The following is a 115,343-nucleotide window of genomic DNA, read 5'->3' as shown; positions in this document are numbered from 1 at the left end:
CCCCAGCAAAAGATGCGGAGGCGCTTGGCGTGCAGCTGGCAAACACTACCCTGCGCAGCGGCGGCGAAGAAATACTGACAAGTATAAAACGCGAACGCAGCGAGATATAGGAAGGTAGAAAAGTAAAGAGGTAATAAGGTATAAAAGTATAAAAACAGCCAGGCCCGAAGTCACACAGCTTCGGGCCTGGCTGTTTTTTATTAATATGCCGCAAGTTTAGCGTAGCGTAAATGTGGCTTAACATGATGCCAGTTTGTAACTGGCTTTCTGCGGAAGCAGAAAAGTATACTTTAGCAGATTTATACTTTATGGCAAGTAGCCAAAGGATAACGTATTATCCAGGGCCTTTGCATCCTTGCTTTTTCAAAGCAAAGCAGTTGAAAACTGCTGCCATACATAGCCACATTTACGCTGCCGCTAAACTTGCGGCATAAACCGATTTCAAAATGACAGTCAAGAAAGAATTCATAATTCCTAATTCATCATTCATAATTAAAACTAAACCTGCACTGCCTCCACAGCCTCTTCAGAGAGCGGTTGCTTTTTGGTAGAACGGGCATAGACCAGAAAAGCCTGCATTTCGCTTTTTACCACAGGAGCCAATAAGTATAAACCTACCATGTTCGGGATACTCATGGCAAACAGCATGGCATCAGAAAAGGCAACCACACTGTTTAACTGTATTGGCGCGCCCAGCACTACAAAGGCACAGAACAGCACTTTAAAAGAAATGTCGGCAGCTTTGGTGTGCCCAAACAGATATGTCCACGATTTCAGGCCGTAATATGACCAGGTGATCATGGTGGAGAAAGCGAAAAGTATAACCGCTGCTGCCAGCACGATCGGGAACCAGTCGATAACAGTGGAGAAAGCGGTAGATGTAAGTGCAATGCCATCGCCGGTTTCCTGGTTGTAAGCACCAGTCACCACAATTACCAGCGCCGTCATGGTGCACACGATAACCGTATCAATGAATGGCTCCAGGGACGCTACGAAACCCTCGGTTACTGGCACATTGGTTTTAACCGCGGAGTGTGCGATAGACGCCGAGCCAATGCCGGCCTCGTTGGAGAACACACCGCGTCTCAGGCCCTGAATCATCACGCCCACTAAGCCGCCTGCCAGGGCAGTGGCCGAGAAAGCGCCCTCAAAAATAGCCACAAACGCAGCCGGAATCTGTGTGAAGTTCACCGCCAAAACGATAAGTGCCGCCACAATGTAAACACCGCACATAAATGGCACCACCTTCTCGGTTACTTTGGCAATGCTCTTCATGCCGCCAAGTATAACCAGGCCCACCAGCACAGCCATTATAAGGCCAAATATCCAGGCATTGCCGCCACCAAAGAAAGAGCCTTCGGCACCGCCGGTTACGGCAATAAACTGCTGTGTAGCCTGGTTTATCTGGAACATGTTACCTGCGCCAATAGCCCCGCCAATACACATCACGGCAAAGAAAGCAGCCAGAAACTTACCCAATCCCTTCATGCCTCGTTCGCTCAGGCCTTTGTTCAGGTAGTGCATCGGGCCGCCGGATACGGTACCATCCTCATGCACATCCCTGTACTTTACACCAAGCGTGCACGACACAAACTTAGACGACATGCCCAGCAAGCCTGCCATGATCATCCAAAAGGTAGCGCCAGGGCCGCCTAGCGATATGGCAATGGCTACACCGGCAATATTACCCAGGCCAACCGTGCCCGAAACAGCCGCAGTAAGCGCCTGGAAGTGCGAAACCTCGCCGGGAGCATCGGGTTGGTTATACTTTCCGCGCACAATGTCCAGGGCATGCTTGAACCCGCGGATGTTTACAAAGCCAAGGTATACGGTAAAGAAAACGGCACCAGCCAAAAGCCACACAAGTATAAGTGGAATGCCAATCGAGTCTGTAAGGGCTACTTCGTAGAAGATGATGTCGGAGATGAACTGAGCGGCAGGGCCAACAGCGGCGTCTATTTGTTCGTCGATAGAAGCCTTTGGCGCACGTGCCAGTAGACTGCTAAACGACGCTAAACAGAGCCCTGCCGTAAGTAGGATTCTTTTCATTTAGATATGTTTAGTTGATTAGTCAGTTTGCTTGAATATAGCATTTTTACGGGCAAGTATGAAATTTAAGGCTTAATTGCACCTGAGGGTACAGCAATAAATTACAATAATGCAATGCTTTATAGCACATCAGGAATAAAAGTATAAAGTATAAAATTGAGGCTTGAGGTAGCAGATTTTGGAATCAAAGTATAAATCCGAGTTAAAAACGATTAAATTTGAGAGCCTGCACTTACAGGCATCCATATTTTATACTTAAACCTGAAATTTAGATGTATGAAACTGCTTAAGAATATAATGCTGGCCCTGGCAATTACGCTGCTGGTACCCATGGCAGCAATGGCACAGAAGCTGAAAGGCAAAGACCAGTTAGTGACCATCGAAACGCCACAGGGCGAGATAAAACTTGTGCTGTTTGAAGATACCCCGAAGCACCGCGAAAATTTCCTGAAACTGGCTAAAGAGGGCTATTACGACGGTACTACCTTCCACAGGGTGATCGACGGCTTTATGATACAGGGCGGCGACCCGAACACCAAAGACGATGACCCGAGCAACGACGGCTCCGGAAATCCGGGCTATACCATACCCGCAGAAATTAACCCACAGCATAAGCATGTGCGCGGTGCAGTAGCCGCCGCCAGAACAGGCGATCATGTGAACCCGCAGCGTGCATCAAGTGGCTCCCAGTTTTATATTGTGGAGAACCATGACGGTACCCCGATGCTGGACCAGGCTTATACCGTTTTCGGGCAGGTAGTGGATGGACTGGAGGTGGTGGATAAAATAGCCGAAGTGCCTAAAGGAGGACGCGACAGGCCACTGTCAGACGTGAAGATGAAGGTGAAGGTAGAAGACGTGAAGAAGAAAAAGATAGCTAAAAAGTATAACTACGACTACGCTACACAGTCGCTGCAGAAGAAATAACCTAACATGAAGAAAATACTGATTACTGGCTCTAATGGCTTGCTGGGGCAGAAACTGGCCGAGTTACTTTTACCCAGAACCGATGTAGAACTACTGGCAACCAGTCGTGGCGACAACAAACTGGCAACGATTTTCCCAACGCTGCCATTCAGAAGTATGGATGTGACAGACCCGGCGCAGGTAGAGCAGGTAGTAAGTGAGTTCAGGCCAACACACATCATCCATACTGCCGCCATGACCAACGTGGACCAGTGCGAAAGCGACCGCGAAGGGGCTGTAAAACTGAACCGCGATGCCGTACAGTACCTGGTTGATGCCTGCGAGAAGTATAATGTCCATCTGGTACACGTTTCCACCGACTTCATTTTTGACGGCGAGAACGGACCTTATGACGAAGAGGCAGAAGCCAATCCGGTAAACTTCTACGGCGAGACCAAACTAATGGCAGAGGAAGTGGTAAAGCAGGCTAAATGCAAGTGGGCTATACTTCGTACGGTGCTGGTATTTGGCGTGGCACACGATTACGGCCGCACCAACATTGTGCTGTGGGTGCGCGATAGCCTGCAGTCAGGTAAAGTAATCAAAGTGGTGGATGACCAGTTCAGGACGCCTACGTTGGCTGAGGACCTGGCCATGGGCTGCTGGCTGGCCGTTAAACACGATGCCGAGGGAGTTTACAATATTTCCGGCAGCGAGATGCTCACACCTTACGATATGGCCCTGCAGGTAGCGGATTTCTTTGCCCTGGACAAATCGCTGATCGATAAAGCAGACGCTTCTACCTTTACACAGCCTGCCAAAAGGCCGCCGCGCACCGGCTTTGATATAAGCAAGGCCCAGCGAGAGCTTGGCTACCAGCCACATACTTTTATGCAGGGCATACAAATGGTGGCAGAGCAGGCAGAGGCCATACTTTAGTCTTTGTCAGAACACAGTTTCAGGAAGCCTAACATAAGCGAATATTAAAAATATGTGATTTTTAATGCGCTTGTGTTAGGCTTTGTTTAAATTGTTTCCTTAAATTTCAGCTTGATTCGAACTAACCTTAAAACCAACTAAACTAAACTAATCACTTCTACCTTATTTTATGAGTGCTAACAAAGAATCGTGGGGCTCACGTGTGGGTCTCATTCTGGCCATGGCCGGTAATGCTGTTGGTCTCGGTAACTTCCTAAGGTTTCCGGTACAGGCAGTACAGAACGGTGGTGGCGCTTTCATTATTCCTTACCTGGTCTGCTTCCTGGTAATGGGTATTCCGCTGCTTTGGATCGAGTGGTCTATGGGCCGCTTCGGTGGTAAATTCGGGCACCACTCCACACCGTTTATCGTGGACACCATGGGCCGCAACCGCCTTTGGAAATACATTGGCGTATTCGGTATCTGGACTAACATTGCCGTTGCCGCATACTATTGCTACCTCGAGTCCTGGACGCTTTCGTACGTTTTCCACTCGCTGGGGGGCACCTTTAGCGGTATGGACCAGGATGGCGTGGCAGCTTTCTTCATAGAGTATGTTAGCCTTGGCGAGTCTACTTTTGGCATCCCTTACGAGCCGATCGTTTTCTTCCTGATCTGCTTGTTCCTGAATACCTGGATCCTGTCTCAGGGCCTTGCGAAAGGTGTTGAGCGCGTAGCTAAAATAGGTATGCCAATGCTTATCCTGTTCGGCATATTCCTGGCTTACAAAGGCTTTACGATTACAGCCGGTGAGAACGGAGCCATCAACGACAGCACAGTAGGTCTTAACTTCCTCTGGACGCCGCAGTACGATAAGCTGTGGTCGCCAAGCGTTTGGTTAGCTGCTGCCGGTCAGATCTTCTTTACCCTTTCGGTGGGTATGGGTACGGTGCATTGCTACGCATCTTATGTGCGCTCTAAAGATGATATCGCCCTGAACGCGATGTCTGCGGGCTGGATGAACGAATTCGTAGAGGTTGTACTTGGTGGTGCTATCCTTATCCCGATCTCTATCGGTTACCTGGGCATTGACCGTGTAACAGAGCTTGTGCAGAGCGGTGGCCTTGGACTTGGCTTCCGTACGTTACCATACTTGTTCTACCAGTGGGGCGATGTGCTAGGCGCGTTATCAGGTGTGATGTGGTTCGGCTTGTTGTTCTTTGCCGGTATCACTTCGTCGCTGGCTATGGGTACGCCATGGATCGGTTTCCTGCAGGACGAATTTAACTGGAGACGCAAACCAGCTGCCTGGTCTTTTGGTTTGATCGTGCTTATACTTGGTATGCCTACAGTATTGTTCTTCAACTACGGCGTGTTCGATGAGTATGACTACTGGGCGGGTACCGTATCGCTGGTAGTGTTTGCTTTGCTGGAGTCTATCCTTTTTGCGTGGGTATTTGGCATCAATAAAGGCTGGAGAGAGATCATTTCTGGCTCAGACATCAAAGTACCGGGTATTTACAAGTTCATCATTAAGTTTGTAACACCATTGTTACTGCTTTGGGTATTCCTGGGCTCTTTGTTTACGCCTAAAGGCGGCGACTGGGGTAAAGCGTTTGGTGGAGAATGGGTGCTGGATGATGGCTCCATTATCAAGAAGATCGCAAACAGTGATCTGAAAGCCAGAATTGCCGCCGCCACAGATCCTGCCGTGATAGAGCAGTTGCAGGATACGCTGTTCTTCGTGAACGCTTCGCGTATTTTGCTGGTAGCTGTTTGGGTAAGCATTGCGCTGCTGGTATACACGGCGTATAAAAAGAGAGTTAGAGAAGGAAGAATTTAAGAATTATGAATACATCTGCAATTGTTGTCATGCTGCTAACGTTGGGCACCGTAACTGGTCTGATGTTATACTTCTTCTGGAGAGTGCTAAACACTCCACCCAAACCTGAGCCAGACTCGTACTTGGATAACGATGACGAGCCAGGCCGTCAGGAACAGATACCTTAACACATGAAAAAAATCAGGCACTTGATCCGGCGATACTTTGGCTTTTCGCAGCGCGAGGTAAACGGGTTTTTGATGCTGATAACCATAATGGTGCTGCTTACGGCAGCACCATTTCTTTTTGATAGGCTTTACACGCCTGAAACAAGTATAAACACCGCCGCAGACAGGCAATTGCTCGACAGCCTGGTGGCGCAGCTGGAGGCAAAGCAACCCGAAGGCCCTCAGCGAAAACGACTATATAATATACCAAGTCAGCTTCAGCCTTTTAACCCAAACCAGCTTACCCTGGAAGGTTGGCAGCAAATGGGTTTGCCACCTTACATGGCGCAACGCATCCTTAACTATCGCAAAAAGATCGGGGACTTTACTTACAAAGCTGAGTTGGGAAAGATCTACGGCCTGCCTGATTCCGTTTTTCAGCAACTTTACCCATACATACAACTACCCGTAGAGCAGCCAGAAAAATATAAGCGAAGGCGATATGCCGCTGGCAGCTACAGGCCAACCCCATATCCAGGAGAGGGTAATAAAAGGCCACCACGCGAGAAATTTATACTTGCCCCCTTCAACATCAACACCGCCGATACCACGCAACTAAAGCAGATCAGGGGTATTGGAAGTAAACTTTCAGCCAGGATTATTAAATACAGAAACAGCCTGGGCGGCTTCCATAGTATGGAGCAGGTACGTGAAGTATATGGCTTGCCGCCCAATGTAGTGGATAGCCTGGAGAAGTATACGTTTGTGGCAAAAGCCAACTTGCCACAGAAATTAAATCTTAATAAGGCCACTGTCGAGGAGTTACGTGCTCATCCATACATTTCGCTAAACATAGCCAGGCTAATTGTGGCTTACCGTGAGCAGCACGGAGCTTTTCAGCAGGTAGAGGAGATCCGGAATATCAAAGTTATTACAGCAGAGCAGTTTGAGAGGCTGAGGCCATATCTGGAAGTGTAGTTTTTTTCTGCAGCACCGGGTCCAACCACCCCTGCCCCTTAGAGCTACGCTCGCAATCTTCGAACTCTCGCTTTCGATTGTCCAAGGAAGAGATTTTTTGGCAGACGATTAACACACCCCTGCGCCCCTCTCAAGAGGGGAATCTCCGCCTTTACCGAAGGGAAGTATAAGTTTTATAGCTAATAGCATTCCTCAGACAGGTCGCGACCTGTCCCTACAAAATCAGAATTTATACTTGCTAGCCAGTTGCAACAGCCGTCAACAAAAGAAGTGTCCATCCCAGCCTTTGGGTGGGGGAAGGGGCCCTCGATAAAGAGCGCCTTCTATTGTTGCGGTGCTGAGCTTGCTCAGCAGCCCGCAGCGGAGCGAGGAGCAGCTTCAATAGACAGCGCGATGCCCGAAGGCGAGGCCTCGCGGCCTTGAGCGCACCAAAGTCTGATGTGGAGCAATAGGTAATAAAACTGAGGATAAGTGGCTGCTAGATAGAAAGACAGAAGGTAACCTACCCCTCTTTCTCATGAAGTATAAGCCTTGGCCTGCATAAAAGTATAGAAAAACACAGCGTTAGGGCTTTTGGCTACGATCCGCATTTCCTCTCTTACTTTATCAGCCAGCTCTGCATCTACGTAACCCGCTTCCAGCAGCTGTGGCAAGCCACTCAGGAGCAGCTCTGTCCAGAAACCGATCATTTCGGCGCGTTTGGCTGGGTTGCGGTTATCGAGGTGGTAGGTTTTTGGCTCTGTGGTAATGCGCTGGTACCCCACCGACTGCAGCAGGTTACCAAGCTTGGCACCTACAAACGGGTCGCCGCTCATATCGTATTGCAGGTCGTTGAAGCGCATCCAGTATTGCAGTACGCTGGGCGAGTATGGCTCTACAAAAAAGCTGGAGTTAAGTACTTCAGTTATGACGATGGGGCTACCCGGCTTAAGCACACGCCGCACCTCCGACAATACCCTGGCCGGCTCAGGTATATGCTCCAGCACCCAGCACAGAAAGGCACCGTCGAACTGCGTTTGTGAGTCGAAGTTCATGTCCATGGCGTTGCCTTGCAGCAAAGTATAACGGTTGGTGGCGTATGGTATCGTGGCGAGGTAATTTTCGGCCTGCTATATCTGCTTTTCGGAGTAATCGAGGCCAGTAAGGTGGATGTGCGGGAAACGGCGCAACAATATCTCGCTTTGTGCTCCAACACCGCAGCCAACCTCTAACAGGTCAGTTACAATAGAGAAATCAATGTCGGAGTAGATCTTGTTCTCCATGAAACGCGCCTGCTTGTACAGGCGCTGCTGCTCTTCCGGGGAGTATCCGTGAAGGTATTTTTCTTCAGATGGCTCGGTTGGTTTCATAGTATAGGAAGATAGATGTCCGGAAGTATGTATACGGCAAAACCATACGCATAATTACACTTAGCCTGTAAGCTTTAAGGCCAAAACCAGTATTCACTTAAAGAAAAACAGGCTTATTTATTCGCTGTCGCTGCACCGGATGCGGGTATCTGCTTTTTGCGCTGCTCGTTCAGCCACAACAGGCCAGGGCTATATGCCATGTCGTGCACTCCCTCAAAAAGAACCAACCGCACATCCCCGGACTGCCGTGTAAAGACCACATTTGGGTCTGAGCCGCTAAAGTATTTTACACCATCCGAAATGGGTTTAAGTTCTTCCGGTAACTTCTGCTGTTTGTCTATAAACTGCATCTGCTCCCTTGAGATAGTGTCGGAAGGCTGGGCAAGTGCGTTAAAGGCTCTCAACGTATGGCTTACGGGCACTAAAACATCTTCTATGCCGGCTGCCAGAAAAACAGGTATTCCTTTTACGTTGTTGATGTACGTTACCGGGCTACGGCGCAGGCATTCCTGAGCGGCTGGCGTGCCTGGCAAAGGTTCTCCACCACAAGCTGTTACTACATGGCGGTTATAATCGCGGTGCGGGTAATATTGGCTAAAGGCATACCAGTCTACCAGGTCGTAAACGGGTACCCAGGCCACCACGCCGGCCCAGATCTCGGGGTGCCTGCCTGCAGCCACAAGCGCCGTCATGGCGCCACCCGAAGAGCCAAGTATGTAAATCCGTGACTCGTCAATCTCAGCATGCTCTTTCGCATAGTTCACGGCATCAACAATGTCCTGTATGGCCAGGTCCGATGCCATGGCCTCCGGCTTGTTGAATTTGCCGCGATAGTTCGGGTGGATAAAGGCCCAGTCATACTTTACTGACCACTCAGCAAACGGTATGCTTACTTCCTGCAGGTACTCGCTGCTCCAGCTGTGCAGCATTACCAGCAGAGGCCTTTTACCCGAGGTTTCGGAAGTATAAAATAGAGCAGGCTGCATATCGCCGTCCGCAGTAGACTTGATCCGGACCTCCTGGATACCGGGTACTGCCTTTTGCCACTTCGCAAGGCTTTCGTCGGCAAACCTGGAAGGATACTTTTTAGAGGTAGAATAATGGTTCATGCGCTCTACAGCCTTCTCCTGCCTTTTCTGGCGGCAGGATGAAAAAAGTGTAAGCGTACTCAGCACCAGCCACAAAACACAAAGCCTACTATACTTTATCAAAGAAATCAAGCTCATTTTAGAAAAACAGGTAGACCCGGACATAGCCTTTCATTCCAGGATTATTAAAAAACCTGCAAAGGAATAAAAAGTTGCGACATAGTAGTGTACTTAAACGAAAATAAATGAATTTACTTCTCCGCTAAAAGTATAGTCAAAGAGAGGTAAGATGTCGTTTTAAAGATTCAGGTTGTGTACTTGCAGCATAAAGCGGGTGCGGTTTAAGGGGCTTACAGTATATTGGTAAATCAATATAGAAATACCAATCCGAGATCTGCTCACAGTCAATCATATTTTATACTTGCCCAGACTTCTATGTACTGTGCTTTTTATTGGGAAGCAGAAACGCAAAAAGCACAAAACTGGCTAAGGCAAACTCCTGCAGTTCCCATTTTTCACCTTCTCTGATCAGCAGAATACTAAAAAAGGACGCGAAGTACATCAGGCTTTGGATGGTAGTCGGGATTGGTAATCCTACTTTATTAACCAGGCTCCGGAACCACGCTTTATAGTGGTAAAGTATGGGTAAGCCCAGAAAGTAAATAAACACGCAAGTATAAAGCACTTTGCCGAATATAAGCTTGTTCAAGTTTATACCATCTACATGGATATTGTGAAAGTTAAATTCTTTCTGAGCGTTGATCTGCTCCAGATCTTCTGGTGTTGAGAAACCAATTATGCGCTGGCCCCAGCTTATCTCTTCGCCAAAGCCCAGGAAGAATATGGCAGCTGCCGAGAAAAAGAACAGCCTGTGTAACTTATGACCCACAAACGATGCCCTGCAAAAGCAAAGCACAGAGGTAGCAAGTAAAATGAATGCCGTTATGTATTCAATATATCCGTCTTCTTGGGTATAGATGTAATAAAACTCCGGGTTCAGAAATGACAACACGATGCCAATAAAAATATGAGAGATCGAAATGGTATATAAAGAGGTGCCCAAAAGCGTTAACCTGTCGATAGCCGCATTCCCAGAATCGAGTTTAGATAAGGAAAAGTATATCTGCAATGAGGTCAATCTTCTTATTATATCCATCAGTTTTGGTGTTGGCCTGCTGTGGCTGCTGAAGCTTTTGCAAGTGTGGCTGGTGTATTAATTTATTTGTACTCTTTTTACGGAAGTATGCCTGTTAATGATAACAATTAAAGTCTTTTCTGAGGTTGTGTGCTGTGTATGTGTTTGATTGTTATGTAGTTGTTGCCATGGCTGCGTGATGCGGTTTTATGGTTTAGTATTACACTTGCAACAAAGCGATAGGAGAAGCGATGCGCTGGCAAAAGCGTGAGCATAAAATCAGGTCTGGTCTGTACACAGTTCAAAATCCGCTTCCAAGTCAGGTCATTTCCTGCTAACTTGCTTAAGGCAAAGACTACCGTTGGCGTTTCTGCGTTAACGGGGCAGGCACCATGAAGAATATACTTAAAAATTACCGACGCAGACTCTTAAACCTTGGCACTGGAAACAGGTCGCTGCTGCTGTTGCGGCTGTACCATGAAATGCACATGGATGTAGAGGCGCTGGACTTTGTGAACGGTGAGCCTGCCTTTGAGGTCCTTAACAAACTGCTGAGCGGCAAAAAGAAGATCAGCCTTAGCCCTTATGCCGATAGCCGCCATGCTCCGGTAGCACCTGTTAGCCGCAGACTACGCTATATAAAGCGCAAAGCCGAGATGATTTTTGAGGAACGTGGCAGCCGCGAATTGTACCTGGGCTGGCCCTTTGTGCATGGCAAATTCTCGGATGGGACGCCGGTGCGCTGCCCTTTGCTTTTCTTTCCCGTGGCTTTACAAGTTAATGCGGCGCAGGAGTGGGAAATGGTGCCCGACACCACGCAGCAGCCGCAATTTAACCAGAGCTTTTTGCTGGCCTATGCACACTACATGGGTACCCCGCTAGCCGATGAGCTTACCGAACTGGACCTGGGCACGCTGCCACAACATCCGCTGGAGTTCCGAACCAAAGTATACGAATTGCTTAAGGATAGCCAGTTGGCCATAAACGCAGGCCGTGAGTTCTTTACCGATAAACTTAAACCCTTCCGGGATCACAAAAAGGCTGATTATGAAGCCGACCTGAAAGCTGGGCAGCTGCATCTGGAGCCGGAAGCCGTGATCGGTATTTTTCCACAGGCTGGCTCCTACTTGCTGAATGACTACGATGCCCTGCTGGAGCGTGAGGACCTGCAAAGTATGGAGGACCTCTTTGCCACATCCCTTGAAAGTATAAATGCACAGGCACCCGCGCAGCAAACCTTTACGGCTTTTGCCATGGATGCCTCTCAGGAGGCGGCGCTACAGGCGGTGAAGCAGGGCAGGTCGCTGGTGGTGCAGGGGCCGCCGGGTACGGGCAAATCACAGCTTATCTGTAACTTGGTGTCGGATTTTACGGCCCGTGGCAAAAAAGTGCTGGTGGTAAGCCAGAAACGAGCCGCCCTGGATGTGGTGCACCAGCGTTTTTCGCAGCAGGGCCTGAAGGCTTTTGCCGGTTTGGTTCACGACATCAACTCCGACCGTAAAGCGCTTTTTAATCAACTATTGTTTCAGATAGAGCAACTCGACGAGTATAAAAAGCAGAACCTGGCACTTAACAGCATCTACACAGACCGCGCTTTTCTGGAGGCCAGTAGGGGTATCAATAAAAGTATAGAGCAGCTCGAACAGTTCAAGAATGCTCTCTTCGATACAAGTGCCTGTGGCTGGTCGGCTAAAGAATTATACTTACTAAGCAGTTTGAAGCAGCCCCATGTTAAACTGGATGGGTACTACAGGAAATTCACTGCAGAAACTGTTGCTGCTTTTCTGCCGCTGCTAAGGCAATACCTGGACCAGGCGATTAAGTTTGAGGCACCGGATTTTGTGTGGCACGACCGAAGAAGCATGAAAGGCTACGGCTGGCCGCAGCGTCAGCAACTCGAGCAAACTATAAACTCCATTCAGGAAGAATACGCTGCGCTGCAGCAAAGTATAAAAACACAGAGCGGCTTCGACCCGGACCTGAAGGATGTTTCTCAGAAATACACTGAAAGTATAGACCAGGTGCATGCGCTGCTTTTGCAGGCTGATGTGCTGGAGGTGGTAAATGCGCTGCTGCGAAAGCGGGTAAGTATAAAAGAGCTGGCGAAGCAGGTGCAGGAGCTTAAAAGCTTATACTTAGTTTGTCCGGCTCCGGATGCCGCTGTTCCTGCCTCTGAAGTTTTAGGTGTAAATGCAGCCATTGCAAAGTATGAGGCGCAGCAGGGCAACCTTATTAAAAGTATAGGCTGGCACTTTTCTAAAGAGAAGAATATACTAAAACAGGCACTGGCAAAGTATAAACTGGAGCTCAATGCCGCTGGAGTAGCCGAATTGCAGCGCAGGCTGGCACTAAGACAGCAAGCCGAAACCCTGATGCAGGCCATCAACGGAAGTATAAAGTATAACTTAAGTATAGATGATAACCCAACACCTGTGCTGCAGAAGCTTGCAGTGGTGGAGCAGGCACTGGAGGCACATCAACAACTAAAAAAACTACACCAGAATAAAGTACTGCACGAAAAACTGCTGACAGAGGTAAACTTGCCTGAGCACCTGCAGCACCTGAAGCAAAGTATACTTAAGTTGAGTGAAGCACAGCAAAACTGGTTGCGTTGGTTGACGAAAGAACAGGTAGATCAGTTGCTAAAAGATGAAAGGTATGCGGAAAACCTGCTGCAAACTTTGCCTTTATACTTTGAAGAACTGGTTGCTTTTGATGCCCTTAAAGAGGAACTGACCCAGCCGCAGCGCGATGTGGCCGCTTTGCTGCTTGCCAAAAGTATAAAATCAGGGGAGGAAGGGGAAAGGCTGTTTCTGAATAGTTTATACCTGGCTTGGCTGCACCATCTCGAAGCCCAACACCCGGAACTGCGCCTGCCCAGCAATGGCGGCCTTAACAAGTTGGAGGTAGACCTGCAGCGGCTGTTACTGGAAAAGCAGCAGCTGAGCCAGGAAATTGTAGTGTCGCGTTTGCGTGATCAGACCTATAAGAGCATAGAGCACAACCGATTAGGCAACCCCGTTACGTACCGCAGGCTACACGCACAGGTAAGCAAAAAGCGTAGCCTGTACCCTTTGCGCAAGCTGTTTACCCTCTTCTCCTCCGAGATACTGGACCTGGTGCCCTGCTGGCTCGCTTCGCAGGAAACGGTGTCGGCGGTGTTTCCGCTGGAGGCGTGTTTTGACCTGGTTATCTTTGATGAGGCCTCGCAATGCTTTGCCGAAACCGGTATACCGGCCATGCTGCGCGGAAAACAGGTTGTCGTAGCCGGCGACCAGCAACAGCTTAAGCCATCCGATCTGTACCGTGCCCGCTGGAGTGCATCCGAAGACGAGGAAGTAGAAGAATTGTCTGCTGAGTCGTTGCTGGAGCTTTGCGGTTTATACTTGCCCCAGACCATGCTCACGCAGCATTACCGGAGCCGCTACCCTGAATTGATAGAGTTCTCAAACAGATACTTTTACCGCAACAAACTGGAACTGATACCCGAACTGCACGACCTGAATGACAGGCAGCCGGCTATTCAGTTTGTAAAAGTGCACGGGCTGTGGCAAAATAACCAGAACGTGCCTGAGGCTGAGAAGGTGGTAGAACTGGTGCTGGAACTGTTAAGGGCTGGTCAGGAGGAAATAGGCGTGATCACCTTCAACTATAACCAGCAAATGCTGGTGCAGGACCTGCTGGAGGAAAAGGCGCTGCAGCAAAGTATACTTATACCTGCTTCCGTGTTAGTGAAGAACATTGAAAACATTCAGGGTGATGAGAAAGAAGTGATCATACTTTCGGTGGGATACGCACCGGATGCCAAAGGCAAGCTGAACATGCAGTTTGGCAGCCTGAACCAGGCCGGAGGCGAAAACCGCCTGAATGTGGCCATTACCCGTGCAAAACAGCAGGTGTTTGTGGTAAGCAGCATCCGGGCAGAGCAGTTACAGGTAGAGAATACGCAGCATCCTGGGCCGAAGCTCCTGAAAGACTACCTGCACTATGCACAACAGGTAAGCCGACGATACTTTAAGTATGAGCCGAAGCAATCTTACATGCCAGCACAGGTTCCCTTGCTAAAAGACCGCTTGGCGGCACAGCTGCCCCATCTGCAACCCGAAGTCCCTTTTGCCGACTTAACGCTAACCGAAAATGGAAGCTACGCAGGCGTAGTGCTTACCGACGATGACTTATACTTTAGCCAGCAAACCGTTCGGCACCTGCACACCGATGTACCGCAGTTGCTTACCCAGCGCCATTGGCCTTACGTAAAAGTATACAGCCGGCAGTACTGGGAAAACCCCGAGGCAACCTTATTGGAGTTAGAGAGTTTGGGAGTTGGGGAGTTTAGGAGTTAGAGAGTTAGAGAGGTAAAGAGGTATAAATGATTTCGCTGCGTTCCCGAAATACTCCAGGATAGGCCTCCGGCCCTGCGAGCACCTTAATAGTTATAGAGTTCCCGCCATTGTTGGTGTTTTTCACCAACAATCCAAGGATACTTATACAAGCTAGTGTAAAATGTGATGCACAGGCAATACAAATTCTTATATGCAAGCAATAAGCTCGAGTTTATGTAACTCAAGTTGCGATAAATGATAAACCAAGCAGGTGTAAACACACCCCTGCGCCCCTCTCAAGAGGGGAATTACATGCACGAGCAAAATTAACCTCCTCTGGACTAGCCAAAACGAGCGTTTTTTTTTTGCTAGCGAGCGCAGCTCTTAGGAGTGGGTTAATCGCAACTTGAGTTTTATAATTTGCATATGATAAAAAGACATAAGTTTAGACATAATGTGGCAAAACAAAGTAAAGCTTAATATCAATCTCTAACACTCTAACTCCCAAACTCTCTAACTTTTTAACTTCATCGGTTTTGCTAATCAAATTATTCACACTCTACATTTACCTGCAGTCAACCTTCTGCGGCTGCGCGCCCGACAGGCGAAACAGTGGGTTTGAAAAGCCTGAGATAAAGTATAAACTGGAGCGGGTTGGCAGGATGGACAGGCGTGTTCTCGAAAGTTCTGGTCTGGCAAATGCATCAGATAACACAATCTGGACACACCCCGACGGTAACAATCCTGCTATGTTGTATAACATCAACAAAAGCGGCGAATTATTGGATACCATACCATTGCCGCACCTTAAAAACTCTGATTGGGAAGACCTGGCCGAAGATACCACCCACTTGTACATCGGCGATTTTGGGAATAATGCCAACAACCGGAAAGACCTGCGCATTTACAAGATAAACAGGCAGGATTATACTTTGGAGGGAGAAATTGAATTTAACCTGGAAGACCAGAATGCCTTTCCGCCCACTGAAGATAACCTGCACTTTGACCTGGAAGCGTTCTTTTACCACCAGGACTCGCTCTACCTGTTCACCAAAAGCCGTGGCAAACATAAAAAACTGAAACTCTACACCTTGCCGGCCACCCCGGGTAAGTATACAGCCAACCTGCAGGAGCAACTAAATGTAAATGCCATGGTTTCGGCTGCCGATATATCGCCGGATGGGAAGCAGTTTGCTGTGCTGGGCTACGGCAGGCTATACTTGTTTGAGGTACAGAACGGGGCTATAAACCTTTCCGGAAAGCACTATTGCATACCACTTGGCAGAACAGGCCAGGCAGAGGCGCTGCTTTATACTTCCCCATCAGAATTACTTTTAACAAACGAAGGCGGAAAGCTGTTTAAAGTTATGCGGAAAACGCGTTGAAAATGTGTGGCTTAGCAGCCATAGTGTTGAATTTACCATCACGAACAGTTAAAAAACCGTAGTATAAAGTAGACCCAACAACAGAATAAAACTATGCATACAACGATATTAGTAACCGGTGCAACGGGTACCGTGGGGCGGGAGGTAGTAAAGCAACTGTCTATGCACGACGGTGACATACGGGTGCGTGCCGGGGTACACTCTATCATAAAAGGGGAGAACCTGAAGAGATTGCCAGAAGTGGAAATTGTAGAAATGGATTTTGAAGACCGGGAGTCGCTGCATGCCGCCTTTACCCACGTAGATAAAGTTTTTATGATCACGCCATTTGTAAAAGACCAGGTGCACATGGCCAAAACACTGGTAGATGAAGCCAGGAAAGCAGGCGTGAAGCACATCGTAAAGCTATCGGCTATGGGCGCAGACTCAGAGCCAAGTATACAACTCGGCCGCTGGCACCGCGAGATCGAGAAATACATCGAGGACAGTGGGATCGCCTATACTTTCCTGAGGCCATCTTCTTTTATGCAGAACTTTGTGAACTTCAACGCAGAAAGTATAAAGCGCGACGGCAAGATATACATGCCAACCGGCAATGGTAAGATCGGTTATATTGATGTGCGTGATATTGCCGCGGTAGGGGTAGAGGCGCTTACCGGCGAGGGCCACGAAGGAAAGGCATACGAACTTACGGGTCCGGATGCTATCTCTAACAAAGAAGTGGCAAAGATTTTAAGCGAAGAGACTGGTAAGAAAGTAGAGTTTGTAGATGTGCCAGCCGATGCTGCCCGCAAAAGCATGATAGCGCAAGGCACGCCGGAATGGATGGCCGACGCGATGATGGAGTTGTACAGCGTGTACAAGTCTGGTAACTCCGGTGAGGTCTTTGATTCGGTACAGGCAGTTACGGATAAGAAGCCACATTCTTTCAGGCAGTTTGCGCATGATTACAAGGAGTGTTTTGTCTGATAGTTTTGCAGCATAAATTAAAAGGCCACCCCAATTGCTGGAGTGGCCTTTTGTATTAGCTATAGATTTTATAACTAGTCTCTGTCCAGGTTACGGTAACGATCGCTCCGACGGCTTTCGTGACGGTCTCTGTCGTGGTCAGAGCCTGATGATGAGCCGTAGTCACCGCTACCATAGCCTCTGTAGTTCTCACGTGAACTGGACCCGCGATTGTCGCTGTAATACGATGTGCCGCTATCCATAGACCCGTAACGGCTTTGGTCGCTGCCACGGCCTCCCTGCTCATAACCACCTGAGCTGTATCCAGAGCTATATCCACCTCTGTCTCTGTCTCTATCGCTGCCTGAGCCATAGCCATAGCCACCGCTCATGCCACGGCTGTAGTTGCTGTCGCCGTAGCCGCCTCTTTCACGGTCGCGGCCCCAGCCACTTTGTCCGTAGTCACTGCCCTGCGAGCCATGTCTGCCGGAGCGGTACTCATCGTTGTAAGATCCGCCTCTTGAGCCGTAACCGCCCTGGCTGCCATAGCCACCCTGCATTGAGCTCTGAGAATCCCAACCTCTTTGTGAGCCGCGGTCATCTCTGTCGTATTCACTCATGCCTCTAGAGGAACCATAGCCCATTGAGCCGTAACGGTCTCTGTCGCCGTAGCCGCCCTGGCTGCCTGATCTGGAAGAACCTGAGAAGCCAGACTCCTGCTGTCCACTGCCATAGCCGCCACTATAACCGCCGCCATAGTTGCTTTGGCCATAACCGCTGCTGCGCTGCTGGCCGTAGCCACTGCCACGCTGGCCATAGTCGCCCTGGCCGTAGTTTTGCTGATAGCCGCCCTGTGATCTTTGGCTGCCATACTCACTACCTCTTGAAGAACCATAGCCTCCCTGGCCGCCAAAACTCTGCGACGAAGAACCATAGTTAGATTGAGAGCCGTAACCGCCCTGTGATCGCTGGCTGCCGTAATTGCCTTGCTGGTTGTAACGGCCCATGCCGCCCTGGTCATTCATAACACCGTAGCCACCTTGCATGTCGCCTTCACGGTCCTGGTAGCTACCCTGCATACCGCCGCGGCTGCCATACATATCGTTAGACCATTGGTCCTGTGCACGCATTCGGTTGCCTTCCATACCTCCCTGGTTGCCATAGTTGTAGCCACCTGAAGAGCCGTAAGAGCCACCCTGTCCGTAGCTGCTGCCAGACATGCCTTGGCCTGACTGTGAGCCATAGCCACCCTGCATGCCCTGCGAAGAACCATAACCACTCTGACCGCCATAGCCGCCCTGGCTACCACGTTCTTGCGAAGAAGAGCCATAGTCGCCCTGATACCCATAGCCGCTCTGGCCTCCATAGTTACCATGCTGCGAGCCATAGCCATAGCCTCCCTGGCTGCCATAGCCGCTTTGGTCGCCGTATTTGCCCTGGCTCTGGAACTCCTGCTGAGAGCCGCTGCTCATAGAGCCATAACCGCCAGTGTCTGAACTCTGGTTCATGCCGCTCTGCTGAGTAGACGACGAAGAACCTGTTGACTTTGTGGATGACTTGCCTGATGCAGTTTCGGAAGATTTGCCACTAGTTGAGCCGGAAGATTTGGCGCTTGATGCTTTAGAAGTACTTGCTTTGGTGGTAGATGACTTGGAGGAAGTACCGCTTGATGATTTACCGCTCTTTGATGAGCCGCTGGAAGCACTAGGGGTGCTGCTTCCTAAGGATGTATTAGTGGATGTAGATGATGTCGGGGTGCTGGATGATCCGCCCGAAAGGTTTGATGATTGGTTCGAGCTCTGATTTTTCTCAGTGTCTTTCATAGTTCTGATCTCCTTGATTATTGTTAAAAATTAAGTTTGCTGCTTGGTTCGTACAACCACGTCAAAGAACGGCTGCTGCAGGTTTTGATACTGAAGCATTCATCTTGAATTTTAGTTAAAGTGCCGCTATTTAATGTGACTGAACGTTTTAGCTATACGAACCATACGGTAGTTGGTTATTGCTATATTGATGCTTAACTATTGTGAGATCAGGCGCTACAGTACTTATTCAGGAAGAAGTATAAATAGTGACAAGCGAATGCCTTTACCTCGGATAAATACAGTTGCTGAAACCGGAATATTACAGCAGCTGGAAGAAAGTATGGCTTGTAACTGATTGATGTTGTTATGATTATTATTTTTTAGAGGTATTAGTAAAATTGAAAGTATTATGTACCTTTGCTTTATTAATAAATTTATTTCATAATGAAGACAGGTAAAGTAAAGTTCTTTAACGTATCTAAAGGTTTCGGTTTCATCATCGCTGATGACACTAATCAGGACATCTTTGTGCATCAGACTGGTCTGGTACACGAGATCCGTGAGAATGACCGTGTATCTTTCGAGGTTAAGGATGGCAAAAAAGGATTGAATGCAATCAACGTAGAGAAAATCTAAGTTGTAGAAATATACTGCCGAAAGGCATCATTCATCTATTTTAACCCGCTCAGTTGCTGAGCGGGTTTTTTTCTGTGTGTTTCTGTTCCCCGTTCTCCTTGTTTTCATTACTGCGTTCTTCGCCTTTCTCCAGGCCTTCTTCTATCAGTTCTTCAGCCTCGTGTTTTTCTTCAGCATCTGCTTTCGGAGATTCCTGCTCATGGCCGTTGGAAGGTTCGTAATTCAGGCTGATGGCAATCGGGAAGTGGTCTGAACCAAACTTACTCAGCCTTCTCAAGCTAAGCAACCTGAAATCCGGATCATAGAACACGTGGTCGAGGGGGTAACGGAATACAGGTATAAGCGCGTTGTAAGTATTGTAGAAGCCGCGTCCCACACGTGGGTCGATCATACCACTAATCTTCTTAAATAGTTTTGTGGTCCTCGACCAAGCCACATCGTTCAGGTCTCCGGCCACAACCGATGCATACTTTGTCTTTTTTGCCTGCTTTGCAACAATCAGCAGTTCAGCTTCGCGGGGCTCTGTGTTCAGCATAAAACGCGGAGGCTGCGGGTGCACTGTAAATAAATCGAACTTCTTACCGCTGGGTAACTCAATAACAGTATAAAAAGAAGGTATGTCGTCTTCCACCAAAAACCTGATCTCGCTGTCGTGGAGTTTAAACTTACTCCAGAACAGCATGCCATAGGTATTCTCGAGCGGTTTTTTGATAGAATGCGGGAAGAGCCTGTCAAATTCTTTCCGGACGCTTTCGTGCCAGGCCTCATCCGGTTCGTTCATGATAAGCATGTCCGGGTTCTCCTTCAGTACAAGTTCTTTAAACTTTTGGTGGTGTTTGTTTGCCTGCCGCACATTGGCGATCATCAGCGTAAAGGCATTGTCCGGGTGTTTTTCCTTACTTCTAAGTGCCTCTACTTTAGCGATTGGGGTAAACCAGAAAACATACCGGATCTCATTCAGGATTGCCAGGAGCCAGACAGACAGCATTACGATCTCTTTAGTATCCTGAGCCCCAAACATTATCAGGTATGCAGCAAGTATGCCCGATAAAATAATGGAAACGTGAAAGCGTGGAAAGTCTAGTACCCTTATCCACCACAGCGGTGATTTAATAAGGGGGAGAAACGAAAAAAGGGTAAAAATAAATCCGAATATGATCAGAGCTGATCTCATGTTATTATAGGTGCTTTCTTAAACTGCGTGCTAGACAATACTTATACTATGTATGTTTTGTTACCACTGCAACAGTACTGTGCCTGGCAGGTAACGAACCATACATATAGCTACGCAAACCAGGTATAAAAGCAGAAGCCCGGTACATAAAATATGTGCCGGGCTTCTGCTTTTATTTGTAATGTATTTATTCTGAGGCGTTTTCAGAAACGCGCACTCCAATGGCCTGTATATGCGGCAGCGGGTCGCGGCGCATGTATTGGGTTAATTTTAACTTATACTTGCCCGGCGTACTAAACCTGATATCATCCAGTGCGAGTGCCTGCAGGTCAAAAGTGTCGCTGGAACCCTGTCCAAGTGGCTTACCAGTCTTTGCGTCCATCAGCAATAACTCGTGCAGTTTTGAAGACAGCTCTTTACCATCAGGTCCTATAAGCTGGTGCCGCAGGTATAGGTTGTAAAAATCATACTCAAGGTCATAGCGCACATTAAAGTATACATCATACGCTTTCGTAGTATCCTGAATCTCAAATTCGAACACAGGGGCATTGTCTATATACCAGCTTCCCTCAGGCAGGTCTACATTCTGCTCGTACACACGGCCAGGGTCGCAGCTGCACAGTAACAGCACACAGCACACAGCCCAAAATGTCAGTACTTTATGCATCGTTGCGCGGTGGTTTACTTGTGTCTTTGTCTGATTTTTTACCTCTGAACGGCTTTCTGCGCTTCTTTGGTCTTTGGTCAGGGCCTCCACCTTCCTGCTTCTCAGCAACAGGCGATCCGGTCTGTCCTTCAGGTCTAGGCTGACGAGGTGGCCTGCCTTCGCGTTTTTCTCTCGGAGGTCTGCCTTCGCGCTGTTCACCTCTAGGCTCACGTTGCTCACGAGGCTCTTTTGGTTCTCTCGGCTCTCTTGGTGCACGTTGCTCCTGGTCCTGAGGGCCACGGTCTTCCCTGTTCTTATTTTTGTTTTTGAAAGGCTTCTTCTTACGAGGCTTTTGGCCCTGCTCAGTCTGCTCAGCTCTATCAGGCTGAGATGACTGTGCATCTGGTCTGGCCTTCGGCTGTCTGGCAGATTCGGCAGTTGCCTGCTCAGGTTGTGCCGTTTCAGAGGATGGTTTTTTCTTCTTTTTCTTCTTTTTCTTTTTCTTGCTCTTGAACTTGTCGTCCAGTCGCTCCAGGTTACCCTCTACCTGCGCTACAAACTCGTTTTGTTTTGGCTCCTCAATCGGCTCCAGCAGCAGTGCTTCTACTATTATGCCCTTAGCATTCTGTTCCTGTATCTCCTGCACACGCTCTACCGGCACCGCATACCAGTTATTGTCGCCTTTGTAGCCGAACCACATCATGCGCTTAAAGATATCCGTTTTCTGAAGCACAGCATCGCCTAGTTTGGTCTGCAATGGCCTGTTCACTGTCGGGATATCCTTCAGGGCATCCATGTACGTCTCAAGCTCATAGTTAAGGCAGCACTTTAAACGCCCGCACTGGCCGGATAGCTTACTTGGGTTAAGAGACAGGTTTTGGTAACGCGCTGCTGTAGTAGACACGCTTTTGAAATCGGTGAGCCAGGTGGAGCAGCAAAGCTCACGGCCACACGAACCTATGCCGCCTAAGCGGCCGGCCTCGTGGCGCAGGCTTATCTGGCGCATCTCGATACGCACCTTGAACTCCTCTGCCAACTTTCGGATCAGGTCACGGAAGTCTACACGGTCATCTGCAGAGTAATAAAAAGTCGCTTTGCTTTTATCGGCCTGATACTCCACATCAGAGAGCTTCATTTTAAGGCCCAGCTGCTGAATGATCTCACGGCTGCGGTACATGGTAGTTCCTTCGAGGTCTCTTACCTCGTTAAACTTCTCCATGTCCTTTTCGTTGGCAATGCGGTAGATACTCCGAATCTCTTCGTTGTTATCTACTTTTTTCTTCATCATCTGCAGGCGCACCAACTCCCCCTTAAGCGATACAAAGCCAATATGGTGGCCGTTTGGCACATCCACCACCACGGCGTCGCCGGTTGTCAGGTCAAGCCTTTCTGTATTTCTGTAAAAGTCTTTGCGACCTCCTTTAAATCTTATCTCAACAATGTCAAACTCCTCAAACGACATCGGTAACTCCATGTCACTGAGCCAGTCGAACACGTTTAAACGGTTGCAGCCACCTGTGCTACAGCCGCCGTTGCTTTTGCAGCCACCTGGTTTGGTGCCGCATCCGCCACTAGAACATGAACTACATCCCACTTTTATATCTCCTTATAAATAGCCAGGCTATTCTTGTTTTCTATTTCAGTTAATTAACAAATATACTAAAATTTTAAGCTTTTGCTTTTCCTCCTCCTAAAAGTACAACAAGCCGGTTTAGGCTGATGTCTCATTACCAGGGGTTGAGACAAATAAGAATCAGAAAGTAAATTACGAAAAATATGCAGGTGTAGGGAAAGGCTTGGAATTAAAGTATAATTTTAAGCGATGTTTCGGAAACTACTGTCACATGCGGCTGTTTATGGACTCGCGGCACAGGTGCCCCGCGTGGCAGGAATTCTGGCTTTACCCATTATTACCCCCTACCTAAGCTCTCTGGACTATGGCGTGGCCGGGGTAATAACAGCCTATGTAGTTGCCCTTAATACGGTGCACTCCCTGGGGCTGTCTACGGTAATGGTAAACAGTTATGCCAGAAACCCGAAACGCTACAAATGGGTGTGGCGGCAGCTGCACGGTTTTTTATCGGGGTGGGGGGTGCTGTATGGTTTTATAATTGGCGCTGTGCTGTGGTGGGGCATGCCAGCCGAGGCCAGGGAAAACCGCTGGGAACTGCTCGCGTTGAATGTGTTGCCTCCCGTACTGTTTGGGGTAACTGAGTTTCAGGCAATGATGCTGTTCCAGATATCGCAGCGTCCTTTGCCTGTGGCGGTACGGTCTTTTGTGGTAGGCCTGATTTCGGTGGGCTTAAACATTTATACTATTGCCTACCTGAAGATGGGCTATATGGGCTGGTTTTATGCCAATGCGGCCGGAGCGCTTGTAGGGTTTATACTTTACGGCTATCCTTTATACTTCCGTGAAAAGATGTGGCCAATCTTCAACTTTAAGTGGAAGCGGATTAAAAACTCTCTGCAAATCTCCCTGCCTGTTATCCCTCATCATTTCTCTTTCTTCCTGTTGGATACCTCGGACAGGCTGGTGCTGGATATTTTGAAAGTGCCAGTGCCCCGCATAGGTTTGTATAATATTGCCTCCAGCTTTGGTTTATACTTTATGGCGGCCTCAAACGCTGTGGTGCAGGCCGCCTCACCGTTTTACCTGCAGTTTTACTCGACTTCGAAGGAAAACCCACAGGCAGCAAGGCAGGCGCGTAGTATGACTTTTCTGCTGCAAGCGCTGTTTTTAGCCACAACCTTTGTATTGTGCCTCTGGATGAAAGAATTATTTATACTTCTGATCCGGAACAGAGAACTTCAGAAAGCGTATCCGCTGGCAATAATTATGCTGATGGGGTATAACTACCGCCCTATGTACCTGGCGGTTATCAATCTTTTGGCATACCATGAAAAAACCAGGGCTTTCTGGAAGATATCTTCTGTGGCAGGTGTGGGCAACGTGGTCCTCAACATAATTCTGGTACCGTTTTTTGGCATTGAGGCGGCGGCAGTTACCACGTTTTTAGCACTTATGTACATGGGATACTCTGGCTATACTTTAAAGGAATATAAAGAGGCGGCAGAAATTAACTATTACCCATGGCTTTGGTTATTGGCTACCATAGCAGCCTTAATCATCGTTTTCGCACTAGCCAATACCGATCAGGTTTATAAAGTTATACTTACTGTGCTTTTGATGATGGTGGGGCTATATGGTGGTTTAGTGTATAAAAATCGGGTCAACAAAACAGCGGAGGTTTGAAGCATCTGTTCTATATACATAGCGCTATTACATACCTGGTAGCTATCAAGCTTATAGAGTATAATAAGCTAAGCAAGAGAGACTGCGTTTTTTTGCTGGGAAGAGGTTTTAAGCCCATACTTTCCAGAGAGATCAACTCTGTCGAATTGCCCTTTACCCATCATCCGGTAAATTCTTTTGCTGTAAAGCGGAAATTCTGGAAAAGCTGGGGAAAGCTAGGCGCTTTTGACGCGTTTGTACACAAACTTACTCCAGGAGAGCAATTTCACCTTTACACTAACCAGACAGGTATAGCCTTTATTCAGCTCTTTATGTCGCACAGGGGTTGTGCCGGTTACAGCTTTCTGGAAGAGGGTTTATACTCTTACTATACTCAGAGCAAAATTAATACTGAAATCTGCCCCAGCGGAAAAGCTACAGCATTCTACAAAGCCCTGAAGTACCTTAACTTCTTTGGCAGGCTATCTGATTACCCGCAGTTTTTTTCAGAAGACTATACAGCTGTTTATGGCATAAGCAGCGAGTCATTTCCTGAGTTTAGGAACAGAGTTATACTTGATGATGTGTTGGTGCAGGGGAGTTTTGCGAGCAATGTGGAAGAGCATATACTTGCGTTAGATGCTTTGTACGAATATGGCTCTGTTTCTAAGGAGGAGTTTGCACAGGCTTTAAAGGATATGTTCTCGTATTTCCAGAGAAAAGGTATTAGTAGCATATGTATTAAATATCACCCTGAACAGTTTGCAAACCCGGTATACCTGGCTGCAATCAGAAATCTGGTTGAAAAGTATAGGGGAGATGTTAAAGTGACAGAGTTAGACCCGGACTGTATACTAGAGCTAGTTGCGGCAAATAAGGCAAATGACGTTACTTTCTATGTTTTTCTGAGTTCTGTAGGTTTGTATGCTGGTTTCTGTGGTAAAAAAGTATATTCTTTTGCCCGCTTTATTGGTGAAAGGAGCAGCAACTATAAGGCAAGGATAAAAAGCCTGCCTCCTGTATATAAAAGATATGTGGAGTTTCTGTAGGCAAACATGAACCATGTTTGCCTACAGTATAATCTGGTCCTACGGCTTCAACACCACCTTCACACAGTTATCCTCCTTCTTTTTGAATATCTCATAGCCATGTGCGGCCTGGTCTAAAGGCAATGTATGCGTGATGATGTCGTCGAGTCTTACCTTGCCCTCCTGTACCAGTTTCATTAAGTGATCAATGTATACTTGCACAGGTGCCTGGGTGCCCATAAGCGTTACGCCCTTATCAAACCAGCGGTAGATCGGGAAGTTATCAAACGCAGAACCATACACCCCCACCACACTTACAATGCCCGCACGGCGCACAGCTCTTAAGCACGTCTCCAGCACCTTGGGGGTTCCTTTCTCAACATTTATCACAGCTTTGGCCTTATCCAGGAAACTGCGTTCGGCTTCCATTCCCACTGCATCGATACACACATCTGCACCACGGCCTTCGGTCATGCTGCGTATCATCTCTACTACCTGGTCCTGGTCTTGCCAAAGTATGGATTCGGAGTTGGCGGCTTTGCGGGCCATGTCCAGGCGGTATTGCTGCACATCTATGTTCACAACCCTGCCAGCCCCCATCAGCCACGCCGATTTTGCAGCCATAATGCCAACAGGCCCGGCGCCAAAAATGGCTACGGTCTCGCCACCTTTAATTCTGCCCCAATCAGCAGCTGCCCATCCGGTCGGGAAAATGTCCGTCAGGAAAAGTACTTGCTCGTCAGTCAGTTCGTCTGGCACCAGGCGTGGACCGTAATCCGCGAAAGGCACCCGTACATACTCCGCCTGGCCGCCATTATAACCGCCATACAAATCGGTGTAGCCAAAAAGCGCAGCCCCTTTCTCAGACAAAAATCCGCCATCAGGGCCATACATCGGATTGGAGTTTTCGCATTGGGTAGGCCATTGGTGGGTACAGAAGTAGCAGGTGCCGCAGGCGATAGGAAAAGGTACTACCACACGGTCACCTTTCTTCAGGTTCGTTACTCCCGGACCCACCTCTTCTACAATGCCCATAAACTCGTGGCCCAGAACCATGTCTTTCAGTTGTGGCACAAATCCATCAAGTATGTGCAGGTCTGAGCCGCAGATGGCTGTGGAGGTTACCCGGATAATGGCGTCGCGGCTCTCTTCTATGCGTGGGTCGTCAACGGTTTCAACGCTGACATCGTTGATTTTGTGAAATACAAGTGCTTTCATAGTATAAGTATAATATTGTTGCACAGCCAGTTATGGCCGGTAAATAGAATTAGTAACGGTGTAAGCGATAACGGGTTATGTGGTTGATGTTCGCAATCATGAAAAATCAGTTATAATTGGCATATTGTGTATATTCATCCGTAAACAGGCTTTGTTAGAAAATAAACTATGCCCGACTTCAGATTTTCCTTTTTAAGCGCGCAGGAGATGCCGCTACTGCACCAGACTTTCTTAAATGCCTTCGCAGATTACATAGTACCGCTACAACTGGACACTGAGCAGTTCAGGGCTAAACTACAGCGAGAAGGTATTTTGCCTGAGTTTTGTGTAGCTGCTTTTGACGGGGACAAGATGGCTGGGTTTATACTTACCGGCTTAGGGGAGTGGCAGGGGTTGCCAACAGCCTATAATGCCGGCACCGGTGTGCTGCCTGCTTATAGAGGCAACGGCCTTACGCAGCAACTTTATACTTTTCTGTTGCCCAAGCTGCGTGAGAGCGGGGTGGAGTCTTGCCTGCTGGAGGTGATAAAAGAAAACACCCCTGCCCTTAAAAGTTACCAGCAGGTTGGCATGCAAACCACCCGCTCACTGGACTGCTTCCGGGTAAAAAAAGAAGAACTGCTTTTAGAGGCAGACACTCCAGAGAACATTACAATTGGCAAAGCCACCAAACCAGACTGGAAAGTATACCAGCATTTTTGGGACATTACTCCAACCTGGCAAAACTCCATACTTGCTATAAAAAGAAGCCGCAACGACAATGTAGTGCTGGAGGCCCGAGATCAGAATAATGCGATTTGTGGTTACATGGTGGTATTCCCGGGAAGCGGCGCTGTGGCACAGTTGGCAGTTGCGCACAGTTACAGAAATCAAGGCATTGGGTCGGCGCTTTTACGTGAGGCCGTAAAACTGGTACAGGCCCCGGTATTGCTGTGCATTAACGTAGATACAGCGGGAGCAGGCGTAATATCTTTCCTGAAACAGCGCTATTTTAAACCCATACTGCAGCAGTACGAAATGCAGATGCCGGTAATCTAGGCCACCTCAGGGGTTGGAGAAAGTTGATGGACATGGCTGCGTTTCTGCAGGACCAGGGCACAGAGCAAAACGCAGAACAGCACCAAGTATGAGGCTGCCAGAACCCAGGTGCTTGCATGAGGTGCTCCTGTTGCAGCTGTGGGGTAGATGTCTACTGTGATGTAATATACAATATTGGCAGCCCAGTGTATTCCTAAAGTCAGCCACAGCGATCTGGTTAGCTGCATGGCGGTTGCCAGTACAAGGCCAAGTATAAACAGGTAGGTAAGCACAGAAACATGGTCTGTGAGGCGCCAGATGTGATTTAAAACATACACTACTGCCGATAAAAGTATCCATGCAAAGGAAGGCACCCGATGAGCAAAGTGTTTGAACAGATAACCCCTCGTTAGTATATCTTCCGCCAGCGAAGGCCAGAAAGTCATGAAAATGATCCACCAGATCTTTTGGAGGAAAACAGCTGGTCCCGGCACTTCTGTAACACGCTCAAACTCTAAATAGATAGAAATTACCGTTGACAGGCCTACAAAGCACACACCTAAGGCAAGACCAAGTATAAGTTTCGTCCACCATTGGTGCTGCAGGCCCAGGCCCCAACTCTGCAAACCTTCCAGTTTTTGTGCCCTGGCAACAGCATAGCTTAGCGGTACAAATGCCAGCATGGCAACAGCCGACACTGTCATGGACTGGTAAAACTCGTGAGAGTGATACACTGCAAAAAGAACTAAAAAACCGGCTGCGATGCTGAGCATGCTTTTATTTGTGCCTGATGTGGTTGCGTGCATAGTTTATTTTGGTGGCGTAGGGCAAAGTTATACTTTCCTGCAAGATTCTGTGCATGCGTTTTGGCATATGTGCCTACCTTTGTTGTGTAATCTCTATTAGATATGAATACAGCGTGGGTATACCTGATACTGGCAGGCATTTGTGAAATAGGCTGGGCCTTTGGGTTGAAGTACAGCGATGGCTTTACAAAAATTGGCGTGAGCATCATCACCGTGGCCGTTATGATCCTGAGCTTTGTGTTGCTGGCCCAAGCCATGAAACACCTGCCACTCGGCACAGCCTACGCTATCTGGACAGGCATTGGTGCTGCCGGCACGGCTATACTTGGCATTGTATTTTTAAACGAACCACGCGATGCGGTCCGCATATTCTGCATACTCCTGATCATTGTTGGTGTAGTAGGACTAAAGGTATTCTCCGGGGCAAAGTAACGGCTTAACGCAGCGTGTAAACATCCAGGGCCCTGGTGCTGAAAAGGTACAGCTGCCCATCGCTTGCCAAAGCCGTTACATAGGGTTTAGGCAGGGGCAAAGTACGCTTCTGGGAGGTATAAAGGTCTACAAAATGTAGTGCGCCGTTCTGCACAAAGTATAACTCGTTGTTAAGAAACCCCATATAATTCACGCCTGTTATCGGCAGCTTGCGCTTGTAATTCCCCAGGTTGTCAAACACAAAGATCCCGTTGTCATCCAGCAGGTAGACCATATTCTGGTACTCTCGCAACTGCTTCACATTAAAGCGCTCTTTTTCCAGTATCAGGTTTAGCGGAGTTTCGATGGTTACTTTACGCAGTTGTATGTTCAGTTTGCTCAGGGTAAGGTTGGTCTCGTCAAAAAGCCAGAAACCATCATCAGAGGCAAGGGCGGCGGCTTTGGCAGTGCCACGGTAATTAATGTCTTGCAGCGTGGCGTTGCCGATGGGGCGCAGAAACCGGTCCAACAGAAACAACTCCTGCCTGTCTTCATAAAACAGCAATATCTTCATGGGGTTCCAGGCGTCGATGCTGGCAATGCGGCCACGCGTTGGCGGAGAGAAAGTGCCTAACGGGTTGCCCAGAGAATCGACGCGGAGCAGGCTGCGGTTAGGTGCCAGAAAATACACATTGCCGTTGCGATCTTTGGAGATAGTAGTGGGGGAGGAAGCAGCTATACTATGGCTATACTTTAAAGCGACAGGTTTGAGTGTGTCCTGCGCTAATGCCGTTCCGGCTGCCATAAGCAGCGCCAGCAAAAGTATAGCTATGTGGTTTTTAGCCTTCAAAGGTCTTCAGTTCAAACTTATCTCCGTCGTATACGCCATACGTGCAAAAATTGACCCATTCTCCCAGGTTCAGGTAGCGGCTTTGCTCGGTTATGGGTATATCCAAGGGCAGATGCCTGTGGCCGAATACGTAAAAGTCGTGGTGCTTTGTGGCTTCTACATCTTTGCAGTATTGTACCAGCCATTCATCCTCTCCTAAAAATTGTTCATCCTTTTTTACATTGCTGATACGGCTTTTCCTGGACCACATATTGGCTACGCCTATGCCCAGGTTTGGGTGAAGGCGTGCAAAAAGCCACTGGCAGGCCTTGTTGTTAAACACGCGCTTCAGCACTTTATAAGTATGGTCGCCGGGGCCCAGGCCATCGCCGTGCCCAATGTAAAAAGTATGGCCGTTTATACTTGTCGAGATCGGGTCGCGGAGTATGGGTATGTTAAGTTCTTTCGGAAAGTAGTCGAACATCCACATATCATGGTTCCCCGTGAAAAAGTACACCGGAATGCCTGCGTCTGTGATCTCGGCCAGTTTGCCCTGTAACCTGATAAAGCCTTTGGGGATGGCATGCCTGTACTCGAACCAGAAATCGAAAATATCGCCCAGTAAAAGTATGGCAGCAGCATCCTGCCGAGCCATCTCCAGCCACTTCACGATCTTTTTCTCGCGGGCAAGGCTGGCTTCGGCCGAGGGTACGCCTAAATGGAAATCGGAGGCAAAGTATACTTTTTTACCTGCTTCTAACTTGTTAATGCGGAAGGTCATCAATCAGGAAAAGTACTAGCTGTTTTGGGCCATGTGCACCCATTACCAAAGTTTTCTCGATGTCGGCGGTGCGGCTTGGGCCACTCACCAACGATACCATAGAAGGGAAGTTCTCTTTATACTTGTCGCGCACACGCTGTAGGCCGTCTTTGATATCGGGTACCAGTTGACTGGCTTTTGCCACCACTATGTGCGTGGGCGGGTATATGCTCAGGCGGCGGCCCCCGGCATTGGCGGAGCTAACCATTATACTTCCCGTGCGGGTGATCAACGACTCGCAGGTGGTAAGGCTGGCCTCTGCGTCGCGCACAAAATTTTCCTGGTCTGCAGAGAACTCAATGCCGGCATGATGCAGCGCATTTTGCAGGTTAGGCTCCCATACATACAGGTGCTGGATTTTCTGCTCCTTTTTGTAAATGTACAGCTGGTCAAAAAAAGCCTCTTCGTTATCGCAGTAAATAAACACCCCTGCGTTTTTAATAAAGTTCTCAGCAAATACCACCGACAGATCTTCCAGTGCTATGGGTGTGTGCAGCGGAGAAGTGAAATCCGGGGTAGGAGGCAGAAAAGGCGCCGACTTAGCCAGCGCCTCTCTTACTCTTCTTAAAACTATTTCTTTTGATTTTGCTTCGTACATGCTTGTGTCTAAGCTGTTCTGGAATTTACATTGTCCTGTTCAACCTCAGAGTTGCCATTGCCCTTCAGCGGTGTGTCAGGCATCGGGTTCTCCTCCTGCTCAGGCTCCTGAGTCGATCCGCGTTCCTGTGGGTGCTTTTGCTCCACCTCACTCTTGGTTTCGCTACGGTCAGTGCCAGTAGTATGTGCCTGGTACGTGGTCAGGGCCTCAAACGGACGCTTGCCAACCAAACGCTCCAGGTCGTTCTGGAACAGGATCTCTTTCTCAAGCAACTCTTTGGCAACAATCTCAAGCTCCTGACCTTTCTCCATTAACAGCGCTTTTGTACGCTCATAGGCTGCACTGATCAGGGTACGCACCTCTTCGTCAATGGTCTGGGCAGTGGCCTCAGAGTATGGCTTGCTAAATGTCATCTCAGACTGTTTCGAATCGTAGAACGACACATTACCGATCTTAGGATTCATGCCATACATGGTCACAATGCTGTACGCCATTTTCGTGATGCGCTCCAGGTCGCTCAGAGCACCCGTAGAGATCTTGCCGAATACAATATCTTCGGCGGCACGTCCGCCAAGGGCCATGCACATTTCGTCTATCAGCTGCTCAGTAGTATACAGAAACTGCTCTTTTGGCAGGTACTGCGCGTAACCTAAAGCGGCCACACCACGCGGTACTATACTTACTTTTACCAACGGATCGGCGTGCTCCAGGAACCAACCCGCAATAGCATGGCCAGCCTCGTGGTAAGCCACAATTTTCTTCTCTTCCGGAGAAATGATCTTGTTCTTTTTCTCCAAGCCACCGATCACACGGTCAACTGCATCGTTGAAGTCCTGCTGGTCTACTGCCTTTTTATTGCGACGCGCCGCGATAAGGGCAGCTTCGTTACAAACGTTGGCTATCTCGGCACCGGCAAAGCCAGGTGTCTGAGCTGCCAGTTTCTTGGCATCCACATCCTCTGCCAATGTAAGCGGCTTCAGGTGTACTTTAAAGATCTCGGTACGGCCTACAATATCAGGCTTGTCAATGCTGATCTGGCGGTCAAAACGGCCAGGGCGCAGCAGGGCAGAGTCCAGTGTGTCAGGGCGGTTGGTGGCTGCAAGTATAATTACACCTGAGTCAGTGGCGAAACCGTCCATTTCCACAAGCAGGGAGTTCAGGGTATTCTCACGCTCATCGTTACCGCCTGGCGTTGTGCCACGGCTACGATGACGGCCAATCGCATCGATCTCATCTATAAAGATGATACACGGCGCCTTTGCCTTGGCTTGCTTAAACAGGTCGCGTACACGCGCTGCACCCACACCCACAAACATCTCCACAAAGTCGGAGCCTGAAAGCGAGAAGAAAGGTACATCGGCCTCGCCGGCTACAGCCTTGGCAAGCAATGTTTTACCAGTGCCCGGAGGGCCTACAAGCAAAGCGCCTTTCGGTATTTTACCGCCAAGTATGGTAAACTTAGATGGGTTTTTCAGGAATTCCACGATCTCCTGCACCTCTTCTTTTGCCTCCTCCAGGCCAGCCACATCCTTAAACGTGATCTTAACCTTGTTCTCAGCGTCGAAAAGGGCTGCTTTAGACTTGCCAATGTTGAAGATCTGGCCACCGGCACCGCCCGAAGTAACACGGCGCATCAGGAACCAGAAACCAAATACAAGCAGTATCAGGAAGCCCCATTGCAGGAAGAAATCCGCAAACCCGGTACGGTCTACCAGGCTATAAGGCACATGTTGCTCTTTCGGGATATTGGCCTGCAGCTTGTCCAGGTCTTCTTTAAAAGACTCAGCCGAGATGATCTGGAAGTGGTAGTGCGGTCCCTGGTCCATGGTGAAAGTACCGCGGTCTGTCAGGTCCTGCTTATACTTGTCGTTTTCTACAGCCTCCTCTTTCAGGAATACCTCCACGGTCTTGCCGTTTACGATATTCAGTTTTTTAACGTCGCCGCTAAGCAACATTTCCTCAAACTCGGGCTGTGTCGTCTCTACAGAAGAGTTGCTTTTGTTGAGGTAGGTAAGTCCGAAGATCAGCAGAATCAGTACGGCCAGCATCCACAACTGCATGGTTGGGCGCGGCGGGGTGTTCGGGATGATCGGCTTTTTCTTTTTGTTATTGCCTTTTTTGTTATTTTCTGCCATTGATGTTTAGTTTCAGTTGTATGTAAACATTGGCCACTTTCAAATGTTCAGGCCAAATGTACTAGACAGACTCTACGTGTTTTATGCTGGCGTCGCCCCAAAGTTCTTCCAGTGCATAAAATTCACGCTTGTCCTTCAAGAAAACATGGGCCACTACGTCTACATAGTCCAGTAGCACCCACTCTTTGTTTATGCGGCCTTCACTTTGCCACGGGTTTTGCCTTATTGCCTTAAAAACCTCTTCCTCTATTGAGTTGGCAATAGCCTCCAGTTGTGTGTCGGAGTTGGCTGATGCTATCACGAAGTAATCAGATACGGCATTCTTTAGAGATTTGAGGTCGATTACGACAATATCGGAAGCTTTTTTCTCCTGCATTCCCTTCACGACTAGTTCTGCCAATATGTCTGAATTAGCCTCAACCTTGGTTTCTTTCATTTGCTATACTTAAATTTGAATGTACAAAAGTATTAAATTCTGGGTTAAAGTATGTTGCCTAATACGCTGTTTATGGGTCAGCAGCTATATTTTCTGCCGGCTTGCTCTTCCACTAATACCGAAGCCCAGCAGCTTCTTATCAAAAATGAAGCCACAGAGGGCTGTACGGTTATTACGGCACACCAGACCGCCGGACGCGGACAACGTGGCAACACCTGGGAGGCCGAGGCCGGTAAAAATATAACGCTTTCCGTTATACTTAAGCCAAAGTTTCTGGCCGTCAAGCATCAGTTTTACCTCAATATGTCTGTGTCGCTGGCTGTGCTAGACCTGTTGCATGAGTTTGGGCTGCACAACGCCCAGGTAAAGTGGCCAAACGATTTATACTTTGAAGATAAAAAACTTGGCGGGATTCTAATAGAAAATTCCATTAATAGCCTCACTTTACAACACAGTATAGTAGGGATTGGTTTAAATGTGAACCAGTTAGCCTTTGAGTTTGCAACGGCCACCTCGCTTGCTAAGGAAACCGGTTATACTTTGGAGCTTGAGCAGGTTACGGCCCGTTTGCTGGAGTTGCTGGAAAAGCGATACCTGGAACTACGAAACGGCAAAACCGCAAAGCTAAAGTATGAGTACCTGCAGTCGCTTTACCGTTACCAGGAAACCTATACTTACCGGGTGGACAACGAACTGGTTGATGGCATGATCATGGGCGTAAATGAAGAAGGGCAGCTAGCCGTTCAGATTGAGGGCCAGCTGCATTACTTTGGTTTTAAAGAGATCGCTTTTGTGATTTAGCGTTTCTTTTTCTGGTATAGGGTCACCATCCTGGTCGGGGTATGTTCAGGCGTTAACTGCAGCTCCAGGTTTACGTTTACCTCGTCTGCCATAAATCCGCTGATCAGTTTAGGTGATTCTATGTTGTGGTCTTTTGTGTTTACAACGAACAGCGACTGAAGTATAAATGTGTCTCCTTGCCTGATCAATTTACCTTTTATACTTCTCCGTCTGGGCACCCCGTGTATGGTGAGGGTGCCATTTGCTGTTACTTCTTTGCTGTCTTGGCTAATGCCGGTCACTTGTCCGCTGAAGGTGGCCTTTGGGTGGCGGTCGGTTTGCATATATTTGTCGTTAAAGCGCTCTTGCATTAATGAGTTAGCAAACTGAAACGACTTTACAGGTATCTCAAAATATACTTTACCAGTTTCCGGGTTCATGCTTCCTTTTATCTCATGGGAAGTGCCTTTAATCAAATCAAGCGGGACTCCGGCGGAAAATGTGACCTGGCCATTGCCAGTGTACATGTTTTGCTGTCCAAAGCTAACCTGCCAGCAAAGCAAATAGGTTAGCGCCAGCGTAAAAATCAGTTTCATAAAAGTGGCGTAGTCTATACTAATATGAACTGCTCCTGCTGGTAATAGTTACAGGATTTGTACTAAAAAAAGCGGGAAGCCTAACTAAAGACTCCCCGCTTTCAAACCCTAGCCTTTTTTCCTTATGGTACTATCAATTTTTTAGTGGCAGTCTGGGTGCTGCTAACCACTTTTACAAGATAAATTCCGGAAGGAAGTTTCATCTCATCCAGTGCCAGATCAAGCCTGTTTGTGCCTGTTGTTATGGCTCTGTTAAACACTTCCTTTCCGTTGGTGTTCACTATCCTTATTTCCTTTGTTTCAGTGTTGTAGCCATCTATAGCGATGGTAACATTTTTGCCCGAAGCCGGATTGGGGTAAACTGATACTGACTCGGGTGTTGATACAGCTCTTTGGCTAACCGCAATCAGTTTGCTGTATTCAAATGTGCCGTTCAGGTCTACCTGCTTCAGGCGATAGTAATTTATTTCCGGCAAAGCCCTGCGGTCCAGGTAGCCATACTTTTGCTTGGTGTTGGAGTTGCCATGGCTTGCAATTTTGCCAATGGCGGCAAATGTTTTACCGTCTTTGCTGTGCTCTACCTCAAACGTGGCGCTGTTGCGTTCCGATGCCGTTGTCCACTCCAGGGCGATGCCGCTTTGTGTTGCCTTTCCCTCAAATGACTCCAGTTCAACTGGCAGAGGGGTGGCAGAACTCTCCTCACAGGTTTTGGTATTAAAGCTTTTTGTGGTGGAGTTAGTGCCGGCGTTTAGCGTTATACTGAAAGAAGGAGTCAGGTTGTAGACGTCTGTTGGAACTATAATGGCAAAGATGTCCTTTTCGCCATTTGCATATCCTTTGGTGTTTTGTGCCTGAAAAGTGATTACGTCGGTTGCCTGGTCTGCTGTGGCAGTATAAGTATACTTCGCTTTGTAAGAATTTCCGTTGTTGTCAGAGAAAATACCTATAGTTTTAGGTGTATTGGGAGTTTCTATCAGAACGCTGCTAACCTCTGCGGCCGTGTTGTTTGTCAGCAGAAAGCGAACAATGGTTGTGCCATCATTTAAGTGGATCGCGTCTATGAATCCAAAAACCGCTTTCCCTGCATTGATACTGCAAGAAGTTGGCGGTGCCTGATTTGGGTTTGACACCGGAGCGCAGGTATTCAGGTTAAAGGTTGCTGTGCCTATTGTTCCATTTTTGGTCTTTGCCTCTACAATCATTCTGCTTATGACGAGTTTGTCATAGTCCTCATTTGTAAGGTAAAACTCAAAAATGTCTTCTTTGCCATTATTTATGCCGGCGGTGTTCTTGGCATTAAACTGTATGGCATTGAAAATGGTGCTTATCTGGTCCTGGCCAGTGTTGTTTGTCCTTCCATTCTTAACAATGTAATCATTGTTCTGCTGCATTGTGTTTGATGGGGCTGCCGCCTGTGAGCCATCTGGTAACTGGAATGCAATGTAGTCGAGTTTGCTTTGGCAGGTCATGCTGGCAGCGAAAGTTATTTTAACCTGCTTGTTATCAAAACGGGTGGCGCCCAATAGTTTAAATGTAAAACATTTATCAACCATTGTGCATGATGGATCTGCATTGGCCTGTAAACAAGTCAGGCTCATTATAATCAGGGTGACTAGTAAAAAGGGCTTCATGTATATTTATTTCAAATGCTGTAACATGGTTTTGTTTAATTGCTGTTTACGGCGTTGTATTCTATATGTTGTATTTTTTATATATAAATATAATTTAATTATTCAATGTTTAAACTGCACTTGGGTTTGATGATGATATAAAAAGGCTTTGTTTTGGCTTTGTTGTTGGTTTGTAAATGGTGTGAGAGAGATGGGGTTTGTTAAGCTGATTTATAAATATATGTATTTATAAATATTTGATTAATGGGTGTATGTGTTGTTAAAATTCAATTGTGCTTCCGGAGGGGTGTTTTGTTGGGAAGAAAATCTGTCAGGGGCTTGCAACCATTTGGCCTAAACAGGCATCATTTTTGAAAAGATGCTGAAGGCGATGCGGGCTTAAAGGGCTTTGCCTTCGCCAAATATTTTAAAAATAATATTTAGAGTTCTGGCATTTTCAACTATCTTTGAGTTGAATGTCAGAGTAGATACTAAAATCTTAACCGAGACGGCTATATGAAAAAATTTACAAAACTGTTTTTGATAGCTACCCTGATCAGCTCTCATATGCTGGGTTTTGCAGCTAGTGCAAACCATAGCAGAGCAGAGAATGACGGTGTAGAACCAACATATAAAGGCGGTGCCACCAACTGGAAGCTTATCCAGGAGAAAGGCTCGCAACTGAGCGTGTCTGCCCAGAACGCAAGACCCGCATTTGTGCGCACCGAAGAAGAGCATACCTGCTCTAAACTATATGCCTCTGCAGTAAGCCAGGAGTTTCATGTGGTGGAGAACAGGGCCGCGAAAAGTATGTTTGTGAATGCAAGTATGACCTCTTTCGCTTCTGTAGCTCCTGTACGTGCAATCAAGCAAATGCCATCTATCAACGCATATCCTAACCCCTCAAGAGGGATCACCAAGCTTTCGCTGAACTTGCCAGGTGCCCAGGAGAACTATAAGATCCGGATCTCCAATACAATAGGCAAAGTGCTGAGCGTGCATGAACTGGTGCCAGCCGAAAAACTGGAGGTGGAGCTTAACATGACCAGCCTGCCCTCAGGAATTTATTTTTACAGCTTGCTGGTAAACGATAAAACCGTTGAAACTAAGCGCCTTGTGCTTCAAAAGTAAGTGCATTCTGGCTAATACAAAAGATACGAAGCCGGCCCTAAGGCCGGCTTTTTTCATTACGAACCCTTAATTTTATTAGCCCCTGAGTTTTATTTATTATTTTCGGGGCTCAATTTAAATGCTATGATGGATTATCGTAAGATAAACAACCTCGTGGGCTGGGTCGTGTTCCTTATCGCGACTGCAGTGTATGTGTTAACGTTAGAGCCAACGGCAAGCTTCTGGGATGCAGGGGAGTTTATTGCCTGCTCGTATAAGTTGTTAGTGCCGCATCCGCCAGGTGCACCTTTTTACCTGCTGGTGGGGCGCATCTTCTCTATGTTTGCCGGCAGCCCGGAGCAAGTGGCGTGGTGGGTTAACTTACTGTCAGGTATATGCAGTTCTTTAACTGTGCTGTTCCTGTTCTGGACCATTACCATCTTCGCCCGCAAGATAATTGTGAAAGAAGGTGCCGAGCCAACCAAAGGCAATATACTCCTGATCATGGGAAGTGGTGCTGTGGGTGCGCTGGCTTATACTTTCTCCGATTCGGCCTGGTTCTCGGCTGTGGAGGCCGAAGTATACGCCATGTCCTCGTTCTTTACGGCCATTGTATTCTGGGCCATGCTGCGCTGGGAGGCAAAAGTAGGAGAGGCGCACTCTGATAAGTGGCTAGTACTGATCGCTTACCTGGTAGGCCTTTCTATCGGTGCTCACCTGCTGAACCTGGTAACTATACCTGCCCTGGCGTTTATATACTATTTCAGGCTGTACAGGCCAACGCTTATCGGCGGGCTTATTGCCTTTGCGATAAGCGCTGTGATCGTGGTGGCCATACTTTGGGGTGTGATTCCTGGCTTGCCGTCTCTGGCCGGTAACTTCGAAGTTTTCTTTGTAAACAGCCTGGGCATGCCGTTCAGTTCTGGCCTGATCGTTTTCATGGTATTGCTTATCGCAGCCATCGTTTTTGGCCTGCGTTATTCCATTAAGCACAATAACCGTGTATTGAATACAGCCATACTTTGCTTTGTATTCGTGCTGATCGGTTACTCTTCTTACATGATCATCCCTATCCGCTCTTCTTATGAGCCTACCATCGATGAGAATGACCCGGACGATATCATGACATTCGTGTCTTACCTGAAGCGTGAGCAGTACGGCGACCGCCCTTTGCTTTACGGACCGCAGTATAATGCGCAGCCCGTAGACCAGGAAGAGAAGGCGCCTCGCTATGTTAAGGGTAAAGACAAATATATTGCCGTTAAAGGAGGCGTTGAGCCAATTTACGACAGCAAAGACAAAACGCTCCTGCCGCGAATCTACAGCGATAACCCGCAGCACGTGGACGAGTACCGTAAATGGGTTGACCTGCGCGAAGGCCAGGCGCCAACCTTCGGTCAGAACCTCAGCTTCCTGTTAAACTACCAGCTGGGGCACATGTACTGGCGTTACTTCCTGTGGAACTTTGTTGGCCGCGAGAGCGATGTGCAGCATGCCGGCGTGCTTTGGTTTGGCAAAGATGACCCGAATGCACCGGAACGTGTACTGGAAAGCGAAGCACGCAACTGCTTTTATCTGTTGCCACTGCTTATCGGTGTGCTTGGTTTGATTTACCAGGTTCGAAAAGACGACCGCAATGCCTTCGTAGTTGGCCTGCTGTTCTTCTTTACAGGTATAGCCATTGCCCTGTACCTCAACCAACCGCCACTGGAGCCGCGAGAGCGTGATTATACTTTTGCCGGTTCTTTCTATGCATTCAGTATCTGGATCGGGTTAGGTGTGATGGGCCTAGCCGAACTACTGCGAAAAGCCATTAAGAGCAACCAGGCTGCCGCCGGAGTTGCCACCGTAATAGGCCTTTTGGTACCGGGAATTATGGCAGCAGAGGGATGGGACGACCACGACCGCTCTGACCGTTATTTCTCTGTGGACTCAGCTAAAAACCTGCTGGACTCTTGTGCGCCAAATGCCATACTTCTTACAAACGGCGACAACGATACTTTCCCGCTTTGGTATGTACAGGAAGTAGAAGGTTACCGTACCGATGTGCGCGTGGCTGTACTTAGCTACCTGAACACCGACTGGTACATCGATCAGATGAAGGACCAGTCGTACAAGTCGGACCCATGGCCGCTTACGCTGGAGAATGAAAACTACCGCCAGGGCACAAACGATTACCTGCCATTTGTAGAGAAACCGCAGGTGGCCGCAGGTATAGACCTGAAGCAGTACATCAGCCTGGTAAAACAGAACCACCCGGCGCTGCAGGTTAATTACGGAACCACCACGCTGCTTACGTTCCCTACTAAAAAGTTCTCGTTGTCGGTTGATAAAGCTAAAGTGGCTGCCATGAACATTGTGCCGGAGAGCAAAGAGGGCGAGATTGTTGACCAGATGCAGTGGACCATCAACAAGTCGATGCTTGAGAAAAAGCACCTGATCCTGCTGGACCTGCTGGCCACAAACGACTGGGTTCGTCCGGTATACTTCTCAACTACAGTAAACAGCGCCGACTTCATCGGTTTGTCGGAGTTCTTCCAGCTGGAAGGTCTGGCCTATAGAATCGTTCCGGTAAAAACATCAGGCGAAGACAGCCAGGGTTCTATACACAAAGACCTGATGTACCAGAACATGATGAAGGAATTCAGCTTCCGCAACTTTGACAAGGAGGATATTTTCTATGACGAGAATTATTATCGCTTCTCTGCCAACGCGCGCGACAAGTTTGCCAGACTGGCGTCAGCCTACCTGGAGGAGGGAAACAAAGCCCGCGCTAAGGAAGTTATTGACTACTGCTTTAAGGTGATGCCAAAGGAGTCTGTGCCTTACGATTATTACACGCCTCAGTTTATACTTCTGTTCGATGCTGTTGGCGATAAGCAGAAGGCTAAAGAGATCATGGACTCTATGACGCAGTCATCCATCAAGTCGCTGGATTATTACTTTGCGAAAGGCGCTTTGTTTGACATGGAGATCCAGACAAACATGATCGTGCTGCAGCAGCTGATAGGAATTGCAGAGGAGATGGGAATGACCGAAAAAGCGCAGCAATTGCAGCAGCAGTTCATGCAGTATCTGCAGCGCATGCGACGTTAAACAAAAAAGTATATAAATCAGTAAAGAAAGCCGGGGTACTGCTAAATAGTACTCCGGCTTTTTTATTTGGGCTTTAAAGAAGAACTCTCTGGATGATACGTATTCTGTTGTCATTACCCTTGCTGTTTATACTTATAGGAATGTATAGCTGTGGTACGCCGCAGGCAACACGGTTACAGCCGGTGGTAGTAAGGCCGGTAGCCCCTGAAATCGAAATGAAGCATGCTTTCTACGCGGCCAACGACAGCTTATACTTGTTTCTGAAATTTGAGGATGAGCAGGACGTGATGGATGTGCTGCAGTCGGCAACGGCAATGGAATATTTTGTAAAAACAGGCCTGTCGGACAGGGATAAGGTACTGGTTGCCGACTCACTCATCAAACCTGCACGTAAGATCACGGATGTGGAAGGACAGCTGCACATGTCTTTTGCGGTGCCGGCCAATGTGGTAAAAGAACCAAACATACTTCACGTACGGCTTTGGCAGGCCTTGGTGGGGCAGGAGCGGATGGCGGTGCGCTTCAGGGTGCCGCTAAAAGAGCAGATGCTGAACAAAAACTACCTCCTGGTAAAAGCCAGCGACGATAAGCCTATCTTCAGTGAATACATTAATACATCCGATAAAGTGTTAGTACGCCAATATGGCAAAAACGGGAAGCCGGTTAAGGTGCATTATTACAAAACGGATTTTTTGCCGGCCTTACCGCCCATGTCCTCGCGGCAGGAGCAGCCTTTAGCCTTAAGTATAACCGATACGCTGCTTTACCAACCCGGCGATACCATAAGTTTTGGTAAAGAGGGTTTATACATCTTTGAGCCGTCTTCGGCGTTTGCCAAGAGCTTGCTGGTGCAAAACTGGTCGTACCCGCAAATTACCATGGCACAGGAACTGCTCCGGCCCCTGATCTACATCACCACTTCTGCAGAGCGGGAAGTGTTGCTGCGAAGCAACGATCCCAAAGCCGCCGTGGATGAATTCTGGCTTAAGGTTGCCGGCGACAAAGCCACTGCCAGAGAACTGATCCGGTCATACTACGGGAGAGTGGAGAAAGCCAACATGCTGTTTACCTCCCATAAACCCGGCTGGACCACAGACAGGGGCATGATCTATATCATTTTCGGCAAGCCCAGCACCATGAGCCAGACAGGCAATACCGAAACCTGGATATACCGCAAGGCAGAGACCAGCCCCTACATTAAGTTCGTTTTTAATAAAAAAGGGGATAACTTTACCGAAAATAATTATGAGCTGATACGGCACCGCGACTACGAGGAGAGTTGGTACAGCACTGTAGCAAAATGGAGAGCAGGAATAACAGACAATATGTAGGCAACCGTTATGGTGGCCCAAAAGCACCCAAAGAGGAGAAACTGGAGATGATCTTCGGGTCGCGCCCAATACTGGAGGCAATGCTGGCCGGTAAAACGCTGGAGAAGATTTTCCTGCTTAGGGGTGCCAAAAACCCTACCACAGAGGAGATAATGGCCGAGGCAAAGAAGCGTGAAGTGCCTGTAGCCTCGGTGCCACTCGAAAAACTCAACAAGCTGACCCGCAAAAACCATCAGGGGGCTGTTGCATTCATTTCGCCTATCACCTATCAGCCCTTAAGCGAAATTGTTACTTCGCTGTTTGAGCAGGGCAAAACACCGTTGCTGCTTATACTTGACAGGGTTACCGATGTGCGCAACTTTGGTTCTATTGCCCGAAATGCAGAGTGTATGGGCGTAGACGCGATTATAATACCAAGCAGAGGAGGCGCGCAGGTAAATGCTGACGCCATGAAAACATCGGCTGGTGCGCTTAACCTGGTGCCTGTATGCCGTGAGCCAAACCTGAAAGACACTATCGATTATCTGAAGGATTATGGTATCCAGATAGTTGCATGTACCGAGAAAACGGAACATATGATCACGGACTTTGCCGTTGATTTCTCTGGGCCTACTGCTGTGATTATGGGCAGCGAGGAAGACGGAATTTCGCCGGAGTATTTAAAGCGTGCAGATGTGCGCCTCCGTATTCCGCTTATGGGCCAGATCAGCTCCTTAAACGTTTCGGTGGCCACAGGTATCATACTTTACGAAGCCATGAGCCAGCGCCTGCGCGAAAGCGGCTATTCCAGCCTGGGTAGCCTGGAGCCGAGATAAGTTTATACTTTTATGTGTGTAAAGGGGCAGCCGTTATACTTTAGCGGCAGCCCCTTTTTTGTTAGTCGTTATTCTTTAACCGTTGTTGGATGCAGCCCTGTAGAGACGCAATATTTTGCGTCTTGTATGCTAAAGTAATAAATCTGATCTGGCATTTATCATGACCATACCTAGCGCAAGTCTTTAGCGCAGCGCTGACTTGTGACTTTTTATGATGGGGAGTCTTCAGACTTCCGTGTGTCATTATTTATAGTTTGAAAGACCTAAAAGCATGAGTTTATACTTCTATAAGCCATATTTTATACTTTAGAAGGCATTGCTTTGTAGCAAATAAGACGCAAAATATTGCGTCTCTACATTTCCTAATAACGAATAACCAACAACGAATAACGAAGCAAACTACAGAAGTATAAAAGCAAAAGCCCGACTCGTTCGGGCTTTTGCTTTTATACTTTCTGGGCGGTTTAGATAAAGTCTACACCTTTTTTAGACTTGGCGTCTGCCATAAATTCTTTTACTTTCTGTTCTTCAGACATTTTGCAGATCATCAGCACGTTGTCATACTCAGCTACAATGTAGTCCTGTAAACCCTGAAGCACTACAAGGCGCTCCTTCGGTGTTTTGATGATGCAGTCTTTGGTGTCGTATAACAGTACCTCGCCGTCCACAACATTTCCGTTATCATCTTTTTCGTTAATGGTGTAAAGTGAGTTCCAGGTGCCCAGGTCTGACCAGCCAATGTCAGCTAACAGCACATACACATTGTCAACCTTCTCCATAATGCCATAGTCGATAGACACATTGCGGCACTGCGAGTAAGCCCTTGTGATGAAGTTTTGCTCCTGCTCGGTGTTTAGCGTGCTGGCACCTTCTTCAAAGATCTCCGTAATTTCTGGAAGCTGTGCTTTAAAAGCGTTAAGTATACTTTTAACGTTCCAGATAAAGATGCCAGAGTTCCACACAAAGTCACCGCTTTCCAAGAACATGTTGGCCAGTTCCAGGTTAGGTTTTTCGGTGAAGGTCTTCACCTTTTTTATACTTTGGTTGTCATCGCCAATGTACTGGATGTAGCCATAGCCAGTGTCTGGCCTGCTCGGCGTGATGCCAAGCGTAATCAGCACATCTTCTTTATCGGCGGCGGCTATTGCTTCTTTAATAACATTGGTAAACACTTCTTGCTTCAGCACCACATGGTCTGCTGGGGTTACCACCAGGTTGGCGTCCGGGTTTATCTGCGCTATTTTATAAGAGGCGTAGGCAATACACGGCGCCGTGTTCCGGCCAATGGGCTCCAGCAGAATTTGGTTGCTATCCAGAAAAGGAAGCTGCTGTTTTACCAGGTCCTCATAGTCTTTGTTGGTTACCACATACACATTTTCAGGCGGGCAAATATCCTGAAAGCGTTTAGCCGTCATTTGCAGCATACTTTCGCCAACTCCCAGTACATCATGAAACTGCTTTGGGTAATTGGTACGGCTGAATGGCCAGAAGCGGCTTCCGATGCCGCCGGCCATTATCACCACATAAGTGTTTTTATCCATTGTTGTTATACAAGTCCTTCTTTCAACAGGTCGTGTAGGTGCACAAACCCTTCAAATTTACCAGATTTGGTTACTATTAACTGAGTTATACTTTTAGCCTGCATAATGGCCAGCGCCTCGGCGGCATACTGATCCGGCTCTATCGTAAGAGGCGATGGGGTCATGATGTCGCGGGCAACAATGCCTTCCGTAGATTCATACTTGTTTAGCATGCGGCGCAGATCACCGTCTGTAATTATACCAACCAGCTCTTTGGAGTCGTCTTTTACCACGGCAGTTGCCCCAAGTCGTTTCGAAGAAATTTCAATAATAATCTCCTTTAACGAAGCATTCTCATTAACGTTGGGAGCCGCGTTGTGGCCATAAATATCCTCTACCATCAGGTACAGGCGTTTGCCAAGGGAGCCGCCCGGGTGCAGGTGCGCAAAATCGGAACTGCTAAAGCCACGGGCCTCCAGCAGGCTTACTGCAAGGGCGTCGCCCAGGGCAAGTGCTGCGGTTGTGCTGGTGGTAGGGGCCAGGTTATGCGGGCAAGCCTCGCGTTCTACGTTGGCGTTCAAAACAAAGTCGGCGCATTTTGCCAGGTATGAGTCTGTGCTTGAGACCATTGCAGCAAGCTTAGAACCTTTGCGTTTTAACAACGGAACCAGTACCTTTATCTCAGGGGTGTTGCCGCTCTTGGAGATGCAGATCACAAAATCATCCGGCTGTATCATGCCCAGGTCGCCGTGAATGGCATCTGCTGCATGCATGAAAAGCGCCGGAGTTCCTGTAGAGTTGAGAGTGGCAACGATTTTGGTGGCAATATTGGCGCTTTTACCAATGCCGGTCACCACCACGCGGCCTTTAGACTGAAGTATAGCTTCGACGCAATTTTCAAACCCTTCGTCGATTAAATCGGCTAGTCTGGCGATTGCATGCGCTTCGGCACGTAATACATTTTTTGCCGTAAGCGCTATATTATTAACAAGATTCAAATTAAATTTGTATTAAGGTACCCGTAAAGGTACATGCAATTGAATTAATTTTTGCAAAGATTACATGTCAGTACAACAAGAGGTAAATCTCAAGAACAAATTAAAGGAAGTTTTTGGGTATAATCAATTTAGAGGAAATCAAGAATTGATAATTAACAACATTATCAATGGCAAGAACACCTTTGTGATTATGCCTACAGGCGCCGGCAAGTCGTTGTGTTACCAACTTCCTGCCCTTTCCTTACCGGGTACAGCTATCGTTATTTCTCCGCTGATCGCCCTTATGAAGAACCAGGTGGACCAGCTTAACGCTTTTGGCGTTAACGCGCATTTCCTGAATTCTACTTTGTCGAAGGCGGAGATAAACAGAGTTAAAAAGGAAACCCTGGCTGGTGAGGTGAAGCTACTGTACGTGGCACCGGAATCACTTACTAAAGAAGAGACGATAGAGTTTCTGCGCAGTTCCAATATCTCGTTTGTTGCCATTGACGAAGCACACTGTATCTCGGAGTGGGGACACGATTTCCGTCCGGAGTACCGCCGCATCCGCGGCATTATAGACCAGATAGGCAACCTGCCAATTATTGCCCTTACAGCTACGGCCACGCCAAAGGTGCAGCTGGATATTCAGCGAAACCTTCAGATGGACGAGGCCTCTGTTTTTAAGTCTTCTTTTAACCGTACTAACCTATACTACGAAGTCCGGCCAAAGCACAATACCAAGAAGCAGCTTATCCAGTATGTTAAAAAGAACAAGGGGAAAAGCGGCATTGTGTACTGCCTGAGCCGCAAGAAAGTAGAAGAGATCGCGGAATTACTGCGTGTAAACGATGTGAGGGCGCTTCCTTACCACGCCGGCCTCGACTCAAGTATACGCATGGCCAACCAGGATGCTTTCCTGAACGAAGAGGCGGAAGTGATTGTGGCTACTATTGCCTTTGGTATGGGCATCGACAAACCGGATGTCCGGTTCGTGATACACTACGATACACCTAAATCGATTGAGGGATACTACCAGGAAACCGGACGTGCCGGACGCGACGGCCTGGAGGGTAACTGTATCATGTACTACAGCTACGATGACATCGTGAAGCTGGAGAAGTTCAATAAAGATAAGCCGGTAACAGAGCGCGACAATTCCAAGCTGTTGCTGCAGGAAATGGCTGCTTATGCCGACTCTGCCGTGTGCCGCCGCAAGCAGTTGCTGCACTATTTTGGAGAAGCATATGAGAAAGACTGCGGTTTCTGCGATAACTGTCTGCATCCGAAAGAGCGTTTTGAGGCACAGAATGAAGTGCAGCTGGCGTTAAAGGCTGTTCAGCAGACAGGCCAGCGCTTCGGCATTGACCATATCACTGCAGTACTGACCGGATTGCGTAACCAGTATGTGGCCAGCTACGACCACGATAAGCTGGAGGTGTTTGCGGCAGGCAAGGAGCACGATGTGCAGTTCTGGAGCTCCGTGTTACGCCAGATCCTGTTGTCGGAATACCTGGAGAAGGATATTGAGAACTTCGGCGTGGTGAAGTTAACGCAGAAAGGACTTGATTTTATTGCAAACCCACAGCCGATACAGTTAACCAAAGACCACAACTACGAGCAGGAAGTGAAAGAGGACGAGGAGAAAGAAGAGAGCCAGGCCGCCGCAGGCCACGATGAGGTGCTGTTCGATTTGCTTAAGAACCTGCGTAAAAAGCTGGCAAAAGAAAAAGGACTGCCGCCATACGTATTGTTCCAGGACCCATCCCTGAAAGAGATGGCCACTGTTTACCCTACCACAAAAGAAGACCTGGCGCATATTGCCGGCGTGGGCATGGGTAAGGTGCAGAAATTTGGCAAGCCGTTCCTGGATCTGATCACGAAGTATGTAGAGGAAAACGACATTGTAACGGCTGCCGACGTGGTAGTAAAGACAACGGTTAACAAGTCTAAGATCAAGATCTACATCATACAGCAGATAGATAAGAAGGTTGACCTGGAGGAAATAGCCTCTTCAAAAGACCTTACCATGCCAGAGCTGATCGAGGAAATTGAGCATATTTGTTACTCAGGCACCAAGCTTAACCTGAACTACTATATCAACAGCATACTTGACCAGGAGCGTCAGGAGGATATTTACGATTACTTTATGAATGCCAGCACCGATAACATCGGGGAGGCGCTTAAGGAACTCGGTACCGACGATTTCTCGGAAGAAGACCTGCGCCTGATGCGCATCAAGTTCTTGTCGGAGTATGCTAATTGATACATTGTTAAATTGCTAAATTGTTTAATTGTTGGAGGATAAGTGCTGAAATATTGCCGGACTCTTCCAACAATTTTTTTTATAGATTTGGCAGATATTAAAGTGTTTAACCATTCAACAGTTTAACAGTTGAACCATTTATAAGAACTATGAACGTACTAATCATCGGGTCTGGAGCCAGGGAGCATGCCCTAGCCTGGAAGCTTAGCCAGAGCGAATACTGCGATAAGATATTTGTGGCTCCGGGCAACGCCGGTACTTCCGAATTCCATACGAACGCCAGTATCAACATTCATGATTTTGAGGAGGTAGCCAAGTTTGCCACCGACTTTAATATCATGATGATGGTGGTAGGGCCGGAGAACTCGCTTGTTGAGGGTATACACGATTACTTTCAGGAGAAGGAATATTTACGCCATATCCTGATCGTTGGCCCTAAAAAGGCCGGAGCAATGCTGGAGGGCAGTAAAGATTTCTGTAAGGCTTTCTTCCAGAAGTATGACATACCTACAGCCCGCTACCAGACATTTACTGAGGAAACGTTCTCTAAGGCCTGTGATTATTTAAAGAACCACAGCTACCCAGTTGTACTGAAGGCCGATGGTCTGGCTGCCGGAAAAGGCGTTATTATTGCCCAGGATTATGATGAGGCCTTTGATGCGCTGGATGCCATGTTGCGTAACAAGCGCTTTGGCAATGCTAGCAGCAAAGTAGTGATAGAAGAATACCTGCAGGGTATTGAGGTATCTGTGTTTATACTTACCGATGGCAAAGAGTATGTGCTGTTGCCAGAGGCAAAAGACTATAAGCGTATAGGAGAAGGTGACACTGGCTTGAATACCGGAGGAATGGGAGCCATATCGCCGGTGCCTTTTGTGGATGACGTCTTTATGGACAAAGTAAAGCAGCGCGTTATCGAGCCAACGCTTAAAGGCATGCAGGCTGAGAACATGGACTATACCGGCTTCCTGTTTATTGGCTTGATGAACGTAAACGGTGACCCATACGTGATAGAGTATAACGTGCGCCTCGGTGACCCTGAGACAGAGGCCATACTTCCACGCATAAAATCAGACCTGTTTGAGTTGTTTAAGGCGCTGCATGACCATACTTTGGGTAGCTATCAACTTGAGATAGACCCTAGAACAGCCACTACAGTGTTCCTGGTTTCAGGGGGCTATCCGGAGGGCTTTGAGAAAGGTAAGGAAATTACCGGCCTGGAAAATGTACCACAGGACGTGCTGGTTTTCCATGCGGGTACAAAAATGGTAGGCGACAAGCTTGTGAATAGTGGCGGGCGTGTTATTGCAGTTACCGCGCTTGGCGATACAATGGACGAAGCGCTGGCCAAAGCCAATGCAGCAGCCGAGGCCATCAGCTGGCAGGATAGAAACTACCGCCGCGATATTGGTTTTGACCTGAGGGGGATGCACGTATAATTTACCGAAGTATAAATAAAAAAGCAGCGGCCGGTTAAAGTATAACCGGCCGCTGCTTTTTTATTTCAGGTGGTAATTAGCAATAAGCCTCAAACGCGCCTTTCAGGTTGTCAACGATGCGGTGCAGGTCGTTGCCCTCAATGTGGTAGCGCTCGATCATGTGTACCAGTTCTCCATCCTTAAACAATGCAATTGAAGGTGAAGACGGCGGATATGGCAGCATGTGCTCACGAGCCTTGGCAACAGCGTCCTGCTCCATGCCTGCGAAAACTGTCACAAGCTTAGTAGGTGTTTTATCGCTGGCGGCTACGGCCATTTTAAGTGCAGGGCGGGCTTTAGAAGCTGCGCAACCACAAACAGAGTTGATGGCTAACAGCACAGTGCCTTCTGCTTTCAATGCCTGCTCTACTTCTTCAGGCGTCATTAATTGCTCAAAGCCAGACGAAGTTAGGTCTTCGCGGATAGGGGCAACCATATATTCAGGATACATTCCCATAAAATTCAGTGTTTTAAGTAATAAACAATCCGGTGCAAAATTAACAAATAATAACCAGAAAATTGAATAGCCTTTGCCTATGTATAAACCAGTGGTTTAAGCTGCTGTGATAAACAATACATAACAAGTATAAATTAGTATTGTTTTAGGAATCTGATGCTTGGCCATAACCTGGTGATTTAAAGGGAGTATAGGGGAATAAGTAAGATATTTTACGCCATTAAAGTAGATTCTTATGCTTCACCCTAATTTAAGCCAGTCCTTCGTCAGGTATTACTACCTGGCTGCACGCAATGGTAGCAGTGCAGAAGTTATAAAGGTATTAAACAGCCAACGCCATACCATCGATGTGCCGCTATGGGAAGAGGATGTGATCCTTGAACCCATTTTTACACGCCCCATGACCAACAAAGAGAAAAGCCATTGTAAAGGGGGAGAGGTCTGGAAGCTGTTCTATAACTGGGACAAACTCTGCAAAGACCTGTCGAAAAATGGAGTGAAGGGAAATGCTCTGAAAGAACTGGAGTCTTACAAAAATGGCCTGCAGCCAACCGAAGACACCGCACTGGTCTGAGAACTTTTTATACTTCATATAAAGCCAGGTGCCAAACTATTTTGTTGTAGGGCGGTACCTGGTTTTTTTAATTAAAAAAAGCCTCTCACATTGCTGTAAGAGGCTTTTCGGTGGTCACGAAGGGAGTCGAACCCCTAACCTTCTGATTCGTAGTCAGATGCTCTATCCAGTTGAGCTACGAGACCATTCCGTTATTGTGAGTGCAAAGTAACGGCGTTTTTTGATACCATGCAAGCCCTTTTCTAAAATTTTACTCATTTTTTGCGGTTGCGTTGCGCAGTGCTTTTTTCAGGGCACGGTCAAATACAAAGTATAATCCACCTATCGAAATGACTATCAATGAGATCATGAGAATCTGGCCGCCGGAGCCGCTATCGGGGTCCTGCAATAATTTTATGATGTCGCTGGCCTGGGTGCCTATCCAAAAGAAAAAAAGTGTGCGTGGCAGCATACCTACTATACTTGCCACAAGAAACTTTTGCTTGTTTACCTGCAGCAGCGAGAGCACAAAATTCATCAAAGCAAAGGGCAGAACCGGCGAGATGCGGGTTAAAAAGATCAGGCTCCAGCTTTGGTTCCGGAGCTCTTGCATAAGTATGCGGGCCTTTTCGAAACGGTTCAGGAAACTCATCATTTTGCCATGGTCAATCAACTGGGCCAGGCTATAGCCGATCAGTGCAGCAATACCATACGATACCACAATCCCAGCAAACCCATTCCAGCCAAGGTAAAAGCCGCTTACCAGGGCTACAAAAGTGGTGGGTGTAAGCGCAAAGGCCATTGTCACGGATATCACGGTAAAGTATAGCAGCATCTGCATCCAACTCAGTTCCCTCAGAAAATTCTGGTATTGGTAAAGTATAAAGGCCAGGGTAGAGCTAACCACCACAGGCACTACCACCAACAGCAGCATCGACACAAACGTAGAGGCATTTTCACGTATAAGGTTGCGCAGCAGCGGGACAAATTTCATGCAATTGGTTATAATTTATACTTAGCAATAGACGAATTACAAAGGACAAAAGATTTTGGCGGCTTTAAAAACACTTTCTGTCGGTATACAGGTGAAGTATAGGATAAGTGTCTTTCTTCTATGTTAAATTTTATAACTTGCAGCACACCGATCATTCTAAAAACATACTTTGAATATGAAATTCGGAACAAAAGCAATACACGCTGGCGTAGAGCCAGACCCAACAACAGGCGCCATCATGACGCCGATCTACCAGACATCGACTTACGTGCAGCGCTCGCCCGGCGATCATAAGGGCTATGAGTACTCGCGTACGCACAACCCAACGCGCACACAACTGCAGAACGCACTGGCAGCGCTGGAGAACGGAAAACATGGCTTGTGCTTTGCCTCTGGCATGGCCGCAGTAGATGCGATCATCAAGATGTTGGCACCCGGCGATGAGGTGATCTCTACAAACGACCTTTACGGCGGCAGTTACCGCATCTTTACAAAGATATTCCAGAACTACGGCATCAAGTTTCACTTTACCAACATGGCCGACCTGAGCAAGGTAGAGGCGCTGGTAAACGAGAACACCAAAATGATCTGGGTAGAAACACCTACAAACCCACTTCTGAACATCATTGACATTAAAGGCTGTGCCGACATTGCCAAAAAGCACAACCTGCTGCTGGTTGCCGACAATACCTTTGCCACGCCATACCTGCAAACCCCACTAGACCTGGGCGCCGACATAGTGATGCACTCCCTTACAAAGTATATGGGTGGCCACTCGGATGTGGTAATGGGAGCCATTATTGTGAATGACGATGACCTACATGAGCGTTTGGCCTTTATCCAGAACTCTTGCGGCGGTACTCCTGGCCCACAGGACTGCTTCCTGGTGCTGCGTGGCATTAAAACATTGCACCTGCGCATGGAGCGCCACTGCCAGAATGGCCGTAAAGTGGCAGAATACCTGAGAAATCATGCTAAGGTTGAGAAGGTATACTGGCCAGGTTTCGAGGACCACGCCAACCACAACGTTGCCAAAGCGCAGATGCGCGATTTCGGCGGCATGGTGTCGTTTGTTTTGAAAGGTGATAAGGTTGAGGATGCCACTAAGGTGTTGGAGAACCTGAAGCTTTTTGCCCTGGCCGAGTCATTGGGAGGAGTAGAGTCGCTTTGCGGACACCCAGCCACTATGACCCATGCCAGCATACCAAAAGAAGACCGTATGAAAGCCGGCCTAAGCGATTCGCTTATCAGGCTGAGTGTGGGTGTTGAGGATGCCGAAGACCTGATCGCCGACCTTGAACAAGCGATAGGATAGTTTTAAGATACAAGACGTCAGACACAAGATTTAAGATTTTTAGAGGTCTGAGAGAGTCGTTTGCTTTAGTGCAGACGGCTCTTTCTTTTTGCATCGGATTTTTTGTATTTATACTTTGGAAGGCTTTTTACAGCAAATTTAGGAAATTGGAAGTATATAAAAGTCTTACGTCTAATATCTAATACCTTGTGTCTGATAAAATCATACTTTTCAGGGAAAAACAGCGCTTTAAGCAATTTTGGCTGTGGGCAATCATACTTGGTGCGGCATCGGTTTTCTGGGCTGGGTTTATTTACCAGGTTATACTTGGAGGGCAGTTTGGCAACAGGCCGGTTTCTGACGTGCAGTTGACCGTGCTTTTTGTCCTGATGGGTATTGGTATGCCCTGGTTCTTTTACCATATGAAGCTTACCACAGTGGTAGGGCCTGGCGAAGTGAATGTGCGGTTATGGCCGTTTCATGTGAAGCCTGTAACCATACCGCTGCATCTGGTTCGTGATTTTGAGAAGGTAGTGTATAGCCCCATTGGCGATTACGGTGGCTGGGGCATCAGATGGGGCTTTAAAGGTAAAGCATATAATATGTCTGGCAACGAGGGGGTGAAGCTATACTTTTACAACCGAAAGCCCTTGCTCATAGGCTCGCAGGATGCGGTTGCACTTTATGAGGCAATCAAACTGGCTAAGGAGCTTAAGTAATTGCTGATTGTTAATTGTTGATTGTTAGAGAGTGTAGAGGCGCAATATATTGTGTATTTTTCTGCAGCGCCGGGTCCAACCACCCCTACCCCCTCAGAGCTACGCTCGTTAGTTTCGAACTCGCGTTCTCACTAATCTAAGGCGGGGAACTCTAGCATTACTCTAGCAAAAGTATAAGCCCTGTAGATTCTGCTTAACCTCCTTTCTACCAAGGTCCTTCAGGACGACAGATAGAAAAGCAAGAGTAAGGACAGATGCTATAGTGATGGCCTGTGAATTAGTAGCGTCAAAGTTCCCCGCCTTAGACAAGTCGAAGATCCCGGACTTGCTTCGGGAGAGGGGTAGGGGGTGGTTGGACCCGGCGCTGCAGAAAATTCTGTTTAAAATCAAAAAGCCGATGCCCTTTTCAGAGCACCGGCTTTTATACTTTAATCCGCTTAAGAACTACGCCTGGATACCCAGAATCTTGTAGATCTCAGTGAAGTCTGGAGTCAGGATGATCTCAGTACGACGGTTTTTAGCTTTCGCCTCTGCAGAACGACCTGTGTCTACTGGCATGTAGTAAGAACGGCCAGCTGGTGTGATTCTGTCAGGAGAAAGACCTTTCTCAGTCATCATACGCGTGATCTCAGTAGCACGCAGTACGCTCAGGTCCCAGTTGTCAGTTAGGTATTTCATGCCGTTAGCAACTGTTACGTCGTCTGTGTGGCCTTCTACCATGATACCAACCTGCTGGTTTTTCTGAAGTACGTTTACTAACTGGTTGATCGCCTTCTGGCCACCTGGATTTACCTTAGTGCTACCAGTTGCGAAAAGAAGCTTGTCAGACATAGAAACATAAACTTTTCCGTCTTTAACTTTTACGCTAAGGTCGCCTTGGTTGAAGCCTTGTAATGCAGCATTAACCTCATTTTTAAGGTTGTCAAGCACTTTCTGCTGCTCGTTCATGGCACGCTCCATGTCAGCAAGCTTTTGCTCACGCTCTCTAAGCGAAGCAGCCAGTTGATCAGCTTTAGCTTTAGAGTCAGCAAGCTCGCGCTCCTGAGCTTCTTTGCTAGCTTTTAATTCTTCGTATTTCTTAGAAGAAACACAAGATGCCATTAGGGTAGAGCACAGCAACATTGCAAATGCCGCTTTGAAGAAGTTGAATTTCATGTGCGTTTGTGAATTTGTTGTTTAAAGTTTAATTACCTAGTTGTAATACTTGATTGCAAATATGGTAAAAGATTGGTCTTCAAACTAAAAAAAAGTTTAAAAACGCTCTGTTCGTGCTAACTTTTTTTCGCTAAACACTTATATCTCTGATATATTGTATTGCTTCTATATAAAATATAAAATGCTATTGTAAATTGTATTATACCAAAAATAGTGTTAAAACAATATAAGATAAAGACCTAGCATATAGTTGATTCAGAACACAGCCTGTTGAGGCGCGGTTGTAAAAACCAAATGCCAACAGGCAGAAACATGGCTTGCAGCAACGGGAAAATATATTCGTTAAGGGCAACTATTCTTTGTTGCTCGACGCTTACCACAGACCGGGCTACAAAGTATACCAGGTACAAGTAGCAGAAGGTGGCAAACAAATGCATGGGTAACAGCAAGATCAATGGTCCTAAAGGCAACATGCCCTCAGCCAGGTTGTCCCGCACAATGCCTAAAGTATAGATCAGCACCAGAATGTATGCCGCAAAGTATAAGGCGCCTAAATGGAAATATAGCGGGCTTATTTTTATACTTGCCGGAAGCCGTTTATGAAGGAGCCTGCCTACCTGCCAGAGCCAAAGGGTGGGCACAAGTGTAGGCAAGGAGTTCAGTAATAACGAAACGTACCACGGAAAGCCATGTGTAAGCTGTGTTAAGGAGTACTGCAGCGCAAACGGAAGTATAAAAATGAGCAGGAACGCCTGCCAGTGCCTTAGCCTAAATAGTATCATGTTACAGTGCTTTAACTGCAAAGATGATAAATTGAGCTTATACTTGTGCGTTAATCCAACTCCAGGCTTGTTCTCGCTGGCTAAGGTCAAAATGCCTGATCTCGGCAGTCGTAAACGGTTTGGAGGCCACCGTTAGCCATTCAATCCATTTCTGATCTCCTACAATGGCTACACGGCTAAAGTCTGTGGCATGCTTAAAGTCATACTTTACGTCTTCCCAAAGTGCCTTTATGGAGAAGTCTTCGATAAACTGTACTTCGGCATACACCCGTATCTTGCCGTGCTGCTTTATTTTTTCATCGAGCAGGGGCAGCATCACATCGTAGTCCCGTTTGTCTACATGGCCGGATAATCTTAATGCTACCAGATCATCTTTAGAATCTTCGAGTATCTGTATCATGGCGTAAAAGGCTGTTAAATTGTATACTCATCCAGGTAATCTACAAACTCTCCAGGCGTTGCAGTTCGCGTGTCAGTACCTCGTAGGTGGTAAGAACGCTGCCATCCTTAAACCTGATCTTGTAAGGCTGTCCCGAAAGTCCTGACTTTGACGCAAGCTCATCAATGAAATCTCTTGCAGAGCCGATCTTGTCCTTGTGTTTCTGCCACTTAGACTGCAAGTGCTCAGCAGCCTCGCGGCAGGAGTGTTCACTGCCATTCCGGATAAAAGTGGCGTCCTTCATGCCACGGACAAACTGGATCAGCCTTTCGATCTTTTGCGCTTCGGTAAGGCCGGTGGCAGACACGCTGGTAACACTGTTTAAACGCTCATGCACGGCGGCAGCCTCCACGCTGCCAGTGCCAGTAAACAGAACCAATCCGATGATCACAAACCTTAACATACTTTCCCTTCCTTTCAATAATTATTTTATGATAATAGCGTTATTATTAGCAATTTTAGTGCACTTATGTTCAATACATAATGTTGCGCAGTCACGGTTAAATCAAGACACCGCTACAAGACATTAACGTAGTTTATGAGGAAAATAGTTTTCGCTTTCTTTTTGCTGCTGCTTTGCCAGCAGGCCTTCGCACAACGTAATATCGAAACCCGCCTGGGCTATAGTTACAACGATGACTTCGCCTTCACGGATGAGTGGCAGTACCTGTCTACGGACATTTACCTGTTTAACGGCAACAAGTTTACGCGTGTGCTTAATGAGCTGGAAAAGGGCGTGCGGAAGCCGAAAAAGAAGTATGGCAATTCGCTGGAGTACCTGTTTATTACGGCGCAGCTGAAGAACATGAAGCTGTTCGGTAACGATGGCATTGTGTACCCGCTTTACAATTTCTATATAAACCAGGATAAACGCGAGTATAAAACGCAGGTAAGTGACCACCTGGAAGTGGTGCGCATCATCGATAAAATGCCTTTATCCTCTACACAAAACAGCATTGATGCGGTAATTAACGCCAAAGCGGTTACGAATAACGACGGCGACCAGGTGTTTAGCCTGGTGGCGAACCAATTGGTTAACCTCTCTAAACTCACCAACCCATCCAGTGCGGTGCTTTCGCTGGTAGGCGAGTTTGGCAACCTGCTAAGTGCACGCACACATAAAAAGGAGTATAAATTCAGCTCTACCATTCGCCTGTACGAGGGCCAGGACTTTGACACGCGCCTGCACTCGGTGCGCATCTATGTGTTTGTGCCCGGCGATGTGAAAACCGTGACCATCAAATCGGTGAAGTTGGGTGACTATCTCACCAAAAGCTCGAACAAACTTGATCGCAAGAGCCTGGAGGAATTTATCGGCTACAAAGATTACCCGTACATGGTGGTGGCCAACTACAAGTCGCTGTACAGGATGGATGTGCTTACTGGCGACGAAGTTACCCTGGACCTGATAGAGAAGCGCAAGCAGAAGATACAGAACGCCTACGAGCACAAGCTTGTAAACGACGAAACCTACCGCCAGGAGAAGTTATATGTGGAGTTTCTGCGGGTATTTGCTGAGATGAAGCAGAACCTGAACACGTATCGCCTGAACTACCGCAACAACAGTCCGGAGGTAAACGCCAAGAACCTGTTTGGTATTGTGCAGGAGTACAAGCGCCTGAAAAGCACCTTCGATGCCCGTGAAAAAGAGTTTGCCAAGAACAGCACCTACCAGAACATCTTTAAGCCAGAATATGAGTCTATACTTAACAATGCGGACTTATACCTGGAGGCTGACCATAACCTGAAGAACGGAAAGATACTGGTAAATACCCTGCGCGAGCTGGAAAACGAGCCAAAAAGCTGGAATACACCTGAGAAACGCGAAGCCGCTCTTGCTAAGCTTTATGCCGTGGAGTTGCCAAGACCTGAATTTTTGTCGGCCTCCGTGGAGGGAGAGGCTATCATTAAACTGATCAAGCGCCTGGAAGACCAGCAGTTTTCGGATGTTTTTGCCCAGGACCTGCAGAAACTGAACGAAGCTCCCGCCACAGACGAAACGCTGGCGCAGCGAAACTCTTTGCTGGACAAAGCTGCATCCAGCAAGTGCCAGAGCTGCCGCGACAAAGTGCGCGATGCCGTTACAGAGTATAACAAGCGCTACGAGAGTTTTAAATTAAAGCAAGCGCTTAAAAAGAAGGATGAGCTTAACCAACTGGCAGAGCAAACGGTGTTTAAGTACCTGAAGAGGCAATTGTGCATTGAGAGTAACCTGCAAACAGCCACAGCCTCGGTAAGTACAGCGCTAGAGCAGTATGTTAGCCGCATGCACGAGAAGAATACCGAACTTGGCAAAAGTATAAAAACCCTTGATCAGCATAACAAGCAGGAGCCTGAGCTAAACAAGCTACCTAAAGTGCAGGAGTATAACACAAAGCTGCTGCAGCTTATTAAAGAAGTGGAGCAAAACTTCGATATACTCTACAGTCTGGACAAAGGCCTTTGTAACTGCGGAGATGCCGGTTAATTAAAAACTCCATACTGCAAGCTCACGTTTTATGGCATATGCAGGAGTTTTTAGACATGGCGCTTGGCCTGGGAGAGGATACTCTGAACTGGTGGCAAATGGCTGTACGGGCTGTAGTAGTCTTTGCGGCTGCACTTCTTATTTTAAGGATTGGCAGCCAGCGTATCTTTGGTAAGCACACCGCCTTCGACATCGTGTTGGGTATTATCTACGGTTCGGTGCTGAGCCGTGCCATTACTGGCAATGCCCCCTTTTTCCCAACGCTGATCGCCGCGCTTGTACTTGTGATCATGCATAACCTGTTTGCCTTGCTGGCATATCACACAAAGTTTTTTGGAAGCATGGTAAAAGGCAAGCCAAAAATGCTTGTAAAGGACGGGGAAATGCTGGAAAGCAACATGAAAAGCAGCAGCGTTACAAAGCACGACCTGGAAGAAGCCATGCGTACCAGGGGTGGCATAAAAGAAATTGACCAGATAGACCAGGCCTGCCTGGAGCGAAGCGGCGAGATAAGTATAGTTAAAAAGGAAGATACCTGAAATAAAATGCGAAAGGCCTCTGTTGCACAATGCAGCGGAGGCCTTTCAACTTAAAATATAGTATCAGGAAATTACGCCATTTGGGCATCCAGTTTCTGAGATAATACATTTTTCGGCACAGCACCAACTTGCTTATCTACTACTTCGCCATTTTTGAAAACAAGAAGCGTAGGAATGCTGCGGATACCGAATTTGGCAGATGTCTGCGGGTTAGCGTCAACGTCTACCTTACCAATAACGGCTTTGCCTTCGTACTCGCCAGCCAGTTCCTCAACGATCGGGCCTACCATGCGGCATGGTCCGCACCACTCTGCCCAAAAGTCTACCAGTACTGGTTTATCTGAATTGATGATCTCATCAAAATTCGCGTCTGTGATCTCTATTGCTTTGTTAGCCATAACTTTAACGGTTTGTTGTGTTAAATTCTGTTCTTAAATATAGTAACAATTATAGGTTTGGCAAATATCTGCCCAAACTCCTTACACCTGACAAGCTGTCTTGTCGTGGATTAGCTGCCATCATGCTAACTGTATCTGTTACTTACGGCAAACCATACTTACAAGTATAAATTATTTGTATCAACAAATGTTGTAAATAAAAGTTTAAGCCGCAAACTCAAGTACTAAAATTGTATGCAAAGCTTTTAAAACTTGATATAAGCACACCCACCCTTGTGGCATTAGTGGGGCTAAGAGTATAACCTGTCAGGTGCTAAAAGTATGAAAACTGAGAAATTTGGATGCAGGTAAAGAATTTATATTGCTCTATTCGATAATGTTAACCTGCAGTAGCCCACCCTCACCAGCATAGTTGCTTGCCGAGCTGTATCGGAAATGCTCCGGCTCACTCACCCACTCTGCCCGAACCGGGTTTTGATGGATGTAGTTTAGCTTCTGATCGATGAAGGTGTTGGAGGTAAGTTCTTTGGCTTCGTTGCCATCCTGCCATACTTTGTAGTGCTTTACTTTGGGATTTTGCCTGGCATTAAACTCGAAGCGGTGCAGCAGCCATTGCCTCCGGCTTTCAGGCTCCTCTTGTATAGCAGCCACGATTTTGCGGCTGGTAAACTGCTTAAAATCACGGAGGATGTCGGAGAGACTTTTGTTTTCTTCAGTAGAAGCAATAAGATGGAGGTGATTGCTCATCAGGCACCAGGCATGTAATCGCAATCCTTTCTTCTCCTGGCAGAATCTGAGGGCATCAACGATGATGTGCTTGTAAACTGGGCGTGTGAATATATCCACCCAATCCACTACCGTCATTGTCAAAAAGTATAAACCGCCAGGTATGATTCTGTTTTTAAGCCCCATGCCGGATGTATACTTTGTGAAAGTATTTGCTGTTTCGGATTTCTTAATCCGAAACTAAACCTGAAGCGGATTTCCTAATCCGCGTTAACCGTAACACGGGGATTAGGAAATCCCCGGCAGATAGCTTTCGGACTAGGAAGTCCGAAAGAGCAAAAGCGAAATGAGCAAGAGCAAACGAGGTACGCCACCGCAGCAGCATACCTCGTTTTATACCTTATTTACTCATCTAGGAAGGCAATCCTGTCCATCCATAAATCCTGTAAATCCTGATCCTACAACAACTTACACTCACCCAGCCCCATATCCTTGATTGAATTCAGGAACAATTTCGGGTCAATTCTATACTTGCGGGAGTAAGTTGGCAGGGCCAGTTTCTCTTCCGGTACATGCAGGGTTATCTCCAGGCGTTTTTGGCCCGGACTGGAAACAATGGAGTTTTCCAGCGCCTCTGCCAGGTTTGGCGTGAAGTGCTGCAGGTTGATGTTGAGCTGCACACCCTGTGCCATTTTGTCCAGTACATCGCCAAGTAATTGAATGTTGGTAGGCTTCAACTCCCATTGGTCTTCGGACTTGTAGCGCAGCTGCACTTTGCCCCGGATGAACAGGTATAAGCCCATCTTCAGGTAGGGTGAGAACTTCACGTAATCCTCTCCGAATAGCGCCATTTGCATCGATGTGTCGTAGTCTTCGATGGTGAACAGGGCAAACGGGTTACCGTTCTTGGCGGTGCGAATCACCACGTCGGTAACCATACCCGCCACGTTTACATCGCGGTTTTTATACTCTTCGATATTAGAAAGTGCGCAGGTGCAGTAAGAATCAATTTCCAGCTTAAACTGGTCCAGCGGGTGGCCCGACATGTAGAATCCTACTACCTCCTTCTCACGGCGAAGCATCTCAGCCTGCGTCCAAACCGGCACTTCAGGTATCTTAGGCAATGGGGCAGCCACAGCGGCACCTCCGCCAAACAGCGACTGCTGTGCAGCCTGCTGCTCTGCCTGGTAGCTGTTACCGTAGCGCACGGCCTTCTCCAGCACGCTCATACTTTCACCTTCCGGAATCTCGATCAGCTGGGCACGGTGGTACAGTTCCCAAGAGTCGAAGCAGCCGGCCAGGGCCATACTTTCAAAGGTCTTTTTGTTCACGGCACGCAGGTTAATGCGCTTGGCAAAGTCGAAGATGTCCTGGTACAAGCCGTTCTTTTCTCTTTCGGAGATGATGGCCTCTACGGCAGCCTCGCCAGTACCTTTTATAGCGCCCAACCCGAAACGGATCTGCCCCTGGTCGTTCACGTTGAACTTGAGCAAAGATTCGTTCACGTCCGGACCCAATACCTCTACTCCTTGCTTGCGTGCCTCCTCAATAAAGAACGTCACCTTTTTGATGTCGTTCATGTTATTGGTAAGCACGGCAGCCATGTACTCGGCAGGGTAGTGGGCCTTCAGGTAACCTGTCTGGTAGGCCACCACCGAATAAGCGGCAGAGTGGGAGCGGTTGAAGCCGTACTGGGCGAACTTCTCCATCACGTCGAACACCTCAGAGGCCTTCTTCGCTGGTATTTTATGAATTTCGGCGGCTCCGGCAATGAATTTCTCACGCTCCTCGGCCATCTTCTTCATGTCCTTCTTACCCATGGCGCGGCGCAGCAAGTCGGCACCACCCAGCGAGTAACCAGCCAGGATCTGGGCCGTCTGCATGATCTGCTCCTGGTACACCATGATGCCGTAGGAGTAGTTCAGGATAGGCTCCAGCAACTCGTGCGGGTATTCCACTTCCTCTTTGCCATGCTTCCGGTTAATGAAGTTCGGGATGAACTGCATCGGGCCCGGACGGTAAAGGGCGTTCATCGCAATCAGGTCTTCAATGTTGGTAGGCTGCAGGTCCTTCAGGTACATGCGCATCCCTTCCGACTCGAACTGGAACGTACCGATGGTGTCACCGCGCTGGTAAAGCTGGTAGGTCTTCTCGTCGTCTATCGGAATATTATCTATGTCGATTTCAACGCCGTGGTTCTTTTTGATCAGTTCCATGGCATCCTTGATAATGGTCAGGGTTTTCAGACCCAAAAAGTCCATCTTCAGCATGCCTGCACTCTCAATTACCTTACCATCGAACTGCGTAACCAGCAGGTCAGCGTCTTTGGAGGTGGAAACCGGGATGTAATTGGTAATATCGTCCGGGGCGATAATTACACCCGCCGCGTGGATACCGGTGTTTCGAACCGAGCCTTCCAGCTTTTCGGCCAGTTTTAGCACGGCGGCACGGTGGTCGTCACCCTCGCGGATGGCAGCCAGGTCCAGGTTCTCCATAAAGGCCTTTGCTAGCGTAGTGCCCGGGGTATCCGGAACCATCTTGGCCAGTTCGTTGGCTTCTGCTAAAGGCAAAGAAGTAGAACGCGCCACGTCTTTAATCGACGATTTAGCCGCCATAGTACCAAAGGTGATGATCTGCGCCACCTGCGTTTTTCCATACTTGTCCACCACGTAGTCGATCACGCGCTGGCGGTTCACGTCGTCAAAGTCAATATCAATATCGGGCATGGATACACGCTCCGGGTTCAGGAATCGCTCAAACAGCAGGTTATACTTAATCGGGTCGATATTCGTGATACCGATGCAGTAGGCCACAGCAGAACCGGCTGCCGAACCTCGACCCGGCCCCACAAACACGCCCATGTCGCGGCCACGGTTAATGAAGTCCTGCACAATGAGGAAGTAACCGGCAAAACCCATCGTTTCTACAATGCGCAACTCGTAGTCCAGGCGCTCCTCTACCTCCGGCGTAATTTCAGTATAACGCTTCCTGGCACCCTCAAAAGTCAGGTGGCGAAGGTAAGCATCAGGGCCCGCATGTTCTGGAGGAATAGGGAAGTTAGGCAGCAGGATGTCCCGCTTCAGTTTCGGTGGCGTGATCTTGTCTACGATCTCATTGGTATTGTCCACAGACTCCGGCACGTCCTTGAACAGTTCGTTCATCTCGGCCTGCGTCTTAAAGTAGAACTGGTCGTTCGGGAAACCAAAGCGTGTTTTCGGTCCGGCCTCGTCAATGCGGTTCAGCATCTGGCGCACGCTGGACTGGTGGCCATACTTACTGCGCACGTTCTCCACGGTATCGTAGATCACCTTCTGGTCATCCGACAGGAAACGGTAATATTTGGTGGTAAAGTCACCCACCGGGGTGCTCTGGTCCTCGCCGGTATTCACGCAAAGCAGGATGTCGTGGGCATTCCAGTCGTCCTGGTCCACGTAGTGCGAGTCATTGGTGCAGATAACTTTTACGTTATACTTCTTCGCCCATTTTAGCAGCACCTGGTTGATGTCTTCCTGGCTTTTGCCGGTGCCATCGATGTTCATCAGGCCGTGGCGCTGAATCTCGATGTAGTAATCTTCCCCAAACACATCCAGCCACCATTTGAATATTTCCTCCGCCTCTTCCTCCGTTTTCCATAGTATGGCTTGTGGCACCTCAGCACCAATACAGCAGCTGGTGGCAATCAATCCTTTGCTATACTTTAGCAGCAGCTCCTTATCAATACGCGGCCACTTGCTGTACATGCCCTCGATGTAAGACATAGAGCAAAGCTTGGCCAGGTTCTGATAACCCTCCTGATCTTTTGCGAGCAGCAGCTGGTGGTGACGGTTATCTTTCACCTCCTTGCTGAAGGTTTTCTGATGGCGGTCCTTTACCAGGTAAAACTCGCAGCCCACAATCGGCTTCACGTTGTACTTGTTAGCCTCGTTCACGAAGTTAAAGGCGGCGAACATGTTTCCGTGGTCGGTCATGGCAACGGCGGGCATGCCATCAGCCTGCGCCTTTTTCATGAGCGCGCTGATGCTGGCCTGGCCGTCTAGCAGCGAGTACTGTGTATGGGTGTGTAAATGCGAAAAAACAGGCATTTATGGGGAATTATGAATTATGAATGACGAATTATGAATGACTTTAAATCTGGAAATTAACTCCAGCTGCTGCTACAGCAATTATACTTTTAGAAATTTTATAGCATTATGAGAGTAAGGAAAACCGGTCTGCCTTCCATTCATAATTCCTAATTTATAATTGGCGTAGCCACAAGTCATTTTCGGGATGTTAAAATTACGCAAAATAGGTTGGCTGCCCAAACCAAAAGCGGTTCATTTACCAACACAGTTACCAACAAAAAAGCAGCAGAAATAATCTCCTGCTGCCTCTCTTTTCTCTGTTAAATTTATACTTGTGTTTCCCGTTTTTCCTCCTCGGGTTGGTTTACCACAAACAGGGTGCGGGTAGGGTAGGCAATCTCGATGCCCCGGCTTTCAAACTCTTTAAAAATACGCAGGTTTATGGCCTGCTGTATGTCCATGTACACCACATAGGCCGGGTCCAGCACATAGTACACCACCTCAAAATCCAGGCTGGAGTCGCCGTAAGTTTTAAAGTGTGCCCTGTCGAACTCCACAGGGTTCTGGCTCTCAACGATCTCTTTCAGTAGTTTGGGTATCTGTTCTAAGTGCTCGTAAGAGGTCTGGTAGGTAACACCTATGGTAAATATGGCCCTTCTGCGTTGCATGCGTTTAAAGTTGTGGATGCGTGAGCCGGTAAGGTCGCTGTTGGCGAAAACAAGTTGCTCCCCGGATAACGTTTTGATGCGTGTGGTCTTTACTCCAATATGCTCTACAACCCCGTTTTTGTCGTCTACTACCAGAAAATCGCCTACCTCAAAAGGCTTGTCCAGGAAGATGACGAAGTAGTTGAAAAGGTCGCCGAGTATGTTTTGCGCTGCCAGGGCCACGGCTATACCGCCCACACCCAAGCCGGCGATCACGGCGGTAAGGTCGTAGCCCATGTTATCCAGCAAAAAGCCGAGGCCGATAAACCAGATCACCACGTTCACGATCAGCTTTATAGCACCTAGTTCGTTCACATGGTCACTGTCGGGCCGCCTTCTTTTTAAGTATGACTGTATGACCAGGATAATAACAGAAACCAGCAACCGGATAACCATGATGGTAACAGCCACTGTTACGGCTATCTGCAGGATGTGCGCAATGCGCTCAGTAGTTTCGAGGTAGCTGAGGGCGAAGTATATGATCAGGAAATAGACAATCGGGATGCCGTATTTGCTGAAGCTTTCAATGATATAGTTGTCCAGGCGGGTTTCGGTACTTTCAGTCCATTTTGCCAACCGGAGCAGAAAAGCCCGCTTGAATATCTTTACCAGCAGTACACCGATAAAGATGGCGCTTAATACAATGATGTAGTCTCTTACCGTGTTATGATAGTAAATCCTATCCAGTAATTCTTCCATTAATAAAGTGTTTGATTTGTAAGATATGCTGCTTCTTATACAGCTGCTGTGGGGTAATGTTTTAATTCGTGATGTTTGTGCCTGATATACAATGGGTAAGGCAAGAGGGGTGTAACTTATAGCCAGAATATTAGTTGATTTTTAAGGCATGTTCAAACTATAACTGCTATACTTGAACCTGACGTAAGTATAAGTCTGTGCCAAAACTGGTGCTGTAAAGTATAAACACATGACGAAAGCAGGAGGGAAGTTAAAGGATATGTTCAGGGCGCTGCGTTCTCGCAATTACAAGCTGTTCTTTGTGGGGCAGGGCATCTCCCTTATCGGCACCTGGATGCAGCAGGTGGCCCTGAGTTGGCTGGTGTACCGCCTCACCGACTCTGTTTTCCTGCTGGGTGCCGTAACTTTCTCCAGTCAGATTCCTGCCTTTTTACTGGGCCCCTTTGCAGGCGTGATAGCCGATAAGTTTGAGCGCCGAAAGGTGTTGCTAGTGACACAGGTATTGTCTATGCTGCAGGCCTCCACTCTGGCAACACTGGTTCTGACAGATAGTATAGAAATCTGGCACATACTTGCCCTGAGTGCCGTGTTAGGTACAATCAACGCTTTCGATATTGCCACGAGGCAGGCTTTTGTGATAGAGCTGGTGGAAAAGCGTGAAGATGTGAGTAATGCCATTGCCCTTAACTCCTCGATGTTTAACATGGCCCGGTTGGTGGGCCCCACAGTGGCAGGCCTGATCATCTCGGTGGTAGGTGAGGGAATCTGTTTGCTGATAAATGCCATGAGCTATGTGGCGGTGCTGGCCTCATTGCTGATGATGCAACTAAAGCCCTTTGAGCCGGTTAAGCAAGAGCGTAAAGCGTGGCAGTCTCTGGTGGATGGCTTTAAGTATACTTTCGGCTTTGCACCCATACGCGCACTTATACTTATCGTGGGGCTAATCAGCCTGTTTGGGATGCCGTTTACGGTACTTTTGCCGGTTTTTGCCCGCGATATTTTGCAGGGTGGGGCCAACACGCTGGGTTACCTGATGGGTGCTTCCGGCTTCGGAGCCTTAGCCGGTGCCATGTTCCTGGCGCAGCGAAAATCAGTAGTGGGGCTGGGCAAGGTTATTATTTACTGCATGCTGCTGTTTGGGTTTGCTCTGATGGCTTTTTCATTTTCAGAGATCTTCATGTTATCGTTGGTGCTGATGCTGTTTAGCGGTTTTGGCATGATCGTGACAATGGCCTCCTGTAACACGCTTTTGCAAACCATTGTGGATGACGATAAACGGGGCCGCGTGATGAGTTTGTATGCTACCGCGTTTATGGGGATGGCCCCGGTGGGAAGTATGTTGGCTGGTTCAGTGGCAGAGCATATTGGAGTAGCTCATACTTTGCTGGGACTTGGTTTCCTGTGCGTATTCAGCGTTATACCCTTTGCCGTAAACAGACCCAAGTTGAGACAAATGGTACAACCGATCTACGAACGCCTCGGTATCGTGCCGGAAATAGCCACTGGCCTGCAATCCGCCTCAAACCTTACCGCCCCGCCAGAGGATAGGTGAGTGTCGTTAATCGTTGTTCGTTATCCGTTGATCGTTTTTCGTTGCTGGAAATTGATGTTCTCTTTTTCAGAAGACCCTTAAAAGTATAAAGCCGGCTCTTGGGCCGGCTTTATACTTTGTGATGTTATTCCAATCATTTTAATGACTGCATTAATTCGAACAACGGTCAACGGATAACGAACAACGAACAATAAAATCCTACTTTTTCTTGATCAGCAGTTTTTCGCCTGGTTTCACGTTGAAGTCTGCTTTGTTGTTCCACTCCATCACGTCTTTAATGGTAACGCCATACTTGCGTGATATTTGGTACATGCTTTCGCCGGTTTCTACTGTGTGGTAAACCGTCTCAGTTGTTGTGCCTGCTTTGGTATCTGTCGCTTTAACTTCCGTTGCTTTAGAAGCAGGAGCGGCCGTTTTAGGTGCCGCAACACGCAGCTCCATGCCCAGTTTCAGGTTATTATCCGTCAGGTTGTTCCAGGTGCGCAGCTCGTCAACGGTTATGCCATAGCGCTTCGATATCTGGTATAATGTTTCGCCGGCTAGAACAGTGTGCGTTTCGGTGGCAGGTTCCTGTATAGCTACTTCCTGTACAGTTGTGGCGCCAAGTGGTTCGGCAACTATAAGCTCTTGTCCTGGCTGTAGTCCTGTATTGCCTAGGCTGTTCCATGCTGTCAGCTGGGCTACGGTAACATTGTACTGCTTAGAAATAGCGTAAAGCGTCTCTCCTTTGGCTACCACGTGCTTAGCAGATTTTGCTGCAGGTACATTTGCTTGAGATGTGGTAGCCTGTGGCTTGCTCACAATTGTGGTTTCTGCTTTCTTTTCTGCTGGCTTGGCCGGAGTGGTTGTTGGTTTAGCGGCAGGTGTTTTGGCAGGCGCTTCCTCCTTTTCCTGATACAGCACCATTTCTACCTCATCATCAATTTCCTGCTCTGTTTCTTCTTTCTTCGTTACTGCAGCCTTTTCAATCGGTTTAGTTTCCGGCTTCACTTCCTGTTTTGGCTGTGGTTTAGCCTCCGTTTTAGTGGCCGCAGGGTTCTGGGTTGCCGGTTTAGAGCCTAGTCTGTCTTTGCTGGATGGGTATAAAGCGCCTTTAGGCTGGGCAACCACAGTTTCTTCTACCACTTTTTCCTCCACAGTGGTTTCAGGAGCCTCCTCTGCTTTGGCAACCTCTGCCGTTTCTTTTGCAGGGGCAACAGCAGGGTTCGCCTGTGCTACTGCAGGGCTTGTTTCTGGCTGCGAGTCGGCTTTTTTGTCTTTCTTAAAGCTGTTGAAGAAACGTTTCAATATGTTGTCCTTCGGAGCCTCGTCTTTTTTATCTGCCGATGTTGTTTTCACGGCTGTGCCTTCCGGGCTGTTGTAGCTTGGAGTGGCATTTCTGGCTGCGCCTTGCATGGCATTAGCGGTCCTGATCTCAACTGGTGTATGGGTAGGGCGGCGCTTCTGAAGCCAAAGTACGCGACCTGGCACAGCAACCTCATTTTTAGTCATGCGGTTTTTGTAGCGCAGGTAATTTAACCTGATGCCATAATGCTGCGATATCTGCTGCATGTTCTCGCCTGCCTGCACCACATGGTACTCCGCATCGGCTGATGTCTTTTTAGGTTCGGTATAGTACGCAGTACCCGCTACGATCTCATCAAAGTTATGCAGGTCGTTATACTTTAAAAACTTGCGCGTTGAGATTCCTGCCTGTAAGGCCAGTTTGTCTTTTGTGTCATTAGGCCGGGCAACAAGGGCGCTCAGGCCATTGCGTTTTACTGCCGTTGCGGCTGCAGCGGACTGCTGCGTGTTGCTGGGAGTGGCTTTTGCGGCCGGGGCGGTCTTTTCGTCTTTAGCCACAGATGCCATCACTCCAGTTTCGCCGTTGCGCACCGGTACCATCACATAGTAATCTTTATCTGATGGAATAGAGTTGCCTAAAAGCCATTTGTTATACTTTTCAAGCTCAGCATAGTCGGTTTTAGTGGCAAGTGCAATGTCTGTCAGGCTTTGGCCGGGAGTGGCACGCAACTCACGCAGCGAAACAGCCGGTTTTTCTTTGCCCACGAAGTTGTCATAAGCAATTTTATGTGCAAGGAATGTAATCACATAGGGGTGTGATTTTTCATTAACATCCATTTTCTTGGCGCCAGCATCCGATGGTTTGGAGTAAGTTTTTACGCCTGTATAGCCAAGGTAGTATGACAGCAGCGAAGTAAACCAGTTGTCGTAATTCTTGTTGCTGCGCTTAAAATACTGTGCCGCACCACGGCTTGCCTCGATAATGTGGCGGCGTTCATCCACCACATTGTCCATGCGCAGGTTAAAGTCAGAAGCGGCCTCTTTCTTAAACTGCCAGTAACCTACGGCATTAGAAGTAGACACAGCATCACCGATCAGTCCGCTTTCCTGCAGCGCCAGGTACTTAAAATCATCCGGAACGCCTTCTTCTTTAAAAACACGCTCTATTATCGGGAAGTAAGCGTTGGCCAAATCCACCTTAATCTTAAAGTAAGTCTGATTACGGTGCAGAGCATCAACTTTTTTCTGTATCTCCTGCTGTGCGGCATCAGATATCCTTAGGTGCACATCCGCGAAATATACATTTTTAGGTACTGTAACAGTTTGCGCTAAAGCCAGCAAAGGCAAAAGCAGCAGAACGAGAAGTGGTAGCTGTTTTCTCATAAAAAGGTAATGGTAAATATACTTTGGCTAAAAATTTTACTTTCAGGCTCTACTTCCGGTTGAATAGCAGAGAGCTAATCATCTCTGAATTAATATATTCAGAAAATAATATAGTGTCTGCAAAAATAAAGGATTTTACCGCTCTTTATACTTAGGAACGAAGTATTTTTAGTAAAATTTTTTAGAGGGAGTAGGATTTAATCATTCACAGATTGCACAGTTGCTCTGGTGCCGAAACGAAAAAGGGTAAGCACCAAATGCTTACCCTTTTTACCTCATATTATGTAGAGCTTTTATAGCTTCCGTGCAATCATCAACCCGTCCCTTACTGGTAACAGAATATTTTCTACCCTTGGGTCGTCGTGCACTTTTTTGTTGAATGCAAGCAAGGCGGCTGTGTCTTCGTCAAGCTTTTTTCTATACTTCTCCAGTACCTTTCCGCTCCATAGCACGTTGTCGGCTATAATATAGCCTCCCGGCGCCATCCGCTCGATTACCATGTCGTAGTAAGCAGCGTTGTTTATTTTGTCCGCATCTATAAACACTAGGTCAAAAACAGCATCTATGGTTGGGATAATATCCAGCGCATTGCCGATGTAGTACTTTATACTTTCAGATAAACCGGCCTCCTCAAAGTAGCCGCGCACCCGGTCTTCCAGTTCTTCGTTGATGTCGATGGTGTGCAAGGTGCCGCCTTCCTGCAGCCCTTCGGCCAGGCAAAGAGCCGAGTAGCCGGTGTAGGTGCCCACTTCTAGTACCTGTTTAGGTTTGATCATGTGCGAGAACATGGACAGCAGCCTGCCCTGCATGTGCCCCGACAACATGCGCGGTTTCATCACGCTCAGGTGTGTTTGTCGATTAACCTTGTGCAGCAACTCACTCTCCGGCGAAGTATGCTCCTCAGCGTATCTTTGCAGGTCCTCGTCAATGAATTCCATCTATTTAACTGTTAAATTGTTGGTTGTTAAATTGTTGTTTGGTGTAGTTTAGCAATTAAACAATTTAACCTTTTACCGGAACGTAGTTAAGAAAGCTCAGCTGTTCTTCGCGCAGTACATCGTTGGCGATGTCAACCAGGTCACCGGCTTTTATACTTTTGATCTTGTCAAAGATTTCGTTCAGCGATTCCACCCTGTCCAGATCAAGTATACTTTTCCCGATCATCATCATCAGGCCCATGTTGCTTTCTTCTGCCATGGCCAGCTGTCCCATTAACTGTTCTTTGGCTGTATGCAGTTGCAGTGAACCCAGTGGCTTTTCGCGCAGCTTTCTCAGCTCTTTTAATACAAGCGATGTAGTGCGTTTCAACTGTTTTTTCTCTGTGCCGAAGTATATGGAAAGCAGGCCTGTGTCTATGTAAGTAGCGTAGTTCGCATCAATAGTATACACCAATCCATGCTTTTCGCGCACGGCCAGGTTCAATCGGGAGTTCATGCCCGGCCCGCCCAGCAGGTTTACCAGCATAAAAAACGGTATGCGCCTGTCATCAGACAAAGCATATGCCGGACAGCCCATTACGCAATGTGCCTGTGAGATGGATTTCTCGAAAGTAACCGTTTTGGGCAGGTAATTGATAAAAGGCATGCGTTCGCGCTGCTTCTGCACAAAAGGTATATGGCTCAGGTATTTCTCCGCGATCTTCACCACCTTCTCGAAAGGCAGATTGCTTACCGAGCAGAATAAAAGCGAATTGTTACTCAGGTTACGGCTGATGAAGTCCAGGAAATCCTGTTTTTGAAAGCTGGAGACGCTGTCTTTGGTGCCTAAGATGTTATTGCCTAGCGGGTGCCCGTCAAATACCACCGAATCAAACTCGTCTACAATGGCCTCTTCGGGAGTATCTAAGTACATGGCCATCTCTTCCAGAATAACGCCACGCTCTTTTTCTATCTCCTTTTCCGGAAAAACAGAGTGAAATGTAATATCGGTCAGCAGCTCAAACGATTTCTCGAAGTGCTTGTCTAGCACGGAGCTATAAAAGCATATTTTTTCTTTGGTAGTATAGGCATTCAGCTCACCACCAACAGACTCCAGGCGGTTAAGGATATGGAACGACTTACGCTTTTGTGTGCCTTTGAAAGCCATGTGCTCCCAGAAATGGGCAAGGCCTAACTGGTTCGGGCACTCGTCGCGGCTGCCGATATCCATGATAAAGCCGCTGTGGGCTATCTTGGTATGCAGCACCTGCTTATGCACTACGCGTATTCCGTTAGGTAATGTATGGATTTGGTAATCAAGCATTCAATCTGAAATTAGCCTGCAAAGGTACGGAAAATACAGGAGAGTTTAGGGGTAGGGCAGAAGGTTCTTTGTTTGAGTTTCTTTGATTCTGTGATCCTTTTTAGCTGATGCTGTTCCTCAACTATTATATTTTCTGCCTTTTAATCTAGCCGCTTCTGATCCTCAGTCTTAACAGCTATATCGTTTCACTTCTTGCTTTGGTGCCCTCAAGGCCGGGAGGCCTCGCCTTGGGGGTAGGGGCCCTCGATGAAGGGCATCGCGCTGTGTATCTGAAGCTGCCGGGGGTAGGGGCCCTCTATAGCTCTGCTTCGGCTGCCTCGCTGCGCTCAGCACCGCAACAGCTACAAGGCGCTCTTTATCGAGGGCCCCTTCCCCCACCCAAAGGCTGGGATAGACACTTCTTTGTTGACGACCTCTGTAATTGGGAGCAAAGTATAAATTGTTAAAGGCAAAAATTCCCCTCTTGAGAGGGGCAGGGGTGTGTCAATCGTCTGCAGAAACTCCCTCTCCTGTTTTTAGGAGAGGGCTGGGGTGAGGTAAAACTCCCCTCCTTGGACTACCGAGAACGCGAGTTTGATGGTAGCGAGCATAGCTCTGAAGGGCAGGGGAGGTTGGACCCGGTGCTGCTGAAAAGCGAGTCTGGAGACTCGCACCCACTTGGCGGCACCAGTTGGATGCTGGCGCCAGAAAAATGGAATAATTAATTACCCTTCGCTTTACCACCCACATTAATTACAAAGCCAAGCGAGAAAACAGAATAGGCAGCGGTAAGATCATCGCGGTTTTTAAGGCCGAAGGTGGTGCCGGAAGTGTATTGAAGCTGCACAGACGGGTTCAGGGTAAGGCGCGTGTAGAAGATGGGCTCAAGGAAAATGTTGTCTTCTTCTGCGGCAGCTTCGCCGTTTATCTTGAAATCGTGCATGTTTACATAACTGGCGCGCAGCGTTGTGCCATAATTCAGCGGAAATTCCCTGTTTAACAGCCTTAACGATTTTTTCTTTTTAGAGGTAAAGTTGGCCTGCACAAAATATTTGCTGAAATCAGCTTCCATGCGTTTGTAGTGTATGGTGCCGTCATCGTGCTTGTCTTTCTCGGTGCGGTCGCTGCTGCCACCGCCATAGCCGGCATAGAACTCTAAAATTCTTTCATTATTAGAGCCAAATGTAGTGAAGTACCCACCGCCGGCCTCGATCAGGTTATGCCGAAAGTCGCGTTTGCGGCGCTCGCTATTGAGCATGGACCCGCTCAGGATTACCCCAAAGTGGTCGCTTACGGCATAGGCTGTATTAAAAGTAATATTGCCCTTTGGGGTAACATGGCCGGCAGCGCTTAGTTCTCCTTTCTGGGTAAACATGGGCACGTTGGGCACATTGGGCATATAGGTAGATACACAGCCAGGCATTAGTAGTATAAGTATGGCCAGGCCTATATTTAATAAAATAGAACCAGGATAACGCTTGTAAAAGAGGGGAGTACTTGGTTTTTTCATAATATAGCAATGCCGCTGCTTTGTGATATCTGTTTGTTTTTAGAAGTTTTCAGTCTTTCGAGGTTTTAAAACAAGCCATAAAATGAAATAAAACCTAACATGTAAACCAGAACTTAGTGAAAATATTTGCCTTTCTAAGTATAGGTTAAATTATATATTTGAAATATTGCTGCCATCCGGTTTGTCGTCCTGTATTTTTATCTCAATTAGGATTGCGCTAGCTTTGTAACATAGTCCGGTAGCCCTCATGAAAAAAATACTGATCATACAAACGGCTTTTCTTGGTGATGTAGTATTGGCTACAGCCTTAATTGAGAAACTGCATACGTTTTACCCACAGGCGCAGCTTGATTTTTTATTGCGCAAAGGCAACGAAAGTTTGCTGAAAGAACACCCGCTGCTGAAGCAGGTGCTTATCTGGAACAAAAAAGAAGGCAAGTATAAAAGCCTGCTGAAGTTGCTGACGCAGATAAGAAGTGAAAAGTATGACCTGGTGGTTAACGTGCAGCGCTTTGGAGCTACCGGCATACTAACCGCCTTGTCTGGTGCCAAAGAAACAGTGGGTTTTGACAAGAATCCATTCTCCCGGTTTTTTACCCGCCGCTATACCCACGTCGTAACTTCGGGCACACATGAGGTGGAGCGCAACCACCTGCTTATCCAAAGTATAACTGATGACAATGCTGCAAGGCCGAAGCTGTACCCTAACCAGGCTGATTTTGCGAAAGTGCAGGACCTGAAACAGCAAGCGTTTATCTGTATGGCGCCTACCTCCGTTTGGTTTACCAAGCAGTTTCCGCTGGAGCAATGGGTAACGCTTATCAATAGCATCGATGCAAAGTATAAAATATACCTGCTAGGCTCTCCGGCTGATAAGGCGCACTGTGATGAGATCAAGCGGCAGTGTAGTCATCAGAACATAGAAAACCTTTGCGGGCACTTGAGCCTTTTGCAGTCGGCGGCGCTTATGCGGGATGCCGTGCTGAACTATGTGAATGACTCCGGCCCCATGCACCTTGCCTCGGCTTTGAATGCGCCTGCATGTGCTGTTTATTGCTCTACGGTGCCGCGTTTCGGATTTGGCCCACTAGCTGACTTTGCAAAGATCGTAGAGCGCGAAGAGCCACTCTATTGCCGCCCTTGTGGCCTGCATGGGTACAAGGCTTGCCCGGAAGGGCATTTTAAGTGCGCCAGGGAAATCCGGAACGAACAGCTGCTGGAGGTGTTGCGAGTTAGAGAGTTAGAAAGTTAGAGAGTCTGGGAGGTGTTGGGATTTCGAAGCTGCTTTTGCTGCGGATCGATCTCCAAAGTATAAAGGCAGAACTAACTACCCTTCGTGAACATCTTGCTCAACCTGGAGTTTTACACTATATTTAAAAGTATAAACTATCAGGCTAACCCTTACAAGATAAAACTACATGAAGTACCACCCGATAGGGCAGGAGCTGTTTGTGCATAACCGCCACAACCTGGCCAAACACCTGAAATCCTCCTCCATAGCGATACTGCACTCGAATGATGTAATGCCTACCAATGCGGATGGTACCATGCCCTTTAAGCAGAACAGCGATCTTTTTTACCTTTCAGGTATAGATCAGGAAGAAAGTATACTGCTGCTTTTTCCGGATGCCAGGGACCCGCGCATGCAGGAGATACTCTTTGTTCGGGAAACAAACGAGCACATTCTTACCTGGGAGGGGTATAAGCTAACCAAACAGCAGGCGCAGGAGGTGTCCGGTATCAAGACCATATTCTGGACGCATGAATTTAATTCAGTGCTGCACGCGCTTGTTTCGGAGGCGGAGCATGTATACCTGAACTCCAATGAGCACCCAAGGGCGGTGGTTGAGGTGGAAACACGTGATGCCCGCTTCGTAAAGTGGATGAAAGAGCATTACCCTCTGCACAGGTATGAGCGATTAGCGCCAGTTATGCACCTGCTGCGGGCAATAAAGTCTGAGGCTGAGGTAGCCATGATAAAACAGGCTTGCCAGATAACGGAGAAGGCATTCAGGAGGCTGCTTGGTTTTATAAAGCCTGGGGTGATGGAGTATGAGGTAGAGGCTGAGATCTACCATGAGTTTCTTCGCAACCGATCGCGTGGGCCGGCCTACCAGCCAATTATTGCCTCAGGTGCAAACGCCTGCATACTTCATTACATAGATAATTTCCGGGAATGCAAAGATGGCGACCTGGTATTAATGGACTTTGGCGCAGAGTATGCCAACTATGCCTCAGACCTGACCAGGACAGTGCCGGTGAACGGTACATTCTCGAAGCGGCAGCGGGAAGTATACGATGCCGTGTTGCGGGTAATGAAAGCGGCCACCCAGATGCTGGTGCCTGGTAATACACTGGCGCAGTACCATCAGTTTGTAGGAACTGTAATGGAAAACGAACTGATAAGGCTGGACCTGTTAAATGAAAGCGATGTTCGGAACCAGGATCCGAAGAACCCGCTTTACAAGAAATATTTTATGCACGGCACCTCGCACCACCTGGGCCTGGATGTGCACGACGTTGGAGATAAGCACCGTGCCTTTGAGGAAGGAATGGTGTTTACCTGCGAGCCTGGTATCTATATTAAAGAAGAGGGGATAGGTATAAGGCTGGAGAACGACATACTGATAAAAAGCAATGGCCCTTTAGACCTGATGGCGAGCATCCCACTGGAGGCTGAGGACATTGAACAGCTGATGCAGCGAAGGTAAAATAGAGTGTAATTCATTGATTATTAAAGTTGTCGGTAAGTGTGCCGGCAACTTTTTTTATTGTACTTACTTTAAAATAGTGACATTTACACCAAAATTCGGCCATAGTTAAAACCTTGTAAATTATATTCAGTTTAATTATATGGTATATACTTTTAACCAAAGGTGCTGTATTGCAGTATAAAGCAGTGCAATTTTTAAAATGAGCGGGCAACTCCTTGTAACAGGTTTGTCTGGGTGTTAATTAAACGTAGCGCTTATGGAAAAAACGTATACTCTAAATCAAATCTATTCTCCCTACCTGACTCCCCGGAATTTTGAGATGTTATTTTTAATACATCGCTAAACTTGATTAAAAATATGCACGTATGAACATATCAAAATATATTATAAAGAACCATGCAAACAAGAATTACTAAACTGTGTACTATTGCTTTCGTGCTTGCTTTGCTGCTGTCTATGAATACAGCACTGTTTGCACAAAGCGCTGACCAGCGGACAAATATCCAAATATACGGTAGTGCCTTGCAGTACAGAGGCGATCTACAGAATGACAAGGAGTACAGTAAAATTGACTGGGGCGGAGGCATTAACCTTAACCGCTATATCAGTCCATCCTTTGACCTGGGCTTAGGCCTAACCTACGGCAGCGCAGAGGACAAAGGTACTGGAGCCTTGACCGGAGCTAACTTTGATGCCCAGATGGGTACTGCTTTGTTGAATCTGCGCCTTAAGATGTATGGCAAGATTCTGAAAGAGGATGCCTTTATCGGGCCATATCTGCAAATTGGTGGTGGTGGCGCCTGGGCTAAAACAGATGCTGTAAGAGCCGATGGCTCCAGACAGGTGGACGATAAGTTCTTTACAGCCGCTGCCAGAGGTGGTGCCGGTATTCGTTTCCGCTTCTCTGATGCTGTTAGCGCTTTCTTTGAAACCAACTACTTGATCATCGGTCAGGATAAAATTGATGGTTATGACGTAGGTGAGAACGATCGTTTCCTGCAGCATAACGTTGGCCTTGGTTTTAACTTAGGTAAGGCTGTTGATACTGACATGGACGGTGTGCCTGACAGAAGAGACAAGTGCCCTGACACCCCAACCGGCGTACAAGTGGACAAAAACGGTTGCCCAATTGATACGGACGGTGACGGCGTGGCAGATTACCAGGATGAGTGCCCAACAGAGGCTGGCGTAGCTAACCTGAACGGTTGCCCTGACAGAGACGGTGACGGTGTTGCTGACAAAAACGATGAGTGCCCAGATGAGGCCGGTACTGCCGCAACAAACGGTTGCCCAGATGCTGACGGTGATGGCGTTGCTGATAAAAACGACAAGTGCCCTAACACACCAGCCGGTGTACGTGTAGGTCCGGATGGTTGCCCTGTAGATTCTGACGGTGATGGTATTCCGGATAATGAGGATGCCTGCCCTAACACACCAGGCCCAGGCACAGCAAACGGTTGCCCAGCCCTTGACCCAGCTACGCTGAAGATACTTGAAGAGAAAGTGCGCTTCGAGTTTGACAGAGCAAGAGTACAGGACGCTTACAAGCAACTGCTGGACAGCATCGTGATGGTGTTAGGTAAATACCCAGACCACGTGCTGCTGATCAAAGGTCACGCTGACTACATCGGTACTGAAGAGTATAACCAGGCGCTTTCTGAGCGCAGAGCGCAGGCTGTAAAAGATTACTTAGTGCAGCGTGGTGTTCAGAACCCAGACAGACTGGTGACCAGAGGTTACGGTGAATCAAGACCTTTAGTGAAAGTAAACGAAAGACTACCACGAAGCAGAACAGAGGCCGCGAGGGCTAAGAACCGAAGGGTAGGATTTGAGATGAATACACCGGATATGAAATTGAACTTGGAATAAAAGTTTTAATAAAAGCAAAAAGCGCAACGGAATTGTCCGTTGCGCTTTTTTTATGTCTAACTTTTAATCTGTTATACCAAACAACATCTAAAAGGTGGAGTTTTTAGGAGCATTGGTTGATTTGTACTCGGTAATAAATAGATAGATAATTGATAGAAAACAGGTAATCTTATTTGCTGGCCAGCTGTACATTTTTGGCAACATACAGGGCTATCTGCTGCGAAGTTAATATCTCAGAAAGCGAGGCGAAGTATCTGTTGGTCAGTTCCAGGGTCTTGTTATCCGCTGTCTCTTTTGCCGCTGATGCTTTTATACCTGCCAGTTCAGAGCTAAAATTTCTGTTCAGTTCTTTTAGCTGTATGTATTGCATTTCATTCAGCTGCAGGTCGCCGATGACCTCACGGCCTACCTGGCCCGACAGAATCGTGAGGGCAGCTTTTTTGTCGGAAAACGTAGGGTTACCGTTTGCAGAAACCTGCTGCGTGGTAGCTGTAATGGTAAGCGCCAATAAAGCCAGAACTGTAAAATGCTTTTTCATAAGGCTAAAAGTTGAAATGTTACAGATAGCATTTCAAGCGATGTGCCAGTATTTAAAAGTGCCTTTATTAAGCCGTAATGAGGGTTTTGCTTTTCCTGTGGTAGGTAATTTGTCTATTTTTTGGAATGTATTGCTTAAAATGGGAAAAAATCAGCCTTTAGAAGCTAGCAAGTATAACACTGCCATGCGTATCGCAACTCCATTCTCAACCTGATTAAGTATGATAGAGTGGTGTGAGTCGGCAGCGTCGGAGCTAAGCTCTACGCCTCGGTTGATAGGGCCAGGGTGCATCACGGTAATTTCCTTATCCAGGCTGTCAAGTAGCTTTTTATCGATGCCATAGTATAAAGTATACTCTCTTAACGAAGGGAAATACTTCATCTGCTGGCGTTCCAGCTGGATGCGCAGCACGTTCGCCACATCGCACCACTGCAATGCTTTGCGAACATCCAGCTCTACTTTCACGCCGATCGCCCGGATGTACTTTGGCAACAAAGTAATAGGGCCACAAACCATAACCTCAGCCCCTAACTTCTGGAGGGCAAAAATATTAGACAAGGCAACCCTGGAGTGCAGGATATCACCAATGATCACCACCTTCTTACCTGCAACCTCGCCATACTTTTCCCGAATCGAGAATGTGTCCAGAAGCGCCTGTGTAGGGTGTTCATGGGTGCCGTCGCCGGCATTTACAATATTAGCATTAATGTGGCGGCTCAAAAAGTGTGGCGCGCCTGGGCTGGAGTGGCGCATCACGATCATGTCCACTTTCATGGCCAGGATGTTGTTTACCGTGTCGAGCAGGGTTTCGCCTTTTTTCACGGAGCTGCTACTGCTGCTAAAATTAATTACGTCCGCAGATAACCTCTTCTCAGCCAACTCAAACGAAAGGCGCGTGCGGGTAGAGTTTTCGAAAAAAACGTTGGCAATGGTAATATCGCGCAGCGAGGGTACCTTTTTAATTGGCCTGTTAAGCACGTCTTTAAAATTGTCGGCAGTTTCGAAGATAAGCTGGATATCTTCCGGAGTAATGTCTTTGATGCCTAACAGGTGCCTAACGCTGAGCTCTTGCATGGGGGAGAAATCTATTCGTCGGTTTTTGTAATTAGCCAGATATTGTCTTCCGGTTTATCCTGCCCTTGCCACTCTACCAATACCCGCTGGCTCTGGAGCGAGTTGACATGGCGGCCAACATAAGTAGGCTGAATCGGCAAGTGGCGTGTATATAACCTGTCTATCAGCACGAGTAACTCTACATTGGCTGGGCGTCCGTAGGCGATCATGGCATCCAGGGCAGCGCGTACAGAACGGCCCGTATACAACACATCGTCTACCAGAATTACCTTTTTTCCCTCAATCAGGAAGTCGACTTTGGTCGCATTGGCTGTTAAGGGCGAATCACGCCGCCGGAAGTCATCACGATGAAAAGTAGTGTCGAGGTGGCCAGTTGGGACTTGTTTGCCAAGTATGGACGCCAATGTTCGCTGTATGCGCTGAGCAACATAAATGCCGCGCGGTTGCAGGCCAAGTATTACAGAATCAGAAAAGTCGCCGTGGTTTTCGATGAGCTGGTGGCAAAGGCGCAGCACCATTATCTCGAGTAACTGGTGATTTACGATGAGTCTTTTCTGCATAGCCGGAAGTCTTGCTTACAAATATAGGTTAAATTGTTGGATTGTTAAATTGTTGATTGTTGGTTAATCGTAGGTCGTTGATTGTGGTAGATATATAATATGTTCCGTCTTATTGTTTTATAGCGCAAGTGTTAAACGAAGTGTCACTTGTGTTGGTGTATGAGGGCAAGTCTTCAGACTTGCGGAAGTATAAATCGTTAAAAAGGTTATTTATAGCTATCGGAAGTCTGAAGACTTTCCCACATAGTAAGTCACAAGTCACGCTAGCGCTTAAGACTTGCGCCAGGAAGGTAGAGACGCAATATTTTGCGTCTTAGTGGCTATAGCACAATAGGTTTTGCCTTGACAGTACCGGTCAAAGTATAATATGAAAGTATGGGTTGCCTGCCAGACCTCACAGCGTTTTCCATACTTGTCAGCGTCTCAACGTTGTAGCTAACAAGACGCAAAATATTCCGTCTCTACAATCCTAATAACGAACAACCAACAACGAATAACAAAATCGCGCCTTTACAACTCAACAACTAAAAACTAATCTTATTCAAATAGAAAACATTGCGGGGTTCTGCGCCGGCTGGTTTTACACGCTGGAAGCCAAAGGCTACGAAGTTGTTATCGTACCACTTTATAATGCCCGGGTTTTCGGTTAGCTGTATCTTTTCGTTGTCGAAGTATGGCCTTATTTCAAGTTCACGCTCTTTGTCATCAAACCTGTCTTCCTGCATGATGTGGTAAATGATCTTCTCATCGTCTGGGTAAGCCATTATCACGCGTCCATCTCTTGCCCAGCCTACCTCAACGGCATGCACTAGATCGGAAGTGGTCACATCCTTTAACGGAAAGATATTGTCCCATAGTAGATTACCGTCTTTGTCAAAGCTCATGGCAACGGCGTGTGTGTGCTTGTACCCTTCGTTCTGTTGCCGGAAAGCCTGCCGGGTATCTAGCGGAAACGCTACTGCATTGCCACGATACTGCGGGTAATAAGCTTCGCCGGCCAGCAGGTAGCCGGATGGCGTTGTGATAAGGTCGTGTAGTAATACCCTGAAGCGATACAGCGGCTCCTTTCCTGTTTTAAGACGTTCCAGTTCACGGGCTCTTGTGCGTTCCTCCCGTCGGGGTTTCAGGTATTTAAAGGAATTCTTTAGCTGCAGCATGCTGTAAAAGTTGCCATTGCCAAAGTATGTGCTTACCGGCTTTGTAAAAAAACCGGCTGTGTAGCGCAGATCGCGGGCACTATAGGTGCCCAGCAGCAGTTTTTGGGCAGAGTCTCCGGGAGTGATCTCGGCGTTTAGCAGGTTTTTACCCTCCTGCTGAAGTATAAAGTAATTGCGGATCAGTTCGCCGGTGGCATCAAAGCTTTTAACCTGAAGCCTCGATATCCGGCCATTAGACTCAGCCAACACTACATCCAGCCTGTTATTTTCCGGGTCGGCCAGCATGTCCGAAAAACTGGATTCCTCGCCGTACACGGCAGGCAGTTGTTTAAACTTGTCGGTAGTGGGGTTTAAGTATAAAAGCAGCGGTTTCTGGTTCAAGCGGTTCTGGCCGATCAGGAAGTAATTGCCCTGTAGCACGTTAAACTCATGTATGGTGTCGATGTCCTTTAACTCGATCTGCTTTACAGTTGTGGCCCCTGTGCGGATGTTGGTGCGTGTAAAAACATACTTTTCAGGGTCATCCCCGTCGAAGACCGCATAAGCATAGGGCATTTCGATATAATGGCGTATAAAATTAAACTTTGGCGGGATCTCGGCGGAGTTGCTCCATACTTTTTCCAGTTTGTGGTTATACTTGGTAAAGTAAAAATCTGCCTTGGTGCTCCAGATATTGCCGGTTTTATGGTATACCAGCAGACTGCTGTCGGGGAGGGAGATTACCTCTACACTGGTCTCAGTTCTCAGGAAGGGGAGTTCCAGCCGAATGGGTTGCAAGGGCTCCTGCGCAAAAAGAGTGGCAGTTTGTAAGAGCAAAAAAACAAGAAACATAAAACGTACTTTAGCCATGGTAGGGTATCTGTGCTATGTAGTACTGGTAAAGTATAAATGGCGCCTCAATTATGTACTCTATTTGGGCGCCATTCGTTGTTTGTTTGCCAGGAAATTATCTGAAAGCGGGTTTAGTTGCCCAACGCAAGCAGCACGTCAAACTCCTCGGGTTTAAGCGGCATCACCGAAAGGCGCGATTGGCGCAGCAGTGCGATGTTCTCCAGGCGTTTGTCTTTTTTGATCTGTTCCAGGGTTACCGGCTCTTTAAAATCACGGTAGGGGATAAGGTCCACTACTACCCAATTGCCTTCTTTGGCAGTAGGGTCGGGGTAGGCGGCTTTGTCTACTTTGGCAATGCCCACAATGGCTTTTTCCGATACGCTGTGGTAAAACAAGACCAGGTCGCCGGGTTGCATTTGCTGCATGTTGTTACGCGCCTGATAATTGCGAACGCCATCCCACATGGTTTTTCCGTCTTTTACAAGGTCTCCCCAGGAGTATGTTTCTGGTTCCGATTTTACAAGCCAGTGTTGCATTGTTGTATTATGTATGTTTAGGTAAAGTATAAGCTACAGAACTACTGTTGAGCTACACAAAATAAAGATGAGCAGCCTGGTTTTAGCTGTTTTTAAAGTAAAGTATAACCTCTGCTACAATGCCGCTGATCAGCAGGCCACCCAGAAGTCCGAGGAAAAAGCCGCCATTGACATTATATGCAAGAAGCAGCGCAAAAGCGGTTAGCAACAGCGCAAGCATTATAAGTCGTGTGCTTCGTTTTAATTCCTTGTATTTGATCATACTTTTAATTCATTTACACCCTGCTAAAGCAAGGTAGTTGGAGGTAATTAGTTGCCTGCAGCGGGTTTTTTAACCTTAAGCACATTATCCTTCAGCGACACGATCTTTATAGTATAACTCTGCGCGGGTTTGCCATTACCCTCAAATCTTACCTGTATCTCCTCCTTGCCCTCGAAATACCAGTTCCCCAGATGCTCTTCCAGGCCATCGGTTGGGGCAATGTCGTATTGTTTTATCACGCCGCCTTCTTCCAGGGTAAAGCCGGTTCTGCCACGCGATGGCGGGAAGTCAAAAGTGTTGGGGCGGTAAACCGTTACATCGCCTTCATCTTCCTCATAAGAGTGCAGCCATGTTTTGCCTACCAGCTCAGACTCGACAGAATTTTTCTTGCAGGTGGTAGCCACCAGGGTAAGGCAGAGCAGGCATAACAGCGAGGCGTATTTTATCATCTTTTTAGTCGTTAACATTGCTAAGTTAGGTATTTCTGAACTTATATAGAAGCGAACGAATATAAAAGCATGCCTAGCGGGTTCGGGTGCTTTTTCTATCTTTGTAAGTATACGCGACAGAGCCTTGGAAAATAAAAAGATCATAAAGTTGTTTAAGCTTGCAGCCGAACTGATGGAGCTGCACGACGAGAATCCGTTCAAAGTCCGTTCTTACACAAATGCTGTTGGAGCCCTTGAACTTGTAGAAGACCCACTGGAAGGTATGGACCAAAGTCAGTTGGAAAGTATACAGGGAGTGGGCAAAGGCATTGCAGCCAAGATCATAGAGATCAATGCCACTGGCTCGTTTGAGGAGTTGGATCAGATGCTGGCAGCCACGCCTCCCGGGGTGGTGGAAATGCTACGCATTAAAGGCATTGGCCCTAAAAAAGTGCGCAACCTCTGGAAGGAACTAGGCACCGAAACCGTGGAAGAGTTGCTGGAGGCCTGCGAGCAGGACAAGGTAAGCAAGCTGAAGGGCTTTGGCGCCAAAACGCAGGATAATATAAAGCAGGCGCTGCTGTTTACCCAACAAAACCGTGGCAAGCTGTTGTATGCCGAGGCTGAGTCGGGTGCAGAAGAGCTGTTGCAATGTATAAAAAATGCATTTCCAGATGCACAGCTAAGTATGACCGGTGAGATGCGCCGCCGCCTGGAGATCATCACAAAGCTGCAGTTTATACTTGCCACAAATACACCTGTTGCCGCACACCAGGCACTTAATACTATTACCGAACTGGCAGAGGACGTAAGTGCCTCGGGGCCTTTTGTATGGCGCGGCACCTATACAGTAAATGGCCTGCCTGTAGAAATAAAGCTGGTGCCAGAAGAGCGGTTTGCCAACGAGTTGCTGCTTTGCTCATCAAGCCTGGAGCACCTGGCGCAGCCGTTTACCAGCACTACCAACCTGCTTACTGTAGTGCGGGAGCAAAATTATACTTCTGAGGCTGACATCTATAAATCGGCGGGCATGGGCTATGTGGAGCCAGAACTGCGCGAGGGTACTAATGAACTAGAGCTTGCCTTAGCGAATAAACTACCAAAGCTGCTGGAGCTGTCTGACCTGAAAGGCATCCTGCACAACCACAGCACTTACTCCGATGGTGCCCATACTTTGGAACTCATGGCTACTTACTGCCGCGATATGGGCTATCAGTATCTGGGTATATCAGATCATAGCAAAACGGCATCGTATGCCGGTGGTTTGCGTGAAGGCGATGTACTGCGTCAGCAAAAAGAGATTAATGAGCTGAACAAGAAGCTGGCGCCTTTTAAGATATTCAAAGGCATCGAGTCGGATATACTTGGAGATGGCTCGCTGGATTATGAAGAAGACATACTGAAGACCTTCGACTTTATAGTTGCCAGCATCCACAGCAGCCTGAACATGGATGAGAAAAAGGCCACCGCGCGCCTGATCACGGCCATCGAAAATCCATACACTACCATGCTAGGCCACCCAACCGGACGATTGTTGCTGCGCCGCGAAGGCTACCCGATTAACCATAAAATGGTGATCGATGCCTGTGCTGCTAACAATGTGATCATCGAGATTAACGCTAACCCGTGGCGCCTTGACCTGGACTGGAGACATGTGCACTATGCCCTGGAACGCGGGGTGATGCTAAGTATAAACCCGGATGCTCACCACACCAGCGGCTACGACGACATGAAGTATGGTGTGTTGGTTGGCCGTAAAGGTGGCCTTACGGCAGACATGACGTTTAACGCAAAACCGCTGGAGGAAGTAGAAAAGTATTTCAGGGAGCGTAAGGAAAAGATAAAGTAAAATTTGTACTGCTTCAAGTATTCTGCCTGGAGCACATATGAGGCAAGCTTTCAGCTTACGAAAGTATAGCTTCATACCTTAAATCTGCAAGCTGAAAGCTTGCCTCAAGCGTAGCCACAAGCTGAAAGCTTGCGGCATAGTTTTAAGTATAACATGCCAAAAATTCTCATACTTCGTTTTTCCTCCATCGGCGATATTGTGCTTACCACGCCTGTTATCCGCTGTATAAAAGAGCAGGTGCCAGGTGCGGAGGTACATTATTGCACCAAGAAAGCTTTCCAAAGTATACTTGCCCATAACCCATACGTGGACAAAGTGCATGTGCTCGGAGATAAGCTGAATGATCTGGTACAGGAGTTGAAGGCTGATAATTTCGATTATGTGGTAGACTTGCACAACAACCTTCGTACCCGCATCATAAAAACCAGGCTGGGCAAACCAGGTCGCAGCTTTGATAAGCTGAACTACGAAAAATGGCTGATGGTGAATTTTAAAATGAACCGTTTGCCCGATGTACATATTGTGCAGCGCTACCTGGATGCGGCGGTTTCCCTGGGCGTAAAGGATGATGGGAAGGGGCTTGACTACTTTATACCTGCACAGGATGAGGTGGACATCCATACTTTGCCAGCGGCTTTCCAAAATGGGTATGTGGCGTTTGCCATAGGCGCGCAGCACTACACCAAACGACTGCCTACCGAGCGGATCATGGAACTGTGCGAACGCCTGCAGCAACCGGTTATACTTTTAGGCGGAAAAGAAGATGCCGCCACAGGAGAAGAGATTGCTGCCCGCTTTGACAACCGATCAACGAACAACGAACAACGAACAACGATCTACAACGCATGTGGCAAGTATAACCTGAATGGCTCGGCCTCGCTGGTGCGGCAGGCAAGCAAGGTAGTTAGCCACGATACCGGCTTGATGCACATTGCGGCCGCTTTCCGGAAAGACATTATCAGTGTGTGGGGCAACACCATTCCGGAGTTCGGCATGTACCCCTTCCGGACAAAGTATAAAGTGCTGGAGGTAAATGGTCTCAGCTGTCGCCCTTGCTCAAAGATTGGCTACAAAAAGTGTCCAAAAGGACATTTTAAATGCATGCGCGATATTTCGTTTGCTGATCTGGAGATTTGATAAATCAGAGATTTGAAAATTTGAAAATGAGGAAATTTGTAGATGCCAAAGTATAACCTTACCTGGCAGGCAACCGATGCTGGTTTTGCTGAAGCCATACTTCTGGCAACCGGCGGAGAAGGAGGCGCCCCATTGCAGGAAGTACTGTTGATGGCTGATGCTGCAGATGGTACAGTTTATACTTTAAAAGAAGTAGAACAGGCACTGGAAAAGCTTGCCGCGTCAGGATTGGTGCAAATCCAGAAAAATAAGCTGGCACTTACTCCTTCTTTCATGCAAGCCTATGAAAGTATAGATACTGCAGAACAGGAAGCCATACTTGAATTGCTGCAGAATCATGTGCTCACCGAAGTAAGTATGGAGGAGGCCAGAGAAGTAATGAAAAAGTATAAACTGAAGAACTATTATCAGCAGTATTTAGAACAGTTTGGGTAAAGAATTTGGCACACACGCTCACAGGTCTGCTAGACGCTGTGAGGTCCTTTCTAAGCATCTCTTCTATACTTTCCGACAAACATATTGCCATGTAGCAAACCAGGAGACGCAAAATATTGCGTCTCTACAATCAAGGATAACGAGTTTGTTGTTGAGGTTGAGTTTACAGCTTCATTGTTTGCAGCTTGGGGCGCAACGTCACTTGTGAAATAAATTAACTCATGTAGAGACGCAATATTTTGCGTCTCCTGCTGGTTCACCACATCAAACCAAAAGTATAAAACCAAAACAGCCGCTGAAGTATAAATCCAGCGGCTGTTTTGCTTTTCATAAAGTGCCAATTAACACATTATCTCATTAAAAAATCAGCACATTAACCAATCTTCTCAAACCCTAAGTATGGGTGCAGCACCTTTGGCATGTTGATACCATCCGGTGTCTGGTTATTTTCCAGTATAGCCGCAACGATACGTGGCAGGGCAAGGGCACTGCCATTTAAAGTATGCAACAGCTGTGTTTTGCCTGATTCTGTTTTGTAACGAAGTTTCAGACGGTTGGCCTGGTATGTTTCAAAGTTAGAGGCAGAGCTTACTTCCAGCCAACGACCCTGGGCTGCAGAGTATACTTCCATGTCGTAGGTTAGGGCAGAGGTAAAGCCCATGTCGCCGCCACAAAGGCGCAGCACGCGGAAAGGCAGTTCCAGTTTCTGTAACAAGCCCTGTATGTAGCTGCTCATCTCTTCCAGTGCCGCATAAGATTTGTCAGGTGTAGTGATGTACACAATCTCTACCTTATCGAACTGATGCAAACGGTTCAGGCCACGCACATCAGCACCCCACGAACCAGCCTCGCGGCGGAAACATGGCGTATGGCCGGTATTCTTGATCGGTAACTGTTCTGTAGGCACAATTACATCGCGGTAGATATTTGTAATCGGTACCTCTGCCGTTGGGATCAGGTAATAGTTATCTTCCGTGGCATGATACATTTGGCCTTCTTTATCAGGTAATTGGCCGGTGCCAAAGCCGGATGCTTCATTTACCAGAATCGGCGGCTGAATTTCTTCATAGCCTGCCTTCATGGCCTCGTCTAAAAAGAAATTGATCAGGGCACGCTGCAATCGTGCTCCCTGCTTCTTGTATACAGGAAAGCCAGCGCCGGTAATCTTGTTACCCAACTCAAAATCAATAATATCATACTTCTGGATGAGCTCCCAATGCGGTTGTGCACCGTCATGCAACTGAGGAATATCTCCGTTTTGTAGAACTACTTCGTTGTCTTCTGCTGTTCTACCTACAGGTACACTTTCGTGCGGAAGATTTGGCAGTTTATATAGTGCCTGCTGAATCTCTTCTTCCAAAGCAGACTGCTGATCAGCAAGGGCCTTTGTTTTTTGCTTAAGCTCGGAAGTTTCAGATTTGTAGGCTTCTGCTTTTTCACGTTCGCCGTTCTTCATCAGCATGCCTATTTCCTTGGATAAGGAGTTGGCTTTGCTCTGAAGTTCGTCGTGCTCGTTCTGCACCTGGCGTCGGCGCTGATCAAGCTCCAGTAACGCGGCTACTTCCTCGGCCGCATTTTTGTAGTTTTTTTTGGTCAAGCCGGCAATAACCTGCTCGGTTTGCTCTCTTAAAACTGATAGCTGTAGCATAGTGGGTGTTATGTATACCTACAAAAATATACTTTTTTGACTAGTTTGAGGCATTTACGAAATCTTTTAGGCAAAAAATGAAACTTTTTTCATAAAATGCTCCGTAATATTTGTTAATTACGCGGCATTGCAATAACATTGCACTGCAATTTTTAAGAAGGCCCTATTCTGTGCCTCACAAACTCTTTCGCAACCTATTCTATTTCCTAGTTTTAAATTATAATCTCTCGCTGCGTTCGCCCATGCAAACCTAGCAAGTTAAATTAACTACCATACCACGTATTTATGTACAATATTGAAGAATTGAAAGATAGACTTCTTTCAGAACTCAAGGAAATTGCTGAAGATCTGGGTGTTAAAAATTTTAAAAAACTTTCCAAGCAAGATCTTATCTATAAAATCCTGGATCAGCAAGCCATTACCCCTCCCGAAAAAATAGCCAAAAAGTACAAATCTCCTGCCCGTACTTCAGAGCAAGCAGCCAACGAAGCTGAAGAAAACACAACAGTAGCTGTAGAAGAAGTGTCAGAAGCTGCCCCAGCCCACGCTGAGAGAAGAGCTGCACGCGAGCACAACAGCCGCCGTGACAATGCCCAAAATTTTGTGCAAGCCACAGCACCAGCAAAAGACCATGGTCCGCAGGACCAGCAGCGCGAACCGCGTGAGCGCATAAACCGCCGCGAGCACCGCAACGAAGGCCGTGAGCAGCGCAGCGACAACCGCAACGAGCAGCGCGAAAGCAGAGATAACCGCAGCGAACAGCGCGAGCACCGCAACGAAAACCGTGAGCAACGCGATAATCAGCGCCGACCACAGCAGCAACAGCAGCAGGTTAGCAGCAGCAACTTTAAAGAGTTTGACGGCATTATCATAAACGAAGGTGTGCTGGAGCTGATGCAGGATGGGTATGGTTTCCTTCGCTCTACACATTACAACTACCTGGCTTCTCCGGATGATATCTATGTGTCTCCGTCGCAGATCAAACTTTTTGGCCTGAAAACAGGTGATACGGTAAAAGGACAGATCCGTCCTCCGAAAGAAGGTGAAAAATATTTTGCCCTGCTTAAAGTAGAAACGGTAAACGGACGCACCACTGAGGAGATCCGTGACCGTATTCCTTTCCAGCACCTTACACCGCTTTTCCCCGAAGAGCGTTTAAAACTTACAACACGCCCAAGCCAGCTTTCTACACGTATCCTGGACCTTTTTGCACCTATCGGTAAAGGCCAGCGTGGTATGATCGTGGCACAGCCAAAAACAGGTAAAACCGTGTTGCTGAAAGAGATCGCCAACGCAATCTCTGAGAACCACCCGGAAGTATACCTGATGATCCTGTTGATTGACGAGCGTCCGGAAGAGGTGACCGACATGGCCCGCAGCGTAAAGGCAGAAGTAATCGCCTCTACCTTCGACGAGACTGCGGAGCGCCACGTGAAGGTATCCAGCATTGTATTGGACAAAGCCAAGCGTATGGTGGAGTGCGGGCACGATGTAGTTATACTTCTTGATTCTATCACGCGTCTGGCCCGTGCCTATAACACAGTAGTTCCGTCGTCTGGTAAGATCTTATCAGGTGGTGTGGATGCAAACGCGCTGCACAAGCCGAAGCGTTTCTTTGGTGCTGCCCGTAACGTAGAGAACGGCGGTTCTTTAACGATCATCGCTACTGCCCTGATCGATACTGGTTCTAAAATGGATGAGGTTATCTTCGAAGAATTCAAAGGTACTGGTAACATGGAGCTCCAGCTGGATCGTAAGCTTGCCAACAAGCGTATTTACCCGGCTATCGACGTTCCTGCTTCTGGTACTCGCCGTGAAGACCTGCTTATGGACAAAGACGAACTGAACCGTGTTTGGATCCTGCGCAAGTTTATGTCGGATATGAATTCAGTAGAGGCTATGGAATTCCTGAAAGACAGAATGAAAGGCACGAAGAGCAACGAAGAGTTCCTAATTTCGATGAATGGCTAAGTTTTAGCTTAAATCATAGTATAAAATCGCCTGCTGGGTTTAGTATCCGGCAGGCGATTTTTATTTATAGTGGGGTATACGGTATTTGTCTTTCTAACGCGTAGCGGTCAATCCTCAGTCCTACTTGCCTATCGTTTTATAGTTTGCTCTGGTGCGCTCAAGGCCGCGTGGCCTCGTTTCTCTGCATCGCCGCTGTGTTCCCTCCTGCGCTTGCGCGCTGCCCTCCGGGCACCGGATCTCACAAGGCGGCTCAACAGAGAAACTGGGATTGACACTTCTTAGCTATTGGCTTTTGCAACTTGCAAACAAATATAAATTGGTAATGGCTAGAAACTCCCCGCCTTGGATAAGGAAGGGATAAAGGGGTGGTTTGACCCGGTGTTGCGAAATTCCCCTCTTGAGAGGGGTGAGGGGTGTGTTAATTGTTCCCCTTAATTCTTCATTCTTAATTATTCATTCCTAATTCTAAAACCCTACCACCAAAAAACATAATCCGGTTTAAGCAGGAGATAAAAAGTATAAGTGGCCACAAAGCCATACACTAAATGTGCAACTATTAGTGTGAGTAGGTAAGTACGAAGGGGAATAATGGGAGGGTTTGGGTGCAGCATAAAAAAGAAGTACCACATAACCATGGCAACGATGCCGTGTGCCAGTCCAAAAAACAATCCCCAGGAGGCAGTAATAAGGCCTACGCCAGAATCCCACAGGGCCAGGTACACTACCGCGAAAAAGATACCGATAAGGTAATGTGCAATGTTACCCACCACTTTGGCATTTGTGCTATCGGAAAGGCTGCCGTCCGGGCCTGTTTGCCTTGTGATCATGGTACCAAGTATTTTGGCTACTTTCATCACACGGTGTGTCAGGAACGATAACAGGTACAGAAACGCAGTCATGGCGGCAGTGGCTGCCAAACCAGCGGGAATTGCATAGAGAAATTTCATAAGCCGGCAAGCTGTTTTTCCCTGTATACGAAATATTGTGTTTTGGTTATACTAGGTTCGCCACAAGTATCAAAATAAAGGCTAAACTGATGCATAAGGACGATAGCTTGTTCATCAGCATGGTATTCTTATAGTTGACCACACGCAGATCTTTAAAAGCACGCATGGTCCATCCTGTAAAGAAGTATAAAATAGGGGCTGTGCAGATCAGGAAGATGACAATATTCTGCAATTGCTGCTGGCTAAAGTATAACCATAAGAGAAGGGCTGTGCCCGATAATAAACTGAGCGCTGCAAATATATAAGTGCCTTTAATGCCCAGTAACAAACTCAGGGTTTTGTCGCCTCTACGGCTGTCTTCCCGGTGCTGGTAAATCTGTGTAAGCGGATAAGAGCCGCATAGAAAAAGCGTGCTTACCAGTGCAAACCAGATGTTTGGTTGCTGCAATACTACAGACAGCGGTGTGCCAACGCCTATCTGCACCATAAAAAATGTAAAGGCCCCCTGGAAAAGCGTAACAACCAAGGTGCTGATAACAGGAAGCTTTTTTAGCCTGATGCCCTCGTAACTATAAGCTTTTGAGATGAGAAGGTATAAGGCAACAAGGACAGCAAATAACGGGGATAGCCACAAGGCGAATCCAACAGACAAAATATCGAAAAGCGGTACAAGGTGCATTAACTCCCGCGTTACTTTTGGCGGACGCTCTAATCCGCCAATGCTTTCCTCGTCGCGGTCGTAGTAGGAGTTGTAGCCGTTGCTGGCTGGGTATACCAGTAAGTGCAGGATCAGGAACACAGCCACAGCGCGGCCCGCGTTTATACTTTCCAGAGTGCTTAAGGCAAACCAGAACACAGGCATCAGAAACACCGAGAAAGGTATCCGCATCAAAATAAATGCGCTCCTATAGCTGGTCATTTTAGTTATCCGTTGTTCGTTAATAGTTATTGGTTAATCGTTGTTAGTGTTTATTTATTCCTCGTTCATTCACTCACGCACTCATTCACTCATTCACTCATTGTCCGGATACCCGATCAGGTAGATAACGTGTTTGCCGGGGCCGCTGCCTGCCCTTCCGGCTTTCCAGGTATACTTTGGCCCGGTAAGCTTTTGGGTAAGGCTGAGGAGTTTTTTCGGGGGATATATGCGTAACAGCGATACGGTGCCGTCCCAGAGTATGCCCAAAGGTATAAGCGGAAGAATGTACGTAAAAAAAAGCCTACTGATCTTAAACGGCCTGATGAACGGCGTTACCAGCACGATAACGATCGGGAAGGTGATCCAGAGCAGAAGTAGCTCGGTCCAGCTTTTCTTGGCACCTTCAAATATCCCGATGGCAGCCCCTTTGTCCACGGCATCCTGCAAAATGTTTCGGGCAATGTGCGGCGGGAAGTGATGAAACGAGGAAAAGATAGTGCGTACGCCTTTCAGTTGGTCGGGTACGGCAAGGGCGTTAACAGGGTCGGGTATAAATGTAATTGCGCCTTTAGACTGGTTATAGAGATACTCGTAAGCGTCGAGGTTGGGGTAAAGATCGGTTAGGGTTACATGTACAGGCGTTTTCATGCGTTTGCTCAAAGCCTCGCGTATACCTGCAATTCCGCCTCCTGCCCCGGAGCAGAGGTCGGTTATATGTTGCTGTTTTGTTTTTAAGAGAAGTTCCTCTAAATAAGGGAGTGCGGCCTCATACGTAGCCAGTGTACTGATCATAAAGCGCAGGTAATCCTGCATGCCCTCACGTACCACATGCGGAAACCATTGCTGGTCTTCTAGCTCAAAAAGTTGGAGGCGGATGTTCAATGCCTTTTTTTATTTTAAAATACTGAACACCCGCCCTAAAAGTTGCCGGCAGAGGCTGGCGCTAAAGTATAAACCCTGCTGCTCCTGCCCCTATGCGCAGCCCATCGCCGGTATTGCTGAAAAGCTGCCAGTATTCCTCGTTTGCCGCTTCCGGCTCCGGAAGCACCGAAAGTATGGTCCCATCGGTAAAGTATAACATCAAAGTATAATCCTGTTGCTGCTCGATGCGCTCTACCACAAGGTTCGGGTTATCATTGATAAGCTCCATCAGGCGCTGGTCGCTCAGGCTGGATCCTGGCTTTTTCCAATCCCAGACAGGGGTAGGCAAGCCTGCTTCGCGCTTTCTGATGTACAGTTCGGTGTGCTTTATACTTTGTCCGTCTGGTAGCTGCACTTGCCAGGGACAATTCACGGCCAGTGTCATTTCCCCAACATCCAGCACAAGGCCCTGCGGCGTAGTATAATACGTGCTGCCGAAGTGGAAATATTGTACAGCCTCGTTGCGTGTGGTTTTGGTAAGCGCCAGCCCTATGGTCCTGTCTAATGCCTGCTGAAGTGTCTGCTCCATTGTTAAAAGAGGTTAAATGCTAAGGCAAAGATAACCAGCTACCTTAAAACAAACGCTGATTTACTTCATATGCCTGAAGTTTTATGATGTTTCCACAGTAGTTGTGCTTTACAAAGGGTATATTTGCAGGCGTTTTTTAACATCTGAAACGGAATTTTAAGAGGCTTGCCTCTGTTTGATAGCCATGCTGAAGGAGCAAATTGAAATAGAGAAACCGAAAGGGTCGATATACAAGGGAATTATCAGGTTTATCTGGAAAGGCTTCTTTCTGGGCTTTGCCTTTGTGGTATTGTACCTGCTAAGCGTAGAGCACAATCTGCTTTACTTGTTTGGCGCCTCTCCGAGCCTGGATAAACTGGAAAACCCGCGCTCAGACCAAGCCTCTGAACTTTATACTTCGGATGGGCAACTGATAGGTAAGTACTTTAAGGAAAACCGCAGCCCTGTGGCCTATACCAAAATGTCGCCGATGCTGATAAAGGCCCTGGTGGCAACGGAGGATGTGCGCTTTTACGAGCATGCAGGTATAGACCCGGCGGCAATAGCCTCAGCGGTATATGGTAGCGTTAAAGGCGATGCACGCGGAGCCAGCACCATTACACAGCAGCTTGCCAAGAACCTCTACAAAACCAGAACCAACGACTCGAAGGGCGTTTTGGGGCACGTTCCGGGGGTAAACCTGGTTATCTCCAAAACAAAGGAGTGGCTTACCGCCATCAAGCTGGAGCAGCGCTATACAAAAGACGAGATCCTGGCCATGTACCTGAACACTGTGGACTTTGGCTCTAACTCATTCGGCATCAAGGTAGCGTCCAAAACATTTTTTAACACCTCCCCGGATAGCCTTAAAATTGAGCAGGCGGCCACCCTTGTTGGTCTCTTGAAAGCCCCGACCTATTACAGCCCAAGGTTTAACCCTGAGAATGCACTGCGCCGCCGTAATGTGGTGCTGGCCCAGATGGCAAAGTATAACTACCTGCCGCAGGCAAAAGCCGATTCGCTTAGCCAGGTGCCGCTTGTGCTGGATTACAAAGTTGAAAACCATTACGATGGCCCGGCCACATACTTTAGAGGGGCTGTGGCAGAGTACCTGCAGGAGTGGTGCAAGCAAAACGGGTACGACCTGTATCGCGATGGCCTGAAAGTGTATACTACCATCGATTCGCGTATGCAGAAACATGCCGAGGAGGCTATGCAGGAGCACATGCGCAAACTGCAGCGCCGCTTCGACAGCCACTGGCAGGGCCGCAACCCATGGGTAGACGAGAACGACAAAGAGATTGCGGATTTTATCGAAACCACTATCAAGCGTACGGCCTATTACCAGCGCCTGAAGAAAAAGTATGGCAACGATGTGGCAGCCATTAACCGTGAATTGAACACTCCCCGCAAAATGATGGTGTTTACCTGGGATAACCCGGAGATGGAAAAGGAGGTTACAATGAGCCCACTGGACTCTCTGGCTTACTACAAACATTTCCTGCATGGCGGTATGATGACCATGGACCCGTTCTCAGGGCATATTAAAGCATGGGTAGGTGGCATTAACTTTAAATACTTTAAGTATGACCACGTGAAGCAGGCACGCCGCCAGCCGGGGTCTACATTTAAGCCGTTTGTGTATGTGGCTGCCATTGACAATGGCTACTCGCCATGTGATAAGATCGTTGACAAGCGCATCACGATAAACTATGTAGAGAACGGGGAGAAGAAGTCGTGGTCGCCTACAAACGCTGATTGGCAGTATACCGGTGCCCCTATGACACTGCGCCGCGCCATGGGTAAATCTGTGAACTCCGTAACGGCCCAGCTAACCGAAACGATAGGCTGGGAAACGGTGGTAAAGTATGCCAAGCGTTTAGGCATCAACAGTCCGTTACAATCGGTGCCTTCCATAGGTTTAGGCCCAAGCGACGTGTCTGTTTTTGAAATGGTAGGCGCTTACAGTACCTTCCCGAACCATGGGTTTCATACCAAGCCAATGTTCATTACCCGCATCGAAGACCGCAATGGCAACCTGATCCATCAGTTCATACCTAAGCAGAAGAAAGTATTAAGCGAAGAAACCGCATTCCTGATGATGCACATGCTGAAAGGCGGTATAGAAGAGCCAGGTGGTACATCGCAGGCGCTGTGGGAGTATGATCTCTGGAAAGGAAATGAGATAGGAGGAAAGACCGGAACCACCTCAAACCATTCAGATGGCTGGTTCATGGGCGTGACCAAGGATCTGGTGACCGGTGTGTGGGTAGGCGGCGAAGACAGAAGTATACACTTCAGAACATCGCAATTAGGGGAAGGCTCTAAAACAGCGCTTCCAGTATTTGGCCTTTACATGGAGCGCATCTATAAAGACCAGTCTTTAGGGTACACCATGGGCCGTTTTCCGGGGCCTACGGTAAATATCAGCAAGAAGTATAGCTGTACCACTGTGCTGCCTAAAACCACCGTTCCGGACTCTGCTGCCGTAGACTCGGTGCTTGAAATATTGAACCTTGGCGGAGATTTGTTTTAACCGGTAGGGCAAGTATAAAAACAGAGCCGGCCTGCTAAAGTATAGTAGGCCGGCTCTGTTTTTATGATATAGCTTTTTAGCTGTGCTTGTAAAACGACTCCAGGGCTTCTTCCAGGTAATTGTATTCGAAGGTAAAGCCGGTTTGCATCACTTTGTTTGCGCTCACTCGCTGGCTGGCCAGAACCACCTCGCTCATTTCACCCATCATCAGGTTAATAGCAAATGCAGGCACCTTTGGCAATATCAGAGGCTTGTGCATTACCTCGGCCAGCTCTTTGGTAAACACCTCATTGGTTACCGGGTGCGGCGCAACGGCATTGTATACACCCTCCATGTGTGTGTCTTCAATGGCCTTTATAAACAGGCGGCATACATCATCAATGTGCACCCACGACATGTATTGCTTTCCTGAGCCAAGCGGGGCACCGGCCATAAGCTTAACCGGCTTTGCGATCTGAGGAAGCGCGCCTCCCTTATCGCTGAGCACAATACCCAGCCTTAGGATAACTGTGCGCAGGTTCAGGTCGCGCATCTGCCATGCCGCGGCTTCCCAGGCTTTGCAAACCTCTGCCAGAAAATCATCTGCGTAAGTGCTTTCTTCGGATACTATTCTGTCGCCGGAGTCACCATAGATGCCTATTGCCGAAGCAGAAATGAAGCCTTTTACATGATGCTGGGTTTGGCCAAGGCACTTGTGCAGCAGGTTTATACTATCCACCCTGCTACGCAGTATCACCTTTTTACGCTCGTCGGTCCACTTCTCGTCTGCCAGGCTGGCACCGGCCAGGTTTATGATGTAATCGGCATAGGAGATGGCATTATCATCGATATAACCATTGCTGGTATCCCATTTAAAGGTTTTATAGCTGGATACCTTGTTCGGGTTTCGGCTCAGGTGTGCCACTTCATACCCCAGGTCTATCAGCATTTCGGAAAGGCGCATGCCCACCAACCCTGATCCACCTGTAATAAGTACTTTGCCTGGCATAGTTTTGATTTATTGATAAAATATAGAAATGATCCTATACGTAAGTAAACCGGTAATGTGTTTTATCCCTGGCTATATATTATGCAAATAACACCTAAACTGCCCGGATAGCGGTTTGGCTGCTCTATTTTTTGCGTATGTGCGCCAGAAACTCACTACGGAAATGGTCCTCCTGGAAAAGGCCGGAGTATTCCGCAGTAATAGTGCTGCTGGTCACGTCATTCACACCGCGGCTCATCACGCAAAGGTGGTCCGCCTCGATCATCACAGCCACGTTCTCTGTTTTCAGCGCCTGCTTCAGTTCGTTGGCGATCTGCATGGTAAGGCGCTCCTGCACCTGCGGCCTGCGGCCATAGTACTGCACAATACGGTTCAGCTTTGATAGGCCGATTACGTGCTCGTTGGGCACATAGGCAACATGCGCCTTGCCAATGATCGGCACAAAGTGGTGCTCACAGGACGAGTAAACCGTAATGTCGCGCTCCACAAGCATATGGTTATACTTGTACTTGTTCTCGAAGCGGCGAACAGCAGGCTTGTTTTCCGGGTGCAGGCCGTTAAAAATCTCTTTCACGTACATCTTTGCCACACGGTGCGGTGTACCCTTCAGGCTGTCGTCCGTCAGGTCCAGGCCAAGCGTGTGCATGATCTGGGCAAAATGTTTTTCGATGATGGCGATCTTCTCACTGTCGGAGAGATCGAATGCATCTGGGCGCAGTGGCGTTTCCAAGGAACTCAGGATGTGGTCATCCATTTCTTCATCGTGGTTCCAGTCCTGGTTATCCATTGTATTCAACAAAGTTTCTTTCGGTTTCATAAAGTACGACTGCCAGCTCAAGGGTGGCATCAATTTTAGGACGCAGCTTGTTCCATATTACCACAGCAATATTTTCTGCGGTTGGGTTCATTTGTGCAAATTCCTCTGTATCCAGGTTCAGGTTTTTGTGGTCGAATTTAGAGATTACTTCCTCCTGCACCAGTGTGCTGAGCTTTTTCATATCATACACATATCCTGTATCCGGATCTACGGGGCCTGTCAGCTTAACAATGAGCTCGTAGTTGTGGCCGTGGTAATTTGGGTTGTTGCACTTTCCAAAAAAGGCGTCGTTCTGCTCGTTACTCCAGGATGGATTGTACAGCCTGTGTGCTGCATTAAAATGTTCTTTTCGGCAAACGGTTACTTTCATCATTTGAGCAACAACCTAACAATGCTTATGTTTAAGCCGCCCTGCGGTCATCTTTTACAGGAAAGGCCATAAGTTTACAAAGTTAACGCAGGTAATGCTATTCCCAAACCAATTTTTCGCTAAATTAATGCTTTGATACCTGCTGTATATCAGCCCTATTATTTATTTTCGTGGTCTTATCAGTATAATAAATCCAAATTTTAAAATCAGGCATGAGAATGAGAACAGTTTTACTTGTAATGCTATTAATGGTAGCCGGCATTTGCCAGGCGCAGCAGGTTAAGGTAGAGGAGACAGAGCAGGCGGTAAACGGTATTTTACGCCGTGGGCAGCAACTGACTGTGCAGCTTGATCCGAAATTTGTAGAGAAATATTGGAAAGACCACCTGAATGCCAAGGCTGGCAAGGTAAAGTATAGCAAAGGCGTTTATACCATTGAGGGCGCCGTAATAGACACGATAAGCAACAAGCCAATGCGTGTACTCTCTACGGTTGGCAGTGGCACTTCGGGCAGCTTCGTTTGGTGGAGCCTGGACATGGGAGTGGCATACGTAGACAAAAATGCTACGCCGCAAGAGTATGCCGCTGCCGAGAACTTCATGCGTGGATTTGCCCGCAAAGTATACCGCGAAGATGTATTGCGCCAGATAAACGAGGCTGAAGATGTGTTGCGTGCCACCAAACTGGAGCAGGACCGTGTTGTGAAGCAGGCCAATGACATACAGTTGAACATAGAGAAAAACAAAAAGCGCAAACAGGAGCTGGAGGCTGAGTTGGTGCGCAATGCCAGTGATCTTAAGCAGCTGGAGCAGGATGTGATCAATAACCAGACACAGCAGGAGGTAAGCCGCCAGCGTGTGCAGGAAATGGAGAAAGCGGTGGAGGCTGTAAGGGCAAAGCTGATGCTGATAAAGTAGTAGTTAAGCTAAGATTAATTTATACTTATGCTGATCGGCAGTTGTGAGAAAGCACCTGCCGATCAGCATTTTTTATTTACATCAGGTTGTGATTTAGCTGAATGAGGCTGGTATTAATTCTGACCCAACCCCACTGAAAAACAAGGCTGTTTCATTCTACAATTTACAAGGTTATGGCGCGAACGTCCTTGCTCGTGTTTGGCTATCGCTGGGCCTCTGGCTCAGTTGAGTTGAAAACTCAACAATATTTTAAACCACAAGTTGAAAACTTGCGGCAGATAAAAATAGGATGAAACGACCCCACCCTCAAGGGACAATTCTTCTAAAGAAGGGCCTGTTCTAGAAAAGATGTGGGACAGTATAAGGCCAGATACTCGTATTAGACGCAATATTTTATACTACTAAATCTCGCAGTTCAGAAGGCATGGGAAATGTGAAGTATAAAATCTCTACGGGTATTTGGGCTAGTTTTCTACAGTTTCATCCAGCGCAGGATCTCCTTATCGGCGAAACGTTCGGTACGCCAGGCTACAAACTTAGTTTCTTGGGTGCGGTCCTGGTTTACAAACCATTGTTGCAGAATCTCCTTCGCGGCAGGGTACTTTTGAGAGAATGCCGCCAGCGTGGTGGCATTTATCGTTCTTTCGCTTGGGCGCGCTGGCACAGTTACCACTACCGGGTTTAGTTCACCGTTTGTTTCCAGTTGTAGTACGGCAATTGGCAGAACCTCCATCACAGTACCTGTGGGCATACTTCCTGAAAGTACCAGTACTGGCAATCCATTTCCCTCCTTGTCTATCTCTGTGGACGGGATAAAGCCATAGTTGGCTGGGTAGGGCAGGAACTCAATTACCTTCTCCTTTCCTGCTGTTTTAACGGTGGTAAACTCCTGGGCCTGGCGGTCATACTTCATCTGTTTGCTGCTGCCGGCCGGCACTTCAATTACGGCCTGCAGTTGTCTTTTGCCGGTGTAGGTGGGCAGGTTTGTAACATCGGGTTTGCAGCCTGCCATGCAAAGTGTGCTGCAGATCAAGGCGGTAATAAGTAAATGCTTCATCATACTTTGCCAGTGTTTTAAATTATAATTCGGTAGTTAGTTGTTTTGTTGGCTTACTGCAAAGGTATAAACAAAAAAGAGGAGCTGCCAAAGCAACTCCTCTTCACTAAAACTACGGAAAATTTATGAAAACAGGTATTCTTATCTTCTCTCCTTGATACGAGATGCTTTTCCTGAAAGACCTCTTAAGTAGTACAGTCTTGCTCTTCTTACTTTACCTCTTCTTACAAGCTCGATTTTCTCGATAGCTGGAGAAAGAAGTGGGAAAATACGCTCAAGGCCGATTTGGTTAGATACTTTTCTTACAGTGAATGTCTCACCGTTAGTGTTTACATTCTTACGCTGAATTACAACGCCCTGGAACTGCTGAATACGCTCTTTGTTACCTTCGCGGATTCTTACGTGGATATTGATAGTATCACCCGCCTGGAACGATGGGAAAGAGGCGCGCTTGTCAGTAGATTCCTGCTCAATAAATTTAATTAACTCGCTCATGATGGCTATTTTCTTAAAGTATCTTCTTCAAAATTCGGACTGCAAAGATATGTAAATATTTATTACATAAGAACATTTGCAGAAAAAAAATATAGTTTTTTACTGCCACTGCTAAAATAAGGGCGCAAGGGCAGCAAAAAAAGTATAATCAGCAAGGGTTTACCCGATCACGTCCTCATCCAGCAGGTCGGGGCGGCGTTGTTTTGTTCGCTCCACGGCCTGTTCAAAGCGCCATTGCTCAATTTTAGGTGTATCCCCCGACATCAGTATATCTGGCACCTTCATGCCTTTATACTCTGCCGGGCGGGTATAAACAGGCGGAGCCAGCAACCCATCCTGAAAAGAGTCTGTCAAGGCCGAGGATTCGTCGTTCAGTACACCAGGTATGATGCGGATGATGGCATCAGCCAATACCGCGGCACCCAGTTCACCACCAGACAGTACGTAATCTCCGATGCTTATCTCATGGGTAATATAATGCTGCCGTACACGTTCGTCTACGCCCTTGTAGTGGCCGCAAAGTATAATTACGTTTTTAAGCAGTGAGAATTTGTTAGCGATCTGCTGGTTCAGCGTCTCACCGTCCGGGGTCATGTAAATTATGGCGTCGTAGGTGCGCTGTGTCTGCAGCTCGGTAATAATCTTGTCAATCGGTTCAATCATCATCACCATACCGGCGCCGCCCCCAAATGCATAATCATCTATTTGGCCATACTTGTTCACGGCATACTTGCGCAGGTCGTGCAGGTGTATCTCTACAAGGCCTTTGTTCTGGGCACGCTTAACAATAGAATGGCTAAAAGGACTTTCCAGCAGGTCGGGCTGGCAACTGATAATGTCGAAACGCATATTTATTCCTCCGTGTCGTCGTCCTGGTCGTCGGCGTCTTCGGGGTTTGCTGGTTCGGTGTATACCTCCAGCAGTCCTTCAGGCAGGCTGATGTGCAGTTCCTTAGCTTCGTGGTCAGCACGGAGCAGGATCTCACCCATAACCGGGATCAGCATTTCCTGGCCCAGGTAATCCATGGCCATTAGTTGCTGTTGCGGAAGGTCGTAGAATTCTTTTACGGTGCCTAGTTTTCCATGGTGCTGGTCCACTACCTGGTAGCCGATCACCTCATGGAAATAAAACTGGTCTTCATCCAGTTCTGGCAGTTCGTCCAGTGGCAAATACAAAGAGGTGCCGCGTAGCGCCTCTGCCTGTTCCATCGTGTTAATGTCCTCGAACTTAATGATGAAACGGCTGTCTTTGACCGGGTTGATGGAGTCTATAAAAAAAGGAATCAGTCTTCCTTTTTGTTCAAGGAAAACTGATTCCAGATCTTCATAATCCTCCGGGTAGTCAACGTCGAAAAACGCGACAACCTGGCCCTTTGTGCCATGCGTCTTGACGATGTATCCTAACAGAAAGCAGGCATCAATATTCATGGCAAGGATAATTTATGCCTGCTCTTCAGTAGACTCGCCACCTTCAGCTGCTGCCTCAGGAGCCTCTGCTTCTTCAGTAGCAGGAGCTTCAGCTGCAACCTTATCAGCCTCACGCTGACGGATAGCCTCTGCACGAGCTTCTTTAACTTTAGTCTCTGCCTCAAGAGCTGCTTTTCTCTGAGCTGCTTTGTCAGAAACAAGACCCTGACGCTTGCTTTCGATCTTAGCGTCTTTAGCTTGCTTCCACTCTTCGAAACGAGCATCAGCTGTTTCCTGAGAGATAGCGCCTTTGATCACGCCAATCTGAAGGTGTTTCTTGTAAAGAATGCCTGTGTAAGAAAGCATCGCCTTTACTGTGTCAGTAGGCTGAGCACCGTTCATTACCCAAGTAAACGCCTTCTGCTGATCGAAGTCGATAGAAGCAGGGTTTGTGTTAGGGTTGTAAGTGCCTAGTTTCTCGATGAATTTACCATCACGTGGTGAACGAGCATCTGCTACTACGATATCGTAGATAGCGGCTTTCTTGCGGCCTCTGCGGGCCAGTCTGATTTTTACTGCCATTTTTTTATAAGTAGTTAAGTCGGCGGATCCCGTCCGCCAGTTTTTTAGAACCGCAAAGGTACGTATATTATTTGGTTTATTACAAAGTTTTTAGGAATGAAAAACAAGTAGTTCTATGGGCGTGATTTCTGTAAAAGTATAACTGCGCCAAGAGGTTAGGGAAAGTATAGAAAGAGGCTATTATTAGGGACAGGTTGCGACCCAATGCCGTCAACTAAAGGAAAATGCTCTTTCGGACTTCTTTGCCCAAAAGTAAAACTGCCAGGGGACATCCTTGTCCCCGAATTCCGCAACGCTGACAAGGATGTCCGAATCAGCTTTACATAATCCTTAAATTGACAGCATTGGGTCGCGACCTGCCCCTAAGATAGGACTTGCAAAAAAAAAGCCCTCCGTTTCGGGAGGGCTTTTTATACTTATGCAGCTACTTTTGCTCTTACATTCTTGGCTTTAGGGGCTTTCAGCTTTATGATGCTCAGCTTGTCCAAGGTCCAGATCACTGGCCAGGTTGGGTCAAACTCCCACCATTTCACGCCAAAGTTTACGCGGTTAGGTAACTTGTGGTGGTTGTTCTGGAAAAGCTCTCCGCCTGTAAGGAAGTCGAAGAAAAGCGAGTTTCTTGATTTATCGTTGTTATCGAAGTTCTGATAGCCATACTTGTGTCCACTCCAGTTTACGATGGCACCGTGTACCGGACCCATCAGGAAATGGATAGGCAATAGCAAATACATCCACCACTGGGTAGCAAAGGCAATGTAAAACAATACATAAGCCACGCCCCACCCAATTCTGGAGTAGTAGGAGTCACCGATTCTTTCTAATAATCCCCAAACCGGATAATCACCTTCAAAACGGCGTTCTGGCTCTACCCTGCGGTTAAGCACATCGTTGTAGATTTCTTTTGTCTTCCACATCATCGTGAAGGCGTTGTTGGAGAAGTGCGGCGAATGCGGGTCACGCTCTGTATCAGAGAAAGCGTGGTGCATACGATGCAGGATGGCATAAGCACGCGGCGACAAAAACGAGGAGCCCTGGGCCAAGTAAGTTAAAAGGTAAAATGCTTTTTCCCAGAAAGGGTTCATGGTGAACATTTTGTGGGCGGCATAGCGGTGCAGGTAAAATGTCTGTACAAACAGCGACAGGTACCAATGCACAACAAAGAAAATTAGAATTGCCATTTAATTGATGAATAGGTGTTTAGGATATCGGTTAGACAAGCTAACATGCAAATCTACGATACGATTTCAAAGTAAAATAGCGTAAAGGATATAAAAGTTCAGAAAATGATTAAAATCACTTTTATAATTTGATGTAGCAACGCTAGTTTATACTTTCAAAAGTTTGCCACACGGGGTTATGCGGTAAAGGTGCGCTTACTGTAATAGGCTTCTTCAGCGTGGGGTGCTCAAATTGTAGCTGCCTTGCATGGAGGGCTATACTTTTATCAGGCAGGGGAGAGGCCGCGCCATACTTCAGGTCGCCTAGTATAGAGCATTTTATACTTGCCAGCTGCACCCGTATCTGGTGTGGGCGTCCTGTTATGGGGTTAACCTCCAGCAGGTATTTGCCTTTGTTTGCACTTAGCAATTTATAATGCAGCTCAGAGCGCAACCCGCTTTTGTTTTCCCTGGCATATGCCTTCGTTACGTTACGCGAGGTATCTTTTACCAGCCAGTGTACCAAGGTGCCTTCCTCTGCTTGTGGTTTTTGTTGAACCACCGCCCAATATGTTTTCTGCGTTTTTCTGCTCTTAAAAAGCTCGTTCAGCCTGCCCAGTGCCTTTGATGTTTTTGCCAGAAGCACCACGCCACTGACAGGCCTGTCGAGGCGGTGAACCACACCTATAAAAACGTTACCCGGCTTATTATACTTTTGCCTGATGTACTCCTTGGCAAGGTCAGCCAGTGTGGTGTCACCGGTTTCGTCGCCGTGCACCAGCAAGCCGGCCGGCTTATTTACCACCAGCACATGGTTATCCTCAAAAAGAACATCTAGCAAACCAGTTGAAAATTAAAAGTTAAAAGTTAAAAGTAAGAAGAATAAAAAGCGAGTTAGGTAAGAGAAGAGTTAAATTTAGAAAGAACGGGTTAATGTGGCTATACCTACAAGGGTTGCTTGAAAAGCATAGCGCGTCATGCTTATTCACACAACCCAAAAACTCTTAACTTTTAACTCTCAACTCTTAACTCTTAACTGAAATTAATACGCTTCCTTTTCGCTTGGGAAATCCTGGCTCTTTACATCCTTCACGTAGTTCTGCACGGCGTCTGTCATAATGGTATGCAGGTCGGCGTAACGACGCAGGAAACGAGGCTTGAACTCCTTGTTTATGCCCAGCATATCGTGTATTACCAGTACCTGTCCGTCAACATGCGGGCCGGCGCCAATTCCGATGATCGGGATATGCAACTGCTCGGCCACGCGCTTAGCCAAATCTGAAGGGATTTTCTCTAACACAATGGCAAAGCAGCCCAACTCCTGCAGCAGCAGTGCGTCTTCGATCAGCTTTTGTGCTTCGGCTTCCTCTTTTGCGCGAACGGTGTAGGTTCCGAACTTATAAATTGACTGCGGAGTAAGCCCCAGGTGGCCCATAACCGGTACGCCTGCGCTAAGTATACGGGTAATGGATTCCTTTATCTCAGCGCCGCCTTCCAGTTTTACGCCGTGTCCGCCAGACTCTTTCATGATGCGGATTGCGGAACGCAGTGCCTCAGAAGAGTTGCCCTGGTACGAGCCAAACGGCATATCCACCACAACAAAAGCTCTGTTCACGCCGCGTACCACTGACGAGGCATGGTAGATCATCTGGTCCAGTGTAATAGGCAGCGTAGTTTCATGGCCGGCCATTACGTTGGAGGCAGAGTCGCCTACCAGCAACACGTCTACACCGGCGGCATCCAGAATGGTGGCCATGGAGTAATCGTAGGCTGTAAGCATGGAGATCTTCTCGCCGCGCTCCTTCATGTTCTGGAGCTGGTGCGTGGTTACTTTCTTAACGTCGCTTTTGTGAACAGACATAGTAGTTGCAATGGTTTTGATGTAAAGCTATAAAATCTAAAACAAAAACAGCCACATTTTGGTGTGGCTGTTTTTGTTAAAACCGGTTGCGGGCTGTTCTGTTTCGTGTGAGGCGCAGGTCCTGCAGTAGCGCCGACTTGGCATTTATCGTGATGTTATAACCTTGTGCGAAGCCATATGGTATCCAGCCTATGCTCATTTCCCAGCAATGCAGGTCGCGGTAGATCTGTATGTTGGCGTTAGAAATGTTATTATTTGTAAAGTCGTAGCCGGCAAAATAAGTTACTTTCCACTTCTCTGTCAGGTTTACGGAGCCGTTTACCCCTAAGGTCTGGGTTATGTTTTTGGAGTTAGTGCTGCCAAACGACCTGAAGTAACCGATGGTGTAATCGAAGCTAAGCGTCCACGGAATTTTGAAGTCCACGTAGTCAGGCAATAACGGGTTTCTGTCCTGGTCCAGGATCGGCAGGTTGCTCGGTGGTGACGTTCTGGACTGCCTTGCCTCCGGGTTAAGGCTGGCGCTTAATGTAAAGTTAGCGTTTGTGAGCGTGGCCAGTTTTGCCTTTGAGAAATCAAAAACATACTCATCAATTCTTCTACCCAACGTGTCGCGCTTGTAAGGCTCAAAAGTAGACGTTAGGGTTACGTTAAATATCTTAAACAGCCTGGTGTTAGCCACCATGTTGATCGGCGCCAGTTTTAGTGAGTCGGCAGCAAAGTTGTAAGAGGTAGAAATGCCCAGGTTGTCCAGTATACTTACTTTTTCGAACTGGTTAGTGGCAGCTGAGTCAGCCTTGGATTTTACCTTCATTTCGATATTGTTCGTCACGCTAAACGTGAGCAGGTTCTGCAGACCCGCCGCCGGTGGGCTGGCTACCCGTGGCAACAAGGTAAATGCATCGCGGCCAGTTGCCGGGAAAGCGGCAGTTCTTACATTTTGGTAAAACCCGAAGCCTTCTTTGCCAAAATCAGGGCGATAGCTGTAACCAATATTCGGACGAATCAGGTGACGTATGGCTTCAACGCGCTTGCCGCCGATGTATGCTGTACCGTAAATGGTTGTGCTCAAAGAGGCATTGGCGCTATACTCATAAATACGGGCAAAGTTAGTAGTGTCTACGTCCACTTTTTGCGAGTCCGGGTTAAAGCGGAAACTGTAGCGTTGGTCAGTCCAGCTCTCACGATAGCTTACCGATGGCGAGAAGTTGAAGTAGCGCGCAATTTTATAGCTACCTAGGTTCAGCTGAAAGTTGTGGTCTGCAGAGCGGCGTCCGTTTCTCCACAGTGTTTCAAAATCATCCAGGCTTATAGTGTCTTGTCTGGCAAAGCCCTCTGTAATAGGCACACCAAAAGAGTTGCTGGTAGCAGGCCTGATATTGGAAAGCCTGTTTTGGGCATTCACGTTATAGCCGATGGTAAACTGCTCGTACCACTTTCCTGTTGGCTGGTCGTTGGTAAATATCTCGAAGAAGCTAACTGGCGTCATCGAGAAGTTCAGGTCAGGCAATACGAAGTTGTAAACGCCTCCGTTTGTCTGGCCCTGCGTTAACTTGGCAGTATAACTGAACGGCGTGTTCTGTATCGTTTTCTGGTAGGTGATGTTAGAGTTAAACGTAGGCGACAGGTACTGTGAGGTACTGTTGTAGTTTATCCGCTGGTGACTGGCGCTACCCGCATTTACGCTGGCAGAGAAGCGTCCGCCTCCGGGTTTTTGTACCGGGTTATGCGACCAGTTGATCCATATGGTGCGCTGCGTTGGTGGCAAGGCATTCAGCAGGTCGTTGGTAGAGCGCGAACGCTCCACATCGGCCTCATCGTTTTTAAAGTAACGGTACGACACCCCAAGGCTACCGCTGTAGGAGTATCTTTTGCGGTAAGTGTTGTCTACGTTAATATTATAGCCACCCAACGAGTAAATATCCCCTGTTAGTCGTGTGCCTACGTAATCGTTCCAGGCAAAATAATAACCGCCGTTGCTCAGGTAAAAACCCTGCGCCCTCGACTCGCCAAAGCTAGGCACGATAACACCAGAAGAACGCTTGTTGCGCGGCATCGGGAACAGGCCAAACAAAAAGCCAACCGGAGTCGGAATATCCGCCACAACCAGGTTAAATGGCCCGGTCATCACCTTGTCGTTCGGGATGCCCTTCATCTTAGTGGCCCCGATAAAAAAGTGCGGGTGCTCCAGGTTACAGGTAGTATACTGGGCGTGGTAGCCAAAAAACTCGTCGTTCTCGTTCTTTTTTACCACCTCCGCATGTATATATCCTTCGCCTTGCTGCGTTACTACTTCAGAGATCCGTCCTTTGCGGGTTTGGTAGTTATAGGCAATGCGCTTGGCTGCATAGGTGCCACCGGCATCTTTAAATACAGGTACGCCGGTTTCCTTTCCCGTAGAGTCGGGCAGGGGTGTTGCCAGCAGTGTATTTGTCTCGTAGTCGATCTGGATAAAGGCTGCCTCCAGTGTCAGATCGCCATAGTTGATCTTGGCATCGCCGTAAAGGTTAACTACTTTGCGGTCCACCTCAAACATGATGGAGTCTCTGGCAGAATATTTGATAGTCGTTTTGATGTCGCCCTGAGGTGCGGCCAGGCGCAATGAATCCTGCCCTGCAGGAACAGTGTCTTGTACTTGTGTGTTAGCCTGTTTAAGCGTGCGTGCCTGAGGCAAGCGCTGGGCAGACACCACAGAGGGAGTTAGCAACACAGACTGCAGCAGCAGTAAAAAAAGTAAAATGTAGCGCAACTTCTTCAGACTTCCCTAAAGTTTTATTTATTTTGTACAAAGTTATTGTTTTAGCTTTTAACTAACGAACGTTGTGAGAAATATTGTTTCTGTTTCATTTCTGGCTATCGTTTTCTTGCTTTGCTCATCCAGTACATTAGAGTTCAAGAAAGCTTACAAAGTGCGCACGGTGGTAATTGATGCCGGCCACGGCGGTAAAGATGTGGGCTGCAACGGTAAATTTTCGCACGAGGCGGATGTGGCCCTGCAGCTTGCCTTGCAGGTGGGAAGTATGATCGAAAAGAACCAGCCGGACGTGAAAGTAGTTTACACTCGCAAGACAGATAACTTTGTAGAGTTGGCAGACCGCGCGGGCATTGCCAATAAAAACAATGCCGACCTGTTTATCTCCATCCATCTGAACGCTGGTCCTTCTGCGGCTTACGGTACGGAAACCTATACGATGGGACTTCATACCTCGGAAGGTAACCTGAATGTAGCCAAGCGTGAGAACGCGGTAATTTTACAGGAAGACAACTACAAGGAAAACTATGGCGGTTTCGATCCCAAGTCGCCTCAGAGTCACATACTTTTTGCCCTGCACCAGAGTGCACACCTGGACAATAGCATCCGCTTTGCAGATAAAGTGGAAAGAGAGTTTAAGCACAAGGTAGGTCGCTACAGCAGGGGTGTAAAACAGGCTGGCTTCCTGGTGCTCTGGAAATCGTATATGCCAAGTGTCCTGATAGAGTGCGGCTTCCTTACTAATCCGACAGAAGAAAAATTCCTTAACGATAAATCCGGCCAATCGTATATGGCATCAGGAATATATCGTGCCTTCAAAGAGTATAAGCAAGAGCTGGAGGCAATGAACTAACGCTAATTAGCATCATCCCTACGTGAAAATATCAAAAGAAATCAAAGTGGCGCTACTGGGTATAGCGGCGCTGATAATCCTGTATTTCGGATTCATGTTCCTGAAAGGATCCGATCTATTCTCTGACTCTAATACATACTATGTGGTGTATGACAACGTGGACGGCCTTACAGTGTCGAACCCGGTTATACTTAACGGGGTACAGGTTGGGTCGGTGCAGAACATCACCCTGATGACAGAGAAGCAGAACAAGATTATGGTAAAGATCGGTGTTCTGAAGGAGCTTCAGGTAGGGGACTCCACGATAGCGGCGCTAGGCAACTCAGACCTGCTGGGCAGCAAGGCCATTACCTTGTACCTGGGCAACAGCTCCAGGCTTTTTGATGGTGGCGAGACATTGATCCCTTACAAGGAAAGCTCTATTACGGATGTCATCTCTTCTAAAACTGTGCCTGTGATAGATAAAGTGGATACGACCCTTGCCCGTGTAAACAGGCTTCTGGACAGCGAGGCAAAAGAAAACATTCAGACCATTTTGGCCAATACCAGCCAGACAACGGCGGCACTCAACGACCTGCTTCGTGCCAACCAGCAGAATATCAATGCTATCACAGCAAACGTAAGTGCCCTTACGGCATCGCTGCGCCAAACGGAGCGCCAGATCAATAGGCTAGCCCGCAACATGACCGAGATCACCGACACCCTGAAGCAGGCCGAGTTTAACAGGCTTGTGAACAATGCCAATGCGGCGGTGGTTGACCTGCAGACAGCAGTGAACAGGTTAAACTCAGACCAGGGCTCTATTGGCAAACTGATGAACGACGAGGAGCTTTACGAAAACATGAACCGCTCTACAGAGGCCCTAAACCTGTTGCTGCGCGATATACAGGCTTATCCGAAGCGTTATGTGAGTTTCTCGGTGTTTGGCCGCAAAGACAAGTATAAAGTTGATGCGACAGGGCGTGTAATTACCCTGGATGAAGTTAAGAAAATGCAGGACAAGCACCCGCAGGATTTCCGCACCGTGCCTGATACAGTGTATGTGCCCGTACCGGAAAAAACCGGCAAAGGCAGTACAGGTGCAAAATCTAACTAAGCCTTATATGTAAAATCGTATATTTGTGAAATCCGCTTCTTTGGGCGGATTTTTCATTGATACTCTATTCTATACTTACAAACTAGCCCTACATGGACATCGAATTTAACAAAAACGAAGACGCACTTAAACAGCTTGTTTTTCAGTTACAGAGCAGATTAAAGAAAGTACACCTGGGTGGGGGCGAAAAGCGCATCCAGAAAGAACATGCAAAAGGCAAAATGACTGCCCGTGAGCGTGTGGACTATTTGCTTGACGAAGGCTCAGAGTTTTTAGAGATAGGTGCCTTTGCCGGCGAGGGTATGTACCAGGAAGTAGGTGGCTGCCCAAGCGGAGGCGTAGTAACAGGTATAGGCTATATTAAAGGCCGCCAGTGTGTAGTAGTTGCCAACGATGCTACCGTAAAAGCCGGTGCCTGGTTCCCGATCACGGCCAAAAAGAACCTTCGAGCCCAGGAGGTTGCCATAGAGAATAAACTTCCAATTGTATACTTGGTGGACAGTGCCGGTGTGTTCCTGCCCATGCAGGATGAGATCTTCCCGGACAAGGAGCACTTTGGCCGCATGTTCCGCAACAACGCGGTTATGAGCTCGATGGGCATTGTGCAGATTGCCGCGATCATGGGAAGTTGTGTGGCAGGCGGTGCTTACCTGCCTATCATGAGCGACGAAGCCCTGATAGTAGAAGGCACTGGCTCTATTTTCCTGGCTGGTTCATACCTGGTTAAAGCTGCCATTGGCGAAAGTATAGACAACGAAACGCTAGGCGGAGCCACCACACACAGCGAGATTTCGGGCGTTACAGACTATAAGTGCAAAGACGATAAAGAGGCGCTGGACCATATTCGCAACATCTTTGACAAGATGGGTGACTACAATAAGGCAGGTTTTAACAGATCCGAGCCAGCCGCGCCAAAACATGACGAGAAAGAGATCTATGGCCTGATGCCTGCCGACAGAGCGAAACCATACGACATGATGGACCTTATACTTCGCCTAGTTGATAATTCTGAATTTGAGCCATATAAAGATCATTACGGCCAAACGCTGATCTGTGGCCTTGCCCGCATTGATGGTTGGGCTGTGGGCATTGTGGCCAACCAGCGCAAGATCGTGAAGAGCAAAAAGGGCGAGATGCAGATGGGTGGCGTTATCTACTCCGACTCTGCTGACAAAGCTGCACGCTTTATCATGAACTGCAACCAGAAGAAAATCCCGTTGGTGTTTCTGCAGGATGTGTCCGGTTTTATGGTGGGCAGCAAAGCTGAGCACGGCGGCATTATTAAAGATGGTGCCAAAATGGTGAATGCCATGGCCAACTCTGTGGTGCCTAAGTTTACCATACTTGTAGGTAACAGCTACGGGGCCGGCAACTATGCCATGTGCGGCAAAGCCTACGACCCACGCCTGATCTACGCCTGGCCTACGGCACAACTGGCTGTAATGAGCGGCGCATCAGCTGCCAAAACGCTGCTGCAGATTCAAGTATCAGCGTTAAAAGCAAAAGGAGAAGAAATTACTCCGGAGGCAGAGCAGGAGTTGCTGGAGCGTATCACGGCAAAGTATAATGAGGAGCTTTCGCCATACTATGCGGCTGCCCGACTATGGGTAGACGGCATCATCGACCCGCTGGAAACAAGGAAAGTGATCTCTATGGGTATAGAGGCTGCCAACCACGCCCCTATCGAAAAGCCGTACAATGTAGGTGTAATTCAGACCTGATATTTTAGGGATCAGAGTTTATATAGGCATCCACTTGGCATAAATTTCTGTAAACTATAAAGTAATCAATAACTAATCATTACTCATTAGTCATTAAAAATTACTAATTACCTTAATTACGCATTACTTTGACGAAGAATGAAATAAAGGCGCTTATCTCGCTGTTGGATGATAGTGATTATGAGGTGGCGTCGCATGTGGAGAAGCAGATAGTTGCCTTAGGCGAGGGGATTATACCGTACCTGGAGGAAGAGTGGGAGGAAACACTGGACTCCGACCTTCAGAAAAAGATCGAGGATCTGATCCATAGCCTGCAGTTCGAGGGTTTAATGCAGAGGCTTAAAGCCTGGAAAGAGAACGGGGGGACAGATCTGCTGGAGGGGATGTACCTGGTCAACTCATACTTGTACCCTGATGTGGAGTATGCCAACATTACCAAAACCATAGATCAACTATACTTCGACGCCTGGACGCATATGAAGGATGAGATGCATCCGTATGACCAGGTAAAGGCACTGAATAATGTGTTATTTAAGGAGAAACGTTTTACGGCCAATACAAAGAATTTCCATTCGCCGGCCAACTCCATGCTGCACCTGGTGCTGGAAACCAAGCGCGGAAACCCCTTAACACTCTGTGTTATTTACATGACCTTAGCGCAGCGACTCGGTATGCCTGTTTATGGCGTAAACCTGCCCAATCTTTTTATACTTACCTATAAACTGGATGGTGTGCAGTTTTACATTAACGTGTACAACAAAGGGCTTATACTTTCCAAATCGGATATCGATAATTACATACTTCAGCTAAACCTGAACCCGATCGATATTTTCTATGAACCCTGCGATAACCTGGATATCATAAAGCGGGCATTGCGTAACCTGGCCTTCTCTTTTGAGAAGATGAACGACCCGGAGAAGGCAACGGAAGTAACCAAGCTGCTAGCGGCTATCACCGACGAAGAGCCACCGGTATAAGTCTCACAAGTATAAACTCCGCTGTAGAAAGGTATAATGAAAATATAAAAAGAGAGGGCCGGCAACAATTGCCGGCCCTCTCTTTTTATACTTTCAGGTACTTAATACTTCTTGATCAAACAGCCCGTGGCGCGTTTATCTGTTGCCGAAACCGATTTGTTGGCCAGTACATCAACGATAACGCTGCGCAGGTAATGGTTCTTAACCCCGGACTCAACCTGTGGGTTGTCATCAATGGCGCCTTTATACTTTAGCACAAAGCCATTGTTGGTATTGTGCAGCACAAACACCTCCGGGGTTTTAGTGGCGCCAAACTGGTTGCTTATTTTCTGTCCGGCGTCTGCCAGGTATGGGAAGCTATAGTTTTTTGAGGTCATTTCATCTAACGTTTCGCTTCCTTCGCCAACGCCAGGGTTAATGAACACAAACTGCACACCTCTGTTGGCATAAGTGCTGGCCAGGGTTACCAGGCGGTTCTCGTACAATTTAGCGTAAGGGCATTGGTTATTTGTAAACACCAGCACAACCGTTTTGGCATCAGCAAAATCGCTTAGCGAAACAGTCTGGTTCTTAGCGCCCTGCAGCGAGAAGTTAGCTACTTTATCGCCCAACTGGTAACCGCCGCCTTGTGCAAAGGCATAAGTAGTTACAAGGAAGGCTGCGGCAAATGCGGCTATATGTTTCATGACTTTAAATGTTTGTTCAAGTTAAGTTTGTATATCGTCGATGCAGTAAGTAAGTACGTGATCTGGCAGGAACTCGTATCTAATCTGATACAATTTACTGAAATCAGCGGTTATTACCTGCCCCTCCAGCATATTTTGTATTGCAGAAGGTTTTAGAATCAGGTTGTCCTTAAAAATCAGTTGCTTACGGCTGTACAACTTATACAAAGTTTCTTTGGCACTCCAGTACAGGCAGGTCTGGCTTTCGGTCTGGGCAGTGTATACATTCTCTACCTCGCTTAAAAACTTGCCGGCCACCCGCAGCGCCTTTGGCGATAGAAGTTCAATATCTATGCCAACTTCATACTTATCCGAAATAATAACAGCGGCAAGTGCCGGCGAATGCGAAACCGAAACATGAAACGGCAGACCCTCAAAGTATGGCTTCCCGTTTTGATCTTTCCTTAGAACGGCAGGCATACCGGTAAATTGCTTTAGCAAAGTATAAACCAGCACCCTGCTTGCCAGCCATTCTTTCTTGCGCTTATCATGTACTTTCTCGATCTGCGCGCAATCTACGTGTACAGGCAGCATGGCTTGCAGCTCTTGCAAAGATTCGCTTGTTTGCCAGATGCCCAGCACAGTGTGGGGGTTTAATACTTTTGATTGCAGCAGCGGCATAGGCAATAAACTACAGTAGGGCAGGTTTTATAAGTATGGGCACGCTTAGTTCGGCCAGATTGTTGTAAATTTAGCTAAAATTTAAAGATACAGAACCAATTGGCATTATGGCCAGCAAGATACAAGTACAAAAAGTAGCCACACTTACCGGGCACCGCGATTGCGTTTATACTTTGGAGCGGAGCGGCTCTGAAAACATTTTCTTCTCCGGTGCCGGCGATGGCATGGTAGTGGCCTGGGATTTAACCCAGCCTGAAAACGGGGAACTGGTGGCAAAGGTAACCAGCTCGGTATATGCATTACGCTACTTGCCAGACCGCAACCTGCTCCTCATCGGTCAGAACCAGGAAGGCGTGCAGGTGATCGACTTGAACACGAAACAGGTTTTAAAGTCGGTGGCGCTGCCCAAGGTAGCCATTTTTGATATTGCCTATACTTCGGAGAAGGTGTTTGTGGCCATGGGCAATGGCGCAGTTTGTGTATTAAACGGCCATACTTTTGAGTTGGAAACCATTATCCGGAAATCTGACCAAAGTGCCCGTTGCCTGGCCTACAACAAGTACAGCCATGAACTAGCAGTTGGCTACAGCGATAATGTGGTAAGGATCTTTGATGCGGCAACTTTAGAATTAAAGTATGAACTGAGGTCGCATACAAACTCTGTATTTACTCTGGCTTATACTCCTGATGGCAAGCAGCTGCTAACCGGCAGCCGCGATGCGCACCTGC

The 115,343-nt window shown here is 47.7% G+C and carries 103 protein-coding genes, 1 tRNA gene and 1 pseudogene (2 of these 105 only partly in view); 43 read left to right on the top strand and 62 right to left on the bottom strand.

Translation table 11 applies throughout. The annotated features are described in order from the left end of the window. Window positions 1-110, top strand: the end of a protein-coding gene (gene hemC / locus AC4BAP_RS04795; RefSeq protein WP_490581484.1) for a hydroxymethylbilane synthase. Its footprint begins 844 nt before the window's first position; 110 of the gene's 954 nt are visible here — the last part of the coding sequence; its start codon lies off the left edge, out of view; its stop codon occupies window positions 108-110. 388 nt (window positions 111-498) lie between these two features. On the opposite strand, the gene AC4BAP_RS04790 is transcribed toward hemC, so the two are convergent. After that, window positions 499-2,049: an alanine/glycine:cation symporter family protein gene (locus tag AC4BAP_RS04790; protein ID WP_490581483.1), complete on the bottom strand. Its 1,551-nt coding sequence runs from the start codon at window positions 2,047-2,049 to the stop codon at window positions 499-501. A 276-nt stretch (window positions 2,050-2,325) separates the two neighbouring features. Here AC4BAP_RS04790 and AC4BAP_RS04785 point away from each other — a divergent pair, with 276 nt between their 5' ends. The 5 genes from AC4BAP_RS04785 (at window position 2,326) to AC4BAP_RS04765 (ending at window position 6,840) form a co-directional block, all read left to right on the top strand. Beyond that, the gene (locus tag AC4BAP_RS04785) at window positions 2,326-2,976 is read left to right on the top strand and encodes a peptidylprolyl isomerase (RefSeq protein ID WP_490581482.1); all 651 of its coding nucleotides are present in this window, start codon (window positions 2,326-2,328) and stop codon (window positions 2,974-2,976) included. A gap of 6 nt (window positions 2,977-2,982) precedes the next feature. Then, window positions 2,983-3,894, top strand: coding sequence for an SDR family oxidoreductase (locus AC4BAP_RS04780; protein WP_490581481.1), 912 nt, complete (start codon window positions 2,983-2,985; stop codon window positions 3,892-3,894). A 169-nt stretch (window positions 3,895-4,063) separates the two neighbouring features. After that, window positions 4,064-5,716, top strand: a complete 1,653-nt coding sequence (locus AC4BAP_RS04775) for a sodium-dependent transporter (protein ID WP_490581480.1) — start codon at window positions 4,064-4,066, stop codon at window positions 5,714-5,716. A gap of 5 nt (window positions 5,717-5,721) precedes the next feature. Beyond that, the gene (locus tag AC4BAP_RS04770) at window positions 5,722-5,883 is read left to right on the top strand and encodes a hypothetical protein (protein WP_490581479.1); all 162 of its coding nucleotides are present in this window, start codon (window positions 5,722-5,724) and stop codon (window positions 5,881-5,883) included. 3 nt (window positions 5,884-5,886) lie between these two features. Next, window positions 5,887-6,840, top strand: a complete 954-nt coding sequence (locus AC4BAP_RS04765; RefSeq protein WP_490581478.1) for a ComEA family DNA-binding protein — start codon at window positions 5,887-5,889, stop codon at window positions 6,838-6,840. A gap of 515 nt (window positions 6,841-7,355) precedes the next feature. Here AC4BAP_RS04765 and AC4BAP_RS04760 read toward each other — a convergent pair. The 4 genes from AC4BAP_RS04760 to AC4BAP_RS04745 form a co-directional block, all read right to left on the bottom strand. Further along, window positions 7,356-7,898, bottom strand: a complete 543-nt coding sequence (locus AC4BAP_RS04760; protein WP_490581477.1) for a methyltransferase domain-containing protein — start codon at window positions 7,896-7,898, stop codon at window positions 7,356-7,358. A gap of 51 nt (window positions 7,899-7,949) precedes the next feature. Further along, complete coding sequence (locus AC4BAP_RS04755) at window positions 7,950-8,189, bottom strand: hypothetical protein (RefSeq protein WP_490581476.1); 240 nt, start codon at window positions 8,187-8,189, stop codon at window positions 7,950-7,952. 113 nt (window positions 8,190-8,302) lie between these two features. Then, complete coding sequence (locus tag AC4BAP_RS04750; protein ID WP_490581475.1) at window positions 8,303-9,415, bottom strand: alpha/beta hydrolase family protein; 1,113 nt, start codon at window positions 9,413-9,415, stop codon at window positions 8,303-8,305. 295 nt (window positions 9,416-9,710) lie between these two features. Then, a complete protein-coding gene (locus AC4BAP_RS04745; RefSeq protein ID WP_490581474.1) occupies window positions 9,711-10,433 on the bottom strand; it encodes a hypothetical protein in 723 nt (240 codons plus the stop codon). Window positions 10,434-10,804: 371 nt separating this feature from the next. On the opposite strand from AC4BAP_RS04745, the gene AC4BAP_RS04740 reads away from it, so the two are divergent. The 3 genes from AC4BAP_RS04740 (at window position 10,805) to AC4BAP_RS04730 (ending at window position 17,088) form a co-directional block, all read left to right on the top strand. Further along, window positions 10,805-14,755 carry an AAA domain-containing protein gene (locus AC4BAP_RS04740; RefSeq protein WP_490581473.1) on the top strand — a complete coding sequence of 1,317 codons (3,951 nt, stop codon included), beginning with the start codon at window positions 10,805-10,807 and terminating at the stop codon, window positions 14,753-14,755. Window positions 14,756-15,270: 515 nt separating this feature from the next. After that, a complete protein-coding gene (locus tag AC4BAP_RS04735; RefSeq protein WP_490581472.1) occupies window positions 15,271-16,119 on the top strand; it encodes a hypothetical protein in 849 nt (282 codons plus the stop codon). 93 nt (window positions 16,120-16,212) lie between these two features. Beyond that, a complete protein-coding gene (locus AC4BAP_RS04730; RefSeq protein ID WP_490581471.1) occupies window positions 16,213-17,088 on the top strand; it encodes an SDR family oxidoreductase in 876 nt (291 codons plus the stop codon). 74 nt (window positions 17,089-17,162) lie between these two features. Here the strand turns inward: AC4BAP_RS04730 and AC4BAP_RS04725 are convergent, their stop codons facing one another. Next, window positions 17,163-18,575 (bottom strand): hypothetical protein, encoded by a 1,413-nt coding sequence (locus AC4BAP_RS04725; protein WP_490581470.1) that lies wholly within the window; start codon window positions 18,573-18,575, stop codon window positions 17,163-17,165. A 40-nt stretch (window positions 18,576-18,615) separates the two neighbouring features. Here AC4BAP_RS04725 and AC4BAP_RS04720 point away from each other — a divergent pair, with 40 nt between their 5' ends. Beyond that, a complete protein-coding gene (locus AC4BAP_RS04720; protein ID WP_490581469.1) occupies window positions 18,616-18,870 on the top strand; it encodes a hypothetical protein in 255 nt (84 codons plus the stop codon). Between the two features lie 446 nt (window positions 18,871-19,316). After that, window positions 19,317-19,508 (top strand): cold-shock protein, encoded by a 192-nt coding sequence (locus AC4BAP_RS04715; RefSeq protein WP_490581468.1) that lies wholly within the window; start codon window positions 19,317-19,319, stop codon window positions 19,506-19,508. Window positions 19,509-19,557: 49 nt separating this feature from the next. Here the strand turns inward: AC4BAP_RS04715 and AC4BAP_RS04710 are convergent, their stop codons facing one another. From AC4BAP_RS04710 to AC4BAP_RS04700, 3 genes are all read right to left on the bottom strand, one after another. After that, window positions 19,558-20,682 (bottom strand): endonuclease/exonuclease/phosphatase family protein, encoded by a 1,125-nt coding sequence (locus AC4BAP_RS04710; protein WP_490581467.1) that lies wholly within the window; start codon window positions 20,680-20,682, stop codon window positions 19,558-19,560. Between the two features lie 187 nt (window positions 20,683-20,869). Next, complete coding sequence (locus AC4BAP_RS04705) at window positions 20,870-21,349, bottom strand: gliding motility lipoprotein GldH (protein ID WP_490581466.1); 480 nt, start codon at window positions 21,347-21,349, stop codon at window positions 20,870-20,872. Next, window positions 21,342-22,802 carry a PSP1 domain-containing protein gene (locus tag AC4BAP_RS04700; RefSeq protein WP_490581627.1) on the bottom strand — a complete coding sequence of 487 codons (1,461 nt, stop codon included), beginning with the start codon at window positions 22,800-22,802 and terminating at the stop codon, window positions 21,342-21,344. The genes AC4BAP_RS04705 and AC4BAP_RS04700 overlap by 8 nt, the downstream gene beginning before the upstream one ends. Before the next feature lie 348 nt (window positions 22,803-23,150). On the opposite strand from AC4BAP_RS04700, the gene AC4BAP_RS04695 reads away from it, so the two are divergent. Further along, window positions 23,151-24,584, top strand: a complete 1,434-nt coding sequence (locus AC4BAP_RS04695) for a lipopolysaccharide biosynthesis protein (RefSeq protein ID WP_490581465.1) — start codon at window positions 23,151-23,153, stop codon at window positions 24,582-24,584. Beyond that, window positions 24,581-25,612 (top strand): hypothetical protein, encoded by a 1,032-nt coding sequence (locus AC4BAP_RS04690; protein WP_490581464.1) that lies wholly within the window; start codon window positions 24,581-24,583, stop codon window positions 25,610-25,612. The genes AC4BAP_RS04695 and AC4BAP_RS04690 overlap by 4 nt, the downstream gene beginning before the upstream one ends. A gap of 39 nt (window positions 25,613-25,651) precedes the next feature. Here AC4BAP_RS04690 and AC4BAP_RS04685 read toward each other — a convergent pair whose 3' ends face one another. Further along, window positions 25,652-26,809: a zinc-dependent alcohol dehydrogenase gene (locus AC4BAP_RS04685; RefSeq protein WP_490581463.1), complete on the bottom strand. Its 1,158-nt coding sequence runs from the start codon at window positions 26,807-26,809 to the stop codon at window positions 25,652-25,654. Window positions 26,810-26,977: 168 nt separating this feature from the next. Here AC4BAP_RS04685 and AC4BAP_RS04680 point away from each other — a divergent pair, with 168 nt between their 5' ends. Next, window positions 26,978-27,847, top strand: a complete 870-nt coding sequence (locus AC4BAP_RS04680; RefSeq protein WP_490581462.1) for a GNAT family N-acetyltransferase — start codon at window positions 26,978-26,980, stop codon at window positions 27,845-27,847. Here the strand turns inward: AC4BAP_RS04680 and AC4BAP_RS04675 are convergent. Further along, window positions 27,844-28,632: a CPBP family intramembrane glutamic endopeptidase gene (locus AC4BAP_RS04675; RefSeq protein WP_490581461.1), complete on the bottom strand. Its 789-nt coding sequence runs from the start codon at window positions 28,630-28,632 to the stop codon at window positions 27,844-27,846. The two genes, AC4BAP_RS04680 and AC4BAP_RS04675, sit on opposite strands and share 4 nt — an antisense overlap. 102 nt (window positions 28,633-28,734) lie before the next feature. Between AC4BAP_RS04675 and AC4BAP_RS04670 the strand changes: the two genes are divergently transcribed. After that, on the top strand, window positions 28,735-29,064 hold the full coding sequence (locus AC4BAP_RS04670) for a DMT family transporter (RefSeq protein ID WP_490581460.1): 330 nt from the start codon (window positions 28,735-28,737) through the stop codon (window positions 29,062-29,064). A 4-nt stretch (window positions 29,065-29,068) separates the two neighbouring features. Here the strand turns inward: AC4BAP_RS04670 and AC4BAP_RS04665 are convergent, their stop codons facing one another. From AC4BAP_RS04665 to rsfS, 5 genes are all read right to left on the bottom strand, one after another. Next, window positions 29,069-29,893, bottom strand: a complete 825-nt coding sequence (locus AC4BAP_RS04665; protein ID WP_490581459.1) for a hypothetical protein — start codon at window positions 29,891-29,893, stop codon at window positions 29,069-29,071. Beyond that, window positions 29,883-30,653, bottom strand: coding sequence for a UDP-2,3-diacylglucosamine diphosphatase (locus AC4BAP_RS04660; protein ID WP_490581458.1), 771 nt, complete (start codon window positions 30,651-30,653; stop codon window positions 29,883-29,885). Before AC4BAP_RS04660 ends, AC4BAP_RS04665 begins: the two co-directional genes overlap by 11 nt. Beyond that, on the bottom strand, window positions 30,637-31,290 hold the full coding sequence (locus AC4BAP_RS04655) for a LutC/YkgG family protein (RefSeq protein WP_490581457.1): 654 nt from the start codon (window positions 31,288-31,290) through the stop codon (window positions 30,637-30,639). The genes AC4BAP_RS04660 and AC4BAP_RS04655 overlap by 17 nt, the downstream gene beginning before the upstream one ends. 8 nt (window positions 31,291-31,298) lie before the next feature. Then, window positions 31,299-33,425, bottom strand: coding sequence for an ATP-dependent zinc metalloprotease FtsH (gene ftsH / locus AC4BAP_RS04650; RefSeq protein ID WP_490581456.1), 2,127 nt, complete (start codon window positions 33,423-33,425; stop codon window positions 31,299-31,301). Window positions 33,426-33,486: 61 nt separating this feature from the next. Next, the gene (gene rsfS / locus AC4BAP_RS04645) at window positions 33,487-33,861 is read right to left on the bottom strand and encodes a ribosome silencing factor (RefSeq protein WP_490581455.1); all 375 of its coding nucleotides are present in this window, start codon (window positions 33,859-33,861) and stop codon (window positions 33,487-33,489) included. A gap of 51 nt (window positions 33,862-33,912) precedes the next feature. Here rsfS and AC4BAP_RS04640 point away from each other — a divergent pair, with 51 nt between their 5' ends. Continuing rightward, window positions 33,913-34,662, top strand: a complete 750-nt coding sequence (locus AC4BAP_RS04640; RefSeq protein WP_490581454.1) for a biotin--[acetyl-CoA-carboxylase] ligase — start codon at window positions 33,913-33,915, stop codon at window positions 34,660-34,662. On the opposite strand, the gene AC4BAP_RS04635 is transcribed toward AC4BAP_RS04640, so the two are convergent. Together AC4BAP_RS04635 and AC4BAP_RS04630 are read right to left on the bottom strand one after the other, a co-directional pair. Next, window positions 34,659-35,237: a YceI family protein gene (locus AC4BAP_RS04635; protein ID WP_490581453.1), complete on the bottom strand. Its 579-nt coding sequence runs from the start codon at window positions 35,235-35,237 to the stop codon at window positions 34,659-34,661. The genes AC4BAP_RS04640 and AC4BAP_RS04635 overlap by 4 nt on opposite strands. A gap of 122 nt (window positions 35,238-35,359) precedes the next feature. Beyond that, window positions 35,360-36,790, bottom strand: a complete 1,431-nt coding sequence (locus AC4BAP_RS04630; protein WP_490581452.1) for a T9SS type A sorting domain-containing protein — start codon at window positions 36,788-36,790, stop codon at window positions 35,360-35,362. A gap of 573 nt (window positions 36,791-37,363) precedes the next feature. On the opposite strand from AC4BAP_RS04630, the gene AC4BAP_RS04625 reads away from it, so the two are divergent. From AC4BAP_RS04625 to rlmB, 4 genes are all read left to right on the top strand, one after another. Then, a complete protein-coding gene (locus AC4BAP_RS04625) occupies window positions 37,364-37,978 on the top strand; it encodes a T9SS type A sorting domain-containing protein (RefSeq protein WP_490581451.1) in 615 nt (204 codons plus the stop codon). 123 nt (window positions 37,979-38,101) lie between these two features. Next, on the top strand, window positions 38,102-41,053 hold the full coding sequence (locus AC4BAP_RS04620; protein WP_490581450.1) for a glycosyltransferase family 117 protein: 2,952 nt from the start codon (window positions 38,102-38,104) through the stop codon (window positions 41,051-41,053). A 92-nt stretch (window positions 41,054-41,145) separates the two neighbouring features. Beyond that, complete coding sequence (locus AC4BAP_RS04615) at window positions 41,146-42,384, top strand: GWxTD domain-containing protein (protein ID WP_490581449.1); 1,239 nt, start codon at window positions 41,146-41,148, stop codon at window positions 42,382-42,384. Beyond that, entirely contained in the window at window positions 42,354-43,199 is an 846-nt protein-coding gene (gene rlmB / locus AC4BAP_RS04610; RefSeq protein ID WP_490581448.1) for a 23S rRNA (guanosine(2251)-2'-O)-methyltransferase RlmB, read from the top strand. The genes AC4BAP_RS04615 and rlmB overlap by 31 nt, the downstream gene beginning before the upstream one ends. A 464-nt stretch (window positions 43,200-43,663) precedes the next feature. Here the strand turns inward: rlmB and AC4BAP_RS04605 are convergent, their stop codons facing one another. Both AC4BAP_RS04605 and AC4BAP_RS04600 read right to left on the bottom strand, forming a co-directional pair. Next, window positions 43,664-44,740 (bottom strand): mannose-1-phosphate guanylyltransferase, encoded by a 1,077-nt coding sequence (locus tag AC4BAP_RS04605; RefSeq protein ID WP_490581447.1) that lies wholly within the window; start codon window positions 44,738-44,740, stop codon window positions 43,664-43,666. A gap of 5 nt (window positions 44,741-44,745) precedes the next feature. After that, the gene (locus tag AC4BAP_RS04600) at window positions 44,746-45,717 is read right to left on the bottom strand and encodes a KpsF/GutQ family sugar-phosphate isomerase (protein ID WP_490581446.1); all 972 of its coding nucleotides are present in this window, start codon (window positions 45,715-45,717) and stop codon (window positions 44,746-44,748) included. A 64-nt stretch (window positions 45,718-45,781) separates the two neighbouring features. On the opposite strand from AC4BAP_RS04600, the gene recQ reads away from it, so the two are divergent. Together recQ and purD are read left to right on the top strand one after the other, a co-directional pair. Then, the gene (gene recQ / locus AC4BAP_RS04595) at window positions 45,782-47,962 is read left to right on the top strand and encodes a DNA helicase RecQ (protein WP_490581445.1); all 2,181 of its coding nucleotides are present in this window, start codon (window positions 45,782-45,784) and stop codon (window positions 47,960-47,962) included. 149 nt (window positions 47,963-48,111) lie between these two features. Further along, on the top strand, window positions 48,112-49,401 hold the full coding sequence (purD, locus tag AC4BAP_RS04590) for a phosphoribosylamine--glycine ligase (protein ID WP_490581444.1): 1,290 nt from the start codon (window positions 48,112-48,114) through the stop codon (window positions 49,399-49,401). A 76-nt stretch (window positions 49,402-49,477) separates the two neighbouring features. Here purD and AC4BAP_RS04585 read toward each other — a convergent pair whose 3' ends face one another. After that, window positions 49,478-49,891: a BrxA/BrxB family bacilliredoxin gene (locus AC4BAP_RS04585; RefSeq protein WP_490581626.1), complete on the bottom strand. Its 414-nt coding sequence runs from the start codon at window positions 49,889-49,891 to the stop codon at window positions 49,478-49,480. Between the two features lie 241 nt (window positions 49,892-50,132). On the opposite strand from AC4BAP_RS04585, the gene AC4BAP_RS04580 reads away from it, so the two are divergent. After that, window positions 50,133-50,471, top strand: a complete 339-nt coding sequence (locus AC4BAP_RS04580; protein ID WP_490581443.1) for a hypothetical protein — start codon at window positions 50,133-50,135, stop codon at window positions 50,469-50,471. Window positions 50,472-50,582: 111 nt separating this feature from the next. Here AC4BAP_RS04580 and AC4BAP_RS04575 read toward each other — a convergent pair. Together AC4BAP_RS04575 and AC4BAP_RS04570 are read right to left on the bottom strand one after the other, a co-directional pair. Continuing rightward, window positions 50,583-50,656: transfer RNA gene (locus tag AC4BAP_RS04575), tRNA-Arg, on the bottom strand. 65 nt (window positions 50,657-50,721) lie between these two features. Further along, on the bottom strand, window positions 50,722-51,444 hold the full coding sequence (locus AC4BAP_RS04570) for a TVP38/TMEM64 family protein (protein WP_490581442.1): 723 nt from the start codon (window positions 51,442-51,444) through the stop codon (window positions 50,722-50,724). Window positions 51,445-51,619: 175 nt separating this feature from the next. Here AC4BAP_RS04570 and AC4BAP_RS04565 point away from each other — a divergent pair, with 175 nt between their 5' ends. Both AC4BAP_RS04565 and AC4BAP_RS04560 read left to right on the top strand, forming a co-directional pair. Beyond that, a complete protein-coding gene (locus AC4BAP_RS04565; RefSeq protein ID WP_490581441.1) occupies window positions 51,620-52,759 on the top strand; it encodes a cystathionine gamma-synthase in 1,140 nt (379 codons plus the stop codon). Between the two features lie 188 nt (window positions 52,760-52,947). Continuing rightward, window positions 52,948-53,457, top strand: coding sequence for a DUF6141 family protein (locus tag AC4BAP_RS04560; RefSeq protein ID WP_490581440.1), 510 nt, complete (start codon window positions 52,948-52,950; stop codon window positions 53,455-53,457). Between the two features lie 444 nt (window positions 53,458-53,901). On the opposite strand, the gene AC4BAP_RS04555 is transcribed toward AC4BAP_RS04560, so the two are convergent. From AC4BAP_RS04555 to AC4BAP_RS04540, 4 genes are all read right to left on the bottom strand, one after another. Continuing rightward, the gene (locus AC4BAP_RS04555) at window positions 53,902-54,612 is read right to left on the bottom strand and encodes an OmpA/MotB family protein (RefSeq protein ID WP_490581439.1); all 711 of its coding nucleotides are present in this window, start codon (window positions 54,610-54,612) and stop codon (window positions 53,902-53,904) included. A gap of 239 nt (window positions 54,613-54,851) precedes the next feature. Then, window positions 54,852-55,394: a hypothetical protein gene (locus AC4BAP_RS04550; protein ID WP_490581438.1), complete on the bottom strand. Its 543-nt coding sequence runs from the start codon at window positions 55,392-55,394 to the stop codon at window positions 54,852-54,854. A 37-nt stretch (window positions 55,395-55,431) separates the two neighbouring features. After that, window positions 55,432-55,794, bottom strand: coding sequence for a SpoIIAA family protein (locus tag AC4BAP_RS04545; protein WP_490581437.1), 363 nt, complete (start codon window positions 55,792-55,794; stop codon window positions 55,432-55,434). Between the two features lie 40 nt (window positions 55,795-55,834). Then, on the bottom strand, window positions 55,835-56,236 hold the full coding sequence (locus tag AC4BAP_RS04540; protein WP_490581436.1) for a DUF5329 family protein: 402 nt from the start codon (window positions 56,234-56,236) through the stop codon (window positions 55,835-55,837). A gap of 135 nt (window positions 56,237-56,371) precedes the next feature. Between AC4BAP_RS04540 and AC4BAP_RS04535 the strand changes: the two genes are divergently transcribed. Both AC4BAP_RS04535 and AC4BAP_RS04530 read left to right on the top strand, forming a co-directional pair. Further along, window positions 56,372-58,300 carry a hypothetical protein gene (locus AC4BAP_RS04535; RefSeq protein ID WP_490581435.1) on the top strand — a complete coding sequence of 643 codons (1,929 nt, stop codon included), beginning with the start codon at window positions 56,372-56,374 and terminating at the stop codon, window positions 58,298-58,300. Between the two features lie 38 nt (window positions 58,301-58,338). Further along, the gene (locus AC4BAP_RS04530; protein ID WP_490581434.1) at window positions 58,339-58,839 is read left to right on the top strand and encodes a DUF421 domain-containing protein; all 501 of its coding nucleotides are present in this window, start codon (window positions 58,339-58,341) and stop codon (window positions 58,837-58,839) included. Between the two features lie 71 nt (window positions 58,840-58,910). Here AC4BAP_RS04530 and trxA read toward each other — a convergent pair. The 4 genes and pseudogenes from trxA to AC4BAP_RS04510 all read right to left on the bottom strand — a co-directional run. Next, window positions 58,911-59,243, bottom strand: a pseudogene (trxA, locus tag AC4BAP_RS04525) (thioredoxin); the annotation flags it as partial. A 360-nt stretch (window positions 59,244-59,603) separates the two neighbouring features. Beyond that, a complete protein-coding gene (locus AC4BAP_RS04520; RefSeq protein ID WP_490581433.1) occupies window positions 59,604-60,149 on the bottom strand; it encodes an REP-associated tyrosine transposase in 546 nt (181 codons plus the stop codon). Between the two features lie 272 nt (window positions 60,150-60,421). After that, complete coding sequence (dnaE, locus tag AC4BAP_RS04515; protein ID WP_490581432.1) at window positions 60,422-64,045, bottom strand: DNA polymerase III subunit alpha; 3,624 nt, start codon at window positions 64,043-64,045, stop codon at window positions 60,422-60,424. 308 nt (window positions 64,046-64,353) lie between these two features. After that, window positions 64,354-65,433, bottom strand: a complete 1,080-nt coding sequence (locus AC4BAP_RS04510; RefSeq protein ID WP_490581431.1) for a mechanosensitive ion channel family protein — start codon at window positions 65,431-65,433, stop codon at window positions 64,354-64,356. Window positions 65,434-65,662: 229 nt separating this feature from the next. Between AC4BAP_RS04510 and AC4BAP_RS04505 the strand changes: the two genes are divergently transcribed. Next, entirely contained in the window at window positions 65,663-66,985 is a 1,323-nt protein-coding gene (locus AC4BAP_RS04505; protein WP_490581430.1) for an MFS transporter, read from the top strand. A gap of 198 nt (window positions 66,986-67,183) precedes the next feature. Here the strand turns inward: AC4BAP_RS04505 and AC4BAP_RS04500 are convergent, their stop codons facing one another. The 3 genes from AC4BAP_RS04500 to AC4BAP_RS04490 form a co-directional block, all read right to left on the bottom strand. After that, the gene (locus tag AC4BAP_RS04500; protein ID WP_490581429.1) at window positions 67,184-69,652 is read right to left on the bottom strand and encodes a LysM peptidoglycan-binding domain-containing protein; all 2,469 of its coding nucleotides are present in this window, start codon (window positions 69,650-69,652) and stop codon (window positions 67,184-67,186) included. A gap of 293 nt (window positions 69,653-69,945) precedes the next feature. Further along, a complete protein-coding gene (locus AC4BAP_RS04495; RefSeq protein ID WP_490581428.1) occupies window positions 69,946-70,590 on the bottom strand; it encodes an O-methyltransferase in 645 nt (214 codons plus the stop codon). 64 nt (window positions 70,591-70,654) lie between these two features. Next, complete coding sequence (locus AC4BAP_RS04490; protein ID WP_490581427.1) at window positions 70,655-71,893, bottom strand: M16 family metallopeptidase; 1,239 nt, start codon at window positions 71,891-71,893, stop codon at window positions 70,655-70,657. Between the two features lie 551 nt (window positions 71,894-72,444). Here AC4BAP_RS04490 and AC4BAP_RS04485 point away from each other — a divergent pair. After that, the gene (locus AC4BAP_RS04485; RefSeq protein ID WP_490581426.1) at window positions 72,445-72,597 is read left to right on the top strand and encodes a hypothetical protein; all 153 of its coding nucleotides are present in this window, start codon (window positions 72,445-72,447) and stop codon (window positions 72,595-72,597) included. Here the strand turns inward: AC4BAP_RS04485 and AC4BAP_RS04480 are convergent. Further along, the gene (locus AC4BAP_RS04480) at window positions 72,594-73,382 is read right to left on the bottom strand and encodes a hypothetical protein (protein ID WP_490581425.1); all 789 of its coding nucleotides are present in this window, start codon (window positions 73,380-73,382) and stop codon (window positions 72,594-72,596) included. The genes AC4BAP_RS04485 and AC4BAP_RS04480 overlap by 4 nt on opposite strands. Window positions 73,383-73,629: 247 nt before the next feature. On the opposite strand from AC4BAP_RS04480, the gene AC4BAP_RS04475 reads away from it, so the two are divergent. The 3 genes from AC4BAP_RS04475 (at window position 73,630) to AC4BAP_RS04465 (ending at window position 77,965) form a co-directional block, all read left to right on the top strand. Then, the gene (locus AC4BAP_RS04475; RefSeq protein WP_490581424.1) at window positions 73,630-74,634 is read left to right on the top strand and encodes a glycosyltransferase family 9 protein; all 1,005 of its coding nucleotides are present in this window, start codon (window positions 73,630-73,632) and stop codon (window positions 74,632-74,634) included. A gap of 166 nt (window positions 74,635-74,800) precedes the next feature. Beyond that, window positions 74,801-76,093 (top strand): aminopeptidase P N-terminal domain-containing protein, encoded by a 1,293-nt coding sequence (locus tag AC4BAP_RS04470; RefSeq protein WP_490581423.1) that lies wholly within the window; start codon window positions 74,801-74,803, stop codon window positions 76,091-76,093. Window positions 76,094-76,492: 399 nt separating this feature from the next. Further along, a complete protein-coding gene (locus AC4BAP_RS04465; RefSeq protein ID WP_490581422.1) occupies window positions 76,493-77,965 on the top strand; it encodes an OmpA family protein in 1,473 nt (490 codons plus the stop codon). A gap of 169 nt (window positions 77,966-78,134) precedes the next feature. Here the strand turns inward: AC4BAP_RS04465 and AC4BAP_RS04460 are convergent, their stop codons facing one another. The 7 genes from AC4BAP_RS04460 to AC4BAP_RS04430 form a co-directional block, all read right to left on the bottom strand. Then, a complete protein-coding gene (locus AC4BAP_RS04460) occupies window positions 78,135-78,503 on the bottom strand; it encodes a hypothetical protein (RefSeq protein ID WP_490581421.1) in 369 nt (122 codons plus the stop codon). Window positions 78,504-78,653: 150 nt separating this feature from the next. Beyond that, on the bottom strand, window positions 78,654-79,577 hold the full coding sequence (locus AC4BAP_RS04455) for an aspartate carbamoyltransferase catalytic subunit (protein ID WP_490581420.1): 924 nt from the start codon (window positions 79,575-79,577) through the stop codon (window positions 78,654-78,656). 11 nt (window positions 79,578-79,588) lie between these two features. Continuing rightward, window positions 79,589-80,137, bottom strand: a complete 549-nt coding sequence (gene pyrR, locus AC4BAP_RS04450; RefSeq protein WP_490581419.1) for a bifunctional pyr operon transcriptional regulator/uracil phosphoribosyltransferase PyrR — start codon at window positions 80,135-80,137, stop codon at window positions 79,589-79,591. Window positions 80,138-80,661: 524 nt separating this feature from the next. After that, entirely contained in the window at window positions 80,662-82,143 is a 1,482-nt protein-coding gene (locus AC4BAP_RS04445) for a recombinase family protein (RefSeq protein ID WP_490581418.1), read from the bottom strand. A gap of 113 nt (window positions 82,144-82,256) precedes the next feature. Further along, window positions 82,257-82,661 (bottom strand): EVE domain-containing protein, encoded by a 405-nt coding sequence (locus AC4BAP_RS04440; protein ID WP_490581417.1) that lies wholly within the window; start codon window positions 82,659-82,661, stop codon window positions 82,257-82,259. An 82-nt stretch (window positions 82,662-82,743) separates the two neighbouring features. Next, the gene (locus tag AC4BAP_RS04435; protein ID WP_490581416.1) at window positions 82,744-82,923 is read right to left on the bottom strand and encodes a hypothetical protein; all 180 of its coding nucleotides are present in this window, start codon (window positions 82,921-82,923) and stop codon (window positions 82,744-82,746) included. Window positions 82,924-82,970: 47 nt separating this feature from the next. After that, on the bottom strand, window positions 82,971-83,390 hold the full coding sequence (locus AC4BAP_RS04430) for a hypothetical protein (protein ID WP_490581415.1): 420 nt from the start codon (window positions 83,388-83,390) through the stop codon (window positions 82,971-82,973). Between the two features lie 106 nt (window positions 83,391-83,496). Between AC4BAP_RS04430 and polX the strand changes: the two genes are divergently transcribed. The 3 genes from polX (at window position 83,497) to AC4BAP_RS04415 (ending at window position 86,772) form a co-directional block, all read left to right on the top strand. Next, window positions 83,497-85,200: a DNA polymerase/3'-5' exonuclease PolX gene (polX, locus tag AC4BAP_RS04425; protein ID WP_490581414.1), complete on the top strand. Its 1,704-nt coding sequence runs from the start codon at window positions 83,497-83,499 to the stop codon at window positions 85,198-85,200. 153 nt (window positions 85,201-85,353) lie between these two features. Further along, entirely contained in the window at window positions 85,354-86,337 is a 984-nt protein-coding gene (locus AC4BAP_RS04420) for a glycosyltransferase family 9 protein (RefSeq protein ID WP_490581413.1), read from the top strand. A 42-nt stretch (window positions 86,338-86,379) separates the two neighbouring features. After that, a complete protein-coding gene (locus tag AC4BAP_RS04415) occupies window positions 86,380-86,772 on the top strand; it encodes a hypothetical protein (protein ID WP_490581412.1) in 393 nt (130 codons plus the stop codon). Window positions 86,773-86,822: 50 nt separating this feature from the next. Here the strand turns inward: AC4BAP_RS04415 and AC4BAP_RS04410 are convergent, their stop codons facing one another. Together AC4BAP_RS04410 and serS are read right to left on the bottom strand one after the other, a co-directional pair. Next, on the bottom strand, window positions 86,823-87,113 hold the full coding sequence (locus AC4BAP_RS04410) for a hypothetical protein (RefSeq protein WP_490581411.1): 291 nt from the start codon (window positions 87,111-87,113) through the stop codon (window positions 86,823-86,825). Window positions 87,114-87,145: 32 nt separating this feature from the next. Beyond that, window positions 87,146-88,420, bottom strand: a complete 1,275-nt coding sequence (gene serS / locus AC4BAP_RS04405; protein ID WP_490581410.1) for a serine--tRNA ligase — start codon at window positions 88,418-88,420, stop codon at window positions 87,146-87,148. Window positions 88,421-88,705: 285 nt separating this feature from the next. On the opposite strand from serS, the gene rho reads away from it, so the two are divergent. After that, a complete protein-coding gene (gene rho / locus AC4BAP_RS04400; RefSeq protein WP_490581409.1) occupies window positions 88,706-90,391 on the top strand; it encodes a transcription termination factor Rho in 1,686 nt (561 codons plus the stop codon). A gap of 473 nt (window positions 90,392-90,864) precedes the next feature. Here rho and AC4BAP_RS04395 read toward each other — a convergent pair whose 3' ends face one another. From AC4BAP_RS04395 to AC4BAP_RS04380, 4 genes are all read right to left on the bottom strand, one after another. Then, window positions 90,865-91,338, bottom strand: coding sequence for a hypothetical protein (locus tag AC4BAP_RS04395; RefSeq protein ID WP_490581408.1), 474 nt, complete (start codon window positions 91,336-91,338; stop codon window positions 90,865-90,867). A gap of 46 nt (window positions 91,339-91,384) precedes the next feature. Then, a complete protein-coding gene (locus AC4BAP_RS04390; protein ID WP_490581407.1) occupies window positions 91,385-92,257 on the bottom strand; it encodes a UbiA family prenyltransferase in 873 nt (290 codons plus the stop codon). A gap of 93 nt (window positions 92,258-92,350) precedes the next feature. Beyond that, window positions 92,351-93,139, bottom strand: coding sequence for a class I SAM-dependent methyltransferase (locus AC4BAP_RS04385; RefSeq protein ID WP_490581406.1), 789 nt, complete (start codon window positions 93,137-93,139; stop codon window positions 92,351-92,353). Window positions 93,140-93,200: 61 nt separating this feature from the next. Further along, the gene (locus AC4BAP_RS04380) at window positions 93,201-93,707 is read right to left on the bottom strand and encodes a hypothetical protein (RefSeq protein ID WP_490581405.1); all 507 of its coding nucleotides are present in this window, start codon (window positions 93,705-93,707) and stop codon (window positions 93,201-93,203) included. A gap of 184 nt (window positions 93,708-93,891) precedes the next feature. Between AC4BAP_RS04380 and AC4BAP_RS04375 the strand changes: the two genes are divergently transcribed. After that, window positions 93,892-96,222 (top strand): penicillin-binding protein 1A, encoded by a 2,331-nt coding sequence (locus AC4BAP_RS04375; protein ID WP_490581404.1) that lies wholly within the window; start codon window positions 93,892-93,894, stop codon window positions 96,220-96,222. A gap of 76 nt (window positions 96,223-96,298) precedes the next feature. On the opposite strand, the gene AC4BAP_RS04370 is transcribed toward AC4BAP_RS04375, so the two are convergent. From AC4BAP_RS04370 to AC4BAP_RS04360, 3 genes are all read right to left on the bottom strand, one after another. After that, a complete protein-coding gene (locus tag AC4BAP_RS04370) occupies window positions 96,299-97,210 on the bottom strand; it encodes a TIGR01777 family oxidoreductase (RefSeq protein ID WP_490581403.1) in 912 nt (303 codons plus the stop codon). Window positions 97,211-97,334: 124 nt separating this feature from the next. Further along, window positions 97,335-98,027, bottom strand: a complete 693-nt coding sequence (folE, locus tag AC4BAP_RS04365; RefSeq protein ID WP_490581402.1) for a GTP cyclohydrolase I FolE — start codon at window positions 98,025-98,027, stop codon at window positions 97,335-97,337. Then, entirely contained in the window at window positions 97,990-98,397 is a 408-nt protein-coding gene (locus tag AC4BAP_RS04360; RefSeq protein WP_490581625.1) for a 6-pyruvoyl trahydropterin synthase family protein, read from the bottom strand. The genes folE and AC4BAP_RS04360 overlap by 38 nt, the downstream gene beginning before the upstream one ends. A 218-nt stretch (window positions 98,398-98,615) precedes the next feature. Here AC4BAP_RS04360 and AC4BAP_RS04355 point away from each other — a divergent pair, with 218 nt between their 5' ends. Further along, on the top strand, window positions 98,616-99,314 hold the full coding sequence (locus AC4BAP_RS04355; protein WP_490581401.1) for a DNA repair ATPase: 699 nt from the start codon (window positions 98,616-98,618) through the stop codon (window positions 99,312-99,314). 472 nt (window positions 99,315-99,786) lie between these two features. Here AC4BAP_RS04355 and AC4BAP_RS04350 read toward each other — a convergent pair whose 3' ends face one another. From AC4BAP_RS04350 to AC4BAP_RS04310, 9 genes are all read right to left on the bottom strand, one after another. Continuing rightward, window positions 99,787-100,374: an inorganic diphosphatase gene (locus AC4BAP_RS04350; protein ID WP_490581400.1), complete on the bottom strand. Its 588-nt coding sequence runs from the start codon at window positions 100,372-100,374 to the stop codon at window positions 99,787-99,789. 138 nt (window positions 100,375-100,512) lie between these two features. Then, the gene (gene rplS / locus AC4BAP_RS04345) at window positions 100,513-100,866 is read right to left on the bottom strand and encodes a 50S ribosomal protein L19 (RefSeq protein WP_490581399.1); all 354 of its coding nucleotides are present in this window, start codon (window positions 100,864-100,866) and stop codon (window positions 100,513-100,515) included. Window positions 100,867-101,025: 159 nt separating this feature from the next. Then, window positions 101,026-101,715: a tRNA (guanosine(37)-N1)-methyltransferase TrmD gene (gene trmD, locus AC4BAP_RS04340; protein WP_490581398.1), complete on the bottom strand. Its 690-nt coding sequence runs from the start codon at window positions 101,713-101,715 to the stop codon at window positions 101,026-101,028. Between the two features lie 2 nt (window positions 101,716-101,717). Then, window positions 101,718-102,293, bottom strand: a complete 576-nt coding sequence (rimM, locus tag AC4BAP_RS04335) for a ribosome maturation factor RimM (protein WP_490581397.1) — start codon at window positions 102,291-102,293, stop codon at window positions 101,718-101,720. A 12-nt stretch (window positions 102,294-102,305) separates the two neighbouring features. Then, window positions 102,306-102,854: a 30S ribosomal protein S16 gene (locus AC4BAP_RS04330; RefSeq protein ID WP_490581396.1), complete on the bottom strand. Its 549-nt coding sequence runs from the start codon at window positions 102,852-102,854 to the stop codon at window positions 102,306-102,308. A 416-nt stretch (window positions 102,855-103,270) separates the two neighbouring features. Beyond that, window positions 103,271-104,032 carry an acyl-CoA desaturase gene (locus AC4BAP_RS04325; protein WP_490581395.1) on the bottom strand — a complete coding sequence of 254 codons (762 nt, stop codon included), beginning with the start codon at window positions 104,030-104,032 and terminating at the stop codon, window positions 103,271-103,273. Window positions 104,033-104,174: 142 nt separating this feature from the next. Next, window positions 104,175-104,852 carry an RluA family pseudouridine synthase gene (locus AC4BAP_RS04320; protein WP_490581394.1) on the bottom strand — a complete coding sequence of 226 codons (678 nt, stop codon included), beginning with the start codon at window positions 104,850-104,852 and terminating at the stop codon, window positions 104,175-104,177. A gap of 201 nt (window positions 104,853-105,053) precedes the next feature. Beyond that, window positions 105,054-105,872 (bottom strand): 3-methyl-2-oxobutanoate hydroxymethyltransferase, encoded by an 819-nt coding sequence (panB, locus tag AC4BAP_RS04315; protein ID WP_490581393.1) that lies wholly within the window; start codon window positions 105,870-105,872, stop codon window positions 105,054-105,056. A 76-nt stretch (window positions 105,873-105,948) separates the two neighbouring features. Further along, the gene (locus tag AC4BAP_RS04310; RefSeq protein WP_490581392.1) at window positions 105,949-108,579 is read right to left on the bottom strand and encodes a putative LPS assembly protein LptD; all 2,631 of its coding nucleotides are present in this window, start codon (window positions 108,577-108,579) and stop codon (window positions 105,949-105,951) included. 112 nt (window positions 108,580-108,691) lie between these two features. Between AC4BAP_RS04310 and AC4BAP_RS04305 the strand changes: the two genes are divergently transcribed. The 4 genes from AC4BAP_RS04305 to AC4BAP_RS04290 all read left to right on the top strand — a co-directional run bounded on the left by AC4BAP_RS04305 (window position 108,692) and on the right by AC4BAP_RS04290 (window position 113,268). Next, window positions 108,692-109,474, top strand: coding sequence for an N-acetylmuramoyl-L-alanine amidase family protein (locus tag AC4BAP_RS04305; RefSeq protein WP_490581391.1), 783 nt, complete (start codon window positions 108,692-108,694; stop codon window positions 109,472-109,474). A 22-nt stretch (window positions 109,475-109,496) separates the two neighbouring features. Beyond that, window positions 109,497-110,570: an MlaD family protein gene (locus AC4BAP_RS04300; RefSeq protein ID WP_490581390.1), complete on the top strand. Its 1,074-nt coding sequence runs from the start codon at window positions 109,497-109,499 to the stop codon at window positions 110,568-110,570. 92 nt (window positions 110,571-110,662) lie between these two features. After that, a complete protein-coding gene (locus AC4BAP_RS04295; RefSeq protein WP_490581389.1) occupies window positions 110,663-112,291 on the top strand; it encodes an acyl-CoA carboxylase subunit beta in 1,629 nt (542 codons plus the stop codon). 128 nt (window positions 112,292-112,419) lie between these two features. Continuing rightward, complete coding sequence (locus tag AC4BAP_RS04290) at window positions 112,420-113,268, top strand: transglutaminase-like domain-containing protein (RefSeq protein ID WP_490581388.1); 849 nt, start codon at window positions 112,420-112,422, stop codon at window positions 113,266-113,268. Between the two features lie 101 nt (window positions 113,269-113,369). Here AC4BAP_RS04290 and AC4BAP_RS04285 read toward each other — a convergent pair whose 3' ends face one another. Both AC4BAP_RS04285 and AC4BAP_RS04280 read right to left on the bottom strand, forming a co-directional pair. Beyond that, window positions 113,370-113,954: a thioredoxin family protein gene (locus AC4BAP_RS04285; protein WP_490581387.1), complete on the bottom strand. Its 585-nt coding sequence runs from the start codon at window positions 113,952-113,954 to the stop codon at window positions 113,370-113,372. A 21-nt stretch (window positions 113,955-113,975) separates the two neighbouring features. Beyond that, window positions 113,976-114,614 carry a 4'-phosphopantetheinyl transferase superfamily protein gene (locus tag AC4BAP_RS04280; RefSeq protein WP_490581386.1) on the bottom strand — a complete coding sequence of 213 codons (639 nt, stop codon included), beginning with the start codon at window positions 114,612-114,614 and terminating at the stop codon, window positions 113,976-113,978. Window positions 114,615-114,721: 107 nt separating this feature from the next. Here AC4BAP_RS04280 and AC4BAP_RS04275 point away from each other — a divergent pair, with 107 nt between their 5' ends. Further along, window positions 114,722-115,343 carry the 5' portion of a WD40 repeat domain-containing protein gene (locus AC4BAP_RS04275; protein ID WP_490581385.1) on the top strand. The gene runs 338 nt beyond the window's last position, so only the first 622 of its 960 coding nucleotides appear in the window; the start codon lies at window positions 114,722-114,724; its stop codon lies beyond the right edge, outside the window.

Source organism: Pontibacter sp. GD7 (genome assembly GCF_058216375.1).
This window is presented reverse-complemented; position numbering and strand designations above follow the sequence as displayed.

What these genes read in the sequence shown, in the direction of transcription:
- AC4BAP_RS04790 (WP_490581483.1), bottom strand. Translation starts at nt 2,049, where the DNA reads ATGAAAAGAATCCTACTTACGGCAGGGCTCTGTTTAGCGTCGTTTAGC.
- AC4BAP_RS04785 (WP_490581482.1), top strand. Translation starts at nt 2,326, where the DNA reads ATGAAACTGCTTAAGAATATAATGCTGGCCCTGGCAATTACGCTGCTG.
- AC4BAP_RS04780 (WP_490581481.1), top strand. Translation starts at nt 2,983, where the DNA reads ATGAAGAAAATACTGATTACTGGCTCTAATGGCTTGCTGGGGCAGAAA.
- AC4BAP_RS04775 (WP_490581480.1), top strand. Translation starts at nt 4,064, where the DNA reads ATGAGTGCTAACAAAGAATCGTGGGGCTCACGTGTGGGTCTCATTCTG.
- AC4BAP_RS04770 (WP_490581479.1), top strand. Translation starts at nt 5,722, where the DNA reads ATGAATACATCTGCAATTGTTGTCATGCTGCTAACGTTGGGCACCGTA.
- AC4BAP_RS04765 (WP_490581478.1), top strand. Translation starts at nt 5,887, where the DNA reads ATGAAAAAAATCAGGCACTTGATCCGGCGATACTTTGGCTTTTCGCAG.
- AC4BAP_RS04755 (WP_490581476.1), bottom strand. Translation starts at nt 8,189, where the DNA reads ATGAAACCAACCGAGCCATCTGAAGAAAAATACCTTCACGGATACTCC.
- AC4BAP_RS04750 (WP_490581475.1), bottom strand. Translation starts at nt 9,415, where the DNA reads ATGAGCTTGATTTCTTTGATAAAGTATAGTAGGCTTTGTGTTTTGTGG.
- AC4BAP_RS04745 (WP_490581474.1), bottom strand. Translation starts at nt 10,433, where the DNA reads ATGGATATAATAAGAAGATTGACCTCATTGCAGATATACTTTTCCTTA.
- AC4BAP_RS04740 (WP_490581473.1), top strand. Translation starts at nt 10,805, where the DNA reads ATGAAGAATATACTTAAAAATTACCGACGCAGACTCTTAAACCTTGGC.
- AC4BAP_RS04730 (WP_490581471.1), top strand. Translation starts at nt 16,213, where the DNA reads ATGCATACAACGATATTAGTAACCGGTGCAACGGGTACCGTGGGGCGG.
- AC4BAP_RS04725 (WP_490581470.1), bottom strand. Translation starts at nt 18,575, where the DNA reads ATGAACCAGAGTTCAGACACTGGCGGTTATGGCTCTATGAGCAGCGGC.
- AC4BAP_RS04715 (WP_490581468.1), top strand. Translation starts at nt 19,317, where the DNA reads ATGAAGACAGGTAAAGTAAAGTTCTTTAACGTATCTAAAGGTTTCGGT.
- AC4BAP_RS04710 (WP_490581467.1), bottom strand. Translation starts at nt 20,682, where the DNA reads ATGAGATCAGCTCTGATCATATTCGGATTTATTTTTACCCTTTTTTCG.
- AC4BAP_RS04705 (WP_490581466.1), bottom strand. Translation starts at nt 21,349, where the DNA reads ATGCATAAAGTACTGACATTTTGGGCTGTGTGCTGTGTGCTGTTACTG.
- AC4BAP_RS04700 (WP_490581627.1), bottom strand. Translation starts at nt 22,802, where the DNA reads ATGGAGTTACCGATGTCGTTTGAGGAGTTTGACATTGTTGAGATAAGA.
- AC4BAP_RS04695 (WP_490581465.1), top strand. Translation starts at nt 23,151, where the DNA reads ATGTTTCGGAAACTACTGTCACATGCGGCTGTTTATGGACTCGCGGCA.
- AC4BAP_RS04685 (WP_490581463.1), bottom strand. Translation starts at nt 26,809, where the DNA reads ATGAAAGCACTTGTATTTCACAAAATCAACGATGTCAGCGTTGAAACC.
- AC4BAP_RS04680 (WP_490581462.1), top strand. Translation starts at nt 26,978, where the DNA reads ATGCCCGACTTCAGATTTTCCTTTTTAAGCGCGCAGGAGATGCCGCTA.
- AC4BAP_RS04675 (WP_490581461.1), bottom strand. Translation starts at nt 28,632, where the DNA reads ATGCACGCAACCACATCAGGCACAAATAAAAGCATGCTCAGCATCGCA.
- AC4BAP_RS04670 (WP_490581460.1), top strand. Translation starts at nt 28,735, where the DNA reads ATGAATACAGCGTGGGTATACCTGATACTGGCAGGCATTTGTGAAATA.
- AC4BAP_RS04660 (WP_490581458.1), bottom strand. Translation starts at nt 30,653, where the DNA reads ATGACCTTCCGCATTAACAAGTTAGAAGCAGGTAAAAAAGTATACTTT.
- AC4BAP_RS04655 (WP_490581457.1), bottom strand. Translation starts at nt 31,290, where the DNA reads ATGTACGAAGCAAAATCAAAAGAAATAGTTTTAAGAAGAGTAAGAGAG.
- ftsH (WP_490581456.1), bottom strand. Translation starts at nt 33,425, where the DNA reads ATGGCAGAAAATAACAAAAAAGGCAATAACAAAAAGAAAAAGCCGATC.
- rsfS (WP_490581455.1), bottom strand. Translation starts at nt 33,861, where the DNA reads ATGAAAGAAACCAAGGTTGAGGCTAATTCAGACATATTGGCAGAACTA.
- AC4BAP_RS04640 (WP_490581454.1), top strand. Translation starts at nt 33,913, where the DNA reads ATGTTGCCTAATACGCTGTTTATGGGTCAGCAGCTATATTTTCTGCCG.
- AC4BAP_RS04635 (WP_490581453.1), bottom strand. Translation starts at nt 35,237, where the DNA reads ATGAAACTGATTTTTACGCTGGCGCTAACCTATTTGCTTTGCTGGCAG.
- AC4BAP_RS04630 (WP_490581452.1), bottom strand. Translation starts at nt 36,790, where the DNA reads ATGGTTGATAAATGTTTTACATTTAAACTATTGGGCGCCACCCGTTTT.
- AC4BAP_RS04625 (WP_490581451.1), top strand. Translation starts at nt 37,364, where the DNA reads ATGAAAAAATTTACAAAACTGTTTTTGATAGCTACCCTGATCAGCTCT.
- AC4BAP_RS04620 (WP_490581450.1), top strand. Translation starts at nt 38,102, where the DNA reads ATGATGGATTATCGTAAGATAAACAACCTCGTGGGCTGGGTCGTGTTC.
- AC4BAP_RS04615 (WP_490581449.1), top strand. Translation starts at nt 41,146, where the DNA reads ATGATACGTATTCTGTTGTCATTACCCTTGCTGTTTATACTTATAGGA.
- rlmB (WP_490581448.1), top strand. Translation starts at nt 42,354, where the DNA reads ATGGAGAGCAGGAATAACAGACAATATGTAGGCAACCGTTATGGTGGC.
- AC4BAP_RS04605 (WP_490581447.1), bottom strand. Translation starts at nt 44,740, where the DNA reads ATGGATAAAAACACTTATGTGGTGATAATGGCCGGCGGCATCGGAAGC.
- recQ (WP_490581445.1), top strand. Translation starts at nt 45,782, where the DNA reads ATGTCAGTACAACAAGAGGTAAATCTCAAGAACAAATTAAAGGAAGTT.
- purD (WP_490581444.1), top strand. Translation starts at nt 48,112, where the DNA reads ATGAACGTACTAATCATCGGGTCTGGAGCCAGGGAGCATGCCCTAGCC.
- AC4BAP_RS04585 (WP_490581626.1), bottom strand. Translation starts at nt 49,891, where the DNA reads ATGTATCCTGAATATATGGTTGCCCCTATCCGCGAAGACCTAACTTCG.
- AC4BAP_RS04580 (WP_490581443.1), top strand. Translation starts at nt 50,133, where the DNA reads ATGCTTCACCCTAATTTAAGCCAGTCCTTCGTCAGGTATTACTACCTG.
- AC4BAP_RS04570 (WP_490581442.1), bottom strand. Translation starts at nt 51,444, where the DNA reads ATGAAATTTGTCCCGCTGCTGCGCAACCTTATACGTGAAAATGCCTCT.
- AC4BAP_RS04565 (WP_490581441.1), top strand. Translation starts at nt 51,620, where the DNA reads ATGAAATTCGGAACAAAAGCAATACACGCTGGCGTAGAGCCAGACCCA.
- AC4BAP_RS04555 (WP_490581439.1), bottom strand. Translation starts at nt 54,612, where the DNA reads ATGAAATTCAACTTCTTCAAAGCGGCATTTGCAATGTTGCTGTGCTCT.
- AC4BAP_RS04550 (WP_490581438.1), bottom strand. Translation starts at nt 55,394, where the DNA reads ATGATACTATTTAGGCTAAGGCACTGGCAGGCGTTCCTGCTCATTTTT.
- AC4BAP_RS04545 (WP_490581437.1), bottom strand. Translation starts at nt 55,794, where the DNA reads ATGATACAGATACTCGAAGATTCTAAAGATGATCTGGTAGCATTAAGA.
- AC4BAP_RS04540 (WP_490581436.1), bottom strand. Translation starts at nt 56,236, where the DNA reads ATGTTAAGGTTTGTGATCATCGGATTGGTTCTGTTTACTGGCACTGGC.
- AC4BAP_RS04535 (WP_490581435.1), top strand. Translation starts at nt 56,372, where the DNA reads ATGAGGAAAATAGTTTTCGCTTTCTTTTTGCTGCTGCTTTGCCAGCAG.
- AC4BAP_RS04530 (WP_490581434.1), top strand. Translation starts at nt 58,339, where the DNA reads ATGCAGGAGTTTTTAGACATGGCGCTTGGCCTGGGAGAGGATACTCTG.
- AC4BAP_RS04520 (WP_490581433.1), bottom strand. Translation starts at nt 60,149, where the DNA reads ATGGGGCTTAAAAACAGAATCATACCTGGCGGTTTATACTTTTTGACA.
- dnaE (WP_490581432.1), bottom strand. Translation starts at nt 64,045, where the DNA reads ATGCCTGTTTTTTCGCATTTACACACCCATACACAGTACTCGCTGCTA.
- AC4BAP_RS04510 (WP_490581431.1), bottom strand. Translation starts at nt 65,433, where the DNA reads ATGGAAGAATTACTGGATAGGATTTACTATCATAACACGGTAAGAGAC.
- AC4BAP_RS04505 (WP_490581430.1), top strand. Translation starts at nt 65,663, where the DNA reads ATGACGAAAGCAGGAGGGAAGTTAAAGGATATGTTCAGGGCGCTGCGT.
- AC4BAP_RS04500 (WP_490581429.1), bottom strand. Translation starts at nt 69,652, where the DNA reads ATGAGAAAACAGCTACCACTTCTCGTTCTGCTGCTTTTGCCTTTGCTG.
- AC4BAP_RS04495 (WP_490581428.1), bottom strand. Translation starts at nt 70,590, where the DNA reads ATGGAATTCATTGACGAGGACCTGCAAAGATACGCTGAGGAGCATACT.
- AC4BAP_RS04490 (WP_490581427.1), bottom strand. Translation starts at nt 71,893, where the DNA reads ATGCTTGATTACCAAATCCATACATTACCTAACGGAATACGCGTAGTG.
- AC4BAP_RS04480 (WP_490581425.1), bottom strand. Translation starts at nt 73,382, where the DNA reads ATGAAAAAACCAAGTACTCCCCTCTTTTACAAGCGTTATCCTGGTTCT.
- AC4BAP_RS04475 (WP_490581424.1), top strand. Translation starts at nt 73,630, where the DNA reads ATGAAAAAAATACTGATCATACAAACGGCTTTTCTTGGTGATGTAGTA.
- AC4BAP_RS04470 (WP_490581423.1), top strand. Translation starts at nt 74,801, where the DNA reads ATGAAGTACCACCCGATAGGGCAGGAGCTGTTTGTGCATAACCGCCAC.
- AC4BAP_RS04465 (WP_490581422.1), top strand. Translation starts at nt 76,493, where the DNA reads ATGCAAACAAGAATTACTAAACTGTGTACTATTGCTTTCGTGCTTGCT.
- AC4BAP_RS04460 (WP_490581421.1), bottom strand. Translation starts at nt 78,503, where the DNA reads ATGAAAAAGCATTTTACAGTTCTGGCTTTATTGGCGCTTACCATTACA.
- AC4BAP_RS04455 (WP_490581420.1), bottom strand. Translation starts at nt 79,577, where the DNA reads ATGCAAGAGCTCAGCGTTAGGCACCTGTTAGGCATCAAAGACATTACT.
- pyrR (WP_490581419.1), bottom strand. Translation starts at nt 80,137, where the DNA reads ATGCAGAAAAGACTCATCGTAAATCACCAGTTACTCGAGATAATGGTG.
- AC4BAP_RS04445 (WP_490581418.1), bottom strand. Translation starts at nt 82,143, where the DNA reads ATGGCTAAAGTACGTTTTATGTTTCTTGTTTTTTTGCTCTTACAAACT.
- AC4BAP_RS04440 (WP_490581417.1), bottom strand. Translation starts at nt 82,661, where the DNA reads ATGCAACACTGGCTTGTAAAATCGGAACCAGAAACATACTCCTGGGGA.
- AC4BAP_RS04435 (WP_490581416.1), bottom strand. Translation starts at nt 82,923, where the DNA reads ATGATCAAATACAAGGAATTAAAACGAAGCACACGACTTATAATGCTT.
- AC4BAP_RS04430 (WP_490581415.1), bottom strand. Translation starts at nt 83,390, where the DNA reads ATGTTAACGACTAAAAAGATGATAAAATACGCCTCGCTGTTATGCCTG.
- AC4BAP_RS04420 (WP_490581413.1), top strand. Translation starts at nt 85,354, where the DNA reads ATGCCAAAAATTCTCATACTTCGTTTTTCCTCCATCGGCGATATTGTG.
- AC4BAP_RS04415 (WP_490581412.1), top strand. Translation starts at nt 86,380, where the DNA reads ATGCCAAAGTATAACCTTACCTGGCAGGCAACCGATGCTGGTTTTGCT.
- serS (WP_490581410.1), bottom strand. Translation starts at nt 88,420, where the DNA reads ATGCTACAGCTATCAGTTTTAAGAGAGCAAACCGAGCAGGTTATTGCC.
- rho (WP_490581409.1), top strand. Translation starts at nt 88,706, where the DNA reads ATGTACAATATTGAAGAATTGAAAGATAGACTTCTTTCAGAACTCAAG.
- AC4BAP_RS04395 (WP_490581408.1), bottom strand. Translation starts at nt 91,338, where the DNA reads ATGAAATTTCTCTATGCAATTCCCGCTGGTTTGGCAGCCACTGCCGCC.
- AC4BAP_RS04390 (WP_490581407.1), bottom strand. Translation starts at nt 92,257, where the DNA reads ATGACCAGCTATAGGAGCGCATTTATTTTGATGCGGATACCTTTCTCG.
- AC4BAP_RS04380 (WP_490581405.1), bottom strand. Translation starts at nt 93,707, where the DNA reads ATGGAGCAGACACTTCAGCAGGCATTAGACAGGACCATAGGGCTGGCG.
- AC4BAP_RS04375 (WP_490581404.1), top strand. Translation starts at nt 93,892, where the DNA reads ATGCTGAAGGAGCAAATTGAAATAGAGAAACCGAAAGGGTCGATATAC.
- AC4BAP_RS04370 (WP_490581403.1), bottom strand. Translation starts at nt 97,210, where the DNA reads ATGCCAGGCAAAGTACTTATTACAGGTGGATCAGGGTTGGTGGGCATG.
- folE (WP_490581402.1), bottom strand. Translation starts at nt 98,027, where the DNA reads ATGAAACCGAAAGAAACTTTGTTGAATACAATGGATAACCAGGACTGG.
- AC4BAP_RS04360 (WP_490581625.1), bottom strand. Translation starts at nt 98,397, where the DNA reads ATGAAAGTAACCGTTTGCCGAAAAGAACATTTTAATGCAGCACACAGG.
- AC4BAP_RS04355 (WP_490581401.1), top strand. Translation starts at nt 98,616, where the DNA reads ATGAGAACAGTTTTACTTGTAATGCTATTAATGGTAGCCGGCATTTGC.
- AC4BAP_RS04350 (WP_490581400.1), bottom strand. Translation starts at nt 100,374, where the DNA reads ATGATGAAGCATTTACTTATTACCGCCTTGATCTGCAGCACACTTTGC.
- rplS (WP_490581399.1), bottom strand. Translation starts at nt 100,866, where the DNA reads ATGAGCGAGTTAATTAAATTTATTGAGCAGGAATCTACTGACAAGCGC.
- trmD (WP_490581398.1), bottom strand. Translation starts at nt 101,715, where the DNA reads ATGCGTTTCGACATTATCAGTTGCCAGCCCGACCTGCTGGAAAGTCCT.
- rimM (WP_490581397.1), bottom strand. Translation starts at nt 102,293, where the DNA reads ATGAATATTGATGCCTGCTTTCTGTTAGGATACATCGTCAAGACGCAT.
- AC4BAP_RS04330 (WP_490581396.1), bottom strand. Translation starts at nt 102,854, where the DNA reads ATGGCAGTAAAAATCAGACTGGCCCGCAGAGGCCGCAAGAAAGCCGCT.
- AC4BAP_RS04325 (WP_490581395.1), bottom strand. Translation starts at nt 104,032, where the DNA reads ATGGCAATTCTAATTTTCTTTGTTGTGCATTGGTACCTGTCGCTGTTT.
- panB (WP_490581393.1), bottom strand. Translation starts at nt 105,872, where the DNA reads ATGTCTGTTCACAAAAGCGACGTTAAGAAAGTAACCACGCACCAGCTC.
- AC4BAP_RS04295 (WP_490581389.1), top strand. Translation starts at nt 110,663, where the DNA reads ATGGACATCGAATTTAACAAAAACGAAGACGCACTTAAACAGCTTGTT.
- AC4BAP_RS04285 (WP_490581387.1), bottom strand. Translation starts at nt 113,954, where the DNA reads ATGAAACATATAGCCGCATTTGCCGCAGCCTTCCTTGTAACTACTTAT.
- AC4BAP_RS04280 (WP_490581386.1), bottom strand. Translation starts at nt 114,614, where the DNA reads ATGCCGCTGCTGCAATCAAAAGTATTAAACCCCCACACTGTGCTGGGC.